A 115,343-nucleotide genomic window follows, 5' to 3' on the forward strand; every position below is an offset into this window, starting at 1 on the left:
CAACAGCAGCAGGCGCTGCAGCAGCAGGCCGCCGTTGCGCAGAAGCGCGGCACCTACGACCGCGGCTTTGCCGCGTGCATGGAAGCGCGCGGCTACGTCGTCAAGTAGCGGCCTTGACTTCAGTTGTCATCTGCCGCGCGGCGCTGAAACGGTGCCGCAACCCCGCCAGCCCACAGTGCGCAGCACCCCATCCGGAGGCCCTGCAAACACCATGAACTCCATCCGATCGTTCGGCGCGCTGCTCGCGCTGTCGGCACTGGCCGCCGCGTGCGGCTCCAAGAAGGAACCCGCGCACGAAGACATCCGCCCGGTGCAGAGCCAGGTCGTCGGCGCGAGCGACGGCTCGGTCGGCGCCAGCTACTCCGGCGTGGTGCAGGCGCGCTACGAGAGCAAGCTCGGCTTCCAGACCTCGGGCCGCATCGTCGCGCGCCTGGTCGAGGTGGGCAGCCCGGTCAAGCGCGGCCAGCCGCTGGCGCGGCTCGACCCCGAGCAGCAGGCGCTGCAGGTGGTGGCCGCGGTGGCCGACGTCGAAGGCGCGCGCGCCCGCGTCGCGCAGGACCGCACCGACCTCGAGCGCACCGAGGCCCTGCAGAAGCGCCAGTTCGCCTCGCAGGCCGAGGTGGACCAGGCGCGCCTGGCGCTCGCGCAGTCGGAATCTCACCTGAAGGCGGCGCTGGCGCAGCAGGCGATCAAGGTCAACCAGCGTGGCTACACCGAGTTGGTGGCCGACCGCGACGGCGTGGTCAGCGCGATCGGCGCCGAGTCGGGCCAGGTGGTCTCGGCCGGGCAGGTGGTCGTGACGCTCGCCGCCGCCGGCGAGCGCGAGGTGCTGGTCAGCATCCCCGAGTCGCGCGTCGACGAACTGCGCGAGGCCCGGTCGCTGCGCGTCTCGGTCTGGGCGCAGCCGGGCAAGGCCTACCAGGGCGCGCTGCGCGAGCTCGCGCCCGACACCGACAGCGTGACACGCACCTACTCGGCGCGCATCAGCATCAAGGACGCCGACGCGGCGCTGCGGCTGGGCATGACGGCCAGCGTGTTCGCGCCCGACGTCGAAGGCCGGCATGCGATCCGCCTGCCGCTGACCGCCGTGCTGCACAAGGACCAGCAGGCGCAGGTGTGGATCGTCGACGGCGCGACCGCGCAGGTCGCCGCGCGGCCGGTGCAGCTCGGCGGCGTCCAGGGCGACAGCGTGATCGTCACCTCGGGCCTGCAAGGCGGCGAGACGGTGGTCACCGCCGGCGTGCACATGCTGTACGCCGGGCAGAAGGTCAAGGTCGTGCCGACGGCGCAGACGGTCGCCCGGGTGAAGTGAAGCGAGGCCGAGATGCTCAAGCTCAACCTCTCCGAATGGGCCCTGAAACATCGCCAGATGGTGGTGTTCCTGCTGATCCTGCTGTCGGTGGCCGGCGTGCTGGCCTATACGCAGCTGGGCCAGAAGGAGGATCCCGAGTTCACCGTCAAGGCGATGTTGGTGCAGGCGCACTGGCCGGGCAGTTCGGCCCAGCAGATGGCCGAGCAGGTGACCGACAAGCTCGAGAAGAAGCTGCAGGAAGTGGCCGAGATCGACTACATGACCAGCTACGCCAAGCCCGGCGTCACGCAGATCACGATCTCCCTGCGCGAGGACACCGCGCCCGAGGCCGTGCCGCAGGTCTGGTACCAGGTGCGCAAGAAGCTCGGCGACATCCAGCACACGCTGCCGCAGGGCGTCAAGGGCCCGTTCTTCAACGACGAGTTCGGCGACACCTTCGGCAACCTGTACGCGCTCACCGGCGACGGCTTCTCGTACGCCCAGCTGCGCGACTTCGCCGACGCCGCGCGCAACGAGTTCCTGCGCGTGGCCGACGTCAACAAGGTCGAGTTCACCGGCGCGCAGGACGAGAAGATCTACATCGAGGCGAGCAACGCCAAGCTGGCGTCGCTGGGGCTGGACCCGCAGATCATCACCAGCACGCTGGCTGCGACCAACCACGTCGGCGCCGCCGGCACCGTGCTGACCTCGACCGAGCAGGTGCGCCTGGCCGTCAGCGGCGAGTTCGATTCGGTCGAGTCCATCCGCAACATCGGCATCCGCGCCGGCGAGCGCAGCTTCCGGCTCGGCGACATCGCCGAGGTGAAGCGCGGCGTGGTCGAGCCGGCGACGATGAAGATGCGCTTCAACGGCGAGCCCGCCATCGGCCTGGCGGTCAGCATGCGCAAGGGCGGCGACGTGATCCGCCTGGGCGAGCAGCTCACCGCCACGGTGGCGCGCGTGCAGGCCAGCCTGCCGGTGGGCGTGCAGATCCACGCGGTGTCGGACCAGCCCAAGGTCGTCAAGGCCTCGGTCAACGAGTTCAAGAAGAGCCTGGCCGAGGCGGTGGTCATCGTGCTGGCCGTCAGCTTCCTGTCGCTCGGGCTGCGCACCGGCCTGGTGGTCGCGCTGTGCATCCCGCTGGTGCTGGCGCTGACCTTCCTGACGATGTACTTCCTCGGCATCGAGCTGCAGCGCATCTCGCTGGGGGCGCTGATCATCGCGCTCGGCCTGCTGGTGGACGACGCGATCATCGCCGTCGAGATGATGGCGCTCAAGCTCGAGCAGGGCTGGGACAAGTTCCGCGCCGCCACCTACGCGTACACGGCGACGGCCTTCCCGATGCTGACCGGCACGCTGATCACCGCAGCGGGTTTCCTGCCCGTGGGCTTCGCCAAGTCGGGCTCGGGCGAGTACGTGTTCTCGCTGTTCCAGGTGGTCGGCATCTCGCTGATCCTGAGCTGGATCGTGGCCGTGGTCTTCACGCCCTACATCGGCTTCAAGCTGCTGAAGGAGGACGCGCACGCCCACCATGACGAGGACGCCGTGTACGCGCGCGGCTTCTACGCGCGCTTCCGCGGCTTCATGCACCGGTGCCTGGCGCACCGCAGGACGGTGATCGGCATCACCGTGGCGGCCTTCGTGGCGTCGGTGGCGCTGTTCAAGGCGGCCGTGCCGCAGCAGTTCTTCCCCGCCTCCGACCGGCCGGAGCTGATGGTCGACCTGTGGATGCCGCAGGCAGCCACCTTCGAGGCCAGCCACCGCGAGGTGATGGCGCTCGAGGCGAAGCTGAAGGGCGACCCCGACGTCGTGGCCGTCACCAGCTACGTCGGCAGCGGCAGCCCGCGCTTCTACCTGCCGCTGGACGTGCAGACGCCCAACCTGAACCTGGGCGAGATGATGGCGATGACGAAGGGCGGCGAGGCGCGCGAGCGTGTGCTGGCGAAGATCACCACGCTGTTTGCGAACGAGTTCCCGCTCGTGCGCGGCCGCGTCAACCGCCTCGAGAACGGCCCGCCGGTGGGCTATCCGGTGCAGTTTCGCGTGTTCGGCAACGACAACGCCCAGGTGCAGGCCGCGGCCGACCAGGTGGCGGAGATCCTGCGCACCCACCCGAACGTGCGCCGCGTCAACCAGGACTGGGGCGAACGCCTGAAGCGGCTGAAGGTCGACGTCGACCAGGACAAGGCGCGCGCGCTGGGCATCACCTCGCGCGAGATCCAGGACGCGCTGCAGACCTCGCTGTCCGGTCGCACGGTGACGCAGTACCGCGAAGGCGACGACGGCATCGACGTGGTGGCACGCCTGGTCGAGCCCGAGCGCAGCGACCTCAACAACCTGAAGGACGCCAAGATCTACCTGCGCAACGGCCAGTTCGTGCCGGTCTCGCAGGTGGCCCGCCTGTCGCTCGACAGCGAGGACAGCGTGCTGTGGCGGCGCAACCGCGTGCCCACGCTGACGGTGCGCGCCGACGTCGAAGGCGCCGAGGCGCCCGACGTGACGCGTGCGCTGAAGCCCCGGATCGACGCGCTGGCCGCCGCCCTGCCGCTGGGCTACGGCATCGAGCTCGGTGGCGCGCAGGAGTCGAGCGCCAAGGCGCAGGCCTCGATCATGGCGGTGATGCCGCTGGCCATCGTCGCGATCCTGCTGCTGCTGATGGTGCAGCTGCAGGACATGAAGAAGATGGCGCTGGTGCTGGCCACCGCGCCGCTCGGGCTGATCGGCGTCGCGGCGATCCTGGCGGCCTTCCGCATCCCGTTCGGCTTCGTCGCGATGCTGGGCGTGATCGCGCTGGCCGGCATGATCATCCGCAACTCGGTGATCCTGGTGGTGCAGATCGACCACGACGTGGCGACCGGCAAGCCGCTGTGGGACGCGATCGTCGAGTCGGCGGTGCGGCGCCTGCGCCCGATCGTGCTGACCGCGCTGGCCGCCATCCTGGCGATGATCCCGCTCACCCACTCGGTGTTCTGGGGCCCGATGGCCTGGGCCATCATGGGCGGGCTGTTCGTCGCGACCCTGCTCACGCTGATCTTCCTGCCCGCGCTGTACGCCGCCGCGTACGGCGCCCGGCGCCCCGCCTGATCCGAGGAACCACGATGAACCAGCCCGTGCTCAGAGCACTGGCGGCGGCTGCCTTCGCCGCCGCCGCCGCCCCGGCCCTCGCGCTCGACCTGATGGGCGCCTACGAGAAGGCGCAGTCGCACGACCCGACGCTCGCCGCGGCGCGCTCCGAGGTGCTCGCCGGCCGCGAGAAGGCGATCCAGGGCCGCGCGCTGCTGCTGCCGCAGGTGCAGCTGACGGCGGGTGCGACCTACCTGAAGGACCACTCCTCGTCGAGCAGCCTGCCGCCGCAGCTGCAGGACGTGGTCAAGCCGAACGGCTCGGGCACGCTGCACGAGGTGGCCCTCGAGGCCAAGCAGCCCCTCTGGGCCCCCAAGTCGCGTGCCGACAAGCAGCAGCTCGAGCAGCAGACCGCGCTGGCCGAAGTGAAGCACCGCGACGCGCAGCAGCAGCTGATCCAGCGCGTCGCGCAGGCCTACTTCAACGTGCTGCTGGCCGAGGAGAACCTGCGTGTGGCACGGGCCGAGAAGGCCGCCGTGACGCTGCAGCGCGACCGCGCGCAGGCACGCTTCGACGTCGGCCGCGGCCGCATCACCGAGGTGCAGGAGTCCCAGGCGCGCCTGGACAGCGTGGTCACGCGCGAACTGCAGGCCGACAGCACGCTCGAGCTGCGGCGCGCGCAGTTCGAGGAGCTGACCGGCGACCAGGCGCTGGGCCTGGCCGCGCTGCGCCCCGGCTTCGTGCCGCAGCCGCCGCAGCCCGACAGCGCCGCCGCGTGGCAGCAGCAGGCGGTGGCGCAGAACACGCGCGTGCTCTTCAGGCAGGGCGAACTCGCGATCGCCGGCTTCGAGATCGAGAAGTACAAGCTGGCCGCGCGGCCGACGCTCGACCTGGTGGCGAGCACCTCCTACAAGGGTCAGTCCGGCGGCCTGTCGGAGCTGACCGCGCCCGACGGCAAGCGCAGCACGATGATCGGGCTGCAGTTCAGCGTGCCGCTGTATGCCGGCGGCGCCATCACGTCCAAGGAGCGCGAGTCGGTGGCCCGGCGCAGCCAGGCCGAGCAGGAGGTGGCCGCCGCGATGCGCGACGCGCGCCTGCAGGCGCAGGACGCGTACCTCGCGGTGCGGACCGGCGTGTCGCGCATCGGCTCGCTCGAGCAGTCGGTGCGCTCGGACACCACGGCGCTCGAAGCCACCATGCTCGGCCGCGACCTCGGCACGCGCACCGAGCTGGACGTGCTCGACGCGCAGCAGCGCCTGTACGCGTCGCAGCGCGACCTGGCGCAGGCGCGCAACGACTACCTGATCGGACGCATCCAGCTCGCCGCCGCGGCGGGCGCTCTGAACGAGGGCGACCTGGCGGCGCTCAACCAGTTCCTCGCCCACTGAACGCCATGAACCCCCGCACCCTGCTCCTGCGCGGCAACGCGCTGTTCCTCACCGTCGCCGCCGCCGGCGGCCTGCACGCGGACCTGCGCGCCGCCTTCTTCGGCACCGGCCCGTTCGCGCCGGTGGTCGGCATGGCGCCCGACACCGCGATCGGCTTCGTCGAGGCCCACGGCCTGGCGCTGATCTTCGCCGCGCTGCTGTGGTGCGCACAGCCGTCGCGACAGTGGCACGCCGTGGGCGCGGCCATCCACGCCCTGCTCGGCGGCTCGAACCTCGTGTTCTGGCCGCTCTTCGCGGCCAGCGGCACGCTCGCCGTCGGCGTGGTGACGACGGTCCTGCACGGCAGCCTCCTCACGCTGCACACCGTCGCCCTTCTGAGCTTCCGGCCCGCCGCGGAAGCGCTGAGGGCCTGACCCTTCCCCGCCTCGACACCGAGAACCTTCCGACATGGACATCGACGTCTTCCCGCCCCACCAGCTCCCGCTCGTGCTGCGCACGCTGCGCACCGCACTACGCCCCGAAGGCACGCTCGACGCGCGCGAGCGCCTCTTCCTCGACACCTATGCGCGCATCTGCGGCTTCGAGCGCGCTGCCGCCGACCCGCTGCCGGTGCCGCCCGGCGAGGTGAACATCGCCGACGCACACCAGCGCAAGCGGCTGCTGCAGCTGGCCGCCGTCGCGGTGCTGCACGCGCAGCCGATCCGCCCGGACGCGTATGCGTTCCTGCAGGCGCTGGCGCGCCAGCTCGGCACGCACGACAGCGTGATCGACGTCATCGGCGCGGTGCTGCGGGGCCGCCACGGCAAGGCGCGGTTCCTCTCGATGCGCCGCGGCCTGCGCGTGATGCTCAAGGAGGCCTACGCCGCCGAGGGCACGATGGGCGTGCTGCGCTTCGTCGCCGCGCTGGCGCTGCGCACCACGGTCAACAAGGACAAGTTCTGGAACTACAAGCGCCTGGGCCTGCTGCCCGAGGGCACGCTCGGCCGCACCTACTGGAGCCACATGACGCGCGTGGGCTTCGGCTTTCCGGGCGAGCCGGCGGGCATTCCCGACACGGTGGCCTACCACGACGTGCTGCACGTGCTGGCCGACAACGAGACCACGCCGCACGGCGAGATCCAGCAAGGCGCCTTCCAGGCCGGCAACCGGCGCGAGGACGGCTTCTTCTTCCTGCAGATGGTGCTGCTGCAGTTCCACCAGGGCGTGCAGGTGACGCCGGCCACCGGCGGCTTCACCGGCAACTTCGACCCTGACCTGGTGCTGTGGGCGATCCACCGCGGCGCGCAGTGCAACGTGGACATGACGCACCAGTGGGACTTCTGGCCGCTGATGGGCTTGCCGATGGACGAGGCGCGCCGGCAGGTGGCCTTGCTGCCCAAGCTCAGCGCGGCGGAGGCCGCATGATCGACCATGCACTCTTCCGCGCCTGGCCGCTCGCGGGCGAGGTGCGCCTGTCCACCGGCATGGCGCCGACGCCGCACCACGTCGACGACGGGCATGGCCTCTTCATCGCCGGCAGCGCCGACCTCGAGGCGTGTGGGTGTTCGACTTCGAGGACGCGAGCCCGGGTGCGCACCACGAACTGCAGGTCTCGCTGTTCGTCTCGCGTGGGCCGCTGGCGCCGCTCCCGGCGCACCGCCTGACCGTGATCGAGCAGATGGTCGTGCGCGACGACGTCCACATGCTCTGCCACGGCCTGTGGAACAGCACGCCGCGCGTGGTGGCCTACAACCGCGAACTGCTCGCGCTCGACGCGCGCCTGTCGGAAAGCCGCATCGAATTCGACCGCCGCCCCGGCACGATCGACTTCGCGGTGCACGACGCGGCGACTCGCACCCCGGTGGTCGAGGGCCACCTCGAGCGTGTGCAGCGTCCCTCGCTGCGCGCCAACCTGGCGCTCGTCGCCCGCCTCGGGCTGTGGCGCCTGGCCGCGATCGCGCGCCAACCGTGGCTGCGCGTGCCGGTGCTCAACCCGGTCGGCGAGCGCCTGCCGCGCAATGCCGCGGCGGACTCCTTCACGAAGGCCGACCGGAGCGTGCTGCGCCTGTTCGACCCGGAGCGCGACCGCCTGGCGTTCGGCGACCGGCGCTACCGCGCGCTCGACTTCCGGCCGCAGCTCGTGCAGTTCATGGAGGGGTTCAAGTTCGTCTACCTGGCCCCCGCGTGAGCGGCCGGCGTGCGTTGCGGCGGCAGCCCCGCTTCAGCCACCGCTTCCTTGGCTGAAGCCGGAGGGCCCGTTCAGTCCGTCCGCCCCATCGGCAGCGAGTCGCACAGCCGCGTCAGCGCCGCGGCCTCGTCGGGCGGCAGCTCGCCGGCGCGCAGCAGCACGGCGCGCTGCACGCCGCGCAGGCGGAAGTAGAGCTCGTCCTCCATCGCCTCGACCTCGCCGGCATCGGCGCCGGTGGCGGCCTCGTCGCTCCACAGGCCGGATTCGTTCCAGCCCGCGCGCAGGCGGCCGATCAGGAACAGCGCGAGCTCCAGCGCGGCCCGCATAGCCGGCGACGCCTGTTCGTCCACCAGCGCGCCGGCGTTCTCCTCGGCGGCGTGCAGCACCGCGCCGAGCGCGACGCGGCGCTCGCGCACCTCGTCGGCGGCCAGCACCGGCTGCAGCGCCGGCTGGCTGCGTGCGGCCTGGGTCAGGCGCCCGACCCAGGTCAGGTCGAACTCGCCGGGCACCGCACGCAGCGCGATGCTGGCGTGCAGCAGCTCGTGCGAGGGACGGCGCAGCGCGGCCAGTACGGCCTCGGTGACGGCCAGCAGCCGGCCGAGCGGCGACATCGCGTCGGCCTGGCGCGCGTGCGGGTAGCCGGTGCCGTCGAGCCGCTCATGGTGCTCGACCACCGCGCGGGCGATCGATCCCGGGTAGTTGGTCAGCTGCGCGATCAGCAGCAGGCCCACGTGCGGATGCACCACCAGCTGCCGGTAGGCCAGCGCGTCGAGCTCGCGGTCGGCCTCGGCCTCGCCATGCTCGGGCGCGATGTACATCTCGCCCAGGTCGTGCAGCAGGCCGGCCAGCATCGCCAGGCGCACCTCGGGCGTCTGGCCGCCGTGCTGCACCATCAGTGCACCGGCCAGGCCCATCGCGGCCACGGCGTGCCGGAAGGCCTCCGGCCGGGCGCTCTGCGAGGCGCTGAGCAGCAGCTGCGCCACCGGGTGCAGGTGCAGGTGCGACACCTCGCGCATCAGCTTGCTCGCCTGCGGGCGCAGCAGCGGCGCGAGGCGCTGGTCGGTCTCGATCACCTGCTCGAGCGCGCCGCCGAGCGTGACCGGCGTCACGCCGTCCTCGGCCACCAGGCAGGCCTCGAGCGGCTCGCGCAGCTTGCGGTCCATCAGCTTGCGCTGCAGCTCCACCGAGACCGGCTGGTGGCGCGCCCACAGCTTGGTGCCGGCCAGGTCGAAGATGTCGGTGGCGGCGATGATGCGGCGCGTCTCGCTGGCCTCGAGGATGGTGGCCAGGGCATGCGGGTTGGCCGTGCGGAAGGTCTGCAGGGCCTGCGGCGTGCTGCTGTTCATGGTCGACTCCTGGACGTGTCGACCGGGTTGTCGGCCGCGCCGCGCCGAACCTGAGCACGCAAGCGTGACCGGCGGTATCAGCCGTCGAGGTAGTCCGGGTGCAGGCGGCGGATCTCCTCGACGCGGCCGAGCGTGCCGGAGAGGTGCTCGCGCACCGCGGCCTGGGCGGCCTCGGGGTCGCCGGCGGCGATCGCCTCCACGATGCGGCGGTGGTCCTTCAGGATCTGGCGCAGCTTGCCCGCGGTGGGCAGGTGCAGCCGGCGCAGCCGGTCGACATGGCCGCTGCGCCGCCGCACCAGTTCGGCCAGTTCGGGCACGCCGGCGGCCGCGTACATCAGCGCATGGAACTCCCGGTCGGCCGCCATGAAGGCCGGGTAGCTCTCCTCGCCGGTCAGCGCGCCCTGCAGCTCGAGCTGCGCCTTCAGGCGCGCGATCAGCGCCGAGTCGGGCCGGGCAGCCAACACGCGGGCGATCTCGCATTCGATCGAGCGGCGCAGGAAATGCGCCTGCTGCGCCGCCGCCACGTCGATGCGGCTGACCACCGTGGCGTGCTGCGGGAAGATGTCCACCAGCCCCTCCTCGCCCAGGCGCAGCAGCGCGTCACGGATCGGCGTCTGGCTCAGGCCGTAGGCCTGCGCCAGCTCGGCGCGCGAAAGCACGCTGCCGGGCGCCAGCTCGAGCGAGAGGATGCGCTCGCGCAGGTGGTCGAGCACCTGTGGCGCGGCCTGGCGGGAGCGGTCACGGCGCAGCAGCGGAGCACGGGCGGGCATGGCGGGATCTTAATTGACACACTAATACATTAGTGCTTTACTGCCGGCCTCGCCGAGATTCCGGAGCCGCTCGTGATGCACCGCCTAGCCGCCGGCCTGCTGGCCGCCACCCTTGCCGCCGGCGTGGCGGCACAGACACCCGAGTGGCCGCAGGCCCGGCCGATCAGCTACGTCGTGCCCTTCACCGCCGGGGGCTCGACCGACGTGGTCGGCCGCACGCTGGCCGAGAAGCTGCAGGCCGCGCTGAAGCAGAGCGTGGTGGTGGACAACAAGCCCGGCCAGGGCGGCGGCATCGGCGCGGCCTTCGTGGCCAAGGCCGCGCCCGACGGCTACACGCTGTTCGGCGGCACGATCAGCACGCATGCGATCAACGCCAGCCTGTACCGGAACCTGCCCTACGACCCGGTGAAGGATTTCGAACCGGTCGCGCTGGTCGCCACCCTGCCCAACGTGCTGCTGGTCGACCCGAACCTGGGCGTCAACAGCGTGGCCGAGCTGATCGCGCTGCTGAAGAAGGACGAGAAGAAGCGCAGCTTCGCCTCGTCGGGCGCCGGCACCTCCACGCACCTGGCCGGCGAGCTGTTCGCCGACCTGATCGGCGTGCCGCTGCAGCACATCCCATACAAGGGCACGCCGCCGGCGATGGTGGACGTGTCCTCCGGCCAGGTCACGTTCATGTTCGACCAGATGACCGCCGCGGTGCCGCTGCTGCAGGCTGGCAAGCTCAAGCTGCTTGCCGTGACCACGCCGAAGCGCATCGCGCTCGCGCCGAACACGCCGACGATGGTCGAGGCCGGCGTACCGGGCTTCGAGATGGCCTCCTGGCAGGCGGTCTACGCCCCCAAGGGCACGCCCAGGCCGATCGTCGAGCGCCTGCACGCCGAGATCGCCCGGGCGCTGCAGCAGCCGGACGTGCAGGCCAAGCTGCACGGCCAACTCGGCATGGACCTGGTGGGGGGCTCGCCGCAGGAGCTGGCCGCGCTGATGGCACGCGAGATCCCGCGCTGGGCGGCACTCGTCAAGAAATCCGGCGCGAGCGCGGACTGAGGCGCGCATGGGCCGCGACCTGAAGATCAGCGCCGTGCGCGTCACGCCGATCGCCTTCCGCGACGGCCCGCTGCTGAACGCCGCCGGCATCCACGAGCCCTGGGCCCTGCGCGCGATCGTCGAGCTCGAAAGCAGCGACGGCCGCGTCGGCCTGAGCGAGACCTACGGCGACGCGCCGATGCTCGCGGTGCTGGCGCAGGCGAAGGACGTGGTGCTGGGCCTGTCGCCGTTCGACCTCAACGCGATGGAGCAGCGCGTGCGGGCCGCGGTGCGCCCGGTGGCCGGCGCGGTCGAGTTCGAGCTCGCCCCCGGCTCGCACGCCGCGAAGAACGTGCCCAAGCTGATCAGCGCGCTCGAGGTGGCGATGCTCGACCTGCAGGGCCAGGTCGTCGGTGCGCCGGTGGTCGACCTGCTGGGCGGCAAGGTGCGCGACGCGGTGCCCTACAGCGCCTACCTGTTCTTCAAGTACGCCGAGCACATCGACCGGCCCTACGCGCCCGACGCCTGGGGCGAAGGGCTCTCGCCCGAGCAGATCGTCGCGCAGGCGAAGCGCATGATCGACCTGTACGGCTTTCGCAGCATCAAGCTCAAGGGCGGCGTGTTCGCTCCGGCGCACGAGATCGCCTGCATGCAGGCACTGCATGCGGCGCTGCCCGGGCTGCCGCTGCGGCTGGACCCGAACGCCAACTGGTCGCTGCCCACCGCGATCGCCGCCGCGCCCGAGCTCGACACGCTGCTCGAGTACTACGAGGACCCGACACCCGGGCTGGCCGGCATGGCCGAGCTGGCGAAGCACACGGCGCTGCCGCTGGCCACCAACATGGTGATCACCACGCTGGACGAGTTCCGCCGCGGCGCGGCCAGCGGGGCGGTGAAGGTGCTGCTGTCGGACCACCACTACTGGGGCGGGCTGCGCGTCACGCAGACGCTGGCCCGCATGTGCGCGCTGTGGGACCTGGGCCTGTCGATGCACTCGAACTCGCACCTGGGCATCAGCCTGATCGCGATGACGCACATCGCCGCGAGCATCCCCAACCTCACCTATGCCTGCGACACCCACTACCCCTGGCAGGAGGAGGAGGTGATCGAGGGCGGCCGCGTGCGCTTCGAGGACGGCGCGGTGCGCGTGCCCGAGACACCCGGCCTGGGCGTGACGCTGGACCGCCGCCGCCTGGCCGAACTGCACGCGCAGTACCTCGACTGCGGCGTGCGCCAGCGCGACGACCTGGCGCAGATGAAGAAGTACGACCCGACGTTCACGGGCAGCACGCCCCGTTTCTAGGAGGAGACCCATGCATCAGGCCATTCGCCGCCGCGCCCTGCTGACGGCCGCAGCCGGGAGCACCGTCGCCGCGCTCGGCGCGCCGGCGCTCGCGCAGTCCTTCGCCTTCCAGCCGAACCAGCGCTACCCCGATCCGGCGGTGCAGATCCTCGACCCGGGTTTCGCGCGCTACCGCATCTACAGCAGCACGCTCGAGCAGGTGGCCACGGGCATGCGCTGGGCCGAGGGGCCGGTGTGGTTCCCGGAGGACGGCGGCCACGTGGTGGTCAGCGACATCCCGAACAACCGGCTGATGAAGTACAGCGAGCGCGACGGCAGCTTCTCGGTGCTGCGCAGCCCGGCCAACTACGCCAACGGCAACACGCGCGACCGCCAGGGCCGGCTGGTCAGCTGCGAGCATTCGGTGACACGCCGCATCGTGCGCACCGAGCGCGACGGCAAGCTCACCGTGCTGGCCGACAGCTTCGAGGGCAGGAAGCTGAACGCACCGAACGACATCGTCTGCAAGTCCGACGACAGCCTGTGGTTCACCGACCCGCTGTTCGGCATCAACGGCGAGTGGGAGGGCTCGAAGGCCAGACCCGAGCAGGCCACCACCAACGTCTACCGGCTCGGCGCCGACGGCAGGCTGAGCGCGGTGATCACCGACCTGGTCAACCCGAACGGCCTGGCCTTCAGCCCGGACGAGAAGAAGCTCTACGTGGTGGAGTGGAAGGGCACGCCGAACCGCAGCATCTGGGCCTACGACGTGGGCGCCGACGGCAGCCTGGCCAACAAGACCAAGCTGATCGACGCGGCCGACCACGGCGCGCTGGACGGCTTCAAGGTCGACCGCGACGGCAACCTGTGGTGCGGCTGGGGCAGCAACGGCGCGCTGCAGGCCGAGCCGGTCGACGTCGGCGGGCGCAAGGTGTACCCGCTCAAGGGCCGCCCGGAGGACCTGGACGGCGTGATGGTGTTCAACCCGCAGGGCAAGCCGATCGGCTTCATCCGCCTGCCCGAGCGCTGCGCCAACCTGTGCTTCGGCGGGCCCAAGCGCAACCGGTTGTACATGGCAAGCTGCCACTCGCTGTACGCGCTGTACGTGGAGTCGCACGCGGCGGTCTGACAGGCGCTGAGCATGCCGGCGCCGGTTGCAGTCGCTTGCAAAGCCGGCTGCAACCCGGCCGCAGGCGGGCGCATCTCACGCTGTCGCGCCGATCGACGTGGCCAAGCGGCCCCGCGCGGCGCGCGCCGGTGTCCACTGCGCCCATGCCCATGCCGCCCCGCCGCCTGCCGGCCGCCGCCGCCTTGCTGGCGGCGCTGCTGCTGGCCGGCTGCGGCGCGCTGAAGCCGCCGTCCGGCCGCCCAGGCACAGTGGCGGCGCCGGCCACGCCGCACGACCTGCCGGCGGCCGTGGGCCGGGTCGAGCCACCCGGCCCGGGCGTCGCGGCCCTGCCCGGCGCGGAGCCGCGCGTGCCCGAGGCCGCCGCGCCGGCGCCCGCCGAGACCGGCATCGCCTCCTGGTACGGGCGCGCCTTCCACGGCCGGCGCACCGCCAACGGCGAGCGTTTCGACATGCGCGCGATGACGGCCGCGCACCCTCGCCTGCCGTTCCACTCGCTGGTGCGGGTGCGCAACCCGGCCAACGGCCGCGAGGTGGTGGTGCGCATCAACGACCGCGGCCCGTTCAAGCGCGGCCGCATCGTCGACCTGAGCTGGGCCGCGGCGCAGCGGCTCGGCATCCGGGGGCTGGCGACGGTGGAGCTGTGGCCGCTGGCGGTCGGCGGGGCCGAGGCGGCGGCGGACCAGGCGCGCTGACCCGGCGCGGCACGCCGCGCCGGTGCCATCATCGCGGCGTGGACGCCGTGCCCCATCGTTTCGAGCATCCGCTGGACGCGGCCGAGTTCCGCCGCCCGGCGCACCGGCCCGGGGTCGAGCTGTACCGCGCGCACATCGTGCGCCATGCGTTTGCGCCGCACACCCATGCCGCGTTCGGGCTGGGCGCGATCGAGGCCGGCGTCGAGCGCTTCCGCTACCGCGGCGCCGAGCACCTGGCGCCGCCGGACACGCTGGTGCTGATGAACCCGGACGAGCTGCACACCGGCCAGGCCGAGACCCGCGGCGGCTGGCGCTACCGCATGGTCTACCTCGATGCGGACGTGCTGGAGCAGCTCACCGGCGAGCGCGGCTGGTGGTTCGCCGAGGCGGTGGGGCGCGACGCACCGCGCGCCCGGCGCGTCAGCCGGCTGCTGCGCGCGCTGTGGCACACGCAGGAGCCGCTGGCCTTCGACGGCCTGCTGCTGCGCCTGCTCGACGAGCTGCGCCCGACTGCCCGCGTGGCCCAGCCGGCGCGCGACGAGGCGCTGGTGCGCTTCGCGCCGGTGGTCGAGCACCTGCACGCCCACCTGGCCGAGACGGTGCGCCTGGAGGACCTGGCCGCCGTCGCCGGGTTGAGCCCGTTCCACTTCCTGCGCCAGTTCCAGCGCGCCCACCACGCCACGCCGCAGCAGATGCTGATGGCGCTGCGCCTGTTCGAGGCCAAGCGCCGGCTGGCCGCCGGCGAGGCCCCGGCGCAGGTGGCCGCCGCCGTGGGCCTGGCCGACCAGGCGCACCTGACCCGCGCCTTCGCGGCCCGCTACGGCGTGACGCCGGCGCGCTACCAGCAGCAACTCGGTACAAGACCGCGCCCGGGCGCCTGAGCCATAGTCGCGGCACCATGTTCGCCGCACCGCTCTTCTCCGGAACCCTGTTCGCCCTGGCCGCCGGCCTGATGTGGGGCCTCGTGTTCGTCGGCCCGCTGCTGCTGCCGGAGTACCCGGCCACGCTGCAGTCGTTCGGGCGTTACCTCGCCTTCGGGCTGATCGCGCTGCCGCTGGCCTGGTTCGACCGCGCCACGCTGCGCCAGCTCACCCGCGCCGACTGGCGCGAGGCGCTGCGCCTGGCCCTCGTGGGCAATGTCGTCTACTACCTGTTCCTGGCCAGCGCGATCCAGCGCGCCGGCGGGCCGCTGCCGACCATGATCATCGGCACGCTGCCGGTGGTCATCGCCATCACCGCCAACCTGCGCCGGGCCCGCGCCGGCACACGCGCCGAGGCCCCGCTGCCCTGGGGCCGGCTGCTGCCCTCGCTGGGCTTGATCGGTGCCGGCATCGCGCTCGTCAACCAGGTCGAGATCGAGCACCTGCGCGCCGAACCGGCCGCGGACCTGGGCCGCTACCTGCTCGGCGCGCTGCTGGCCGTCGGCGCGGTGGCCTGCTGGACCTGGTACCCGATCCGCAACGCCGAATGGCTGCGCGCCCACCCCGACCGCAGCCCGCGCGGCTGGGCCACCGCGCAGGGGCTGGCCACGCTGCCGCTGGCGGCGATCGGCTACGCGCTCACCTGGGCCTGGTTCGGCGCCGCCGGGAGCGAGTTCCCGATGCCCTTCGGCCCGCGGCCCGGTGCCTTCCTGGCGCTGATGTTCGCGATCGGGCTGTTCGCCTCCTGGCTCGGCACGCTGTGCTGGAACGAAGCGAGCCAGCGCCTGCCGCCCAGCCTGGCCGGGCAGCTGATCGTGTTCGAGACGCTGTCGGCGCTGGCCTATGCCTTCGTGCTGCGCGGCCAGGCGCCGCAGCCGCTGACGCTGGCCGGCATCGCATTGCTGGTGGCCGGCGTGCTGTGGGCGCTGCGCGCCAAGGCCGAGCCGGTGGCGGCCGCGGCGCATCCGAACTGAGCCCCCGGCCGCGTGCGCGCATACAAGCGCTCACGATTCGACTCGAACGCGGGCCGCGCACGGAGGATCATCCCTGGGGACGAGGAGGCTCCCCATGGACAAGCGCATCCTGATCGGCGGCGTGCTGCTGCTGGCCCTGGCCGGCGGCGGCGGCTGGTACGCCTGGCGCCACCAGGCCCCGCCGCCGCGCGTGGCCGCGCCGGCGCCGGCCGAGCCCCCGGCCGAGGTGCCGGCCGCGCCCGCCAGCGCGGCGCCGGCGGTGCGCTACCCGGTGGCCACCCTGCCCGAGTTGCCCGCTCCGGACGCGCCCGCCCCCAGCGACGTCCCGGCCGCGGCGACGGACTTCGCCGGCCTGCTGCGCGCGCTGCTCGGCGCCCGCGCGGCCGGTGCGCTGCTGCAGGGCGAGGGCTTGATCGAGCGCATCGTCGTGACGGTGGACAACCTCGGCCGCGAGCACGCCACGCCGCGGCTGTGGCCGGTGCAGCCCACCGGCGGGCGCTTCAGCACCCAGCGCGAGGCCGCCGGCGAACGCATCGCGCCGTCCAACGCGGCGCGCTACCAGGCCTTCGTGCGCCTGGCCGAGGGCATCGACACGCCGGCCGCGGTGGCGCTGTACGTGCGCTTCTACCCGCAGTTCCAGCAGGCGTACGCGGCCCTGGGCTACCCGCGGGTGTACTTCAACGACCGCCTGGTCGACGTGATCGACCTGCTGCTCGCCACCCCGGTGCCGGACGGCCCGATCGCGGTGCGGCTGCCCGAGCGCACCCCGGGCGACCAGTCCCCGCCGTGGACCCGCTACGAGTTCGTCGACCCCGCCTACCAGGGGCTCGCCGCCGGGCAGAAGATGCTGCTGCGCATGGGCAGCGACAACGCGCTGCGCCTGAAGGCCAAGCTGGCGGAAATGCGACGCGCGCTCGTGACGCCTGCCACGCCGCGCTGAGCCTCGTTCCTGTCCCCGGTTGATGTGTCACGGGCCGCCCGTTAGCCTGCGCGCCGGGCGCTGCGACAGCGCCGCCACAACAATCCTCCGGGGGGAATTACTCAGATGGCCACCTTCAACGGCACGGCCGGGAACAACACGTTCACCGGCACGGCGGCAGACGACATCTTCAACTACGGCAGCGTCACCTACAGCGGCGCCACCATCACGGCCGCGCGCGGCTTCGACACCATCAGCAGCGGCGGCGGGTTCGACACGCTGCGCTTCGCCAACGTCGGCCTCGACCATGTGTACGGCGAGCGCGTCGGCAACGACTTCCAGTTCTACCTCCAGCCGACCACGGACTGGACCGACGAGTCGGCCGTGACCACGCTGGGCGGCGTCCGGGTCAGCAACTTCTTCGCTGCCGACGGCAGCGGCGTGATCGACCGCGTCGACCTCAGCGATGCGTACGCCCTCTTCAGCTACGCCGGCGGCGTGATGAAGATCGGCATCTACGACCTGTCCGGCGTGTTGATGGAAGGCAATGCCGAGGGCTGGGATGCGAACGATGCGATCACCGGCCACGCCGTCGGCGACTGGATGCAGGGCCGCGGCGGCAACGACACGCTCTCGGGCCTGGCCGGCGACGACGAGATGGCGGGCGGCGACGGCAACGACCTGCTCAACGGCGGCGAAGGCAACGACACCCTGGACGGCGGCGCCGGCAGCGACACCGCCACCTACGCGAATGCCAACGGCGGCGTGAACATCGACCTGCTGGTCGGCACCGGCGTCGGCGCGGGCGCCAGCAACGTCGGCAACGACGTGCTGATCTCCATCGAGCGCGTGGTGGGAGGCAGCTACAACGACACGCTGCTCGGCAGCAACGGCGCCAACGTGCTGAACGGCGGCGCGGGCATCGACACGCTGGTCGGCCGCGGCGGCAACGACAACCTGCTCGGTGGCGCGGGCGCCGACTACTTCGACGCCAGCGCCACCGCCGGCACGGGCGCGGGCGCCGGCAACGACACGATGGACGGCGGCACGGTCACCGATCCCGTCAACCTCCTCGACGGCAATACGGTCGGCTACAACGACTCGGGCGCGGCCGTCAGCGTCAACCTGGCCACCGGCACGGCCAGCGACGGCGGCGGCGGCACCGACACGCTGATCAACATCAGCTTCGTGCGCGGCTCGGCATTCAACGACACGCTGGTCGGCAAGAGCGGCATCGGCAGCGGCTTCGAGCAGTTCTGGGGCAACGCCGGCAACGACACCATCGACGGCGGCGCGATCGTCGACACGCTGAACGGCACCGACACCAACCGCGCCTCGTACGACCAGCTGAATCTCGCCGTCAACGTCGACCTTGCCGCGGGCACCGCCACCGGCCAGGGCAACGACACGCTGATCAACATCAACCAGGTGCGCGGAAGCAACCTGGCCGACACGCTGCGCGGCTCGAACAGCAGCACGATCGTGGAGCAACTCGAGGGGCGCGGCGGCAACGACGTGCTGGACGGCCGCGGCGGGCTCGACCAGGTGCGTTACCACTATGCCGCCAACGGCGTGAACGTGAACCTGGCCACCGGGGTGGGCAACGCCGGCGCCGGCGACGTGGACACGCTCGCCAACTTCGAGGGCATCCGCGGCTCAAACCATGGCGACACGCTGACCGGCGGCCACGCTTCCAACGCCGCGCTCGAGTTCTTCCGCGGCATGGGCGGCAACGACACCATTGACGGCGGCGCGGGTTACGACCGGGTGGACTATGTCGACTCCGTCAAGGGCGTGTCCGTCACGCTCGGCGGCGCGGCCGCCGGCACCGCGCAGGACGGCCAGGCGGTGCTGAACGGCCTGATCGTCGCCGCCGGCACGGCCGGTGCGACCTACGGCGTCGACACCTTGCTCAACATCGAGGCCGTGCGTGGCTCGGACTACAACGACACGCTCGCCGGCAGCAACATCGCCACGCTCGAGGTGTTCGAGGGACGCAAAGGCAACGACCTGATCGACGGCAACGGCGGACTGGACCGCGCCGGCTACTACCAGGCCACCTCGGGCGTCACGGTCACGCTCGGCCTGAACGGCGCCGACGGCAGCGCCAGCGACGGCTACGGCACGACCGACACGCTGCGCGACATCGAGCACGTGCAGGGCTCGCGCGACTTCGCCGACAAGCTCACCGGCAACCAGCTCGCCAACCTGCTGGACGGCCAGGGCGGCAACGACACGCTCTCCGGCGGCAGCGGCAACGACACGCTGCTCGGCGGCGGCGGTGCCGACCTGCTGATCGGCGGCAACGGCAACGACGTGCTGACCGGGAATGCCGGGCTGGACCTGTTCCGCTTCACCGGCGTGCCCAATGCGAGCAGCAACAGCGACCGCATCACCGACTTCGTCGCCGCCGACGACACGATCCAGCTCGACGATGCGGGCTTCGTGGGCGTCGGTGCGCTCGGCGCGCTGGCCGCCGGTGCGTACCGCGCCGGCACCGCCGCGGCGGATGCGAGCGACCGCGTGATCTACGACAGCGCCACCGGCCGCCTGTACTTCGACGCCGACGGCAACGGCGCCGGTGCGCAGGTGCTGTTTGCCACCCTCACCGCCGGCACGGCGCTGAGCGCGGCGGACTTCGTGATCGTCTGAGCGCGTGCGCTCCTTCCCCCGCGCCGGCCTGTCGCGGCGCGGGGAAGTGCGCCCCTTACACTGGCCGGTTCAAGGGGAGAAACGATGGCCACGTTCAACGGCACCGCCGGAAACAACAACTTCGCCGGCACGGCTGCCGACGACATCTTCAACTACGGCAACGTCACCTTCAGCGCCGGCACCGTCACGGCCGGCCGCGGGCTCGACACCATCAGCGGCGGGGGCGGCTTCGACCGCTTGAGCTTCGCCAACCTCCCCATCGACTACATCGACGGGGAGCGGGTCGGCAACGACCTCTTCCTCTACATCCAGCCGAACGTCAACGGCGACACGACCATCACCACGATCGGCGGCGTGAAGGTCAGCAACTTCTTCGCCGCCGACGGCAACGGCGTGATCGACCGCATCGACTTCACCGACACCTACGCACTGTCCACCTATGCTGGCGGCATCTGGCGCGTGAACGTGCACGACCATGCCGACGTGCTGCAGTGGACCACCGTCGACGGTTCCGCGGCCGGCGACTCGATCGTCGGTACGGCCGTCGACGACGAGATCAGCGGGCTGGGCGGCAATGACTCGCTGATCGGCGGCCTCGGCAACGACGAACTGCGTGGCGACGAGGGCAACGACACGCTCAACGGCGGTGCCAGCGACGACACCCTGGACGGCGGCGCCGGCATCGACACGATCACCTACAGCGGCGCCAACGGCAGCCTGCGGGTCGACCTGGCCGGCGGCGTGACCCTCCAGTTCGGCGCCACCAACATCGGCACCGACACGTTCACGGGCATCGAGCGCGTGGTGGGCGGCAGCTACAACGACACGCTGCAGGGCAACGTCGAGCACAACGTGCTCAACGGCGGCGCCGGCAACGACGCGCTGTACGGCTACGCCGGCAACGACAGCCTGCTCGGTGGTGCCGGTGAAGACTTCGCCGACGGCAGCGCCGGCGCCTTGAACACGCCCGGCGAGGGCAACGACACCATCGACGGCGGCACCGTCACCGACAAGGTCAACTACTTCGACGGCAACATGGTGGGCTACGTGCTCTCCGGTGCCGGCGTGGTGGTCGACCTGCAGACCGGCACGGCCAGCGATGGCGGCGGCGGCACCGACACGCTGCGCAACATCAACTTCGTGCGCGCCTCGGCCTTCGACGACTCGATCGCCGGCAGCACCCGCGGCGGCTTCGAGCAGTTCTGGGGCAACGGCGGCAACGACACCATCGACGGCGGCGTCGTCTCCGACACGCTGAACGGCACCGACAACAACCGGGTGGCGTTCGACCAGATCGCCGTCTCGGTGATCGTCGACCTGCAGGCCGGCACCGCCACCGGCCAGGGCAACGACACGCTGATCAACATCAACCAGGTGCGGGGCAGCAACGCGGCCGACACGATCCGCGGGTCCAACAGCACCACGCTCGTCGAGCAGATCGAAGGCCGCCTCGGCAACGACGTGCTCGACGGCCGCGGCGGCACGGACTTCGTGCGCTACCAGTACGCCACCAACGCGGTGAACGTCAACCTGTCCACCGGCGTGGGCAACGCCGGCAGCCTCGACGTGGACACCCTCGCCAACTTCGAGGGCATCCGCGGCTCGAACTTCGGCGACACGCTGACCGGCGGGAACGCGGCCAACGCCGCGCTCGAGTTCTTCCGCGGCATGGGCGGCAACGACACCATCGACGGCGGCGCGGGTTACGACCGGGTCGAGTACGTCGACTCCGTCAAGGCGGTCTCCGTCACGCTCGGCGGCGCGGCCGCCGGCACGGCGCAGGACGGCCAGGCGGTGCTGAACGGCGTGGTCGTCCGGGCCGGCACCGCCGGTGCGACCTACGGCACCGACACGCTGCTGAACATCGAGGGCGTGCGCGGCTCGGACTACAACGACACACTCACCGGCAGCAACATCGCGACGCTGGAGGTGTTCGAGGGCCGCAAGGGCAACGACCTGATCGACGGCAACGGCGGACTGGACCGCGCCGGCTACTTCCAGGCCACCTCGGGCGTGGTGGCCACGCTGGGCCTGAACGGCGCCGACGGCGCCGCGGCCGACGGCTACGGCAGCACCGACACGCTGCGCGACATCGAGAACCTGCAGGGCTCGCGCGACTTCGCCGACAGGCTGACCGGCAACCAGCTCGCCAACCTGCTCGACGGCCAAGGGGGCAACGACACGCTGTCCGGCGGCAGCGGCAACGACACGCTGCTCGGCGGCGGCGGTGCCGACCTGCTGATCGGCGGCAACGGCAACGACGTGCTGACCGGCCACGCCGGGGGGGACCTGTTCCGCTTCACCGGCGTGCCCAACGCGGGCAGCAACAGCGATCGCATCACCGACTTCGTCGCCGCCGACGACACGATCCAGCTCGACGACGCGGGCTTCGTGGGCGTCGGTGCGCTCGGCGCGCTGGCCGCCGGTGCGTACCGCGCCGGCACCGCCGCGGCGGATGCGAGCGACCGCGTGATCTACGACAGCGCCACCGGCAAGCTGTACTTCGACGCCGACGGCAACGGCGCCGGTGCGCAGGTGCTGTTTGCCACCCTCACCGCCGGCACGGCGCTGAGCGTGGCGGACTTCGTGATCGTGTGACATGGAGCCCCCACGCTCGCATTCGCTCGCTTCCCCCCGAGGGGGTGCTCAGCGGCTTCGAGCGGCCGGGCGCCACTGACCGCGGGTTCCTCCTCCCCTGCGCCGGCTTGCCGCGTTGCGGGGACCGGTCTACCTTGAGCAGAGGGGACCGGACGAGGAGGAAGCCATGGCCATCTTCAACGGCACGTTGGCGAACAACACGTTCGCCGGTACGGCGGCGGACGACGTCTTCAACTACGGCAACGTCACCTACAGCGCCGGAGTGGTAACGGCCGGCCGCGGGCTGGACACCATCAGCAGCGGCGGCGGCTTCGACCGCCTGACCTTCGCCAACCTCGGCGTCGGCTTCGTCGACGTGCGGCGTGTCGGCGACGACCTGTTCATCTACATCCAGCCGACGGACGACTGGGACACGGCCATCACCACGCTGGGCGGCGTGCAGGTGAGCAACTTCTTCGCCGCCGACGGCAACGGGGTGATCGACCGCATCGAGTTCGCCGACGGCTATGCGCTGTCGACCTACAGCGCCGGCATCTGGCGGGCGGCGCTGTATGACGCGGGGGGTGTGCTGCAGAAGATGGCGGTGGACGGCACGGTGGGGAACGACTCGCTGGTCGGCGTCGCGGTGTCCGACGATCTGAACGGCCTGGGCGGCAACGACACGCTCGTCGGCGCGGGCGGCGACGACGAACTGATGGGAGGCAGTGGCAACGACAGCCTCTCGGGCGGTGCCGGCAACGACCAACTCGACGGCGGCAGCGGCAACGACCGGCTGGTCGCCGGCTCGGGGAACGACTACCTCGACGGGGGCATCGGCATCGACACGGCGGACTACTCGTTCGCCAACGGCGCGATGGTCGCCGCCCTGGACGATTCGGCGAGCAACTGGGGCTCTCGCCCGGACGCCAGCACCAACGTCGGCACCGACGCGCTGCGCAACATCGAGAACCTGGTCGGCGGTGCGTATGTCGACATGCTGTCCGGCAACGCCGCCGCCAACCTCATCGATGGCGGCGCGGGTGATGACTTCCTGTCGGGCAACGCCGGCAACGACACCTTGCGCGGCGGCGCCGGCGCCGACCGCTTCCTCGCCGAGGCCGGCGGGATCGACGAACGCGGGCTCGGTGACGACACCTACGACGGCGGCGCCATCACCGACACGCGCAACCACCTCGACGACAACCGGATCGACTACGGGGGCGACGTCACCTCCGTGAACGTGAATCTCCAATCCGGGACGGCCGTGCATGCGATCGCCGGGACGGACACGCTGGTGAACATCAACGTCGTGCACGGCTCGCAGGTCAACGACACCCTGACGGGCAGCAACCGCCTGGTGCGCGAAACCTTCATCGGCGCGAACGGCAACGACCTGATCAATGGCGGCGCCATCACCGACACGCTGAACGAACTCAATGCCAACTGCGCCGGCTTCACCTCGGGGGTGATCATCACGTCGGTGACCGTCGACCTGCTGGCCGGCACGGCCACCGGCCACGGCAACGACACGCTGATCGGGATCAACGACGTGATCGGCGACTTCTTCGGCGACACCTTGCGCGGCTCGAACCGCACCGACGTCTCCGAGCGCTTCACCGGCATGACCGGCAACGACCTGATCGACGGGCGCGGCGGGCTGGACATCGCCCGCTACGACTACGCCGGCAACGCCGTGAGCGCGAACCTGGCGACCGGCCTTGTCGTCGTCACGGCGACGGACCAGGACACGCTGGCCAACGTCGAGGGGCTGCATGGCTCGCACTTCAACGACAGCCTGCGCGGCGGCAACGCCGCCAGCACGGCGCTGGAGGTCTTCGTCGGCAACGGCGGCAACGACACCATCGACGGCGTCGGCGGCTACGACCGGGTCGACTACGTCAACGCCCTGCAGGGTGTGGTGGTGACGCTCGGCGGCACGGCCGACGGCAGCGCCACCGACGGCCTGCCGATCCTCGCGGGCCAGATCCGCCCGGCCGGCACGCCGGGGGCGACGATCGGCACCGACACGCTGCGCCGCATCGAGGGCGTGCGCGGCTCGGACTACAACGACACGCTGACCGGCAGCAACATCGCCACGCTCGAGGTGTTCGAGGGCCGCAAGGGCAACGACCTGATCGACGGCAACGGCGGGCTGGACCGCGCCGGCTACTTCCAGGCCACCTCGGGCGTGGTGGCCACGCTGGGCCTGAACGGCGCCGACGGCAGCGCCAGCGACGGCTACGGCACGACCGACACGCTGCGCGACATCGAGAACCTGCAGGGCTCGCGCGACTTCGCCGACAGGCTCACCGGCAACCAGCTCGCCAACCTGCTCGACGGCCAAGGGGGCAACGACACGCTGTCCGGCGGCAGCGGCAACGACACGCTGCTCGGCGGCGGCGGTGCCGACCTGCTGATCGGCGGCAACGGCAACGACGTGCTGACCGGCAACGCCGGGCTGGACCTGTTCCGCTTCACCGGCGTGCCCAACGCGGGCAGCAACAGCGACCGCATCACCGACTTCGTCGCCGACGACGACACGATCCAGCTCGACGACGCGGGCTTCGTGGGCGTCGGTGCGCTCGGCGCGCTGGCCGCCGGTGCGTACCGCGCCGGCACCGCCGCGGCGGATGCGAGCGACCGCGTGATCTACGACAGCGCCACCGGACGCCTGTACTTCGACGCCGACGGCAACGGCGCCGGCGCCCGGGTGCTGTTTGCCACCCTCACCGCCGGCACGGCGCTGAGCGTGGCGGACTTCGTGATCGTCTGAGAACGCGCCCGGCTCACAACCCCACGAGTTGGGCCAGGCCGTTGGTGTCCACCGCGCCGGCGTGCTGGCCGGCCTGGCCGGTGCGGGCGTTCTTGTAGACGATCAGCGGCACGCTGTTGGCGCCGAGCTGGTTGAAGATCTCGGTGTTGGCCTTGACCTTGGCCATCACCTCGTCGGGAATGTTCTGGCTGGCGCTGATGCCGCCGCCACGCGCCAGCACGCTGATCTCGTTCTCGTTCATCGCGGCCACCGGGTCCTTGGCCATCAGGATGGTCGCGCCCTGCGGGCCCGATTGCGGGCGCAGCAGGCCGAGCGGCATCCAGACGATCTTCAGCCGGTTCAGCAGCGGCTGGGACGACTTCCACAGCTCGGCGCAATGCGGGCAGGTGGTGTCGAAGAACACGTAGACGGTGTTGGCCGCCATCATCGAGCCGACCGTGAAGCCGTGGCCGGTGGCGGCCAGCGCATAGGCGTCGGCCGCGGTGGCGGGCTTGGCCGCAGGCGCCGCGGCGGCAGGCGACGCGGCGTCGTTCTTCGAGCAGGCGGCCAGCAGCGCGGCCAGGCAGAGAAGGTGTCGGCGGTTCATCATGCGGCGATTGTCGCTCCGGAATCAAACCTGGGTGCGCCACCAGGCCGCAGCCTGGCCGCGCGAGGCGAGCGCGAGCTTGTCGAGGATGTTGGCCACATGGCGCTTGACGGTGTGCGGGCTGATGTCGAGCGCCCGGGCGATCAGCTTGTTGCTGTCGCCGGCGGCGATGCGCTCGAGCACCTCGCGCTCGCGTTCGCTGAGCAGTTCGGTCTCCGCCGCCGGTGCCGCGGCGCGGGCCGGCGCGGCCGGGGCGTCGCCGCCGCGCAGCCGCCGCGCCAGTGCGGCCGCCTCGGCCAGCGCGGCGCGGCCGCCGGACTCCACCGCTGTGCCCCAGTCGGCCGCAGCCAGCTCGCCGAGCACGCCCGGGCCGGCCATCAGCGCATGGCCCAGCTCGCCCTCGCGCGTCATGCGCTCGAGCGCGGGTTGCAGCGCCGCGGCGGCCTCGGCCCGCCGGCCGGCGCGCCACAGCGCGTGCGCGGCGCGCAGGTGCAGTTCGACCGCCTGGCCCATCTGGTCGAGCCGCGGCGCGTTGGGCAGCGCGGCGGCAAAGCGCTGCGCAGCCTCCTCCCAGCGGCCCTCGGCCGCCGCCAGGCGAGCTGGCGCCAGCGACGGGCTGCCGCCGCCCTCGGGCGCCCGTTCGGGCGCGTGCGCGGCCATCAGCGCGGTCCAGTGGCGCAGGCCGTCAGGGTCGGGGCCGAGCAGATCGGTCAGGCGCAGTCCGAAGATCGCCACCTGGTAGGTCCAGACGCGGCGCCGCTCGGCGCTGCCCTGCTCGCCGCGCAGCAGCTCGTCGAGCCCGGCGCGCACCGCCCCGGCATGGCCCTGCATGCCCTCGACCAGCAGGCGCAGCACACGCACGTTGGCCTGCACGTCGGCGGCCGCGGCGAGCCAGCGCGCATCGGCCTCGGCGCGCTGCACCGCCTCCAGCGCGGCGTCGACCTGCCCGCCCCACAGCAGCACGTAGGCCCGCTGGCTGTGCAGCAGCGCGCGCAGCGGCAGCTCGCGCTCGCCGAGCCGGTGCAGCAGGCCGGCGCAGTAGCGCTCGATCAGCGGCCGCATGCCGCGCAGCGTGCTCCAGGACATGGGCGGGGCGTTCTCCCACCAGGTCTGCAGCGACTCGACCGGCTCGAGCCGCTCCACCACCTCGGCAAACAGCCCCGGCAACGCGGCCAGGTCGCCGGCCAGGAAGCGGCGCGAGCACTCGCCGATCACGAACAGCAGGCGCGCCTCGGTGGGCAGCTCGCGGCCGCGCAGCTCGGCGGCGATGGCCGCCTCCTCCTCGTGCCGGCCGAGCTCGGGCAGCACGGTCGCGAGGCAGGCCTGGGCGATGCGCAGCTCGGTCTCGTCGCCGTGGATGCGGGCGGCGCGCACTGCGTCGCGCAGGTCGTCCGCGGCGGCGTCCCACTCCCAGCGCTGCACGCGCGCCAGCGCGCGCATGCGGAGCACGCGCGGCGAGGCGGCGCGCCAGTCGTCCGGGAACTGCCCGGCCAGGCGCAGCAGCTCCGCGCCGTGGCCGCTGATCAGCAGTTCGGGCGCGAGCGCGGCCAGCGCCGCTTCGGCGCCGCGCCAGTCGCGTGCACGCAGCAGGTAGCCGATGCGGCGCACCGGGTCGGGCTCGCTGGCCGCGGCGCGCTGCAGCAGGCGCGGCAGCTCCTCGGGCAGGCGCTGGCGCAGCCGGTCGTCGAGCGCGTCGCGGAACAGATCGTGCAGCACCAGCGTGCGCTCGACGCCGCGCTCGTGGTCCTCCACCGCGCTGACGAACAGGCCGCGGCGCTCGATCTCGTCGAGCCAGGCGGCGGCGCGCGCGTCACCGCTGACCGCCGCGGCACGCGCCGGCGTGAGCGCCGGCAGCACCGAGCAGCGCAGCAGGAAGTCGTGCAGGCCGATCGGCATGTCGTCCAGCACCTCGGCGGCGAGGTAGTCGAACAGCGGCCGGTCGACCAGCGGCGCCCGGCCGTGTTCCGACAGCGTGGCCGCCAGCGCCGGGCGCTGGCGCAGCGCCGCCAGGCACAGGCGCAGCCCGGCCGGCCAGCCGCGCGTGCGCTCGATCAGCGCGGCCGCGCCGGGCCCGGCAGCGACGGCCGGCTCGCTGGCCACCAGCGCAGCGGACTCGGACTCGGAAAAGCGCAGCGCCGCCTCGCCGAACTCGGCCAGCTCGTCGGCGACGCGCCAGCGTGCCAGCGCGAGCGGCGGCTCGACGCGGCTGGCCAGCACCAGCGTCCAGTGCGGCGGCAGGCGCTCGAGCAGCGCGTCGAGAAAGGCGCAGACCGACGGCGACTGCACGCGGTGCAGGTCGTCGAGCACCAGCACGCCATGCGGCGCGTCACTGCCGGCCAGCGCGTTGACGAGTTCTGCGAGCGCGCGGCGCGTGCCGTCGCGCTCGTCGCCCACCTGCGCGGCCAGTGCGTCGGGCGCGGTGCGCCAGGGCAGGTCGGCCGGCTCGAGCGCGGCGGCGAGCGACTCGAACAGGCGCGGCAGGTCGTCGTCCTCGTCCAGCGCCACCCAGGCGCTGGCGGTGCCCGGCGGCAGCTGCTCGAGCGCGCCGACCAGCGCGGCCGTCTTGCCGAAGCCGGCCGGCGCCACCAGCAGCACCAGGCGCCGCTGCAGCAGCGCCGTGCCCAGCGCCGCCTGCAGCGCCGGCCGCGCGATGCGGGTGCTGCGCAGGCGCGGCGGCTGGGTCTTCGTGGTGGGAAGCCGGACGGCGCTCATGGGCCGCATTCTGGGTTCAGCGCAGGTCCGGCGCGTCGGGCAGCTCGTTCGGGTTGGCCTCGCCCGGGCGCAGCGGGAAGTGCTGCGCCAGCAGCGCGTCGACCGCATCGATCGCGTCGTTCAGGCCGGCCTCGAACTCATGGCGCCGGAACGCCGCGCGCATGGTGTCCATCACCGACTGCCACTGGGCGCGGCCGACATGCCGGTTCAGCCCGCGGTCGGCCACGATCTCGATGCGGTGCTCGGCCAGCAGCAGGTAGATCAGCACGCCGTTGTTGTACTCGGTGTCCCAGACGCGCAGCTTGCCGAACATCGTGACCGCGCGCTCGCGAGCGCTCGCGCCGCGCCACAGGTAGGACAGCGGCAGCCCGGCCTCGACGCAGACACGGATCTCGCCGCTGTGGCGCTTCTCGCTCGCGGCCACGCGCTGCTGCACACGCGCCAGTGCCTCGGGCGGCAGGGCGCGCGCGACGTCGCGCTCGTCGAGCCAGCGGTGCTTGAGGATGCGCATCAACCTGTTCATCGCCCTCGCCTACCAGTCGCCCGAGGCGCCGCCGCCGCCGAAGTCGCCGCCGCCGCCCGAGCTGAATCCGCCGCCGTCGCTGCTGCCGCCACTCCAGCCGCCACCCCCGCCCCCGCCGCCGCCCCAGATCACCGGCCCGCCGCCGTGGCGCCGCCCGCCGATGCCCGAGCCCATCAGGCCCACCAGCACCAGCGCCACCAGCGCCGCCCCGGCCGCGGCCAGCAGGCTGGCGGTGAGCCACCAGCCCATGCCGCCGGCCACCACGCCGGTGCCCAGCGCGCCGAGCTTGCGGCCCAGCGCACTGGTCAGCACCGTGCCGATGATGGGCACGGCGATGAACAGGAACATCGGCAGGTCCTGCAGGTCGAGCCCGCGCTCGCCGCGGTTCGCCCCGTCGTGCGCGGCCGGCTCGGGCAGGCCCTCTCCGGCGATCAGCCCATCGATCCGGTCGACCGCGGCGTTCAGCCCGCCGGCAAAGTCGCCGGCGCGGAAGGCCGGCGTGATCACCTCGCTGATGATGCGACGGGCCGCCAGGTCCGGTACCGCGCCCTCGAGCGCCTTGGCGACCTCGATGCGCACCTTGCGGTCGTTCTTCGCGACGACGATCAGCAGCCCGTCGCCCACCGCGAGCCGGCCGATCTTCCAGCTGTCGGCCACGCGCTGCGCATAACTCGCGATGTCCTCGGGCTGGGTGCTCGGCACCAGCAGCACGACGAGCTGCGAGCCGCGCTTCGTCTCGATCGCGGCCAGCTTGTCGGACAGCGCCTGCTGCTGCGCGGCCGAGAGCGTGCCGGTCTGGTCGATCACCCGGCCGGCCAGCGCCGGCACGGGCAGCACGTCCTGTGCATGCCCCGGCCCGGCGGCGACGAACAGCAGCGCCGCGGCGAACCACGCCGCGAGGAGGCGCATCACTTCGATGCCGGCTTGTCGAAGCTGACCGTCGGCGGCGCGGAGATCTGCGCCTCGTTCTGCACCGTGAAGTTCGGCTTGACCTGGTAGCTGAACAGCATCGCCGTCAGGTTGGTCGGGAAGCTGCGCGCGAGCACGTTGTAGTCCTGCACCGCCTTGACGTAGCGGCCGCGCGCGACGGTGATGCGGTTCTCGGTGCCCTCGAGCTGGGTGCGCAGGTCCTGGAAGCCCTGGTTGGCCTTCAGGTTCGGGTAGTTCTCCGAGACCACCAGCAGGCGCGACAGCGCGCCCGAGAGCTCGCCCTGCGCGGCCTGGAACTTCTGGAACGCCTCGGGGTTGTTGACCAGCTCCGGCGTGGCCTGGATCGAGGTGGCCTTGGCACGCGCCTCCACCACCTTGGTGAGCGTCTCCTGCTCGAAGTTGGCCTCGCCCTTGACGGTGGCCACGATGTTCGGAATCAGGTCGGCGCGCCGCTGGTACTGGTTGAGCACCTCGGACCAGGCGGACTTGGTCTGCTCGTCCAGGCGCTGGAAATCGTTGTAGCCGCAGCCCGACAGGGCGGCAGCGGCGAGCACGGCGACGGCGGCGGAACGGGCGAGGGAACGCGGCATGGCAGGGGTCTCCATCGGAATCGCGGGCGATCGTACCCCGCGGGGCGGGATATGGCCCTGCCGCGGCTCAATTCAAGGCCGCTCGCGCACCGCACGGGCACGCCGGCCGAACCACTCGGGCGCGTAGCGCAGCAGCTGCTTGACGATGTCGTCGTAGGTGGTCCACTCGGTCTGGTCCATGATCGACACGTTGGTGAACACCTCGGGCAGCTTGCGCAGCAGGAAGGGCAGGCGCAGGTCCTTCCGGCCCTGGTCGCGCACGAAGAAGCGGCAGGGCATGCCGCGCGCCAGCGCGTAGCCGGCCTCGAACAGCGCGCTGGTGGCCACGCTCCTCGGATACAGCAGCACGAAGTTGGCGCTGTTCTCGAGCGCGTCGATGTCCTGCTGGGCGCCGTCGCTGGCGGTGCTGACGCGCGCCAGCGACTCGACCCGGTCCATGGCGCAGTACACCGACAGCCCGGCCTGCTCGCGCAGCGCGGTGACCACCTTCATCGCCTCGGTGCGGAAGGGCTGGTACACCTCGTCGGTCTCGAAGGCCGCCATCGGCACCGACACGAACACGTCGTGCCGCGGGCGATCGAGCCGCAGCGCCTGCTGCACCTGCTTCTCCAGGCGCGGCCAGACCTGCGTCGTGAACACGGCGTCGAGCGCCGCCTTGGTCATGGGCACGTCCAGCGTCTTGTTGATGGCACGGAACAGGTTGAGCATGCCGGCCTGATCGAACACCGCACCGTTGAAGCGTGCCATCGGGTCGGCCAGCTGCTTGATGTCGCCTTCGAGCACCAGCGGCACCAGGTTGAGCCGGCCGAAGTGCGCCGACACCGCACCCGACTCGAACATGACCCACGGCGCCGACAGGTTCGAGCGCGTCAGGCAGGCGATCGCGAAGCGGGTGTCCTTGAGCGTGGCCATCAGCTCGCCGAACCATTCCTGGCCGGGCCCGATGTCCTCGGCCGACACCCACGGCTCGACGCCGTTGAACACCTCGCGGATCGCCTCGTGCAACGCCAGCGCCGCCGCCTTGCTGGCCTCGCCGGACCAGCTGATGAACACCTTCATGCTGCCTGCCGCCCTTCACAATGAGCCCATGAACCTGCTGCAGCATGCCTTGCGCGCCGGGCACGGCAATCCCCAATCGCCCGGACGCCCGCGCCGCGCGGTGGTGGCCGGCGGCGGCGGCACGCTCGGCTCGGCGGTGGTGGAGCGGCTGCTCGCGCTGGGCCGCTTCCGGCCGCTGCACGTGCTGGTCACGCAGGACTTTCATGCCGCGCCGGCCGGGCTGGTGCCGCTGCCCGCCGTGCCGGGCCAGCCGCTGCCGCGCGGCGCCGGCGAGCTGGCGGTGATCGTGTTCGACCGCGAGCGCCACGCCAACGGACGCGATGCTGCCTTCCTGCGCCCCGAGCCGGCGCAGCTGCCCGCGCTCGCCGCCGCGCTGCACGCGGCCGGCGCGCGCGACCTGCTGGTGATGCAGCCGCATGCCGCGGCCAGCCTGCCGCAGGCGCTGCGCGCCGGGCTGGCGAGCCTGGACGAACAGGCGGTTGCCGGCCTCGGCTTCGAGCATGTGGTGCTGTTGCGCGCCGCCCAGCCGCCCGGCGCGTCGACCGGCCGCGGCCTGCAGCGCGTGGCCGACCTGGTGCTCGCGCAGCTGCGCCTGATGACGCCGCAGGCGCAGCAGCCGGTGCGCGCGCGCAAGCTCGCCCAGCTGGCCGCCGCGCTGGCCGCGGCGCTGCCCGAGGCCCCGCCCGGCACGCGCGTGATGGCGCCGGAGATCGTCTGGCAGGCCGCGCAGCTCGACGACCCGGCGCCGCTGGTGCGCAGCTTCCTGCACGGCCAGGCGCTGCCCGAGGCGCAGCTCAGGGTGCCGCGGATGTGAGCTTCGCCGGGGTCGTGGCGAGCAGGCTGCGCCCGACCGGCGGCTGCCACTGCGCCAGCGCGTCGAGCTCGGCCTCGCGGCGCTCGCGCGGGAGCCGGCGGATGCCCTTGAGCACCGCCGCCGCACGCGCGCGGCCAGCGGCCTCGTCGCTCGACCAGCGGCGCAGCTGCTCGTCGGGGTTGACCAGCAGGCTGGCCAGCCAGGCCGCCTCGCGCGGCTTGAGCTGGTTCGCCGGCTTGCCGAGGTGGTGGCGCGCCGCGGCCTCGGCGCCGCAGATGCCGTCGCCCCAGGGCAGCACCGCCAGGTAGAGCTGCAGGATGCGGCCCTTGCCGAGCGTGCGCTCCATCTCCAGCGCGTAGAGGAACTCGCGCAGCTTGCGCGCCGCGCTGCGCTCGTCGCCGGTGTAGAGCAGCTTGGCGAGCTGCTGCGTGATGGTGCTGGCGCCCTGCAGCGCCTCGGGCCGCGACTGGTTGGCCTTGCCCGCCGCGACCCACTGCTCCAGCTCGTAGCCGGGGTGCTCGAAGAAACGCGCGTCCTCGGCGGCGATCACCGCGTTCTGGATCCAGCCCTCGATGCGGCCGCCGGCCGGCTGCGGGCGGCAGCGTGCGCCGGCGTCGGCGTCGCGCAGCCGCTCGGTGCCCAGGCCGTCGACGCGCAGGCCCTCGAAGGCCGGCTTCAGCGCCGTCAGCTGCAGGCCCTGTGCGCCGAGCCGGGCGTCGAGCGCGAGCCCGACGCGGCCCTCGATGCGCGCGGTGCTCGCCTCCGGTACCGCGTCGCCGAACAGCGCGACCAGGTCGACCAGCGGCGTGGGCGCCAGCTCGGCGTGCAGGCGCAGGCCCGCGGCGCCCATCTCGCCGCGCCAGGGGATGTCGATCGAACGCGCCGGCGCGCCCAGGCGCAGCAGGCCGTCGTAGCGGTCGGCGCCGCGCGCGTGCAGCACCAGCGTAGCCTGCGGCAACTCCACCGCCGCCTGGCCGAGCGCGGCAAGGCGGAACCGGCAGGGCGCGCAATGCGCCTCCAGGCCGCCGTCGGGGCGGGCGTGCAGCGTCCAGCCGCGCAGGCGCCGGCCGTCCAGGCGCGGCTGCGCCAGCGGGTGGGTGGCCCAGCGCAGCAGCGTCGGCACGCTGGCCGGCTGGGCCCAGCGGCCGCTGCCGAGCCGCACCTGCCATTCGTCGGGCTGCGGCGCGAGCGCGGCGCGCGCCACCAGCAGCAGGCCGATGCCACTCAGGATCACGGCCAGCGCCAACGCGGCCAGCCCACGGATCACGGTCTTCACAGAGCCTCCACCACGGTGACGGCCTGCCACGGCCCGGACGACTGCCCGAGCGCGGCGGCCCAGAACCAGGACGACGGGTCGATGAACGACGTGCCGTCATCCGCCTCGATGCGTTCGCACACGCGCAGGCGCTGCCCGTCGGGCGCGGTGCTCTCGAAGCAGCGCCACAGGCGCGCCCGCGCATCGCGTTCGAGCGCCACGGCGCCGAGCCGGTGGCCGAGGCCGCGGAAGCAGTCGGCCGCCGGGTGCAGCATGCGCGTGGGCGTGTTCACGCGGCGCAGCACGATCACGCGCTGCCCGTCGGTGAAGCGGCCGATCGCGCCGGGAAATCGCGCCGCGAAGCGCTGCTCCACCGCGCTCTGCGCAAGCGGGCGCAGCGCCCGGCCATCCCATTGCTGCGGCCACTCGACATGCCGGGCGCGCGGCGCCGGCGCGGCCGGAACGAACCACGGAAGCAGTGCCGCCAGCACGAAGGCGAGCGCGGCCAGCGCGGGCCAGTGCCTATGCCACATGGCGGCCTCCGCGCATCAGCAGCGCGACGGCGGCGACCACGCCGGCGAGCAGCGCCAGGCCGATCGCCTCGTGCAGCGCCGGATCCAGCCCCTGCGGGCGCGCCTCGAGCGCGACCAGCAGGCTGTTGCGCAGCACGTTGCCGAGCAGCACCAGCGCGCCGACGGCCGGCAGGCGGCGCAGGAAGCTGGCATCGCGCCGGCCGGTCAGTGCCGCCGCGGCGCAGGCGGCGAAGTAGGCCATCCAGGCCATCTGCACGCCCGAGCAGGGCGCGTCGACGATCACCTGGCGGCCGTCCACCAGCAGGGTGGCGCCGAGCCGCTCGGCGGTGAGGCCACCGAGCTGCAGCAGCCCCACGCTCGCCTGCGCCGTCAGCACGCGCAGCGGAAAGCCGGCGTAGTACTGCAGCGAAGCGATCAGCGGCAGCGCCAGCACCACCAGGCCGGCCAGCGGCGCGCGCGGCGCGTGGACCGGCAGCCAGGCGGCCAGGCTGCAGCCGAGCGCCAGCGCCGCGAGCAGCGCGCCCACCAGCGGCGGCGCCACGAACAGCGCCACGCCCGCCAGCAGCGTGAGCGCCACCGCGCCGGCCAGCCAGCCGGTGTGCGGCGCCACCCGCAGCCTTGGCGCCCAGAGCGCGAGCAGACCGGCCAGCAGCGCCAGCGCGGCCAGGCCGAGCGGCTCGTCGGAGCCGTCCAGCACCCGGCGCGCGAGCCAGGCACCGTGCGGCCACAGCGCCAGCGCCTGCAGGCCGAGCCAGGCCAGCGGCGAGAGGTAGGCCGGCCGGCAGGCCAGCGCCGGCGGCCAGGCGGAAGCGGGCAGAGCCAGTCTCATCGCCGCCTCCTCACCACGTGCCACGGCGGAACAGCGCCGTGCCGACGAGACCGATCACCACCAGCAGCGACAACCAGGCCGCCGGCTCCGGCGTGCTCGGCACAGCGGCGCCGACCGCGCTTTCGCTCACACCCTGCGGCAGCGGCAGCGGCTGGTCCACCGGCACGGCCGGCTGGTCGCTGCGCACCACCTGGTCGATGGCGATGAAGCTGGTGTACTGGGTCAGCAGGCTGTAGCGCAGGCCGAGCGTGGTGATCGCCTCGCGCTGCCCGCTGCCGCCCTCGAGCGCCTCCTGGTCGGAGAGCTGCTGGATGCGGGTGCGCGCCCACAGCTGGCGCAGCGCGCTCGCGGTCGGGTCGGGCGCGCTCACCGGCACCACCTCGCTGTGGTGGCCGTTGGCGGCCTCGCCCTCGAGCACCAGCTGGCCGCGCGGCTCGCCGCGCCACTTGCCGTGGATCAGCACCGGCCGGCCGCCCAGCACGTCGGGCAGCGCGGCGAGCGACGCCGGCTCGACGTCGTACACCTCCAGGCCCTCGAAGCGCGCGCGCAGCTGGGTCAGCACCGGGGCCTCGATCATGCGGCGCAGGCGCTCGGCCTGGGCCGCCGCCAGCTCGGGCTTGGTGACGATGAAGGGCTCGCCCTGGCCGGCCCGCGCGATGCCCTCGATCAGGTGGCGGTTCACCGACGAGCCGATGCCGAAGGCGAACACGTTGCTGTTGCCGAGGTTCTTGCGCACCTGCTCGAACACCTGGTTCTCGACCGTCACGTAGCCGTCGGTCACGACGATCACGCTGCGCGCCACGTCGGCGTTCTTGGGCAGTGCGGCGATGCGGCGCAGGGCCGGCACGATCTCGGTGCTGCCGCCGCCGCGCGACTGGTCGATCACCGCGATGGCCCGTTCGATGTTGGCGCGCGTGGCCGGCACCGGGCGCTCGTTCAGCATCTGGCTGCTGCCGGAGAACAGCATCACGTTGAAGCTGTCGCTCGGGCGCAGGCCGCCGATCAGGTTGCGCAGAAGCGTCTTGGCGGTGGCCAGCGGCTGGCCGTGCATCGAGCCGGAGATGTCGACCACGAACACGTATTCGCGCGGGTTGATCTGCGCCGGCGCGATGGCCTTCGGCGGCTCCACCAGCGCGAGGAAGAAGTTCTCGCCCGAACCCCCGTCGGCGCCGTCGTCGCCCGGCGCCTGGTACAGCATCAGCCCGGTGGCGGTGCGCTCGCCGGCCAGGCGGTACTCGAGGATGAAGTCGCGGTCGTTGCGCGGCGTGGCCTCGCCGATGGCCACCTGCGCGGCCGGCGTGCCTTCGCCCTGCACCTCGATGCCGTGGCTGGGCGACCGCAGCTCGCTGACCGGCAGCGGCGCGGCGAACCGCACCGTCAGGTCGAAGGCGCTCGGGCTCGCCTCGCCCTCGCGCAGCTGCGGCGTGGCGGGGAAGTGCGTGGCGCCGCCCTGCACGGCCGGCACGTGGTAGCGCGGGCCGACCACGGTCGGGAACACGAAGCTGTAGCGCCCGCCGTCCGGCGGCACCAGCTCGGTGTAGCGCAGCTCCACCGCCACGTCGTCGCCCGGCAGGATGTTGGCGACGTTCATCTCGAACACGTTGGGCCGGTGCTGCTCGAGCAGCGCGCTGGTCTTGCCCTCGCGCTTCGCGCTCTCGTGGCGGATGCGGGCGCGCTGCTTCTCGTCGATCTGCGCGACGATCGTGCGGCCGGCCAGGCGCACCTGCATCGCGTGCACCGCGGCACGGGTCGAGCCCGGGAACACGTAGCGCGCGTCGATCGCGCGCTGGCCCTCGTTGCGGTACTGCTGAGTCACCGTGACGTCGGCGATCACGCCGGCGATGCGCACCTCGACGCGGGTCGACTTCAGCGGCAGCCGGTCCACCCCGGGCTCGCTGCTGCCGAGCTGGAAGTACGGCCCCTCGGCCGGCCGCGCCTGCGCGTCGTCCGCGAAGGCGGGTGACCAGGCCACCGTCAGGCAGAAGGCCCAGACGGCGAGCGCCGCCAGCAGCAGCACCCGACCGGTGCGGGTGAGGGGGGGCAGGGGATGGCGGAACAGCGGGAACAGCGGACCACGGACGCGGCGCATGACAGTCTCTCCTGATGGCGTGCCGCATTCGGAGGCGGCACGGGCGTCAGGATCGAAGGTGCGTGCGAACGGGGTGCGAAGCGTGCGGGGCTTGTGTGAAGTCGGCGTGAAGTGCCCCCGGCGGGCGGCGCCACCCGCCGGGTGCGGGGCGGCACCGGATCAAGGCGCCTCGTCGACCCGGTAGTTGATGATGTAGGACTGCAGGTTGGTCGCCGGGTCGCGTCCGGGCAGGCTGCAGCGGATCACATAGCTGCCCCAGGCGGGCGCGTTCATCGCCGGGAAGTTCAGGTCGTGCTCGCCGAACGGCGCCACCCGGGTGACGGTGCCGACCTTGTTGCCCGCCTGGTTGTGCACGCTGAACTCGCAGCTCGCGCTGGCCGTGGCATGGCGGTTGCGCATCCGCACCACGGCCGCCAGCACGCGCGGGCTGCCGCTCGCCTCGACGTCGCGCACCACCGGGCAGAACACGCTGATCGTGCTGGTGCCCGCATTGGCCAGCGCGGCATCGGACGTGGCGCTGCGCCGCACCGAATCGTTGCTGTTGCCGGGCAGGCAGTTCACGCCGGCATAACCCTTCCACTCGCCGGCGGCGAGCGCCCCGGCGTGCGGCAGGATGCCGGCCACGGCGACGGCGAGCAGGGCCCGCAACGGCCGGCGGGCGTTGCGGATGGAACGATGGTTCGTGGATCGCATGATGGTTTCCTCCGGAGGCGGGTTGGGTGTGCCGCCGGCACGCCGCCTCCTGTGCGCGCCGCCGGGTTCCGGGCCACGCCGCGACGCGACCGCGTGGCCTGCGCGGCCGCGCGCCCGGGACGCCGTGGCGCGGCGGGGGATCAGGGATCGGCGAGAGCCGGCAGGGCCGCGAGCCGCTGCGCCTCGTGCCACTGCTCGAGGCGGGCCTCGGCTTCCTGGCGCACGGCCGGGCTGGCGGCGTGGCGTGCCGATTCGAGCGCGGCGCGCAGCGCCGCCGGCTCGGCGGCCTGCAGCGCCAGCCAGGCCTCGAAGGCCAGCACACGCACCCGCTCGGAGGGGCCCTGCTCGAGCAGGAAGCGCAGCGTCGGCTCGGGCACGTCGATGCCGTCCTGGCGCGCCTGCTGCAGGCCCTCGAAGCGCTGCAGTTCGCTGCCGGCGTCGATGGCCTGCAGCACGCGCGCCGGATCGGCCGGCCGCACGAGCGGCTCGGGGCAGGACGGCGGCAGCACCTCGGACGGCGCGCTCGCGGCGGCCTGGGGCGCGCGTGCAGGCACACCCGCCCAGCCGCTCTGCTGGGCGATCTGCTCGAGCACCCATTCCAGCGGCTGCTGGTCGACGTGCAGCGTGGCGCGGCCGTCGTGCGCCACCGCGATCAGCGGCGCGGGCGCGGGCGCGGGTACCGGCGCGGGCGCGGCTGCATGGGGCGGCGCCGGCGCCTGCGGCGGCAGGTCCGGGTGCGCCCACCATCCGGCGCAGGCGGCGGCGGCGAGCGCCGCGGCGGCGCCGGGCCGGGACCAGGGGCGCATGGTCGTGGGCGGGGCGGGTGTGCGCATGGGCGTCTCCGGGTTCAGGCGGTGCGCAGCACCACCATCAGCGCCTTCGGCGTCAGGGTCGTGCCGTCGACCTCGATCTGGACGAAGTAGCCGCAGTTCTTGAAGTTCAGCGGCGCGGGCAGGCGCACCGAGCGCGTCGTCACGGTCGGGCTGTGGACGCTGCGCACCGTGGCGACGGTGCTGACCACGCCGGTGCTGCGGCGCATGCACTTGAGCGTCGCGACGACGCCGCCGCCGTTCGGGGTCGGGTCCTTGAACAGCAGCTGGAGCGTGTTCCAGCTCGGCACGGCGGCGAAGTCGTCCGGGCTCCAGACGCCGCAGTGGTGCATCCTCAGCGCGGACGACGGATCGCGCCCTCCCACCGGGCAGGTGTCGACGACGGCGGTCAGGTCGGTGGTGGCCGCGGCGGGCAGGTGCACGGCGGCCAGGGCGATGCCGGCGGCGGCCAGGGCGTTGCGCAGGATCGGGCGACGGGCGATGACGGGCATGGGCTACTCCGGGAGTGGTCGGGTGCGGGCTGCGTGCGCCGCGATTCGATGGTCGTCCACCCCGTCCTACCGCGGCCCTACCGATCGCGGCGGAACGCTCCCTAACACGCCCCCCTAGACAGCCTGGTCGCCGGGCAGGCCCAGCTCCGCGGCCAGCGCACGCGTCTCGCGTGCCGGCCCCGGCCCGCCGGCCGCGCGCAGCATCGTGCAGCAGGTGCGCCAGCTGCGCAGCGCCTCGGCATAGTCGCCGCGCGCGGCGTGCAGCCGGATCAGGCGCCGGCTCAGGCTCTCGGCGAGCGGCTCGATGTCCAGGGCGCGCTGGTACAGCAGCGCGGCCGCGTCGGCGTCGATCGGCTCCAGGCGCGCGGCGAGCTGGGCCACGGCGACGACGAAGCGCTGCCGGTAGCGCTCGCGCGCCGCCTGCGCCCAGTCGGCGTCCTCGGCGCTCAGGAACGGGCCGCGCATCAGGTCGAGCAGGCGGCCGGCCCAGTCCTGCAGCTGCGCTCCGGTCGCCGACGGCGCGGCACCGATGCGCTGCAGCAGCGCGTGCAGCGCGCCCACGTCGCTCCAGCAGCGCTGCTCGTCCAGTCACAGGCGGCCGTTCTCGAGGTGCAGCAGCCCGGGCTCGCCGAGCAGACGACGCAGCCGCAGCAGCGCGGCGTCGAAGGCCTTGCGCTGCGCGGCCGGTTCGGCCTCGGGCCACAGCCACTGCGTCGCGGCGGCCACCGGCAGCGGCGCCGCGCCCTGCGCCAGCAGTGCGCGCAGCAGGTCGAGCGGGCGCTGCGCGGTCTTGCCGGCGCCGTGCGTCACGCAGCGCTCGTGCAGCCACAGCTCGAACTCGCCGAAGGAGCGCAGCACGAGCGGCCAGGGCCATTGCGCGAGCGCCGGGTCCGGCCCGGGCAGGCGGTGCAGGCGCGCCAGGCGGCGCGCATAGGCCAGCTCGATGCCCTGCTCGATCGCCGTGCGCAGCAGCTCGCCCATCACCTCGGGCAGCCACCACACCGCGGTGACCTTGAAGTCGCGCCGGGCGCCTTCGCGCAGGGCGCTGCGCAGCGCCTGCGTCGCCTCGGCGTCACGGCCCAACCGGCGCAGGCAGGCGCTGCGCATCAGGCCGGCGGTGAACAGCATCAGCGCCGCATCGATACGCGACGCCAGGCCGAGCGCGGCCTCCACGTTCTCCAGCGCGGCCATCGGGTCGCCGCTGCACAGCAGCGCCTGGCCGAGGCTCAGCCGGTGGGTCGCCAGGCGCGTCGGGCCGCCGATCTCGCCGGAGTTCTGCAGCGCGGTGCGCGCCAGCTCGACGGCGCGCGGCGCGTCCCCGCGCAGCAGGGTCAGTCCGGCCAGGTAGTGCCAGTAGTGCGTCTGGTCGGCCTGCACGCCGCTGTCGAGCACCTCGCGCATGGCCTGAACGTGGCGCTGCGCGGCGCCCAGCTCGTGCGCGGCGAGGGCCAGCGAGGCCCCGTAGGCATGCAGCGCGTAGCGGCGCTGGCGCAGGCCCAGGCGCTGCACCAGCTGCAGGCTGGCCTCGATGGCCGCACGCCCGAGCTCGAAGCGCGCGCAGTAGCGGCCGTAGTTGGCCACGGTGTCGAACCACACCAGCGCCTCGGCCGGCAGCAGGCCCTGCACCGACAGGCCGGGCACGGCGTCGACGATCAGGCCGGTGCGTTCGAACTCGCCGCGCCAGAGGTGGTACTGGGCCAGGAAGGTGGCCAGGCGCAGCCGGCCGGCACCGGGTTCGAGCCGGCGCAGCAGCTCGTCGCCGCGTTCGGCCCAGCCGGCCAGCAGCGGGTGCGAGGGCGCGCGCAGCCGGATGGCGATGCCGCACGCCATCACCCGCGCCTCGAGCTCGGCCGAGGGCCACTGCCCCGCCGGCGGCAGGCGTTCGACGAGCAGCTCGATCCAGTGGTCGAGCGGCTCCAGCGGCCCCTCGTCGACGTAGTAGTCCTCGATCAGCGCCGCCAGGCAGAGCAGCTCGCCGACCCGGTCGCCACGCGCGCCGAACACCGGCAGCGCCGCGGCCAGGCAGGCGCGGGCGTCACGCACGTCCAGCTGCGGGTCGAGCCGGGTCGCCCAGTAGGCCGTCCAGGGCTGCGCGGCGGCGAGCGCCGGCGTCGCCGGCGGGCAGTGCCAGGCCGGCCACCGCCCGGGCTGCGCCAGCAGCTCGAGCGCGCCGGCGGCCAGGCTCGACTCGGGCGGCAACCCCTGCGGGTCGCCGGCCGGTGCGGTGGAATCGCGGCTCACCGGCGCAGTGTCGAAACGGGCGCGGGCAGTGTCAACGCGCCGCCCTTGTCCGGATCCGCCCGGTGGGCTCGTACTCGTGAGGAAGGCGCCCTGTCGGCGCCGTCCCGAGGGAGTTCCGCCATGCCCGCCTTCCGCTGCTGCGCCGTCGTCATCGTCTGCCTGGCCTGCTCCGCCAGCCTGTCCGCCTGCGGCGGCGGCAGCAGCGGCGACGAGCCGCCGATCGCCGTCACCGCCGCCAGCGGCGCCAGCGCCGAGCCCGAACTGTTCGACGCCCAGGGCCGCGCCCTGCCCGCCCCGCCGGAACGGGTGCCGGCGGACACACGCGCCCGCACGCGCAACGGCCTGTACGCCACGCGGGCGCAGCTCGCCTGGCAGGAACTGGTCGCGATGCCGTCGACCATCCTGATCGATGTCGACGCCAACGGCTCGGTGGAGAACGCCGTGCGGCTGGCCGAGCAGGTGCGCGGCTGGCGCGGCACGCAGGGACTGGCGTTCTACGTGCGGGGGCGCGACGCGGTCGCGGTGGCCGAGGTGGTGAACCGGCTGACGGACGCCGGCTTCGGCACCGTGTTCGCCGTGGTCTGACACCGTGGACCCGCTGGCCCGGGCCCTGCTCACCGCCGCCTGCGTGGCCGCGCTGCTCGCGCTCGCCCGCCGCTTCGGACAGCGCCTGGCCGGCTGGCTGACCGGTCTGCCGATCGTCACGCTGCCGGCCCTGGGCTGGCTGGCGCTGGACCGGGGCGCCGGTTTCGCGGCCACGGCGGCCGCCGGCTGCGTGGCAGCCGGGGCGGGCTGTGCGCTGTTCGGCATCGGCTATGCCTGGGCCAGCCGGCAGCGGGCGCCCGCGGCCGCATTGGCCACCGGGGCCCTGGCGGCCGCCCTGCCGCTGCCCTGGTGGAGCCAGGTCGCCATGCCGCTGCCGGTCGCGCTGCCGTTCGCGCTGCTGTCCTCGCTGCTGGCCTGCGCCTGCGGCATCGCGGCCCTGCGCGTGCCCGGCGCCGCGGCCACGCGCCCGCGCACCGTGCCCGGCAGCCTGGTGCTGAGCGCCGGCACCGCCGGGCTGGTCAGCGGCGCGGTGTCGTGGGCGGCGGGCGAGCTGGGCGCGTTCTGGTCCGGCGTGTGCGCCTCCGCCCCGCTGGTGGCCGCGGTGCTCGCCGTGCGCCTGCACCGCGAGGGCGGCAGCCCCGCGGCCACGCTGTTCCTGCGCGGCTACCTGGACGGCATCGCCGGGCGCAGCTGCCTGGTCGCCCTGTTCGCGCTGCTGGCCGCACGCGCCGCGGTGCATCCATGAGCGGAGGGAGGAGCGGCCCTCGCGTCGCCCGGGGCTTGCGTCTACCATGGCTGCACGGCCATGGGAGACATCACGCAGCTCATCGCGCAGGCCCGCAGCGGCGACCGCTCGGCCTTCGACAGCCTGTTCCAGCTGCTCTACCCGGAGCTGCGGCGCATCGCCCACGGGCGCCTGGCGCGCAACGTGCGCGACACGCTGATGAGCACGACCGCGCTGGTGCACGAGTGTTACCTCAAGCTGCTGCAGTCCGAGCGCCTGAAGCCGGAGGACCGCGCCCACTTCCTCGCCTACGCGGCCTCGGCGATGCGCTCGATCGTGGTCGACACCGCGCGTGCCAGCCTGGCCGAGCGGCGCGGCGGCGCGGCCGAGCACCTGCCGCTGGACACCGGCGTGGCCGAGTCGGTCGGCGCGGCCGAGGAGCAGATCCTCGACGTCGATGTGGCGCTCGGGGAGCTCGCGCAGCTCGACCCGCGGCTCGCACGTGTCGTCGAGATGCGCTACTTCGGCGGCATGAAGGACACCGAGATCGCCGAGGCCCTCGGCCTGACCGACCGGACCGTGCGGCGCGACTGGGAGAAGGCGCGCCTGCTGCTCGCGCACGCACTGCGCGACTGAGCGGTGCACCTTGAACCGGCTGGACCTGCTCGCCCCCCGCTGGGCCGAGCTCAGCGCGCTGCTCGACGAGGCGCTCGCCCTGCCGGCCGCGCAGCGCGAGGCCTGGCTGCAGGCGCTGCCGGAAACCGGCGCCGGGCTGCGTGACACGCTGCGCGAGCTGCTCGCGGCGCAGGCCGGCATCGAGACCGGCGACTTCCTGCACACGCTGCCGCGGCTCGACGCCCCTGCCGCGCCGCCGGACATCGACGAGCCGGCGCCGGGCCGGCAGGTCGGCCCGTACCGGCTGGTGCAGGCACTGGGCCAGGGCGGCATGGGTTCGGTGTGGCTGGCCGAGCGTGCCGACGGGCAGCTCAAGCGGCGTGTCGCGCTCAAGCTGCCGCGCCTGGCCTGGGGCGCCGGCCTGGCGCAGCGGCTGGCACGCGAACGCGACATCCTCGCGTCGCTCGAGCACCCGCACATCGCGCGGCTGTACGACGCCGGTGTCGACGAGCACGGCCGGCCCTTCTTCGCGATGGAATGGGTCGACGGCCGGCCGCTGGACGCCTGGTGCGCCGCGCGCGGCGCGGACCTGCCGACCCGTGTGGCCCTGCTGCTGCAGGTGTGCGACGCGGTCGCGCATGCCCACGCCCGGCTGGTGGTGCACCGCGACCTGAAGCCCGGCAACATCCTCGTCACCGAGCAGGGCGAGGTGCGCCTGCTGGACTTCGGCATCGCCAAGCTGCTCGAAGACGATGCCGGCGGCACGGGTGCGCTGACCGCGCTGGTGGGTGCCGCGCTGACGCCCGACTACGCCAGCCCGGAGCAGATCGCCGGTGCGCCGCTGACCACCGCCAGCGACGTCTACAGCCTCGGCGTGGTGGCCTACGAGCTGCTCGCCGGCGCGCGGCCCTACCGGCTGCGGCGCGGCAGTGCGGCCGAGCTGGAGGAGGCGATCGCCGCGGCCGACCCGCCACGCGCCAGCAGCGTGGCGCCGAGCCCGGCGCTGCGGCGCGCGCTGCGCGGCGACCTCGACGCCATCCTGGAGAAGGCGCTGGCCAAGTCACCGGCGCAGCGTTATGCGTCGGTCACGGCCTTCGCCGACGACCTGCGCCGCCACGCGCGCGGCGAACCGGTGCAGGCACGGCCCGCCGGCCGACTGCTGCGTGCGCGCAAGTTCGTCGTGCGCCACCGGCTCGGCGTGGGCGCGGCGGTGGCGGTGCTGCTGGCGCTGCTCGCCGGCACCGGCGTCTCGTTGTGGCAGGCCGGCATGGCGCAGCGCGAGGCCCGCCGCGCGCAGGCGGTGCAGGCCTTCGTGACCGACATCTTCCGCGCCAACACCGACGCCCAGCCCGACCCCGAGACGGCGCGCCGCACCACCGCGCGCGAGCTGCTGGACATCGGCGCGCAGCGCCTGCAGGGGCACCTGCGCAGCGACCCCGAAGGCCGCGCCGAGGTGCTGGGCCTGCTCGGCGGGCTCTACTACGACCTCGGCCTGGACGAGCAGTCCGCTGCGCTGTACGGCCAGCGCGCGGCGGCGCTGCAGGAGGCGCTGGGCCCGCGCGATGCCCGGGTGGCGCGGGCGCTGGTGGAACACGCGCGCCAGCTCGACCAGCTCGGCCGCGACGACGAGCAGCAGCGGGCGCTCGACGAGGCGCAGGCCATCCTCGACGGGCTGCGCGACCACGACTCCGCCACCCGCGCCGCGCTGCTGGACACGCAGGGCCTGGCGGCCCTGCACGACGGCCCGCGCGCGACGGCGCTGGCCAGTGCGGCGGTGGACCTGTACCGGCGCCACCACCCCGACGACCCGAACTTCCCGTTCGCGCTGAACCGGCTCGGCAACGTGCTGTGGAACAGCGACCGCCTGGCAGAGGCCGAGGCGGCCTTCGTCGAATCGCTCGACCGGCTCGACCGGCAGCCCAATCCCGGCGTGAGTGCCCGGCTCAGCGCGCTGCTGACACTCGCCCACATCCAGTGGCTGCAGAGCCGCCTCGACGCCAGCGAGGCCACCTACCGGCGCGCCCTTGCGCTGACGCTGGAGCGCAACGGCAGCGCCCATGTGGACACGCTGCACACCCAGTCGCGTTTCGCCTGGCTGCTGCACCGCACCGGCCGGCGCGACGAGGCCTGGCAGCTGATGGACGCGGCCACCGCGACACTCGCCGCCGGCCGCTACACGCCGCACCCGACCCGCTCGGTGCGCACGCACCACCTGCAGATGCTGCTGGCCGAGGGCCGGTTCGAGGAGGCCGCCACGCTGGCGGACTGGGTGGTGGCCGAGTACCGCACGGTGGCCGGCGGGCGCAACGCGCTGCTGGTGGCCTGCCTGCGCCTGCAGGCGGAGCAACGCCTCGGGCTGGGGCGGCTGGCCGAGGCCGAGGCGGCGCTCGCAGAGGCGCAGGCACTGATGCGTGAGCTCGACCCGGGGCAGCTCGGACCGGTGGCCAACCCGGTGCACATGGTCGCCGCGCGCCTGGCCCTGCGGCGGCAGCAGCCCGAGGCGGCGCTGCAGGCCCTCGCGCGCATCGAACCACGCGCCGGCCTGCCGGCGCAGGCGCTGCAGCCCGAGCTGCTGCGCGCGCAGGCGGTGCGCGCCGAGGCGCTGCTGGCGCAGGGCCAGCCGGCCGCCGCGCGTGCGGCCGCGCAGCAGGTGCTGGAGCGCTTCGCCGCATTCGCGCAGCGCGAGCGCCTGGGCGCGCTCGAGGCCGAGGCGCTGCTGCCGCTCGGCCAGGCGCTGCGGCGCGAGGGGCGGTCCGTCGAGGCCTGCGCCCTGTTCGACGCGGCGCGGCGCCTGCGCCTGGCCGCGTTCGGCGAACGCAGCCCGCTGCTGGGCGAGGTCGACACCGCCCGGGCCGGCTGCGCCGAGGCAACCGCGCCCTCGCGCTGAACGACACGCCCCCTGTCCGGATCCGCGGCGCGTCCCCGTACTCCGATCGAGGCCGCATGGATGCGGCCGCCCGGAGGACAGCCGCGATGTTCGCGACCCCCACGCCACGCGCGCCGTCGGCCGCCCCGGCCGCCGTGCTGGTGAGCCTGGTCTTCGCCCTCGCCTACGCGGCGAGCAACCACCTGACCGCGCTGCGCGCCGACGTCGGCACGGGGGTGTTCGACTGGGAGCACACCATCCCCTTCGTTCCCTGGACCATCGTGCCCTACCTGTCGATCGTGCCGCTGTTCGTCGCCTCGTTCTTTGTCGGCCGCAGCCACGGCGCGCTGCGCCGGCACACCCGCCGCCTTCTCCTGCTGCTCGCGCTGGCGCTGGCCGGCTGGGCGTTGTGCCCGCTGCGCTTCGCCTTCGAACGCCCACCGGTCGAGGGCTGGGCCGGCGCGCTGTTCGAGCTGCTCGCGCTGCTGGACCGCCCCTACAACCGCGCGCCCTCGCTGCACATCGGCGTGCTGGTGCTGCTGTGGCTGCACCTGGGTCCGCGCCTGGCCGGCTGGTGGCGCGCCGCGTTGGGGGGATGGCTGCTGCTGATCGGGGTGTCGGTGCTGACCACCTGGCAGCACCACGTGATCGACATCCCCGCCGGCGCCGCGGCGGCGCTGCTGTGCGTGCTGCTGACGCGGCGCCCTACTTCACCTTGTCCGGCGCCGGCAGGAACACCCCTTCCTTCTCGCCGTGCATCGTGGCGTCGTCGTACTTGTCCTGCGCGGCCTTGATGTCCTTGGGGAACTGCGCGAACAGCTCGCCGAGCCGCTTCAGCGTCAGGTCCTTCTCGGCGGCGATCTTCTCGCCGAAGATCGCGCACTGCTCGAGCAGGATCAGGCGATGGTTGTCCTCGTGCTTCTCGAGCGCCTTCATCATCTTGTCCCAGGCCTCCTTGCCGGCCTTGCTCGCCGAGGAGGCGCCGCCCCAGCTGGGCAGCGTGATCGTGTAGCCGATGTCCAGCACCACCTCGGTCAGCGGCTCGCCCTTGGCGGGCTTGAACGAGAGCTTCGGCCGCTCGGTCGAGAACTTGCCCCATTCCTGCCTGGCGGCGTTCTTCTTCTGGAAGAACTTGAACATGTCCTCGTAGGACTTGCCCGGCACCGTCTCGCTGGCCTTGCCCTTCTTCGTCCAGTTGATCTTGAAGCTCGCCTGCACCGGCATGGCATCTCCTCGTCCGAGGTGGTGGAGGCGCCACTGTGCGGCGCCCCGGTTTCAGCGCGGCATCGCACCGGCCCCGGCGTGTTTCGTTGGTTGCGCCTGCACGGCTTGTCAGCGGCCGATCGCCCGGTCCAGGTGGGTGTAGCCGCCGTCGACGAACAGCCACTGCCCGGTGGTGTGGCTGGCGCGCGCCGAGAGCAGGAACACCACCGTGTCGGCGATCTCCTGCGGCGTGGTCATGCGTTGTCCGAGCGGGATGCGGCGCGTGATCTCGTCGATCTTGCCCTGCGGGTCGGGGAAGGTGGAGACGTATTCGCGGTACATCGGCGTCATCACCTCGGCCGGCAGCACGGCGTTGACGCGGATGCCGTCGGGGAGCAGCTCGACCGCCCATTCGCGCGTCAGCCCCAGCAGCCCGCCCTTGGCGGCCACGTAGCCGCTGGTGCCGCCCTGCCCCGTCACCGAGGTCTTGGAGCCGATGTTGACGATCGCCCCCCGGCTCGCGCGCAGCGACGGCAGGCACAGGTGCGCCATCACGTAGCACTGCACCAGGTTGCGCTCGAGCGAGGCGACGAAGGCCTCGCGGCCCGCCGTCAGCCCCGCCTTGTCGTTGATGCCTGCGTTGTTGACCAGTCCATCGATGCGGCCGAGGCGCGCCACCGTCTCGTCCACCGCGGCGCGGCAGGCCGCCTCGTCGGTGAGCTCGAGGCGGATGAAGTGCGCCTTCGGCTGCAGCGCATGCAGCTCGCGCTCGAACTCGGGCCCGAGCGGGTCGCGCCCGAGGACCACCGGCAGCGCGCCCTCGCCCGCCAGCGCGAGCGAGATCGCCGCCCCGATGCCGGAGCCGCCGCCGGTGACGATCACGACCTTGTCGGCGAGCTGCAGGTCCATCAGTCGTACAGGACCGCGGCGATCTTCGGGTCGGCCATGTTGCTTTTGTCGTACCAGTAGAAGCCGGTGTCGATCACCTTGGGCAGCTTCTCGCCCTTGAGCGCCTTGACCGCGGCCTCCACCGTCTTGAAGCCGATGCCCACCGGGTTCTGCGTGATCGCCCCGGCCATCTCGCCGCTGGCGATGGCGGCCTTCTGCTGCTTGCCCGAGTCGTAGCCGATCACGACGATCTTGCGCTTGAGCTCCTTGGCGCCGTTGAGCACGCCGATCGCCGAGCCTTCGTTGGCGCCGAAGATGCCCTTGACGTTCGGGTTGCCCTGCAGGATGGACTTGGTGATCTCGGTGGACTTCAGGTGGTCGCCGCCGCCGTACTGCACGCTCACCACCTTGATGTTCGGGTAGGCCGCCTTGATGCGCCCGGTGAAGCCCTCGACGCGGTCGATGCCGGTGCGGCTGGTCTGGTCGTGCGCCACCACGGCCACCTCGCCGGCCTTGCCGATCAGCTCGGCCATCTTGTCGGCGGCCAGCGCCGCGGCGGCCTTGTTGTCGGTGGTGGCGGTGGTCACCGGCACGTCGCTGTCCACGCCCGAGTCGAAGGCCACCACCGGGATCTTCGCGGCCTGCGCCTTCTTCAGCAGCGGGATCGCGGCCTTGCTGTCCAGCGCCGCGAAGCCGAGCGCCTTGGGGTTCTTGGCCAGCGCGGCCGAGAGCATGTCGATCTGCTTGTCGACCATCGCCTCGGTCTCCGGGCCCTCGAAGGTGACCTTGACCTTGTACTGCGTGGCCGCCTGCTCGGCGCCCTGCTTCACCGCCTGCCAGAACTGGTGCTGGAAGCCCTTGGACACCAGCGGGATGTAGGTCTCCTGGGCGATGGCACTGCCCGTCGTCGCGAAGGCGAAGGCCGCGGCCAGCGCGAGGGTACGTCTCTTCAGCATCTGTCTGTCTCCTTGTGTGTTCCGCGGGGTGGTGGATCAGGCCCTGCCGCGGCGCAGGATGTCGGTGTAGACGGCGGCGATGATGATGATCCCGGTGATCACCGTCTGCCACTCCTGCGCCACCGACATGATGCGCAGGCCGTTGGTGAGAACGCTCATGATGAACGCGCCGATGATGGTGCCGAGCACGGTGCCCGTGCCGCCGGCCAGCGAGGTGCCGCCGATCACCACCGCCGCGATCGCATCGAGCTCGTAGCCCTGGCCGAGCGCCGGCTGCGCCGAGTTCAGGCGCGAGGCGATCAGCAGGCCGGCGATGCCGCAGATCGCACCGTTGACGGCGTACACGACGATCTTCCAGAAGTCGACGTTCACGCCCGACAGGCGCACCGCCTCCTCGTTGCTGCCGAGCGCGAAGGTGTAGCGGCCGAGCATGGTCTTGTTCAGCACCAGGCTCGCCAGCACGGCGACGATGAACAGGATCAGCACCGCGTTGGGGATCGGCAGCGCGGGGAAGAACCAGCCGATCAGCGACTCCTGGCTGATGACCGGGAAGTCCGGCGTGTCGTTGAAGTAGATCGGCTTGGTGCCCGAGATCACCAGCGACAGCCCCTTGAGCAGCATCATCATGCCCAGCGTGGCGATGAAGGGCGGGATCTTCAGCTTGGCGATCAGCACGCCCGAGACGAACCCGCACAGCGCGCCCGACAGGATGGCCGCCACGATGCCCAGCGGCAGCGGCAGGCCCCAGTAGGTGAGCACCACGCCGGCCATCACGGCGCAGAAGGTCATCAGCGTGCCCACCGAGAGATCGATGCCGCCGCTGATGATCACGAAGGTGCAGGCGATCGCCAGCACGCCGTTGACCGCGGTGGCCTGCAGGATGGCCACCAGATTGTCGGCCTGCATGAAGTTCGGCGAGGCGACGCTGAAGAAGATCATCAGCACGAGCAGGCTCGCGAAGGCCAGCAGCTTCTGCCGCGTGGCCGGATTGAACAACCTTTCCTTCAAGCTCATGCGGCGGCCTTTTCGGTCATCGATTCGCGCAGCGTGGCCAGGTGCATGATCCGCTCCTGGTCCGCATCGCGCGCGTCGAGCTCGCCGGTGATGCGCCCCTCGCACATCACCAGGATGCGGTGGCTCATGCGCAGCACCTCGGGCAGCTCGGAGGAGATCATCACGATCGCCTTGCCCGCTTCGGCCAGCGCGGCCAGCAGCTTGTAGATCTCGGCCTTGGCGCCGACGTCGATGCCGCGCGTGGGCTCGTCGAAGAACAGGATGTCGCAGTCGCGCAGCAGCCACTTGGCGATCACGATCTTCTGCTGGTTGCCGCCCGAGAGCAGGCGCACGGTCTGCTCGACCGAGGGGGTCTTGATCGCGAGCTGCTGCACGTAGCGCTGCGCCGACTCGCGCATCGCGCCGCCGTCGAGCCAGCTGGCCGCACGCGCGAAGCGGCGCAGGCTGGGCAGCGCGACGTTGGTGGTGACGTCCAGCCCGGTGGCCAGGCCGAAGCGCTTGCGGTCTTCCGACAGGTAGCCGATGCCGTGGCGCACCGCATCGCGCGGGCTGCGGATCGTCACCGGCCTGCCGTGCACGCGGATCTCGCCGGCCTCGAGCGGGTCGGCGCCGAAGATCGCACGCGCCACCTCGGTGCGGCCGGCGCCCATCAGCCCGGCGAAGCCGAGGATCTCGCCGCGGTGCAGGCGAAAGCCCACGTCGCGCACCACACGCCCGCGTCGAAGGCCGGTCACCTCGAGCACCACCTCGCGCCGCTCGGTGGCCGGCGCGTGGCTGGTGGACTCCTCGATCTCGCGCCCGACCATCATCGAGATGATCTGCGCCACCGGCGTGCCGGCCATCGGCACGGTGGCGATGGTGCGGCCGTCGCGCATCACCGTCACCCGGTCGGCGATGCGCTGCAGCTCGTCCATCTTGTGCGAGATGTAGACGATGCCCACGCCCTGCGCGCGCAGCTGGCCGACGATGCGGAACAGCTCGGTCACCTCGGCGTCGTTCAGCGCGGCGGTCGGCTCGTCCATGATCAGCACGCGCGAATCGAAGGAGAGTGCCTTGGCGATCTCCACCATCTGCTGCCTGGCCACCGTCAGCTCGCCCACCGGCGTGCGCGGATCGAGCGTCAGGTGCAGGCGCTCGAAGATGCGCGCCGCGTTTGCGTTCAGCGTCGCCTCGTCGAGGAACAGGCCGAAGCGCCCGCGCGGCTCGCGGCCGATGAAGATGTTCTGCGCCGCGCTCAGGTGGTTCATCAGGTTGAGTTCCTGATGCACGATGCCGATGCCCAGCGCCTGCGCGGCGCGCGGGCTGGCGACCTCGATCAGTGCGCCGTCGAGCAGGATCTCGCCGTCGTCCTTGGTGTAGACGCCGGCCAGCACCTTCATCAGCGTGGACTTGCCGGCGCCGTTCTCGCCCATCAGCGCATGCACCTCGCCGGCGCGCAGGTCGAACGAGACGTCCTGCAGCGCGCGCACGCCGGCGAAGGCCTTGCTGACGCGGCGCACCTCGATCAGCGCGTGCCCGTTCATCGCGTGATGCCGTAGAAGCGCGCCGCGCTGTCGCGCCACACGGCCTGCTGCTCCGCCGGCGAGAGCTCGCCGATCAGCGCCTCGCTCACCGCCACCCAGCGATCGTACGGTGCCGCGAGCGTCAGCACCGGCCAGTCGCTGCCCCACATCAGGCGCTGCGGGCCGAAGCACTCGAGCAGCGTGTCCCACACCGGCCGCACCGTGGCGATGCCCTCGGCGACCGTCGCCAGGGGCGCGGCCTCGGTGAGCAGGCCGGAGAACTTGCAGCTCACCTGCGGGTGCGCGGCAAGTGCGGCCATGTCGCGCTGCCAGGCCTCGGCCCAGCCCACGGGCCAGCCCTGCGCGAGCAGCGGCTTGGCCGCGTGGTCGATCACCACCGGCAGCGCCGGGTGGCGCTCGACGAAGCGGCGCAGCGACGCCAGGTGCCAGGGCTTGACCAGCGCATCGAAGCACAGCCCGAGGCGCGGCAATGCGGCGAGCACGGCCGGGTGCGGCCCGTGTTCGATCCAGTCGCGTGCCGGCAGGTCCTGCAGCATCGGGCGCACGCCGCGGAACACGCGCCGGGCGGCCCAGCGCTCCAGCGTCCCGATGCTGCGCTTCCGACTCAGTTCGACCCAGCCGACGACGCCGGCCACGCTCGGCTCCCCGGCCGCGAGGTCGAGCAGGAACTCGGTTTCCTCGGCGCTGTCCGCCGCCTGCACCAGCACGGTGGCGTCGATGCCGTGCCGCGCGCGCAGCGGCGCCAGGTCCGCTGGCGCGAAGTCGCGGTGGATCGGCGCGAGCGCCGCATCGTCGGCACGCAGCCAGCGGTAGTCGCCCCGCGCCACGCGCCAGTAGTGCTGGTGCGCATCGAGGCGATGCGCCGGGCCGCGGGGCGCGGGTTTGTTCATATACGAACATGCTATCCATGAGTGAACAATCGCCGCAATCTGTCCGAGGCCCGATCCGACGGGGACTTACCCTGAGCCGCGCACCGATCCGCACCGCCACCGACTCGTCGGCCGACGAGCGCTACCGCGCGCCCGCGCTCGACAAGGGGCTGGACATCCTCGAGCTGCTCGCCGAGCAGGCGCAGGGCCTGACACGTGCCGAGATCGTCAAGGCCATGGGCCGCAGCCCGAGCGAGATCTACCGCATGCTCGAGCGGCTGGTCGCGCGCCAGTACGTGGTGCGCTCGGCCGAGGGCGACCGCTACTCGCTGAGCCTGAAGCTGTTCGTGCTGTCGCAGCGCCACCCGCCGCAGGCGCGCCTGGTGTCGCAGGCCACGCCGGTGATGGACGCGTTCACCAAGGCGGCCGAGCAGTCCTGCCACCTCGGCGTGTACGACCGCGGCAACGTGACCATCGTCGTGCAGGTGGCCAGCCCGGTGTACTGGGGCCTGTCGATCCGCGCCGGTGCACGTGTCAGCCTGCTGGACAGCGGCTCGGGGCTCACGCTGCTGGCCTTCCAGACACCGCAGCGGCGCGCCGAGATGCTGGCCGAGCACGAGCCGCTGGACGGCCAGGCGCGCCGGCCCGCGGCGCGCGCGCTGCAGGCCACGCTCGAGCAGTTGCGCGCCCGGGGCCACTGGCAGGCCGACAGCCGGCAGACCCATGGCGTGACCGACATCTCGCTGCCGCTGCTCGGCCCGGACGGCAGTGCGCTGGGCGCGCTGACCTGCCCCTACGTGCGACGCATCGACCGCCACGCCGCGCCCGACCTGGAAGCGACCCGCGCGCTGCTGGCGCGCGCGGCGGCCGCGCTGACGCTGCGCTGAGGCGCTGTCACACTGGGGGCCTGCCGCCCGTCTTGCGGGTCATGGACACGCACACCGACGCCTTCGAACGACTGCGCCCGCGCCTGCAGGGCCTGGCCTACCGCATGCTCGGCACCCGCGCCGAGGCCGAGGAGGTGGTGCAGGACACCTGGCTGCGCTGGCGCGAGGCCGCCGCCGGCCCGATCGACAGGCCCGAGGCCTGGCTGGTGTCGGTGGCCACGCGCCTGGCCATCGACCGGCTGCGCCACGCGCGGGTCGAGCGCGCCCACTACGTCGGCACCTGGCTGCCCGAGCCGCTGCTGGAGGAGTCGCCGCCCTCGCCGGAGCAGCTGGTCGAGCGCGCCGACAGCCTGTCGGTCGCCTTCCTCGCGGTGCTCGAGCGGCTCGCGCCCGAGGCACGTGCGGCCTGGCTGCTGCGCGAGGTGTTCGAGGCCGAGTACGCCGAGGTGGCCGAGGCGCTCGGCAAGAGCGAGGCGGCCTGCCGGCAGATCGTGCACCGCGCGCGCGAGCAACTGCGCGACGCCCGGCCGCGCCACGTGGTGCCGGCGCCGGCGCAGGAGCGCCTGCTGCGCAGCTTCGCGCAGGCCGCGACGCGGGGCGACTTCGGCGCGCTGAAGGCCCTGCTCGCCGAGGACGCGCAGCTGCTTGGCGACGGCGGCGGCAAGGTGCCGAGCTTCGGCCGGCCGCTCGAGGGCGGCACGCGCATCGCGCAGCTCTACCTGGCGGCCTGCCTGCGCCACCCGGGCGCGGTGCGCATCGAGCTGGCCTGGGTCAACGGCCAGCGGGGGCTGCTGCGCTTCATCGACGGCACGCTCGAATCGGTGCAGGCGCTGGAGACCGACGGGCACCGCATCCTGCGCATCCACGCGCAGCGCAACCCGGACAAGCTGGCGCGCATCGCCGCCACGCGGACTGTCACACCGCCGCGGGATGCCACGTCTTGAGGGCAGGGGCGCCGCACGGGGCGGCGGCCCGGCACTCTCAAGGACGCTTCATGAACATCGTGATCCTCGGCGGCACCGGCCTGATCGGCACCCGCCTGGCCGCCCTGCTGCGCCGCGCCGGCCACCAGGTGGCCGCCGTTTCGCCCTCCACCGGCGTGGACAGCGTCACCGGCCGCGGGCTGGACGCCGCGCTGGCCGGCGCGCAGGTGGTGGTCGACGTGACCAACTCGCCGTCGTTCGCACCGGAGGACGTGCTGGCCTTCTTCCAGGCCTCGACGCGCCACCTGCTGGCGGCGGCGCGTGCGGCGGGCGTGCAGCACCTGGTCGCGCTGTCGGTGGTGGGTGCCGAGCGCCTGCCCGACAGCGGCTACCTGCGCGCCAAGCTGGCCCAGGAAGCGCTGATCGCACACGGCGGCGTGCCGTTCACCGTGCTGCGTGCCACGCAGTTCATCGAGTTCCTCGGCGCCATCGCCGACTCGCTGACCGACGCGGGGGTGGTGCACGCGCCGGCCGCGCCGCTGCAGCCGGTGGCGGCGGACGACGTGGCCGCCACGCTCGCCGAGGTGGCGCTCGCCGCGCCGCTGAACGGCCGCCTCGAGCTCGGCGGGCCGCAGCGTGCACCGCTGGACGCGCTGCTGCGCCGCTGGCTGCCGGCCCGGGGCGATCGCCGCAGCGTGCTCACCGACCCGACGGCCACCTACTTCGGCGCGCGGCTCGAGGGCGACGCACTGTGCACGGCAGCGGATGCGCGGCTCGGCCGGACCGGGCTCGACGACTGGCTGGCGCGCGCGCCGCTGGCGGCCTGATCAGCGCGCGGTGTAGCCGCGCCCGTCCATGCAGGCCAGCACGGCGCGGTGGAACACGCTGGCGTCGGCCATCGCGTCGCGCTGCGTGGTGGCCCAGCGGTTGCACGCCTGGCGGTCGGCCTCGGCCTGCGCCGCGTTCTGGCCTTTGCGCGGGTAGAAGATCGGTTCCGGCGCGGCCGGGGCGGGTGCCGGCGGCACCGGCTGATAGGCCGGGGCAGGCGGCAGCGTCGACACCACGTAGCCCGGGTACGTTGTATAGGCCGGATAGACCGGGGCGTAGCCATAGGCATACGGCGCCGGATAGGCATAGGTGCCGTAGTACAGCGGCACGCCGATGCCGATCGACACGCCGCCCCACCAGCGGTGGCGGCGACCATGCGCGTCGGCCGGATCGGGCAACACGGCCAGCACGGTCGTGGCCAGGGCGAGCAGGCAGACGGTGCGTTTCATGGGCGGCCTCCGGCGCGACGGGTGATGGCTGCATTCTGGATCAATCGATCACCTCCGGCCAGCGGGTGTGGAAGACCTCCCCCGCCGGCCGGTCGACGCGTTCGTAGCCGTGCGCGCCGAAGAAGTCGCGCTGTGCCTGCAGCAGGTTGGCCGGCAGGCGCGCGCTGCGCAGGCTGTCGTAGTAGGCGAGCGACGCACCGAAGGCCGGCACCGGAATGCCGTGCGTCACGGCCAGCGCCACCACCGCGCGCCAATGCGCCTGGATGCGGTTCAGCAGTTCGCGGAAGAAGGGCGCGGCGGTCAGGTGCGGCAGCGCCGGATCGGCCGCCCAGGCCTCGGTGATGCGGTTCAGGAAACGCGCCCGGATGATGCAGCCGCCGCGCCAGATCGAGGCGATGCCGCCCAGGTCCAGCGCCCAGCCCTTCTTCTCGCTCATCGTGCGCATCAGGTCCAGGCCCTGCGCATAGCTGATCACCTTGGAGGCGTACAGCGCGTCGTGCACCTGCGCCACCAGCGCGGCGCGGTCGACGCGCAGCGGCCCCTGCGGGCCCTGCAGCACGCGGCTGGCAGCCACACGCTGCGCCTTCTGCGACGACAGCACGCGCGCCTCGACCGCCGCGTTGATGGTGCTGACCACCACCGCGTTCTCGGCCGCGTTGACCAGGGTCCACTGGCCGGTGCCCTTCTGGCCGGCCTTGTCGAGGATCAGCTCGACCAGCGGCACGCCGGTCGCCTCGTCCTTCTGCGCCAGCGCCTTGGCGGTGATCTGGATCAGGTAGCTCTGCAGCTCGCCGCGGTTCCACTCGTCGAATACCGCGGCCATCTCGTCGGCGCTGAAGCCGGCAGCCTGCAGCAGCGCGTAGGCCTCGCAGATCAGCTGCATGTCGCCGTACTCGATGCCGTTATGCACCATCTTCACGTAGTGCCCGGCGCCGCCCGGCCCGATGTGCATCACGCAGGGCTGGCCGTCGACCCGGGCGGCGATGCTCTCGAACACCGGCCGCAACAGTTCCCAGCTCGAGGCCGGGCCGCCGGGCATGATGGACGGCCCCTTGCGCGCGCCCTCCTCGCCGCCGGAGATGCCGGCGCCGACGAAGCGCAGCCCGCGCGCGGCGAGCGCGGCATCGCGCCGCTCCGTGTCGCTGTACAGGCTGTTGCCGCCGTCGATGACGATGTCACCCGGCTCGAGCAGCGGCACCAGCTGCTCGAGCACCGCGTCGACCGGCGCGCCGGCCTTGACCATCAGCTGGATCCTGCGCGGCCGCGCCAGGCTGGCGACGAACTCGGGCAGGCTGTGCGTGCCGACCAGGCGCTTGCCGGGATGGGCGGCGACGAAGGCGTCGGTCACCTCCGCGGTGCGGTTGTAGACGCTGACCCGGAAGCCGCGGCTCTCGATGTTCAGCACCAGGTTCTGGCCCATCACCGCCAGGCCGATCAGGCCGTAGTCGCTGCCTTCGCTCATCGCCGCCTCCGTGGGGTGGAGCGCCGCATTCTGACGGGAAGGAAATCGCCCTGTCGTGCGTACACGCTCGGTCACCACCACGACAAGGACCCTCGATGAAAGCCTTCGCCCCCCTCGCCTCGCTCACCCTGGCCGCGCTGCTGTCGGCCTGCGCCTCGATGGGCGGCAGCGCCCCGGCCGGCGTGACCGACGGCGTGCTGACCGGCAAGAACGGCATGACGCTCTACACCTTCGACCGCGACACGGCCGGCTCGGGCAAGAGCGTCTGCAACGGCCCCTGCGCCACCAACTGGCCGCCGCTGTTCGCCGACGACGGTGCCAGCGCCAGCGGCGACTGGAGCATCGTCACCCGCGACGACGGCAAGAAGCAGTACGCCTACAAGGGCAAGCCGCTGTACTACTGGGTGAAGGACGCCAAGCCGGGCGACCGCACCGGCGACGGCTTCAACAACGTCTGGCGCCTGGCCAAGCCCTGAGCGTCAGTCCCCCGATTCGGCGAGGGTCACGGTCAGCCGGCGCGTCTGCCCGGCACGCCACACGCTCAGCGTGACCCGCTCGCCCGGGCGGTGGCGCTCGAGCGCCGTGAGCATGTCGTCGAGATCGGCGACCGGCTCGTCGTCGACCGCGGTGATCACGTCGCCGGGTTCGATCTCGCCGCCGCGCCCGCGCCGGAACGGCTGCAGCCCGGCGCGCGCCGCCGGCCCGCCGGGCTGCACCGCCACCAGCGGCACGCCCTTGGGCAGGTTCAGCGCACGGCTCAGCGAGGCCGCGCCCGAGGTGACGCCGAGGGCCGGCCGCACCAGCCGGCCGTCGCGGATCAGCCGCGGCACGATGCGGTTCACCTCGTCGATCGGGATCGCGAAGCCGATGCCGGCGCTCGCGCCGGACGGGCTGTAGATCGCGGTGTTCACGCCGATCACGCGGCCGGCCGAATCGAGCAGCGGTCCGCCCGAGTTGCCCGGGTTGATGGCCGCATCGGTCTGGATCACCCCGCGGATGGTGCGGCGCGTGACCGAGTCGATCTCGCGGTTCAGCGCGCTGACGATGCCGGTGGTCAGCGTCTGGTCCAGCCCGAAGGGGTTGCCGATCGCGTAGACCTTCTGGCCCACCTGCAGCTCGCGGCTCGAGCCCAGCGGCAGGGCTTTCAGCCGGCCGGCCGGCGCGGCGATGCGCAGCACGGCGAGGTCACGGTCCGGGAAGGCGCCCACCAGCTCGGCGCGGAAGGCGGTCTGGTCCGACAGCGTGACCTGCGCTGCGTTGGCCTCCTGGATGACGTGGAAGTTGGTCACCACGTGGCCACGCTCGTCCCACACGAAGCCGGTGCCGGTGCCGCGCGGCACCTGCTGGACGTTGGCCGAGAACAGCTCGCGCTCGAAGCCGATCGCGGTGATGTTGACCACCGACGGCGAGGCGGCCTTGAACACCGCGATGTTGGTCAGCTCGTCGGCGGCCAGCGAGCCGCGCGGCGCCACCGGGCGCGGCGCGGCGTCGGCCTGCGCCCGGGCCGCCAGAGCCGGCGCGGCAAGCGAGGCGAGGATCAGCGAGCGGCGGTACAGGGGCATGGCGGTCGGGCGGGTGCGGCCTGGTGTGGCCGATGGCCGCGATTGTCGGCCAGCCCCGCCGCCCGCGGACCGTCAGTCCTCGCCGTGCACCTTCTTCGCGTTCAGCACCTCGCCCTCGAACACCCCTTCGACCTCGACGCGGCGGCCATCCAGGGTCGGCACCGTCACGTCGTCGAACAGCGTGTTGTCGCCCCAGGCCACGCTGATGGTGCTGCCGCCGCTGGTGGTCAGCACGAAGCGGCGCGCCGCGGTGTCGACGCTGCCGGCCGTGCCCTGGCGCCCGACCGTGCTGCCGCTGGGCTCGTTCTCGCACTTGACCTCGCGCGCCAGCACGCCGGTCGGCCCGAGCCGGCCCTCGACCTCGACGAACAGCCCCTCGGCGAGCACCCCGCCGGCGCAATCCTCGAGCTGCGCGGTGCCGGCGTCGACGGGCACGCCGCGCACGGTGAAGCGCCGCGTGGCGGCATCGAAGCCGACGATGCTGCCCTTCAGCTCGGACTCGGGCTCGTTGCGCCCGTCGCGCAGCGCGATCGCATCGGCCTGCAGGCTGCCGTCGGCGCGCAGCACGCCGCTGACGCGCAGGTACTGGCCCTCGGCCAGGGCGAGCATGGGCGGCGACAGCGTCGCGCCGGCGTAATGCACCGTCAGCGCGCCGAGCCTGAAGCGCTCGGTCACCGTGTCGAGCGCGGCGACGTTGCCGCCCAGGGTGAGCCGCGTGCCGACGCCGCCGGCCTCGCGGATGCGCACCGCATCGGCCTGCAGCACCGGGGCGGCGGCGCTGCCGGAGCGGCCGGTGGGCCGCGCGAACACCGTCACCAGCTGGCCGGCCTGCAGCGTGCGGCCGGCTGGTTCGATCACCGCATTGGCGGTGTGCACCGCGAGTGCGCCGAGCTGGAAGCCGGCCGCGTCCAGCGCCGACACCAGGCCGCTGGCCTTCAGGTGGGCCGGCAGCGCGGCCAGGCGTTCGATGCGTGTGGCGCGCACCCGGCTGCCGCTGCCCTCGGGCACGATCACGCCGTGCACCTCCACCGCATCGCCGGCGGCCAGGTCGGCCGCGCCGGTGTAGCCGCCGCCGAACTGCGTCACCGGGCCGGTGGCCGCGTCGGCATTCACCTGCACCTCCTGGCCGAGCACGACGAAGCGGTCGGGCGCCACCAGGGTGTCGAGCGCGCCGGCCAGCGTGGCGTGCACGTGCAGCCCGGTGGGCAGGCCCTGGTCGTCGACCTCGACCTCGACCTGGTCGCCCAGGCGCACGTCGCTCAGGCGCTCGACACCGGGTTCGTCCTCGCGGTGCGCGGCGATGCCGCGGTCGTCGTAGCGCCGGCCGTCGACGATCACGCTGCCGAAGCCGCTGACCGTGCCCTGCGCGACCTGCGCGGCGGACCCGGTGCCGCCCGAGCCCACCCCGCCGCCGCAGGCGGCCGTCAACACTGCCGCGACCAGCGCCGCCAGCGCCGCTGCGGAACCCCAACTCATCCTCATTCTTTCCTCCTGCGCGGCGCGCGCTTCGTCGGAGCGCTCGCCGTGGCCGTGCCGGGTGCCTCTTGCACCGGCTCGGCGTAGAAATACACGCCGAACCTTATGCGTTGCTGGTCTGGCGGCTCGACCGCGGCATCGGCCTGCACGGCGGCTTGCGCTTCGTCAACCATGGCACGAAACGCCTGGGCCCAGGCCTCGCGCGCCAGCGTGTGCAGGCGCTCGACCGAGTCCGCCCCCAGACCATCGGCGAACACGCTCTGCTCCAGGTAACGGGGTGCGTCGACGGTGAGGTTGTGCACCGCGGCGGCCAGGTGGTCGCGGGCGTTGGCGGCGAACAGCGCGGTCAGCTCGTCCAGGCGCCGGCTGGGAATGAAGGCGCTGCCGGTCGGGCGGACCTGCTCGTCGGCCAGCTCCACCAGGCCGAGGCGCAGCAGTTCCTCGAGCACGGTGCGCGGATGCACGTCCTGCGACACCTCGCGCGCCAGTGCCTCGAAGCTCGGCGCCGGACCGCTGCGCGCCAGCGCACGCGGCCGCCCGTCGCGACCGCGCAGGCGCTTGTCGGCCATCCAGCGCGTGAACACCTGCGAGGCCAGCGGCACGCCCTTGCCCGCCACCACCGCCTCGGCGGTGCGCGGGCGCTGCTCGAGCGCCTTCACGTCCTTGCGGTGCACGCCCGACAGCACGCTGAGCGCCGAGACGGTGGGCGCGCGGCCGTCGCGCTGCAGCTCGGCGCGCGCCGCGTCGACGAACACCTGCTTCAGCGCGTCGGCCACGGCCCCGTAGGCCGCGCCGTTGCGCAGCAGCCAACGCGCGAGCGGCGCCATCAGCGCGGGCAGCTCGCGCAGCGCCAGCGCCGCGTGCTCGACGGTCGGCCGCGCGGACAGGGGCACCTCCGCGGAGGACGGGGGCGGTTCGGGCTTGCGTGTCATGGGCGCAAGGGTCGCACGTTCGGTGCGGGGTTTGTCACGGGTCCATCACCCAGTGATTCACTCTTGGTTGCATGTGCATGGGATATTTTCCCATACTATGGCCGCAGGCTTCCCCTGTTGTCAAACCGGACTTCGAGCATGAGCAGCAACACCGTCGAGGGCGTGCAGGCGCCGACCGCCGAGGCCCCGGCCGACACGCCGCGCCGCCGGCGCGAGCACGGCGACCTGTGGATCTATGCGCTGCTGGCGGCGCTGACGCTGGGCGCCTGGCAGGTCAGCCGGCTCGGGCTGTTCGCCGCGCACGACCGCATCGGCTACTGGTTGGGCGTGGCCGGCGGGGTGGCGATGCTGCTGCTGTTCAGCTACCCGCTGCGCAAGTACGTGCGCTCGCTGCACCGCCTGGGCAAGGTCAAGTGGTGGTTCGTGGCGCACATGGTGCTGGGCGTGGGCGGGCCGGTCCTGATCCTGCTGCACTCGACCTTCCGCATCGGCTCGGTCAACGCCGGCGTCGCGCTGTGGAGCATGCTGATCGTCGCGGCCAGTGGCGTGGTCGGCCGCTTCATCTACCTGCGCGTTCACCGCGGGCTGTCGGGCGAGAAGGCGAGCTTCGACGCGCTGCGCAGCCGCGCCGGCTTCGACCGTTCCGAGGCGCGCTCCAAGCTGCACTTCGCGCCCGCCGTCGAGCAGCGCCTGCAGGACTTCGCCGACTCGACGCTGGCCGATGCGCCGGGCCGGCTGAGCGCGTTCAAGCAGGTCACCGTGCTGCCGGCGCGCATGTGGCTCACCTACTGGCGCTGCGCCTTCGAGCTGCACCGTGTGCTGCGCGGCATCGCGCGCCAGCGCGACTGGACCGGCGCCGAGACCCGGCGCCGCCAGCGCCTGGCGCGCAAGCTGGTGCGGCGCTACCTCGGCAGCGTGGTCAAGGTGGCGCAGTTCAGCGCCTGGGTGCGGCTGTTCGCGCTCTGGCACGTGGCCCACGTGCCGTTCGTGTACCTGATGGTGATCAGTGCCGTGGTGCACGTGATCGCCGTGCACGTCTACTGACATCGTGGCGCGATGGCTGCGCGAGCTGCTCGCCGTCGCCGCCGTGCTGGTGCCGGCGCTGGTGCACGCGCAGTCGCTCGAGTCGGTGCTGTCGCCCGGCCGGCTGACGGCCTCGCACGCGAAGTGGGAGGACGAGTGCCGCAGCTGCCACGTGCCGTTCGACCGCGCGGCGCAGGACCGTCTGTGCACCGACTGCCACAAGGACATCGGGCGCGACATGCGTGAGCGCACCGGCTTCCACGGGCGCGCGAAGCCGCAGCCCTGTCGTACCTGCCACACCGACCACAAGGGGCGCGAGGCACGCATCGTCGCCTTCGAGCCGAAGCAGTTCGAGCATGCGCAGGCCGACTTCGCGCTGCGCGGCAAGCACCGCCAGACCGACTGCGCCAAGTGCCACGAGACGGGCAAGAAGTACAGCGCGGCACCCTCCGACTGCAACGCCTGCCACCGCAAGGACGACGTGCACAAGGGCTCGCTCGGCGCCAAGTGCGCCAGCTGCCACGGCGAGTCGAGCTGGAAGGAAACGACCTTCGACCACGGGAGCACCCGCTTCGCGCTGACCGGCAAGCATGCCGATGCGCGCTGCGACGCCTGCCACAAGACCGGCGCCTACAAGGAGACGCCGCGCGCCTGCTACGGCTGCCACAAGGGCGACGACCAGGCGGCCAAGGGCCACCAGGGCCGCTTCGGCGAGAAGTGCGACAGCTGCCACGGCGACCGCGGCTGGAAGCCGAGCAGCTTCAACCACGACACCGACACCAAGTACGCGCTGCGCGGCCAGCATCGCCAGGCGCGCTGCAACGACTGCCACACCGGCCCGGTGGCGCGCGTCAAGCTCGGCACCGACTGCTGGGCCTGCCACCAGAAGGACGACAAGCACAAGGAGACGCTGGGGCGCGACTGCGGCAGCTGCCACACCGAGCGCGACTGGAAGGAAAAGGCGAAATTCGACCACGACAAGACCGAGTTCCCGCTGCTCGGCGCGCATGCCAGCACGCGCTGCGATGCCTGCCACACCTCCAAGGTGTTCAACGAGGCGCCCAAGGCCTGCATCGGCTGCCACCGCAAGGACGACAGGCACGAGGGCACGCTCGGCACCGACTGCGCCGCCTGTCACGGCGAGCGCGACTGGAAGAGCACGGCCGGCCGCTTCGACCACGCCCGCACGCGCTTCCCGCTGCGCAACGCGCACGCGGCGGCCAAGGTGGCCTGCAAGGACTGCCACCGCGACGCGAAGAGCTACCGGCCGGCGCCGCTGGACTGCCTGTCCTGCCACCGCAAGGACGACAAGCACGAGGGCCAGCTCGGCGCGAAGTGCGAGAGCTGCCACAGCGATGCGAGCTGGAAGAGCGCACGCTTCGACCACGCGGCGACACGCTTCGTGCTGCTGGGTCGGCACGCCGCGGTGGAGTGCAAGGCCTGCCACAAGAGCGCGCGCTACACCGACGCGCCGCGCGAGTGCATCGGCTGCCACCGCAAGGACGACAAGCACAGGCAGGTGTTCGGCGAGAAGTGCGAGAGCTGCCACAACGCGCGCGCCTGGACGCTGTGGGACTTCGACCACACGAAGCGCACGCGCTGGCCCCTGGACGGCGGGCACCGCCGCGTGGCCTGTGCCGACTGCCACGTGCGGCCGGCGCCGGGCGGCAAGCTGGCCGCGCCGCTGGCCGACACCTGCGTGGCCTGCCACCGCAAGGACGACGTGCACGACGGCGGCTTCGGCACGCGCTGCGAGCAGTGCCACGGCGTGGAGAAGTGGAAGAAGGTCTCGAACCGGGTGATGAGGAGCGGAGCCACGCCATGAGCGCGCCGGGTCGTTCCCCAGCGCGAATCCCGGAGCACACCGTGCGGAGGGGATTCCAATGAAGGCCGTCGACATCCTGAAGCGGCTCGCGGCCGTGCTGCTGCTGGCGCTGGCCGCGCCGGCGGCGTTCGCCCAGGCCGCGCTGCGCGACTTCGACCACGTCAAGACCGGCTTCGCGCTGACCGGCCAGCATGCCAAGGCGCGCTGCGAGAGCTGCCACATCGGCGGCGTGTTCAAGGGCACGCCGCGCGACTGCGCGAGCTGCCACACGGCCGGCACGACCTGGTCGCGCGCCAACGTGGTGAAGCCGCAGAACCACCTGGCCACGACGATCCAGCAGGACTGCGACGCCTGCCACACCACCCAGGGCTACGGCGGCGCCCGCTTCAACCACCAGGGCATCACCGGCCAGGGCTGCGCGAGCTGCCACAACGGCAGCGTGCTCGGCGCGACGGCCCGGCCCAACACCGCGGTGCACGCCGGCCAGACGGTGTGCGAGAAGTGCCACAAGTCGACCAGCAGCTGGGGCGGCGCCAAGCCCGACCACTCGAGCTTCGGCTCGGCCACCAACTGCGCCAGCTGCCACAACGGCAGCAGCGCCAGCGGCAAGAGCGCGACGCACATCCCCGCCGGCACGGCCAACTGCTCCACCTGCCACTCGACCAACGGCTGGAAACCCTCGAGCTTCAATCACACGCAGGGCACGGTGACCGGCCAGTGCGCGAGCTGCCACAACGGCGCCTTCCCGCCAGCCGACGGACGCGGCCCGACCCACATTCCCTACCAGACGCTCGCCGGTGTCTCGATTTCCAACTGCGACAGCTGCCACAAGGCGGGCTACAAGTCCTGGACGCCGGCCAAGTTCCACGCCTCGGCGTCGGTGACCGGCCAGTGCGCGAGCTGCCACACCGGCGGCTTCGCGCCGGCCGTGGGCAAGCCCAACACCTCGATCCACGCCGGCGCGACCACCTGCGAGGCCTGCCACAAGTCGACCAGCGACTGGTCGGCCGCGAAGATCGACCACGCCACCTTCACCAGCGCGACCAACTGCGCGAGCTGCCACAACGGCGGCGCGGCCACCGGCAAGAACGCGACGCACATCCCCTCGGGCGCGAGCAACTGCATCAACTGCCACACCACCAAGACCTGGAAGCCGAGCAGCTTCAACCACAGCCAGGGCACGATGGCGGGGCAGTGCGCGAGCTGCCACAGCGGCGCCTTCCCGCCGGCCGACGGACGCAACCCGACCCACATCCCCTACCAGACGCTCGCCGGCGTCGCGATCACCAACTGCGACAGCTGCCACAAGGCCGGCACCACGGCCTGGACACCGGCCAGGTTCCACACCTCCGTGTCCGTCAGCAACCAGTGCGCGAGCTGCCACACCGGCAACTACGCGCCCGCGGTGGGCAAGCCCAACACGACGATCCACGCCGGCGTGACGAACTGCGAGAGCTGCCACAAGTCGACCAGCGACTGGGGCGGCGCCAAGGTCGACCACGCCACCTTCACCAGCGCGACCAACTGCGCGAGCTGCCACAACGGCAGTGCCGCCACCGGCAAGGGTGCGACGCACATCCCCTCGGGCGCGAGCAACTGCATCAACTGCCACACCACCAAGACCTGGAAGCCGAGCAGCTTCAATCACAGCCAGGGCACGGTGGCCGGGCAGTGCGCGAGCTGCCACAGCGGCGCCTTCCCGCCGGCCGACGGGCGCAACCCGACCCACATCCCGTACCAGACGCTGGCCGGCGTCGTGATCACCAACTGCGACAGCTGCCACAAGGCCGGCTACGCGGCCTGGACACCGGCGCGCTTCCACGGCTCGGTGTCGGTGAGCAACCAGTGCGCCGGCTGCCACACCGGCAGCTACCCGCCCGCGGTGGGCAAGCCCAACACGACGATCCACGCCGGCGTGACGAACTGCGAGAGCTGCCACAAGTCGACCAGCGACTGGGGCGGCGCCAAGGTCGACCACGCGACCTTCACCAGCGCCACCAACTGCAGCAGCTGCCACAACGGCAGCGCCGCGACGGGCAAGAACGCCAGCCACGTGCCGGTGGGGGCGGTCAACTGCATCAACTGCCACACCACTCGGGCCTGGAAGCCGAGCAGCTTCAACCACACCCAGGTGGTGGTGGCGAGCCAGTGCGCCAGCTGCCACAGCGGCGCCTACCCGCCGGCCGACGGGCGCAACCCGACGCACATCCCCTACCAGACGCTGACCGGCGTCGCGATCGTCAACTGCGACAGCTGCCACAAGTCGGGCTACACGGCCTGGACGCCGGCCCGCTTCCACGCCTCGGTGTCGGTCAGCACGCAGTGCGCCGCCTGCCACACCGGCAGCTACCCGCCCGCGGTGGGCAAGCCGGCCACCGCGGTGCACACCGGCGTGACGGTCTGCGAGAGCTGCCACAAGTCGGCCAGCAGCTGGAGCAACGTGGTGTTCGCCCACTCGGCGGCCAACGCGGTGGGCACCGGCACCTGCGACAACTGCCACAACGGCACCGCGGCCAGGGGCAAGCAGGCCGGTCACATCCCGGTGACGACCGGCCCGACCAAGTGCGACAACTGCCACCGCTCGCAGTCGAGCTGGAGCACCTCGGTGACGATGAACCACACCGTGGTGAGCGCGTCGACCTGCAAGTCCTGCCACAACGGCAGCTACGTGTCGCAGGGCAACCAGGGGGCGCTGGCCAAGCCGGCCAACCACATTCCCGAGACGCAGCTGCTCAACGGCGGCGCGATGGACTGCAAGGCCTGCCACACCGGCACCAGCTCGTGGACCTCGATCACGATGAACCACAACAACAGCCTGGGCGGCGGCGCCGGCTGGTGCAAGGGCTGCCATCTCAGCGGCACCGCCTACGCCGGCGGCCTGGAGCGCAAGTCACTCACGCACGAGCGCAAGACGCCGCCGGCGATCGACTGCTCCGAGTCCGGCTGCCACCGGCCGCTCGGCAACAAGGGCGTGACCTACAGGGAATGGGACTGACCGTGAAGAAGACTCCGGGGGGATGGGCGGCGGCGGCGCTGCTGGCGCTGGCGGCCGGCGCCGCACAGGCGCAGCTGATCGACGACGTGGACCTGCGCCGCGAGGGCGCCGATGCGGTGCTGCAGATCCGCTTCGTGACGCCGGTGCAGTACCGGCGCGTCAACGTGCCGCGCGCCGGCGACACGGCGCAGATCCACTACGACCTCGTCACGCTGGCCGAAGGCCTGCAGGACGTGCCCTCGGAGCGCCGCGTCGCCGCCGGCGGCGCGCTGCCCGACCTGACGGTCTACGACGAGGCGGCGCCCAAGCGCCTGCGCGACCGGCGTCTGCTGCTGCGCCTGTCGCGCGCGGTGCCGTTCAAGGTGCGCGCCGGACGCGGCGACCGGCAGATCGAGGTGGTGTTCAGCGGCCTCGGCGAGGCGGTGCCCGCCACCACGACGGCCACGCCGGCCGCGCCGGCGAGCGGCTTCCAGATCGTGCTGCAGCGCTCGGACGCGCCGAACCTGCAGCTCGCCGCGCCGATACCGTCCGCGCTGCAGCGCTACCAGGTGTTCACTGGCCGGCGCCAGGTCGACGGCCGCACGGTGCACGAGATCGCGCTGGGTTACTTCGAGACGCGCACCGAGGCGGAGGCGGCGCGTGCGCAGCTGCTGAACCGCTTCCCCGACGCGAGCATCGTCGCGCTGGCGCCGGCCGCCGCGCCCGCCGCGGTTGCTCCGGTGCCTGCCGCGCCGCCAGCGGCCCTCGCGACACCGGTGCCGCCCGCCCCGCCGGTCACCCCGGGGGCTGCCGCGCCGGCGGCCGCCGCCGTCGAGCAGCAGGCCGCCACGCTGCTGGCCGCCGCCAAGGCCGCCGAGGCGAAGCAGGACCATGCCGGCGCGCTCGACAAGCTCAACGAGCTGCTCAACCTGCCGGCCAACGCATCGACGCGCGAAGGCCAGGCGCTCGCCGGCCTGGTGCGCGAGCGCAGCGGCGACCCGCTGCGCGCGCGCGCCGAGTACGAGACCTTCCTGCAGCTGTTCCCCACCGGCCCCGACGCCGACCAGGTGCGCGCCGCGCTGGCGCGCCTGCCGGCCGCGCCGGCGGCGGCCGCGCCGTCCGGCCCGATCGTCGAGCAGCAGGTGCGCCCCAAGGTCGAGGCGACCTCGACAATGTCGGGCTCGATGGCGGCGTTCTACTACGGCGGCCAGTCCAAGGTGCGCACGCAGGAGTTCCAGGATTCGCCGATCAGCGGCCTGCCCGAGCTGGTGAGCGACGACACCCTGTCGGGCAACGACCAGAAGCAGTGGCAGGGCAGCGTCGACCTGAACTGGCGCTTCCGCGACGCGGACACCGACATGCGCTTCGTGTTCCGCGATGCCTACACGCTCGACCAGCTGCGCAGCGACAAGAGCAAGAACCGGCTGTCGGCGCTGTACTTCGAGCATCGCTCGCTGGCGCTGGGCACGAGCGTGAAGCTGGGCCGCCAGTCGCCTGCCGGCCTGGGCGTGCTGGGCCGCTTCGACGGCGCGCAGGCCAGCTACACATTCGTGCCGAAATGGCGCCTCACCGCGGTGGCCGGCGTGCCGGCCGACAAGCTGCTGGACGCAAAGCGCCACTTCTACGGCGGGGCCATCGAGGCCGATGCGCTGCTGCCCAACCTCTCCGGCAACGTCTACGTGAACCGGCAGATGATCGACGGCGAGCTCGACCGCAACGCCGTGGGCACCGAGCTGCGCTACTTCAACGGCGGCGCCTCGGCCACCGGCATCCTCGACTGGGACCGCTCGATCCGCGGGCTGAACATCGCCTCGCTGCAGGGCACCTGGCAGCTCGAAAACAACGCGGTGGTCAACTTCCTGTACGACAAGCGCAAGACGCCGCTGCTGATGCTCGGCAACGCGCTGTTCTTCCAGAACCCGAACCTGCCGCTGGCCACGCGCATCTCCGACCTGCTGGCCCAGGGCGAGACGCTCGGCTCGCTGCGGCGCACGGTCAAGAACACCACGTCCGACACCACCCAGGGCCTGCTCGGCGCGACGGTGCCGATCAACGCCACCTGGCAGGTCGGTGCAGACCTGCGCCTGACCGACGTCGGCGAGATCCAGCCGGTGCCCGACATCCTGCCTGCCGGCCAGGGCCGCAGCCGCAACAACGCGGTGGGTGCGCAGCTGATCGGCAGCAACCTGTACTCGACGCACGACACCCACGTCGTCGCGCTGTCGGTGCTGCGCGGCACCAACTTCAGCGGGCCGACGGTGACACCGGCGACGCAGTCCGACTTCAACGCGCTGCTCGTGAGCTACAACAACTCCTCGCAGGTCAGCGCGAAGTTGCTGCTCGAGCCCTCGCTGCGCTGGTACCGGCAGACCGACAACGCCGGCGGCCACCTGACCCGCTGGACGCCGGGCCTGCGCGTCACCTACCGCATGCTGCAGCAGTTCGCGATCGAATCCGAGATCAACGGCGAGCTGACCCGCTCGACCAGCCCCACCCGCAACGAGAACTCGCACCGCTACTACTACTACCTCGGCGGACGCTACGACTTCTGATCGGCATGGAATGGCTCCTGTACGGCGCGGTCCTGTTCTCCGCGCTCGGCTTCTACCTCTGGCGGCACCGCCGTGCGCAGGCCGCGCACGCGCAGGACCTGCGCGAGGCGGTCGAGGCCGGGCTCGTCGAGCCGCCCTCACTGCACCCGGTGATCGACACGGCGCGCTGCATCGGCTCGGGCTCCTGCGTGCAGGCCTGCCCGGAGGAGGCGCTGGGCGTCGTCAACGGCAAGGCGGTGCTGAAGAACGCCTCGGCCTGCATCGGCCACGGCGCCTGCTTCGCGGCCTGCCCCGTGGACGGCATCAGCCTCGTGTTCGGCACCGAGAAACGCGGCGTCGACATCCCGCACCTGTCGGCGCAGTTCGAGACCAACGTGCCGGGTGTGTTCATCGCCGGCGAGCTCGGCGGCATGGGCCTGGTGCGCAAGGCCGCCGAGCAGGGCCGCCAGGCGATGGACGCGATCCACCAGCGGCTCGGCCACGCGGCCACGCCCGCCGGCGTGCTGGACGTGCTGATCGTCGGCTGCGGCCCGGCCGGGCTGTCCGCCGGGCTGGCCGCGCTGGCGCACAAGCGCCGCTACCGCATCATCGAGCAGGAGGATTCGCTCGGCGGCGCGGTCTACCACTACCCGCGCAACAAGATCACGATGACGGCGCCGGTGCAGCTCGCGCTCGTCGGCAAGGTGAAGTTCGGCGAGGTCAGCAAGGAGGAGCTGCTGGCGTTCTGGGCCGACGTGGTGAAGAAGACCGGCCTGAAGATCAGCTACAAGGAACGCCTGCTCGGGCTGGAGAAGCGCGCCGACCACTACGTGGTGCAGACCGACCGCGGCGAGATCGCCACCCGCACCGTGCTGCTGGCGATGGGCCGGCGCGGCACGCCGCGCAAGCTCGGCGTGCCGGGCGAGGAATCCCCCAAGGTCGTGTACCGGCTGATCGACGCCGAGCAGTACCGCGGGCAGAAGGTGCTCGTGGTCGGCGGCGGCGACAGCGCGCTGGAGGCCGCCATCGCGCTGGCCGAGCAGCCCGGCACCACGGTCGCGCTGTCGTACCGCAGCGCCGCCTTCGCGCGGGTGAAGGCGAAGAACCGCGAGCGGCTCGACGCGCTGCGCGCCGAGGGCCGGCTGCAGGTGCTGCTGCAGTCGCAGGTGCGGCAGATCGAGCCGGCGGCCGTCGTGATCGAGGCCGACGGCACGCCACGCACCTTGCCGAACGACGCGGTGATCGTCTGCGCCGGCGGCGAGCTGCCCACGCCGCTGCTGCAGAAGATCGGCATCCGCTTCGAGACCAAGTTCGGCACCCGCTGACGAGTGCCCCCAGTCGCTTGGCTCCTGCCCCCCGAGGGGCGCCGCCCGGCTTGGGGCGGCCCGGCGCCGAGCCGCCGGCTCTACGATGCACGCTCCCGAAAAACGGAGCGTGACATGCAGAAGATCGGCTTCATCGGCGCCAGCGGCCTCATGGGCCATGGCATGGCGAAGAACCTGCTCGCCAAGGGCCACCCGCTGGCGCTGACGGTGCACCGCAACCGCGAGCGCGTGGCCGACCTGCTGGCCGCCGGCGCGACGCTGGCCGACAGCCCGACCGAACTGGCGCGCGGCGCGCAGATCGTGTTCCTGTGCGTCACCGGCACGCCGCAGGTCGAGGCGGCGGTCACCGGGCCGGCCGGGCTGCTCGAGGGCGCCGCGCCCGGGCTGCTGATCGTCGACTGCTCGACCAGCGAGCCGGAGTCGACCAACCGCCTGCGCGAGCGCTGCGCGGCGCAGGGCGTGAGCTTCGTCGACGCGCCGCTGGCGCGCACGCCGGTCGAGGCCGAGGCCGGGCGCCTGAACGTGATGATCGGCGCCGACGCCGCGACGCTGGCCGCGCTGACGCCGGTGCTGAAGTGCTTCGCCGAGAACGTGATCCACGTCGGCGGGCCGGGCGCCGGCCACGTGATCAAGCTGCTCAACAACTTCATCGCCCAGGCCATCTGCACCGCCACGGCCGAAGCCTTCGCGGTGGCGCAGCGCGCCGGCTGCGAACCGCGCAAGCTGGTCGAGCTGGTGTCGGCCGGCATGGTGAACTCCGGCATCTTCCAGGCGATGGCGAAGTCGCTGGACGGCGACCTCGCCGGCCTGAAGTTCGAGCTCGACTATGCGCGCAAGGACATCCGCTACTACACCCACCTGGCCGAGTCGCTGAACGTGCCGACCGTGGTGGGCGAGGCGGTGCACCAGTCGCTCGCGCTGGCCAGCGCGCTCGGCCACGGGCACAAGTACGTGCCCTCGCTGGTGGAGGCGCAGGAGCAGCTCACCGGGGCACGGCTGGTGCCGCGCTGAGGCGGCGGCAGCCGCCCGGCCACGGGCGGCGCCGCACGCTCACAGCCCGAGCAGCTCGGGCGTGGGCAGCAGGTCGAAGTCGGTGGCCTCGCGCAGGTAGCGGCGCGCACGGGCGCGACCGATCACGCGCACGACACACAGCACCTGGGCCGGCAGGTCCTCGTCCGGGCCGGGCCAGGGCTCGTGGGTGCGCCGTGCATGCACGGCCAAGCGTGCCACCACCTCGGCCACCGCGCGGCGCGCCTCCTCCTCGCCCAGGCTCGCCGTCAGCATGTGCGACAGCGCGTGGGCCAGCGCCGCGTCGCTGCAGACCGCGTCGAGCTGCTGCGCGACGAGCGCCAGGTGCTGGCCGTCCACGCCCCGCTCGCGCAGCGTCGAGAGTGCGCCGTTCAGTCCGGCGAAGCCGCGTTCGGGATCCGGCGCGTGGCGCAGCAGTTCGGCCGTCACGCGCACGAAGCGCGCGCGCGCCTCGGCGCCCAGCGTGCGCGGCAAGGCCGCGCAGGGGCCCGAATGGCTGTCGGCGATCAGGCCCTGCGCGTCGAGCAGCAGCAGGTCGAGGTAGAGGTGACGCTCGTCGACGACCGGCAGGTCGGCCAGCTTGGCGACGATCTGTCCGGCGCGGTAGCCGGGTTCGTCGTGCGTGCCGAGCCAGCCGTCGGGCGAGGGCTCGACGCCCGGCTCGGCGACCAGCGGGCGCACGCCCGCCGCGCCGCGTGACGACTGGGGGTGAAGCCCCATGGCCAGCTCCGGCAATCTGCGTGTCCGGCCGGCGGGTGGACCGCCGGCCGAGTCCTCACGCTCAGGCAGCGCGCTTGGCGCGGCCGTTGCCGCTCTTGACCGGCACGACGACGCTGTTGCTCAGCGTGGCGAAGTTCGCCTCGGCAGCGCCGACGGCCTGCTTGGCGGCCTTCTGCACGTTCTCGAGCGTGTCGTTCGCGGCGGCGACGGCGGCCTTCATCAGCGTGACGGCGTTCTCGCTGCCGGCCGGGGCGTTCTTCACCGCGGTGTCGACCAGCGCGGCCAGCTTGGCCTGCGCGTCGGCGACGCCGGCTTCGGTGACCTTGGACAGCTCGGCCTGCACGGCGGCAGCGATGTCGTACACCTTGCGGGCGTAGGCGGCGCTCTTCTCGGCGGCCGGCTGCAGCACGTCGCCTTGCAGCGCGAACAGCTCCTGCACGTCCTTGACGGACAGCGCGGCCTGGGCCTTGGCCGAGGCTTCGCCGAGCGCGGCGCGGGCGGTCTCGATGTTCAGCGCGGCCAGCTTCTCGACGGCGTCGAGGCCGGTGGCCGACAGGTTCAGGAAGGTCTCGACGTTCGCCTTGTGGGCGGCGAGCAGTTGTTCGTTGGTCAGCATGAGGTGCTCCAGGTTGGGTGGTTTGGTGAACCGGAATTGCTGCACTGCAGCATGACTCCAGTTTAGTGGCTCCCCACCGGATTGCAAGCCCAAAATGCTGCAATGCAACAAAATAGAGGAAAGCCCCGGTTCGCCGCCGCTCAGGCGGCGCTGACGAGCCGGTTGCGGCCGCCGGCCTTGGCCGCCAGCAGCATCGCGCTGGCGCGCTCGACCAGCGCGACGGGGTCGCCGGCGCCCTCGCCGAGCGCGGCGACGCCGATGCTCGCGGTCAGCGGCACCGGACGCTGGTCGATGCTCGAGAAGGCGGTCGCCTCGACCTGCCGGCGCAGCCGCTCGGCCACCATCGCGGCGGTCGCGAGTTCGGTGTCGGGCATCACGAGGCAGAACTCCTCGCCGCCATAACGCGCCACCCAGTCGGTCAGCCGCACGCTGGCCCGCGCGACGTCGGCGAAGCGGCGCAGCACCAGGTCGCCGGTCGGGTAGCCGAATCCGGCGTTGACGTCGTGGAAGTGGTCCAGGTCGATCAGCGCCACCGACAGCGCCCGGCCGTGGCGGCGTGCGGCCTCGATCTCGCGCAGCAGCCGGGCGTCGAAGTAGCGCCGGTTCGGCAACTGCGTCAGCGCGTCCTGGTTCGCCTCGCGGCGCGCCGCCTCCACCAGGTTGCGGCCCATGTTGGTGACGAGCGTCGTGACGCGCTCCGTCATCACGCGCGTGACATTCTCGAAGTGGCGCAGGTACGGGTCGCGCTCCTCGCCGCCCGGGCCCTGCTGCAGCGACTCGTACAGCACGAGGCGCTGACGGCCGCGGCTCTTGGCCTCGTAGAGTGCGACGTCGGCCTGCTGCAGCAGTTCGTCGACCGACGCCTGTCCGTCGACGAAGGCGAGGCCCGCGCTGGCGGTGACGCCCATGCGCTGCGGCTGGCCGTCGATCGGCGCCGGCGCCGTGAGGCCCCAGCCGGGCGCCGCATCCGCCTCGGCCGGGGCGAGCACCACGCCGCGCGCCAGCCGTTCGAGCATGCGCTGCACGTCGGCCTCGACCGTGGCGCGGTCGTAGCGCGCGATCAGGGCGACGAACTGGTCGCCGCCCAGGCGGGCGAGGCGGTCGCCCGGCGCCGTCTCGGCCAGCAGGGCGGCGGCGACACCGCGCAGCACCTGGTCGCCCACCGCGTGGCCGTGGCGGTCGTTGAGCGACTTGAAGCGGTCCAGGTTGATCACGACGACGGCCCGCGCCTCGCCGGGCAGGTGCGGCGTGATCGCCTGCGCCGCCTGGGCGAGCCAGCGGCGCCGGTTCCCCAGCCCGGTGAGCGCGTCGGTCACCTCGACCAGCGGCGCGGCCGGCAGCTCGCCGCCGCCGTGCATGCGCGCGAGGCGCAGCAGGCGCAGCACGAGCAGCTCGGCAGGCTGGGTGCCGCGCACCACGTCGTCGCCCGGCTTGATGAACTCGAGCACGTCGACCTCCTGCTCGGCCGAGCCGACCACCACCAGCGTCGGCCGCGGGTCCAGCACGTACTCGCGGCGCAGCCGGCGAGCGTCGGCGAACAGCTCGGCCTGCAGCACGCGCAGGTCGGACCCGAGCGCGCCGCTCGCGCCGGGCAGGCAGGTGACGACGCGGTAGCCCTGGGCGCGCAGCGGCGCGAGCAGGGCCTCGTCGTCGTAGCCCTCGTGGGGCAGCACCCAGGCGATGGTCTTGGCGTCGTCCACGCGCGTCCCGCGGCGGCGAAAAGCTCAGAGCATAGCCGGCGGCTCGATGCGCGGCAGCGAGAGCGTGGCCAGCGCGCCACCCCCTTCGGCATTGCGCAACGCGATCCGGCCGTGGTGCAGCTCGGCGATCTCCTTCACGAAGGGCAGGCCCAGCCCGGTGCTGCGCTTGCCGCCCTGGGGCCGCGCCAGCGAATAGAACTTCTCGAACACCTTGGCGCTGGCGTAGTCCGGGATGCCGGGGCCGTGGTCGCGCACGGTGATGTCGACGCTGCGCCCATGCGGCGCGAGCGCGAGCTGGACGCGGCCGCCCTCGGGCGAGAAGTCGAGCGCGTTGGCCAGCAGGTTGCCGAGCGCGCGGCGCAGCAGGAAGGCCTCGCCCTCGACCCAGGCCGGCTCGAGCACCGCCAGCTCCACCTGCACGCCGCGCGCGGCGCCCGCGGCGCGGGCGCTGGCCACGCAGTCCTCCAGCAGCGGCACCAGCGCCACCGGCTCCACGCGGGGCAGGCGGCGCTGCGTCTCGAGCGCCGCCAGCTCCATCATGCGATCCACCAGCTCCTGGATGCGCTGCGTCTCGCGGCCGATGTTGGCGGCGAAGCGAGCGCGGTCTGGCGCCGCCATCGCCGGCTCCTGCAGCAGCTCGGCCGCGCCGCGGATCGCCGACAGCGGGCTCTTCAGCTCGTGCGTCAGCGTCTGCACGTAATCGGCTACGTAGTTGCGGCCGGCCAGCGCGTCGCGCATCTCGTCGTAGGCCGCGCCGAGCGTGCCGAGTGCGCGCCGGCCCAGGCGCGGCAGGCTGAACGAGCGCTGCGCGCGCACGTAGCGCACGTAGTCGGCCGCCAGCCCGAAGGGCCGCACCGCCCACACCAGCAGGATCGCGATCAGCACCAGGAACGCGGCCACCGAGGTGGCGCCCACCAGCAGCGTCTTGCGGCGCGCCGCGGCGACGAATTGGTTCAGGCTCTGTACCGGCTTGCCGACGCTGACCACGGCGGCGATGCGCCCGTCCGCGTGCACCGGCGCCGAGACGTACATCACCGAGCTCTGCTCGTCGCCCGGGATGCGCGGCGTGGTGCGCGCGCGGTACTGGCCGCGCAGCGCGGCGCTGACGTCGCGCCAGCCCGACCAGTCCTCGCCCTCGCGCTGGCCGATCGAGTCGAACAGCACACGTCCGGAGGCGTCGATCACCAGCGCCTGCAGCTCGACGCCGGTCTTCTCGAAGTCGAAGATGCGGGCCGAGAAGCCGCGCGCGTAGAGGTTGCGGAACACCGGGCGCAGCTGCTCGGCGTCGACGACGCCGTCGTGCGTGTGCTGCTCGACCAGCGCGGCCAGCAGGTGCGCCGTCTCGACCAGCGACTCCTCGGCCGACTCGCGGTAACGCGGGTCGATGTCGGCGAGCAGCCGGTACATCAGCAGCCCGACGCCCACCGCGTAGGCGAGCAGGATCGCGACGAACAGCCCCGAGCGCCTGGTCACGGCGACGCCGGCAGGTCCTCGGCCAGCGCGTAGCCGCTGCCGCGGTGGGTGCGGATCGGCTCGAGCTGCGGCGCCACCGCCTTCAGCTTGGCGCGCAGCATCTTGACATGCGCGTCGACGGTGCGGTCCAGGCTCTCGCTGCGCTCGTCCCAGACCTTGTCGAGCAGCACCTCGCGGCTGTAGACATGGCCGGGGCGCTCGACCAGGGTCTTGAGCAGGCCGTACTCGTAGCGCGAGAGCTCGAGCACGCGCCCGTAGAAGCGGATCTGGCGCCGGCCCTCGTCGACGACGAAGGGCTGCGCGGGCGACGGCGCCGTCGCCGGCGCCCGCGCGCTGCGGCGCAGGATGACGCGGATGCGCGCCACCAGCTCGCGCGGCGAGAAGGGCTTGGCGACATAGTCGTCGGCGCCGAGCTCGAGGCCGACCACGCGGTCGATCTCGTCGGCGCGCGCGGTCAGGAACAGCACCGGCACGTCGCCGATCTCGCGCAGGCGGCGGAACACCTCGAAGCCGTTCAGGTCGGGCAGGCCGACGTCGAGGATCACCAGGTCGGCCGGCGCCTCGCGCTGGCGCTGCAGCGCCGCCGCGCCCGTGGCCACCCAGTGCGGCTCGAAGCCGTCGGTGGCCAGCGCGTACTGCAGCGTGTCGGCGATGCCGGGCTCGTCCTCGACGATCAGGACTTGGGGCTTCACTCGGTGGGGAGGAAACCTTCGATCGACAGGTAGCGCTCGCCGGTGTCGTAGTTGAAGCCGAGCACGCGGGCGCCGGCCGGCAGCTCGGGCAGCTTCTGCGCGATCGCCGCCAGCGTCGCGCCGGAGGAGATGCCCACCAGCGTGCCCTCCTCGCGTGCCGAGCGGCGCGCCATCTCGCGCGCGGCCTCGGCCTCGACCTGGATCACGCCGTCGAGCAGCTGCGTGTGCAGGTTGGCCGGGATGAAGCCCGCGCCGATGCCCTGGATCGGGTGCGGGCTGGGCTTGCCGCCACTGATCACCGGCGAGGCCGCGGGCTCGACGGCGAACACCTTGAGCTGCGGCCAGCGGGCCTTCAGCACCTTCGCGCAGCCGGTGATGTGGCCGCCGGTGCCCACGCCGGTGATCAGTGCGTCCAGGCCTTCGGGGAAGTCGGCGGCGATCTCGGCGGCGGTGCTGCGCACGTGCACCTCGATGTTGGCGGGGTTCTCGAACTGCTGCGGCATCCACGAGTTCGGCGTGCGCTCGAGCAGCTCCTTGGCACGCGCGATCGAGCCGTTCATGCCCTTCTCGCGCGGGGTCAGCTCGAAGGTCGCGCCGTAGGCCAGCATCAGGCGGCGCCGCTCGACGCTCATGCTGTCGGGCATCACCAGGATCAGCTTGTAGCCCTTGACCGCCGCCACCATCGCCAGCCCGACGCCGGTGTTGCCCGAGGTCGGCTCGATGATCGTCGCGCCGGGCTTGAGCGCGCCCGAGGCCTCGGCAGCCTCGACCATCGACAGCGCGATGCGGTCCTTGATCGAGCCACCCGGGTTGGCCCGTTCGCTCTTGATCCACACCTGGTGCGTGGCGCCGAACAGGCGGTTGATGCGGATGTGCGGCGTGTTGCCGATGGTCTGCAGGATGGTGTCGGCGCGCATGGCGGGGCTCTCCGGACGAGGGGGGCGATGCATTATGGGCGTGATAATCCCGGCATGGATTCGCCGCTTCGCAACGACACCTTCCTGCGCGCGTGCCTGCGCGAGCCGACCGAGTACACCCCGGTGTGGCTGATGCGCCAGGCCGGGCGCTACCTGCCGGAGTACCGCGAGACCCGCGGCCGGGCCGGCAGCTTCATGGGCCTGGCGACGAACACCCAGTACGCCACCGACGTGACGCTGCAGCCCCTGGAGCGCTACCCGCTGGATGCGGCGATCCTGTTCAGCGACATCCTGACCGTGCCCGACGCGATGGGCCTGGGCCTGAGCTTCGCGCTCGGCGAGGGCCCGCGCTTCGCCCACCCGGTGCGCGACGAGGCCGGCGTCGCCCGGCTCGCCGTGCCGGACATGGACAAGCTGCGCTACGTATTCGACGCGGTGGCCTCGATCCGCAAGGCGCTGGCGGGCCGGGTGCCGCTGATCGGCTTCTCCGGCAGCCCGTGGACGCTGGCCTGCTACATGGTCGAAGGCGCCGGATCGGACGACTACCGCCTCGTCAAGTCGATGCTCTATGGCCGGCCGGACCTGATGCACCGCATCCTCGCGATCAACGCCGACGCGGTGGCGCTGTACCTGAACACGCAGATCGACTGCGGCGCGCAGGCGGTGATGGTGTTCGACAGCTGGGGCGGCGTGCTGGCCGACGGCGCGTTCCAGGAGTTCAGCCTGGCCTACACGCGCCGCGTGCTCGCGCAGTTGCGGCGCGAACATGCCGGGCGGCGCATCCCGCACATCGTGTTCACCAAGGGCGGCGGCCTGTGGCTGGAGGAGATCGCCGCCTGCGTCGACGGCGTCGGCCCCGACGTGGTGGGACTGGACTGGACCGTCAACCTCGGCGCGGCGCGGCGGCGCGTCGACGATCGGGTCGCCTTCCAGGGCAACCTCGACCCGGCGGTGCTGTTCGCGCCGGAAGCGCAGATCCGCGCCGAGGCCAGCCGGGTGCTGGACAGCTTCGGCGCGCCGCAGCGCCCGGACGGCCGCTGGGGTGGCCATGTGTTCAACCTCGGACATGGCATCAGCCAGCACACGCCGCCGGAGGCGGTGTCGGCCCTGGTCGACCAGGTGCACCGCCATTCGCGCCGCCTGCGCGGCACGGCGTGACGAAGAACACGTTCGGGCCGGCCGTTCCCCGGTGAGTGAGCACTAAGGACTTGACTTATCCCCAAAACGGGTCCCGTGCGTTTTTCCGGTTTCTCTTGCTGCAATGCAGCATGAGGAAATCGCATGACCTTCCTAAGTCCTTGATTTGATTGACTTCCTGCGCATGCTGAGAAAGTGGGCAGGGAACCCGGGGGCCAAGCGCATCAACGATTTAGCCGCGCTTTGGGCAGCTTGCCCACAAAGTTATCCACAGCAGCCGTGGAAACCGTCGAAAGCCGCGTGAAATCAGGGACTTGGCGCGAATCTCGAAGCCAGACATGAAGTTTGACCGCTAAGTGACAACCGCTCCCGATCCCGACGCCCAGACCCGTGTGGCGGTGGCCGTGGAGACACCGCAGCACAGCGGCGTGAACGCGACGCTCGACTACCTGAGTGAGCAGCCGCTTGCACCAGGCACCATGGTGCGCGTACCGCTCGGCAAGCGCACGGTGCTGGGCATCGTCTGGCCGGCGGCCGCCGGCGAGGCTCCGGAGGCCAGCCTGCGGCCAGTTACCGAGGTCCTCGACGGGCTGCCGGCCTTGCCCGAGGCGTGGTGCCGACTGGTCACGTTTGCATCCGGTTACTACCAGCGCAGCATCGGTGAGCTGGCGCTGGCGGTGTTGCCGCCGGAACTGCACAAGCTCGACCGGGCCGGCTTCGCGCAGCGCCTGGCACGCCTGCGCAAGGCGCTGGACAGCGCCCGGCCCGCGGCCGCTGCCGACACGCCGCCGCCGCCGAGCGAGGCCCAGGCGACGCTGCTCGGCCAGCTGGCCGCGCTCGAGCCCGGCCGCACCGTGCTGCTGCACGGTGTCACCGGCAGCGGCAAGACCGAGGTCTACCTGCGTGCCGCCGAGGCGACGCTCGCCGCCGGGCGCCAGGTGCTGGTGCTGGTGCCGGAGATCAACCTCACGCCGCAGCTCGAGGCGCGCTTCGCGGCGCGCTTCGCCGGCCGGCGCCTGGTCACGTTGCACAGCGCCCTGACGCCGGTGCAGCGCCTGCGCCATTGGCTGACCGCGCAGCTGGGTGAGGCCGACCTGGTGCTGGGCACGCGCATGGCGGTGTTCGCCCCGCTGCCGCGCCTCGGCCTGGTGGTGGTCGACGAGGAGCACGACCCCTCGTACAAGCAGCAGGAAGGCGCGCGCTACTCGGCCCGCGACCTGGCCGTCTACCGCGGCCGGCTCGAGCAGGCCACGGTGCTGCTCGGCTCGGCCACGCCCTCGCTGGAGAGCTGGCAGCGCGCCCAGGACGGCCGTTACCTGAAGCTCGCGCTGCCGCAGCGCATCGGCGGCGGCAGCCTGCCGCGGGTGCGCTTGGTCGACATGAGCCAGCAACCGCGCCAGACCACGATCGCCGCGCCGCTGGTGGAGGCGATCCGCGAACGCATCGCCCGCGGCGAGCAGAGCCTGGTGTTCCTGAACCGGCGCGGTTACGCACCGGTCCTGCACTGCACCGACTGCGGCTGGAAGAGCGGCTGCCCGCACTGCAGCGCCTGGCGGGTGTTCCACAAGCTCGACCGCAGCCTGCGCTGCCATCACTGCGGCCTCGCCGAGCGCGTGCCGCGCGCCTGCCCCGAGTGCGGCAACCTCGACATCGCCCCGATCGGCCGCGGCACGGAGCGCCTCGAGGAACAACTCGCCGGGCTGCTGGCCGGGCCCGACGGCCGGGCGGTGCGCATCGCCCGCATCGACGCCGACAGCACGCGCGGCAAGGGCGCGCTCGAGGCGCGGCTCGATTCGGTACATGCCGGGGACGTGGACGTGCTGGTGGGCACCCAGATGGTCACCAAGGGGCACGACTTCCGCCGCATCACGCTGGTGGCCGCGGTCGCGCCCGACGCGGCGCTGTTCAGCAGCGACTTCCGGGCCGCCGAGCGGCTGTTCGCGCTGCTGATGCAGGCCGCGGGGCGTGCCGGCCGTGACGCGGACCAGGCCGCCGCCAGCGAGATGTGGGTGCAGACCTGGCATCCGCGCCACCCGCTGTACGAGGCGCTGCGCCGGCACGATTTCGAGGCCTTCGCGGCGAGCCAGCTGCGCGAGCGCGAATCGGCCGGGCTGCCGCCGTTCAGCCACCTCGCGATGCTGCGGGCCGACGCGAAAACCGCCGCGGCCGCGCGCGAGTTCCTGGAGGCCGCGGCGGCGACGGCGGAGCCGCTGGACAGCGCGGCCGCGGTGACGCTCTACCCGCCGGTGCCGCTCACGGTGGCGCGTGTGGCCGACGTCGAGCGCCTGCAGATGCTGGTCGAATGCGCTGCCCGTCCGGCGCTGCAGCGTTTCCTCGCCGAGTGGCTGCCGCAGCTCATCGCGCTGCGCCGCCGCAGCGGCCATGCCATCCTGCGCTGGGCGGTCGACGTCGACCCGCTGTCGATCTGAGCGCTCAGCGCCGCGGCGCCGTGCTGCGCGGACGCGACACGTCGGCCAGCAGCAGCGTCGCGCGCACCAGCTCTTCGACCGCTTCGGCCAGCGTGCGGGGCGGCTCGATCGACTCGATCTCCTCGAGCAGCTCGTCCGCGTCCTCCAGGTCCTCGGGGTCGAGGTGGCGATAGATCAGCGCGAGCGGCTCCGTCAGGCGTGCCGCATCCAGCCGCTGCAGCGCCGGGAAGAGCGACAACGCGGTGGCGAATCCCGCCACCCAGCCGTAGACGGCATCGGACGGCGTGGCCTGCGGATCGTCGAGCTCGAACACCCAGGGATCGAACCACTGGCGCTGCGCGATCGCCCGGTCCAGTTCGGCGTGCCGGCGCAGCACCAGCGTGCGCAGCCGGACCACGTCGACGCCACGCGGCACCGGACGGGCATCGGCGTCCGGCACATGCGGCCACCAGCGCTCGACCGGCACCGGCTCGGGCTGCAGCAGCACGCCGCACAGGTAGCCGTCGATCATGTCGGGCTCGAGCGGCTCGAGCGGCGCGGGCAGCCGGTCGATGGCCGCCTGCAGTGCCTGCAGGTCGGCCTCGCCCAGCGGTGCTGCAGCCGCGGGGACGGGCCTCGTCGTCGTCGGTGGCATGGGCACCATTGTGGCGCGGAGCGCATCGATGCCCGAGTGTCCCTCGTATTGGGGATGGCCTCCCCATAGCCCGACCCATAGAGTGCCTGCATTGCTGTCACACGGGATCTCATCCAGATCACGCGCTCAAAGGTCCGCAACGCCCGCCGATGCCTACCCGGCACCACGACAGGGCGAGAGACCGACACCTGTCCCAACGACGTCCTTTCTTGAGGACTTGACACAGCCCACCTGCTCACCCAGGTGGGCTCTTTTTTGGCGGGTCCGTCGGCGGCGCTATCGTCGGCGGTCGTCGTCACGCGCCGAACCCGCTCATGCCCCTGTCCCGCCTGACCTCGCACCGCCTGCCGTTCTGGCTGATCGGCGGCAACTCGGTGGTGATGCTGCTCGTGGTGGCGATGTCGTGGATCGCCTTGACGACCAGCCTGCGCTCGTTCCAGCAGCGCGCGCAGGACTCGACCGACAACATCGCCCGCGGCATGAGCCAGGCCATCGATGCGCAGCTCGACCGTGTCGACATGGCCCTGCGAACGATGGCCCTCGAGCATGATCGCCTGGGGGCTGCCTCGCGCCCGATGGCGGCCCGCCTGCGCCGCCAGGCGGCCCTGGTCGACGGCCTGGCGGACCTGTACGTGACCGATGCGGACGGCCGCGTGGAGCCGGGGGCCGGCCCGGCACGCGACACCGACGTCGCCGCTCAGGACTTCTTTGCACGTGCCCGCGACGGCGGCGACACGGCCGTGCTCGGCGGGTTGCGCCAGGCCGAGGCCGGGCACTGGGAGATCGTGCTGGCACGCCGGCTCAAGCGCCCCGACGGCGACTTCGACGGCATCCTGTTCGCCCGCCTGCCGGTGTCGAACTTCCAGCAGCTGTTCGCCAGCGTCAACCTCGGGCGCGACGGCGCGATCAGCCTGCGCCTGCTGCCTTCGCTGGCGCTGATCGCGCGCCACACGCCGCTGGGCAGCTCGCCCGCCAACTACGGCACCACGCGGGTGTCGGAAGAGCTCTCGCTCGCGCTGCAGCGGCAGCCCCTGGCCGGCAGCTACATCGCCCGCACGGCGATGGACCAGATCGAGCGGGCCAACGCCTACCGGCGGCTGGAGGGTTATCCGCTGCTGGTGCTGGTCGGGCTCGGCACGGCCGACTTCCTCGCCCCGTGGCGCACCGAAGTGCTGGTGGTCGGCGTGCTGTGCGCCCTCACGATGGCGCTGCTGCTGGGCTCGACCACGCTGGTGCTGCGGGCACGGCGGCGCGAGACGGCCAGCCGGGCCGCCCTGCAGGCCAGCGAGGCCTTCCTCGACCGCACCGGGCGCATCGCGGCGGTCGGCGGCTGGGAGCTCGACCTGGCCACCGGCCTCGTCACCTGGTCGGCGCAGACCTGCCGGCTGCTCGACGTGGCCCCCGGGCACCGGCCGCACATCGACGACGCGCTTCAGTTCGTCGCGCCGGAGGCGCGCGAGGCGGTGCGCACGCAGCTCGCGGCCGACGTTCCCGGCACCTCGTGGATGCTCGACATTCCGCTGGTCACCGCGACCGGGCGGCCGATCTGGGGCCGTGTCGTGGCCGAGGTCGAGGGGCGCGACGGGCGCGCCGTGCGGGTGGTCGGCGCGGTGCAGGACATCACCGAGCAGCGCCGCAACAAGGCCGAGCTGGCGCGCGAGCAGTCGCTGCGCGCGCAGATCGAGGCCCATGCGCACGAGCTCGATGCACTGGTGAGCGAGCGCGGCGAGATGCTCGACGTGCTGGCGCACGAGGTGCGCCAGCCGCTGAACAACGCCTCGGCGGCGCTGCAGAGCGCGGCCACGGTGCTGGCCGAGGTCGACGAGCCGGCCGCGTCGCTGCGCCTGTCACGCGCGCAGTCGGTGATGAACCAGGTGCTCGGCCGGCTCGACAACACGCTGGCCGTGGCCAGCCTGCTGGCGCGGCCGGACCCGATCGCACGCGAGGACTGCGACATCGACACCGTGGTCGCCGTCGCGGTGGCCGACATGCCGCCCGGGCAGCGCGCGCGGGTGCAGGTCGAGCGCGCCACGTCCACCCGCACGGCCTCCATGGACATGAGCCTGATGCGCCTGGCGCTGCGCAACCTGCTGTCCAACGCGCTGAAGCACGGACCGGCCGGCACACCGGTGCGGGTGCGGCTGTCCGATTCCGACCATCCGCTGGCGCTGGTGATCGAGGTCACCGACGCCGGACCGGGCGTTCCGCGGTCGCTCGTGCCACGCCTGTTCGAGCGCGGCGCACGCGGCTCGCGCAGCGGCCATGGTCTGGGTCTCTACATCGTGCGTCGCGTGATGGAGCTGCACGACGGCCGCGTCGAGCTCTCCAGCAACGAACCCGGCCAGGTCACCATGCGCCTGGTGGTGGTGCAGGAACCGGCGGAGTGAGCCCGCGCGGCGCCGTGATCAGACGGCCAGCAGCTCCGACTTGAACACGTAGCCGACGCGCGAGCGCGACTGCAGCGGCACGATGGCCGGCGTGGCGCGCTCGATGCGGCGGCGCAGGCGGTAGATGGTCGCGTTCAGGCCGTCGGCCGCATCGCGTTCGGTGTCGCGGCCGAGCTTCATGCGCAGGTGCTCGCGGCTGACCACGTCGCCGGCCGCTTCCACGAAGCACTCGAGCACGGCGATGTCGGTCTCGCTCAGGTCCACGCGCGCGCCGTCGGGCGCGATCAGCTGGCCGGCGCGGCGGTCGAGCTTCCACGGGGCATTGGCCAGCCCGGTCTTGGCGGCCCGGCGCTGCACGGCCTCGATCGCGATGGCCACCTGCTCGAACTGCACCGGCTTGGCGAGGTACATGTCGGCCCCGGCCTGCACCACCTCCTTGAACACGTCGGGCGAGAGCCGGCCGGACACCACCAGCAGGCCCGCGTCGCTGCGCCGGCGCAGCACCTTGATCATGTCCAGGCCGTCGATGCCGGGCAGCATCAGGTCGACCACGTAGAAGTCGTAGGCGTAGGGATCGGAGTCCGCCAGTAGGTCGTTGCTGTCGTCGAACACGTCGACCTGCATGCCTCGCGCACGCAGATACTGGGCGAGGAACTCGGTGTACTCCTTGTCGTCGTCGATGAGTGCGAGTCGGGTGGGGAACATGGTGCTCGGAGAGTCCGCGGTACACGGCAGAGCAGGGATTCAAGCATAGATGCCGCGCGGAGAAGTGCCGAACTGCACCCGCTTCTCCGGATTGATCCAGCTCATGGCGATATCTGCGTCAGACGCGGATTTGTGCGCCCCCCCCCCCCCCGCGTGACGGTCATGTACCGACGATGCCCCCGTCACGGCGTCGGATGACCACCGTCGCCGAACGGGGTCGATCACCCGGCTGGCCACCCGGCCAGCGCGAGTAGCGGTCCGGCTGGGCCGGGTCGCTGCGGTCGCTCGGCGTCTCGCCCGGGTGCTGCACGTTGATGAACAGCGTGCGCAGGTCGGGCGTCATCGTCGCGCCGGTGATCTCGCAGTTCACGGGGCCGGTGAGGAAGCGCCGGATCTCCCCGCTGGCGCGGTCGCAGGCCAGCATCTGGTTGCTGCCGATGCGCTCGAACTCGCCCTTGTACATCTGGGTCGCGTGCGCATCGGTCTGGATCCACAGCACGCCGCGTGCATCGAGCACCAGGCCGTCCGGGCAGGCGAAGATGTCGCCCTTGATGTTGCCCTGCGCCTCGGGCCGTGCATTGGCCGGGTCGCCGGCGAGCACCAGGTGGCTCCAGCGGAAGCCGGTGGCGTCGAAGTCGCCGTCCTCCTTCCAGCGGATGATCTGGCCCATCACGTTGTTGGCGCGCGGGTTGGCGGCATCCGGCCCCGGCATGCCGGGTGCGCCGCGGGCGCTGTTGTTGGTCAGCGTGCAGTAGACCTCGCGCGCCGCCTGGTCGATGGCCAGCCACTCGGGCCGGTCCATCTTGGTGGCACCGAGCCGGTCGCTGGCCTGGCGCGACTTGATCACCACCTCGCCCTGGTCGGCGAAGCCGTTGGCCGGCGTCAGCGGCCCCTGGCCCTGCACCAGCGGCAACCAGCGGCCGGTGCCGTCGGCGTCGAATCGGGCCACGTACAAGGTGCCGTGGTCGAGCAGCTCGCGGTTGGCGCGTCCGCCGCCGGGCGCGATGCGGTCGCGGCTGACGAACTTGTAGATGTACTCGAAGCGTGCGTCCTCGCCGGAGTAGACCACCGCACGGCCGTCCTTCGTGACGCCGACCCACGCACCCTCGTGCGCGGCGCGACCGAGCGCGGTGCGCTTGACCGGCAGGCTGGTCGGGTCGTACGGATCGATCTCGACCACCCAGCCGAAGCGGTGGAACTCGTTCGGGTTCCTCTTCGCGTCGAAGCGCTCGTCGTGCGCGGCCCAGCGGTAGCCGCTGGCCTTCGGCAGGCCCCAGCGCTTCTGGTCGGCGTCGACGTTCTCGCCGCCGTCGAAGTAGAAGGCCCAGTTCTCCTCGCCGGACAGGTAGGTGCCCCACGGCGTCATGCCGCTGGCGCAGTTGTTCAGCGTGCCGAGCACGGTGCGGCCGTCGGGGTCGGCCGCGGTCCGCATCAGCGCATGGCCGGCCGCAGGGCCCTGCAGCGCGAACGGCGCGAAGGCGGTGAAGCGGCGTGCCCAGCGCGAGGGCCGCACCATCTCCCAGCGCCCGTCCTTCAGCGCGACCTCGATCACCGAGACGCCATGCGCCGCCTGCGCCTTGCGCACCTTGTCGGCCGACCAGGTCTTCATGCCGTCGGGATGCAGCAGGCCGTCGTCGGTGTACTCGTGGTTCATCACCAGCAGGCCGTGCGTGCTGCTGCCCTCGAGCGGGTAGAAGTGGATGCCGTCGTGGTGCATGCCCATCTGCACCGCCTGCTCGGCCGCGCTGTTGCTCGCGTCGGGGCGCCAGGCCGGCATCTGCCCCGGGATGCCGACCGGCTCGCCCCAGGGCGCCAGCACCTCGGCGACGTAGCCCTGGGGCACCACCAGCGCGTCGGCATCGGCGGGCGGGATGCCCTTGAAGCCGAGCAGCGGCCCGCCGCCGCCCGGCGCGCTGGCGCACGAGGCCAGCCAGGGGGCCAGCACGCTGCCGGCCAGCGCCGCCAGCCCGCCGTGCACCCAGACCCGGCGCGCCGGGTCCGACACCTCGTGGATGCTCGGGTTGGCGCTGCGGTTGCTGTCTTCCATCGTGCCGAAGTCCTTGGCCATGCGCTGCTCCTTCGCGTCAGAGTTTCTCGGTCTCGCCGGTTCGGGGCTGCCACTTCATCAGCCGGCGCTCGATGCGCCCGACCAGCGCGTCGAGCACCAGCGCGAACGCCGTCAGCACCAGGATGCCGGCCATCACGGTGTTGATGTCGAACGCGCCCTCGGCCTGCAGGATCAGGTAGCCGACGCCGCGCGAGGAGCCCAGGTACTCGCCCACCACCGCGCCGACGAAGGCCAGCCCGACGCTGGTGTGCAGCGAGCTGAACACCCAGCTCGTTGCGCTCGGCAGGTACACATGGCGCAGCAGCGCCCGCGCATCCGCGCCGAGCATGCGCGCGTTGGCCAGCACCACCGGGCTGACCTCCTTCACGCCCTGGTAGACGTTGAAGAACACGATGAAGAACACCAGCGTGACGCCGAGCGCCACCTTGCTCGCGATGCCGAGGCCGAACCAGACCGCGAAGATCGGCGCCAGGATCACGCGCGGCATGCTGTTCAGTGCCTTGATGTACGGGTCGAGGATGCGCGCGGCCATCGGGCTGAGCGCGAGCCACAGGCCGCAGGCCAGGCCCAGCAGCGTGCCGATGGCGAAGGCCAGCACCGTCTCGACCAGCGTCACCCACAGGTGCTGGTAGATGTCGGCATTGACCACGAACCAGGCCCAGATGCGGCCGAAGATCAGCACCGGCTCGCCGAAGAAGAAGGCCGCCTGGCGCTCGTTGTCGAACACGATCGGCGGCACCAGCCCGGGCTTCGTGAGCACGTGCCAGAGCCCGAACACCGCTGCCAGCAGCCCGAGCTGCCAGACGCGCAGGTTGCGCTCGCTCGGCCGGATCGCGTTCCAGAGCTTCATGCGGCGAGCTGCTGCCGGTAGCCCTCGAGCACCTGTTCGCGCAGCACCGCCCAGATGGCCTCGTGCAGCTCGATGAAGCGCGGCGTGACGCGCACCTCGGCCACGTCGCGCGGGCGCGCGAGGTCGATGCGGAACTCGCCGATCGGCCGCGAGGCCGGGCCGGCGGAGAGCACGATCACGCGGTCGCTCAGCGCGATCGCCTCGTCCAGGTCGTGGGTGATGAAGAGCACGGCTTTCTTCTTCGCCGCCCACAGCGCCAGCAGCTCGTTTTCCATCAGCTGGCGGGTCTGGACGTCGAGCGCGGAGAAGGGCTCGTCCATCAGGATGATGTCCGGGTCGAGCACCAGGGTCTGTGCCAGGCTGACGCGCTTGCGCATGCCGCCGGAGAGCTGGTGCGGATAGCGGTCGCCGAAGCCGCCCAGGCCGACGCGGCGCAGCCAGTCCTCGGCCGCGCCGCGCGCGTCGGCCACGCCGCGGAATTCCAGCCCGGCCATCACGTTGCCGAGCGCGGTGCGCCAGGGCATCAGGCTCTCGGCCTGGAACATGTAGCCGGCGCGCCGGTTCAGCCCGACGAGCGGCGCGCCGAACACCTCCACCGTGCCGGCGCTGGGCGCCAGCAGCCCGGCGCCGACGTTCAGCAACGTGCTCTTGCCGCAGCCGGTGGGGCCGACCACCGAGACGAACTCGCCCTCGCCCACGCGCAGCGACACCTCGCGCACGGCCGTGTAGCGCTGGCCCGGCTCGCTGCGGCTGACGAAGGTGCAGGTCACGCCCGCCAGCGCCAGCGCCGGGGCGGCGTCGTTCATGCCCGGCCTCCACCATGGGAGGGACGAGGGCGCGCCGCTCCACCGCATTGCCGAGGCGCGCCGGCGTGGCCCCGCCTACCGTGAAGCCATGAGCCGCCGGGCAGTCCCGCCCGGGGCCATAGATCGACGGAGGTTTCCATGTCTCGCTTCATCGCTCGTCTCGCCGCCGGCGCGCTCGCCGCCGCCTTCGTGCTCGCCACCACCGCCTGCGCCGTCATGCCCTCGGGCCATGCGCCGATCGCGCAGGACACGCACGACTTCGTCGGCGGCCAGGACTGAACCCGGACCGGCGGGTGTCCCTGCGGGCACCCGCCCGCCCGGCACGGCCCGGTCATGCCTTCGGGTACTTGGCGTTGGCCTTGCGCACGAACTCGTTGGTCCAGGCCGCGGCCAGGTCGAACTTGTAGCCCTTGATCGTGTCGTCGATGCTCTGCAGCGCACGCACCGCGGTGGCCGCGCCGGCCTCCGGGAAGCTGCCGTCCGGCGAGAGCGCGCCCTTGGCGGCGAGGAAGGCGTCGATGTAGACGGCGCGGTCGCCGAGCAGGTAGCTCTCCGGCACCGCCTTGATGATCTCGCCCGGGCCGGCCGCCTGGATCCACTTGTCGGCGCGCACGATCGCATTGGCCAGCGCCTGCGCGGTGGCCGGATGCTTCTCGACGAAGGACAGCGGCGCGTACAGGCAGCCCGCGGGCATGGGCCCGCCGAACACCTTGTCGGCCTCGGCGACGATGCGCGTGTCCGAGAGGACCTTCAGGTCGCCCGAGCGCTGCAGCAGCGTGATCACCGGATCGAGGTTGCTGATCGCGTCGATCTGCCCGGCGCGCATCGCCGCCACCGCGCCGTTGCCCGCCCCCACGCCGACGATCGACACCTCGTTCGGCTTGATGCCCGCCTTGGCGAGCACGAAGTTCGCCATCACGTTGGTCGACGAGCCCGGCGCGGTGACGCCGATCTTCTTCCCCTTCAGGTCGGCCAGACTCTTGTAGGCCGGCAATGTCTTCGGGTTCACGCCCAGCACGATCTGCGGCGCGCGGCCCTGCAGCACGAAGGCGCGCATCGGCTGGCCCTTGGCCTGCATGTTCAGCGTGTGCTCGAAGGCTCCCGACACCACGTCGGCGCTGCCGCCCACCACCGCGCGCAGCGCCTGCGAACCGCCGGCGAAGTCGGCCACCGTCACGTCCAGCCCCTCGGCCTTGAAGAAGCCCAGGCTCTCGGCGATGGTCAGCGGCAGGTAGTACAGCAGGTTCTTGCCACCCACCGCGATGGTCAGCTTGGGCTTCTCCAGGGCCTGGGCCCGCACCAGGGCGGGCGCGGCAAGGCCGGCGGTGGCGGCGGAGGCGGCGATCAGCAGGGTGCGGCGTTGCATCGTCGGGGCAGGGTCGATGGCGGGGAGGCCGATTGAACCATGCTCGACGCTTAGAATGAATTCGATGAACCCCCTGCGCCTTCGCGGCCGCTCGCCGGGCCGCCTCGCGCGGGGCCTGTGGCTTGCGGCCGCCGTGGCGCTGGGCGTGCCGGCGGCCGGCGCGGCGGCCGATGCCGAGCTCGTCGCACCGCCGTCGCTCTCGGCGCGCAAGGTCTACGAACAGGCCCGGTCGCAGCTGGTGCAGATCCGCACCGTGCTCAAGGGCCGTGCCAGCCAGACCTCGGTCGGCTCGGGCTTCTTCGTCAGCGCCGACGGCCACATCGTCACCAACTTCCACGTCGTCAGCCAGGCGGCGCTCAAGCCCGAGCGGCACGACCTGGTCTACGTGACGGCCGACGGGCGCGAGGCGCCGGTCACGATCCTGCAGATCGACGTGCTGCACGACCTGGCCCTGCTGAAGGCGGCCGACGCCGATGGCCGCCGCTTCGACGCGCTGAGCTTCCGCCCCGAGGCGCAGACGCTTGCGCAGGGCGAGCGCATCTACTCGCTGGGCAATCCGCTGGACGTGGGTTTCGCGGTGATGGAGGGCAACTACAACGGCCTGGTCAAGCGCAGCTTCTACCCGCAGATCTTCTTCGGCGGCGCGCTCTCGGGCGGCATGAGCGGCGGGCCGGCGCTCGACCAGGAAGGCCGCGTGATCGGCGTGAACGTGGCCCGGCGCGTGGACGGCGAGCAGGTCAGCTTCCTGGTGCCGGCGGCCTTCGCCGCCGCGCTGCTGGCGCGCGGGCGCGAGTCGGCGCCGCTGCCGGTGCCGGCCTACCCGAGCGTGACCGCGCAGCTGATGGCGCACCAGACCGAGCTGACCGAACGCTTCATCCGCCAGGGCTGGAAAAGCGCGACCCACCCGCGCTACCGCGTGCCGGTGCCGGCCGACGAGTTCATGCGCTGCTGGGGCAGCAGCGAGGTCTCGCGCACCGGCGGGCTGGACCTGGAGCGCTCCGACTGCGTGATGGACACGCAGATCTTCGCCGGCGAGTTCAACACCGGCTGGATCGTGGTGCGCCACGAGAGCTACGACGGCAGCAAGCTCGGTGCCCTGCGTTTTGCGGCGCGCCATTCGGCCAGCTTCCGCAACGAGGGCTTCAGCCGCCTGCGCGGCGAGCTGCAGACGCAGCCGCAGTGCCACGAGGACTACGTCGACCGCAAGGGCCTGGTGCTGCGCGCCGTCACCTGCCTGCGCGCCTACAAGAAGCTGCCCCAGCTGTACGACGTGTCGGTGCTGGTGGCCACGCTCGACCAGCCCGAGGCCGGCGTGCAGGGCCGCTTCGACGCCCAGGGCGTGAGCTTCGCCAACGCGCAGCGCCTGGCGCGGCACTACCTCGAGGCCTACGAATGGGCGCCGAAGTGAGCGGCGCCGTGAAGGCCGTCGTCGAGTGGCTCGACCGCGACGGCAGCGCGCGCGCGCTGCACCCGGTGCACGACTGGCCGCTGACGATCGGCCGCGCGCTCGACAACGACCTGCTGCTGAGCGACCCGCACGTGGCGCCGCACCACGCCCGCCTCGCGCCGGGCGAGGCCGGCCTCGAGCTCGAGGTGCTCGACACCGACAACGGCGTGCGCTGCGGCCGCCGGCTGCTGCGCCGCGGCGAACGCGCGCCGCTGTCCGACACCGGCGAGCCGGTCGAGCTCGGCCTCGGCCGCACGCGGCTGCGCCTGCGCCTGCCCGGCCACGCGCTCGCGCCCGAGCGGCCGCTCGAGCGCGAGAGCACGCGCGCCCGGCGCTACGGCACCACGCTGGTGGTCGGCCTGCTGCTGCTGGCCGCGCTGAGCTTCAACACCTGGCTCGACAGCGACCCCGACACCTTCGGCCGCAGCTGGGGCGCGATGCTGCTGACGACCGTGGTCGGCGCCGCGGTGTGGTGCGGGCTGTGGTCGCTGCTGTCCAAGACCTTCACGCGCTCGCTGCACTTCGGCTGGCACCTCAAGGTGTTCCTGAGCGCGAGCCTGGCCTGGATCGTGGCCAGCGTGGTGCCGGAGCTGCTGGCCTACGCGCTGTCCTGGCCGTGGATCTCCGATTTCGGCTGGATCGTGGCCTACGCGATCGGCGCGACGGCGCTGTACTTCCACCTGCTGGCCGTCGAGCCGGCGCGGCCACGGCTGCTGCGCGGCGTGGCGCTGCTGGCGCTGGTGGTCGGCGTGAGCCTGTCGCTGTGGTTCAACCAGCAACGCAGCGACCGGCTCGGTGCCGAGCTCTACATGAGCCACCTGTTCCCCCCGGCCCTGCGGCTGGCGCGGCCGGTGCCGACCGAGCAGTTCGTCGACGGCCTGGCCACGCTGCAGCCGCTCTTGGACCGAAAGGCGAAGGAGAAGACGAATGGCGAGCCCGGCGACGACGAAGAAGAGTGAGCAGGCGCGCGACGCCACGGTGATCGTGACCGGCGGCAGCCGCGGCATCGGTGCCGCGGCGGCGCTGCAGTCGGCGCGCCACGGCTGGGCGGTGGCGGTCAACTACACCCGTGATCAGCGCGCCGCCGACGCCGTGGTGGCCGCGATCCGCCAGGCTGGCGGCCGGGCGCTGGCGGTGCAGGCCGACGTGGCCGAGCCTGACCAGGTGGTGGCGCTGTTCGAGCGCATCGACCGCGAGCTGCCGCCGCTGTGGGGCCTGGTCAACAACGCCGGCGTGGTGGACCAGGCCGCACGTGTGGACCAGATGGACGCGGTGCGCCTGCAGCGCATGTTCGCCGTCAACGTGTACGGCAGCTTCCACTGCGCGCGCGAGGCGGTGCGGCGCCTGTCGACGCGCTACGGCGGGCGCGGCGGTGCGATCGTCAACCTCACGTCCGCGGCGGCACGCCTGGGCGCGCCGGGCCAGTACGTCGACTACGCCGCCGCCAAGGGCGCGATCGACACCTTCACCGTCGGCCTGGCCAAGGAGGTGGCGGCCGAGGGCATCCGCGTCAACGCGGTGCGGCCGGGCATCATCGAGACCGACATCCACGCCTCCGGCGGCGTGCCCGACCGCGCGAAGCAGATGGCGCCGCTGGTGCCGATGCAGCGCAGCGGCAGCGCCGACGAGGTGGCGCGCGCGATCGTCTGGCTGCTGTCGGAGGAGAGCAGCTACACGACGGGTTCCGTGGTCGATGTGACGGGTGGGCGATGAATGCTCAGTAGCCGGAACAGTACTGGAAGTGCATCGGGTCCTTGTTGTTGCCGGACCAGCGCCCGCCCCAGGTGAACCCGTAACCCTCGAGCAGTTCGACCAGCTTCGGGTCCATGTCGCCCGCGGTGCCCATCGCGTTGGTCTTGTCGTTCAGGTCGAAGGCGATGCCCCAGGTGTGCGTCGAGGGCTTGGCCTGGCCGCGCTTCATGCGCCAGTTGTAGCCGCCGCCGGTGCTCTTGATCGAGCCCCACAGGCCCTTGGCCATGATGTCGGCGAACACCGCCTCGTACAGCGGCACCAGCAGCTTGTGGCAGCGCAGGCTGCGCGCCGAGACGGCCATGTTGAAGGTCAGCGGGATCGGCTGCGGCAGCTTCGCCGGGGCGAGGAACTGCGCCTCCCACTTTGCATTGGCCTCGTTGTTCGGCCCCGGCGGGAACTGCGTCAGGTCGCCGAAGGTGGCCTGGATCGCGGCCAGGCCATGCGGCGCGGCCGGCCACGGCATCACCCCGGCGCGCGCGCCCGCCGGGCCCTTCTTCTTCGGCGGCGCCAGCTCGGATCGGGCCGGGATGTGGATGGCCTGGCCGACGACGATGCTCTTCGCATCGGCCAGGCCGTTGTAGCCCGCCAGTGCGGCGGCGAGCTTGCGGTCGCCGAGCAGGGCCTCGGCGATCTTCGGCAGGGTGTCGCCCTTGCGGACGATGTGGGGCTTGGGCATGTCGAGTTCCTCCTCGTCGTCAGGCGGGCGGCTGCCGTTCGGGCGGCACGCCGAGCCGGGATTGAAGCTGGCTGAGCTGGTTAGAAAGATCATGCAGGCGAAGCCAGAGCTGGGCATCACCCGCGCTGCTGGCCTGCAGCAAGGTGCTGGGCGCCTGCGCGGCGGCATGCATGCGCTGCAGCGTCAGGTTGTCCAGGGCCGCCATGACCTGCGTCTTGAGCTGCTCGGGCGAGGCAAACCGGCCGCGCAGGCGTCCGGCACTGGCGCGATCCTTGAACTTCTGCAAGCGCCGCTGCGCCAGCTTGCTGGTCTCGACCATCGAGATCGTCAGCGGATGCAGTTCGTCCATCAGGAACACCAGGATGGGAATCTTGCGCTCCAGTGCACGTTCGAACTCCATCTCGGTGATCGAGCGTTCCTTGCCCTTGGGCTGGCCCTTGGGCACGGTGCCGTAGGAGCGCCCCAGCACGCAGACGTAGACGTCGGCCCGGTCGACCATCTCGAGTGACTTGGTCACGGCATCGACATCCTCGGCCCTCAGGCTCTCCATCATGTCCGGGAAATACCCGGTGGCCAGGCACGCGTCGCGCACCATCGCCCTGTGCTCGGGCAGGTCCCGCCCCGTGCTGCTGACGATGACGGTCTGCCGGTCGGCCATGGGCGAGGATGTTCCGATCCCGCGGCGCGGCCTCAGCGCCGACGTGCCGGCGTCGTGCCGCTGCGCTTGCGCGCCGCCTTGCGCCCGGGCTCGTCGCGCGCGGCGGTCGGCAGCGCTGGCCGGTCCATGCGCCTCGCATGCCCCGGCTGCACACGCTGCGCCAGCTGCTGCAGCCGGTCGGCCGTGCGGCGCAGCGCCCCGTCCGCCGGGCCGCCATCGAGCGACAGCGCATCGCAGAAGCGCGACAGCAGGTCCATCTGCGCGGTGACCGAATCCACCTGGGCCGGACGCGCATGGATCCCGGCCAGCGCCTGCACGTAGCCCGTTGCGACCTGCTCGAGCGCAGCGTCGCCCTCGCCCCCCTCGGCACCCAGGGTGCCGTCGAGCAGGTGCTCGACCAACCCGGCCTCGGCCTGCATCACGGCGTTCCAGAAGTCGGGCGACACCGCGAAGCGCTCCGCCGCGCGGCGCCCGCACTCGCGAGCCTCCGCGATGGCGGCCGGCCGGTCGCCTTCGCGACCGTCCCAGGGCGTCAGGGCCTCGAGCGCGAGCCGGTTCAGCACCAGGTAGGGGTCGGCCGCCGCGTCCGCGGCCGTGCCGCGGTAGGCGTCGCGGCTGCGCTCGAGCGCCTGGCGCAGCGCGGCCGAGATCTGCGCGGCCTCGTCGCGCGACGGGCTCGCCCCCAGCAGCAGGCGCGCGTGCACGCCGGCCAGGCGCTTGTAGGCGCTGCCGTACAGGGCGCTGCGCTCCGGGCTGCGGCTCGTCGCGGTGCCGGCCGCGCCGCCGAAGTCCGGCGCGGTGAGGCGGTCGAGCGTCTCGAGGCGGTACAGCGCGAGATGGATCAGGTCGGCGCGGTTGCTCTGGTCGCCCAGGCGCGCCTCCACGTTGGCGAGTTGCTCGATGTCGCGGATCGGCACGCGGCCGCGCCTGTCGTCGGACTGGAGGGCCGCCAGGAAGGCGGCGCGCGACTTGGCGAAGTCGCCCAGGTCGCGCCAGGTCGCGCCGAGCGCGGACTGCAGGTCGCCGCGCGTCAGCCAGCCGGGCGGGCAACGCTCGCGCAGCAGCGCCTCGAGCTGCGTGCGCTGGCTGCGCAGCACACGCGCGTCGCCGCCGGCGCGCCGCGCCACGTCGGCGCGCACGCCGGCCAGCGCGTCCAGCAGTTCCTCGGGCGACACGAAGCGCTGCCCGGCGCCACCGCCCGTGACGCTGCCCGCACGCGGCTCGGCGACCCAGCCCGGATCGCCGTAGGCCTGGAACGCGCCCCAGGTGATCTCGTCCGGGTTCGCCTCCCAGGCGCGCTGGCGCGCCGTGAACACCGCCTCGCCGAACGGACGGCCCTGCTGCAGCAGCTGCGCGTAGAAGTGCTGGCCGAACACCTGCGCGCTGCGGTCGTCGACCGCCCAGCCGGCCACGATGACGCAGCGCACGCCGATCTCGATCAGCTCGCGTGCCACGCTGGCGGCGAGCTTGTTGCCGTCGCGCAGCAGCGCGCTGTCGATCTTGCCGAGGTGGCAGCAGTTGAGGAACACCAGCTCGGGCACCGCCTCCATCGCGTCGATCTCGGCGGCGGAGATCAGCAGCCCGTCGGACAGCAGCACGCCGCTGCGCCGGCGTCCATCCGCATGCAGCAGGTCGAACACACCGTGGGCCGAGATGTGCAGCAGCCGCCAGGGCTGGCGGTACAGCAGCGCCAGCACGTCCTTGGCCGTCTGCTCGGCACCGATCACCGACCGCACCTCGTACCCCGCGCCGCCCAGCAGCGCGGCGATCGCCTGCGCCTCGGCCTCGGCCCCCTGCAGCGGCGGCGGCGCCTTGCCAGGCCGCTCGGGGGTGCCCGGGAAGGCCTGCTCGAAACCTTCCACCGACGGGTTGCCGACCACCAGCGCGGTGCGCGCCAGGCTCTGCCGCACCTGGCGGCGGTAGTCGGCCGACGCCAGCTGGCGCACGACCGCGGTGCGCAGCGCGAGCGGCCGCCGGTCGGACGGCGCCCCGGTGGCGTCGTCGGCCAGCATCAGCTCCCAGGGCAGGTTGGCGGTGTAGCTGTCGACCACCAGCACGACCCGGTCGAGCTGGCGCGCGGCGTCCTTGAAGTCGTGCGGCACCAGCAGCTGGAACAGCATGCGGCCGAAGTCCTCCTGCCACACCGGGTTCATGATCTGGCCGCGCACCAGCTTCTCGACCAGCCCGGGCTGACGCTGCAGCACCACCGACTCGGCCCGCGCGCGCTGCCCGACGAACAGGAAGCGCAGCCGGTCCGGCACCAGCGCGCGTCGCGCCAGCGCGAACCCTCGCTCGCCGGTCGGATCCGGTGCCACCGTCTCCTCGGGCCGGTCGGCGTCGATCACCATCAGGCGCGGCCAGTAGCTGCCGCCGCCGGCGTCGAACAGGCGCTGGCGCGCGCCCTCGCCCTCGACCAGCTCGCCGCGGCACACCAGCTGCGTGCCGCGCTGCCGCGTCTCCTCGGCCAGGCGCGGCTCGAGCTGGCGCAGCGCATAGACGGCCGTGATCGCGGTGTCGGTGTAGAGCTCGACGATGTCCAGCCGGGCGATGCGGATCGCCAGGCGCGTCGACTCGTGGAAGCGCACGTTGGCCTGGTGCACGCCGCGCACCAGCGCCTCGACCGAGGCGCCCACCGTCAGGTTGGCCGACGAGTTGTAGCCGACCAGCAGCGCGGCCAGCGGCAGCTCGCGCTCCTCGCGGCCGAGCACATCGGCCGCATGCAGCAGGTAGCGCAGCGCCCCGGTGCGCACCGCCTCGGTCAGGCTGTCCAGGGTCAGCGCCCGGTCGTAGCTGCCCAGGCCGGTGACGACGGCGCCCACCAGGCTGCCGCGCTCGGCCTCGAGCCGGTTGGGCACGCGCAGCACCGCCGTGGCCGAACCCAGCGGTCCGGGGTACAGGCCGAGCCGGTAGCGTTCGCCGAGTTCGTTGCCGAGCAGCTCGCGGTCGATCAGGGCCTGCGGGCCGGCGATCGGGTCCTGGTCGTAGTGGCCCACCAGGATCGGCTGGGTCACGAAGCGCAGGTCCTGCGCATGCACCGTCACCTCGAGCCGACGCGGGGGCCTGGACGGCCTGCCGGCGCGCCGCTGCGGCGCTGCACCGATGGCGCGCCGCTGCACCGACTCGGCATCCTCGACCTGCGGCGGGCCGGCGTCGTAGGCCACCGGCACGGGCTGCTCGAGCTCGCGGGTGACGCCCGGCTGCTGCGGCAGCGCATCGGTGCGGCCGTTGTGCAGCAGCTCGACCAGGGCCGGGAAGTACTCGGGGGTGTCGGCCAGGTCGCCGTGCGCGGCCGGCATGTAGTACCAGCTGCCCACGCCGGCGATGCGGCCGGACTCCCAGCTCACCGTGCCGTCGCCGCGGGCGGTGCCGATCATCTTCAGACGGCCGTCGACCTCGCGCAGGCCGCAGGGCGTGCTGGCCGCCTGGCCGAAGACGTAGACGCTGCCGCCTTCGTAGCCTGAGGGCAGCGCCGGGCGCTGCGCGCCGTCCTGGGCCCACAGCCAGCCGCCGGCGTCCAGCGCCTGCTGCGCCGGGCGGCCGCAGCGGCCATCGCCGAACCACAGGTCGCGCACCTTCGTGCCGAGCCGCGCCCAGGTGTCGGCGCGCTGGAAGTCCCACTCGCCGCCGCCGTCGCTCTGGCCCTGGAACTGGTCCTGGAAGCCCGGCTTGGGCAGCAGCGCGAGGGCGCCGCGGAAGCCGGCGACAATGTCCAGCAGCTGCTGCAGGTCGTGCTTCAGGTCCAGGCGCGCCAGCGCGCGCACGGCGCCGCCCTTGCCGAGCAGGGTCTCGACCATCGAGTAGGCGCCCTGGTTCGGCGTGCCCAGCATGACGAAGCGCGCGCCGGGGCGGGCCATCAGCGCGTCCATCAGCGCTCGGTGCCGGTGGATGCAGGCCCGCACCACCAGGCCGCCCATGCTGTGGGCGAGCAGACGGATCGGCTGCGCGCTGCGCGCCATCAGCGCCTGCAGCCGCTCGGCGAGGCGATCGGCCAGCACGTCGAGCGGCTGGCGCCAGTCGTAGCCGAAGCGCTCGACCTGGTGGCTGGCGGCGAGGTGGGCGCACAGGCGGCCATAGGCCAGCGCGAACAGCTCCTGCGGCGCGACGTCGTCGCTGCCCCAGGCGATCTGCGCCAGGCCGCCGGCGATCAGGTCGGACGGGTCGAACCATATGCGGTCGCCGCCGCGCGCCAGGTGCGTGCCCATCACGCCGGGCAGCAGCACCACCACCGGCCGCTCGGCGGTGTCGACCGCGCGGCTGGCGGCCTGCAGCGCCGCCTCGAGATCGGCAGGGTCCGGCAGGGCCGCGAAGGCCGCCACGGACGCCGGGTCGTCGGCCGTCAGCCAGTCGCCCAGCGCGTCGCGCGTGTCGGCGTTCTCGAAGTAGCGGAAGTGGGAGACGTCCTCGCCGCGGTCGAACTTGACGCGCGCGCCGGCACGCGGCGCGATGCCGGCCAGCATGGCCGGCGTGTCGACCACCAGGTCGTTGTCGACCGCCGAGAACAGCAGCTGGTCGGTCAGCAGCACGCCCAGGCGCTGCAGCAGGTTGCCGCCCTCGATGTCGCCGGCGATCACGCCCAGGCGCAGCCCGTCGCGCAGCGGCGCGTCGCGCAGCAGGCGCGCCAGCGGCGCGTCCGGCAGCATCGCCTCGATGCCGGGCACCAGGCGCGGGTTGGTCCGGTTCCTGGCGATCTCGATCACGACGCGCTTGAAGGCGGCGTAGTACGGGCTGCCGAAGAAGCCGGGCACGCGCCCGATCAGCGTCAGCAGGCCGGACAGGAACAGGTCGAAGTTGCCGCTGGCCAGCAGCGTGCCGGCGGCCGGGCAGGCCACGCGCACGTAGCGCTGCAGCTGCGGCTGCTTGGCCTGCAGCTGGGCGTTCAGGCGCTGCAGCAGCTCGCGCTGCGCGGCATGCGCGTCGCGCAGCTCGGCGATCACGCGCGCCGCCTCGGCCGGGTCGGCGTCGCCGGTGCCGGGCAGGTCGTGGCGGTAGGCGGGGATCAGCGCCGACAGGTCGCCGGTGCACAGCAGGTCGCCGACCAGGCCGCCGCGCGAATGCGACACCAGGTCGACTCGCGCGCGTGCCGGCAGCACGTCGAGCAGCGCGAGCGCGTTCTCGATCGGGCTCTCCGACAGCGTGCGGTGCTCGTAGCCGTAGACCCCGCCGGGGTAGCGCTGCTCCAGGGCGGCCCAGAACTCGCGCCCGGCGCCGCGCAGGTCGCCGAAGCTGCCCAGCGTGTGCGAGCCGGTGCCGTGCAGGAACACCAGCATCGGATAGCGCTGCGGCTCGGCCAGCACCCGGGCATCGAGCTGGGTCACCGGCTGGGCACCGAGCTCGCCACCGCTCCAGGCATACAGGCCGGGCCCGCGCGGCAGGCGCTTCTCGACGGCCCACATCAGGGCCTTGGTGCCGGCCCAGCTCACCCCCAGCAGCGCCAGGTCCAGCCCGGTCTCGCGCAACGCGTCGGCGACGATGTCGTCGGGCCGCGCGCCGACGCCGATGCTGAACACCTTGGCGATCAGCCCGCCGAGCGCCTCGCCGAACGAACCGCGCGCCTGCGCGCCGCTCGCGCGCAGCTGCTCGAGCAGCAGCGTGCCGTCGGGCGCGATCAGCTCCGGGTGCGCGCGCTGCAGCGACGCCGCCAGGCGCGCGGCGCTCGTGACCAGGGTGCTGCCGTCGGCCAGCTCGAGCACCAGCACCTCGTCGTCGCCGGCGCGGTGCCGCAGCGTCGCCGCGGCCGCCGAGTCGCGCGTGCGCGCCCCGACATCCCAGGTGCCGCGCGGCACCAGGAAGCCCTCGGGCAGGAAGACGCTGCGCGCCGGATCGACGTCGCGCGAGACGCCGGCGAACAGGTCGGGCAGGCGCGCCTGCGGGGCCGGCTGGCCGAGCAGCTCGATCGCGACGGGCATCGCGGTTCTCCTCGCGTCGTGGATCGGATGGCGCTCAGCTGAAGATCTTGCGGTGGCGCGCGTCCTGGCTGCCGACGATCTGCGGGATCTGCGGGTAGCTCGCCGAGGGCAGGAAGGCCGGCGTGATGGCCTCGTGCCACTGGCCGTAGGTGGCGTTCTCCGGCAGCGCCTTGAGCGCCTTCAGCGCGTAGTAGGTGAAGGCCCCGGTCGGCTTGCCGGCGATGCGCGCGTCGTAGCTGAAGTTGTTCGGCCCTTCCTTGCAGCCGGCCAGCAGCAGGTCGCCGAAGCGGCGCGACATCGCCTTGCCCAGCGGCGAGGTGCCGCTGGGCGCCTGCACGCTGGCCAGCGGCTTGCCGCTCGCGCCGCGCGGCAGCTGGTCGGCCGGCAGCCAGTTGCCCATCGGCAGGAAACGCGGCCGCGGCACGTCGTCGGCGTCCGGGTCGGGTGCCGCGGCCCGGGTCACGGTGCCGGAGTGGCAGCTGTCGGAGATCAGCACCAGCCGCACGCCGCCCTTGCGCGCGGCGAAGATGCGGTGGATCTCGTCGTCCAGCAGCGCGCCGCCGCCGGTCTGGATGTCGTAGGGGCACAGGCCCTCGTCGAGGCCGTCGACCTCGTCGCCGCTGATGTCGGGCACGTAGGTGCCGTGGCCGGAGAAGGTGATCACCACCACGTCGCCGCTGGCCGCTCCGCCGACCACCGCCTGCAGCGCCTGCTCCATCGCCGCCTTGGTGGCCTGCGCGTCGAGCAGCTTGGTCACCTCGAAGCCGCGCGCCTTCAGCTCGGCCTCCCAGGCGTTGGCGTCGTTGACGCAGCCGGCCAGGTCCATGTGCGTGCCGGGGTAGTTGTTGATGCCGATGCACAACGCTCGCTTGGCCATGGGCGACTCCTTTGCAGTGGGCGGCCAGTCTAGGCCGCGCCCGCGCGGCACGGAAGGTCCACGACCCCCAAACTGCCGGGCGATTGATCAGGCGCGGAACAGCGTGCGCGTGTCCAGCCAGGTGACCTGGCCGGTGCGCTGCTCGACCGCCTCCTTCATGTGGCGCGTGCCGCCCGGGCCGTCGCCGCCGCCGCCGTCCCACAGCAGGATGCAGCGCAGCCGGTCGAAGCCCTGCGCCAGCGCGGTGTAGAGCAGCCAGAGGTTGCCGCGCTCCCACACGTCCACGCCCGTCGGCGGCGCACCCAGTTCCTGCGGGGCGTGGCGCGGCGCGTCGGCCAGGCCCGCCTTGAGCGCGAGGTAGCGCATGCGCCACTGCTCGCCGCCGCTGCTGCGCAGCACCGACTCGGCGATGAACTGCGGCTCGGGCAGCGGCTGCAGCAGCTGCACGCGCACGCCGCGTGCCGCGCAGGCCTCGGCGAACAGCAGGTCGCCGCCGGCCGCGCCCTGGGTCAGTGCCAGGTCGCCGGCGCCGGCGCCGAGCGCGTCGAGCGCCTGCTCGATCGCCGCCTGCGCGCGCGGCACCTGCTCGGCCGGGAAGCGCGGCACCTTGCGATCGGGGGCGTCGACCATGTGGCCCGAGAACAGCAGCACCTGGCGCGGCACGAAGGGCGGCGCGAGCCGCGCCAGCTCGCGCTCGACGATGGCCAGCGCGGCGGCCGTCTCGGTCGGGCGGAAACCGAGGTCGCGCAGCATCACGAGCGTCTGGCGCGTGGAGTCGAGCGCGAACCAGTCCTGGTCGGCCGCGGCCACGGCGCTGCCGTACTCGCGCTGCACCGCCTCGAGCGGGTTCACCAGCAGGCACAGTTCGGCAAAGCTGGCACGCGCCCAGTAGTCCTGCCGGTCGCGCTTCTGCGCCGACAGCGCGGCCCACAGCACGCCGCCGGTCAGGTTGTCGAGCACGACCTGCGGCACCTCGCCGCCGAGCTGGCGCAGCAGCAGGTGCAGCGTGAGCGAGTTGATGCCCGAGTAGTGGTGCGAGGGGTCGGCGACGAAGGCCTGGTGGTAGGGCTCGATCGCGTCCTCCAGCAGCGCCCGGCCGGCCGCGGCCGCGGCGCGCCAGGCCGATGCGTCCTCACCCGCCGCGCGCCAGCGCCGGACCCAGTCCTCCTTGGCGATGCGTCCGGCCAGCGACCAGCATTCGGCGTCGCGCGGGTGGTCCTGCGTCAGCCGGCGCGCGGCCTGGCGCGCCTCCTCCACCTGCCCGGCGCGGCCCAGCGCCACCACGCGTTTCTGGCGGCACGCCAGGTGCGCCGGGTCGAGCGCGAGCGCGGCGTCGTACTGCTCGAGCGCGAAGCGCGGCTGGCCGAGCTTGAGCAGGGCGTCGCCGGCGGTCTTGCGCGCCTCGACACGCAGCGCCTGGGTCGGCGTCTCGTCGGCCAGCACCAGCAGGTCACCCGGCCGGCCCTGGCGCCGCGCGATCTCGACGCGGTCCTGCCAGCGCTCCTGGCGCTCGCTGAACTCGTTGCGCTGCGCCAGCAGCAGCTCGCGCCAGGCCGGCTCGCGCAGGTGGTCCAGCAGCTCGTAGACCGGGCTGACCACCCGCGCCGAGGAGGCATCGCGCGTCGCCTCCAGCATCGCCACCAGGTCCTTCAGGTCCTCGGCCAGGAAGGCCGGGTCGGGTGCGCCGTCCTTCAGGTGGTAGACCAGCTTGCGATCGCTGTAGACATCGAACGGATTCGCCGGCCGCGGCCCCTGCACCAGCACCGCGCCGCGCGCACGCAGCGCATGGCGCACGCCCAGCTCGTACCAGACGTTCGGGTTGTCGATCGTCAGGTCGACCACCACCAGGTCGGCCACCAGCAGCTGCTGGAACATGTCGACCCGGATGTCGCCGGCACGCCGCTCCTCGTCGGCACGGAAGTCGCGGTAGCCGGCCGCCTCGAGCGCCGGGCCGAGCAGCTGCGCGCGGATCGCGTCGAAGTCGATCGCGCGGCCGTCCGGCCCGGGCTTGGTGCCGAAGGGCATGGCGATGAAGGCGAGGGGTTTCATGCGAGGTCCTTCAGGGCCTGGTCGAACCAGGCGGTCCAGTCCTGGTTGGGGGGCAGGCGGCCGGCGAGGCGAAGCGCCGCAAGGATCCGGGCGCCTCGTTCGAGGTGATCGCGGCGTTGCCCGGGCGGCAGAAGATCGAGCCCGCCCAGCTTGCCACACGACACGGCCACATCGAGTTGCCACTGCACGCTGCCGAGATCGCGCCCGGCCAGCGCCTCGGCAATGTCCAGGCTCTTTCGATAGGCCTGCAGCGCGCCGGGCAGGTCCCCCTGCGCCACCAGCACGTCGCCGATCTTGTCGTGGCTCACCGACAGGTCACGCTGCCACTGGGTGTTGCCGAAATCGCGCCCGGCCAGTTCCTCGGCAATGGCCAGATCCTTTCGATAGGCCTGAAGCGCGCCGGGCAGGTCTCCCAGCTCCACCAGCACATCTCCGATCTTGTTGTGGCTCACCGACAGGTCACGCTGCCACTGGGTGTTGCCGGCATCGCGCCCGGCCAGCGTCTCGGCAATGTCCAGGCTCTTTCGATAGGCCTGCAGCGCACCGGGCAGGTCCCCCTGCGCCACCAGCATGTCGCCGATCCTCTCGTGGCTCACCGACAGGTCACGCTGCCACTCCGGGTTGCCGGCATTGCGCCCGGCCAGCGCCTCGCGAATGTCCAGGCTCTTTCGATAGGCCTGCAGCGCGCCGGGCAGGTCCCCTTGCGCCACCAGCACGTCGCCGATCTTGTTGTGGCTTACCGACAGGTTACGCTGCCACTCCGCGTTGCCGGCATCGCGCCCGGCCAGCGCCTCGCGGATGTCCAGGCTCTTTCGATAGGCCTGCAGCGCGACTGGCAGTTCCCCCTGCGCTACCAGCATGTCGCCGATCCTGTCGTGGCTCACCGACAGGTCACGCTGCCACTGGATGTTGCCGGCATCGCGCCCGGCCAGCGTCTCGCGAATGTCCAGGCTCTTTCGATAGGCCTGCAGCGCGCCGAGCAGATCCCCCTGCGCCACCAGCACGTTGCCGATCCTCTCGTGGCTCACCGACAGGTTGCGCTGCCACTGGGTGTCTGCCGGGTCCTGCGCCGTTTGCGCGGAGGCCGTCTCGAACGCCAACCAGTACGCCGCCAGCGCCTCGTCGAGCGTACCGCGCAGTCGCTGCAGGTCGCCGATCCGGATCGAGGTCCAGAAGTCACCCGGGTCGTGTTCGTCGGCGCGCCGGTAGGCCGCGAGCGACGCGCGCACGTCCACGGCAAAGGCGAGCGCCCCCTGTTCACGGGCCAGTTCCGCGGCGCGGCGACGGTCGGCCAGCTCCTCGTACCGGCTCCCCGTGGCCGCCCCGGCGGCCGACGCCTCGCGCTCCTGCTCGCGCAACAAGGCCAGGGCAGGCGCCGCGTCGCCCTGCTGCAGCGCCTGCGCCGCGTCGCGCGCGGCCGGCGAGGCGCCAGGGGCCTGCGCGGTCGCCACCGTGCGTGCGATGGCCTCTGCGGTGAGTTGCTCGTTCAGCGCCGCGATCTGGCGCCGCAGTTCGGCGTTTTCCTCCTCGAGTCCGAGCTTGTCGGTGGTGAGCCGGGCGATGATGCGCTGCACCTGCGGGTCGTCCAGCGGCGGCGGGGCCAGGCGCGCCACGGCCTCCTGCACGCCTGCACTCAAGCCCTTGATGAGGCTGCCTTCGTCGTCGAACAGCGCGACGCGCCGATCGGCCTCGACTTCCTGCTGGAAGCGCAGCACCAGCGCCTGGCGCGCGGCATCCAGCAGGTCCGTGACCGCCAGGTCGCGCACGCCCCTGGCTTTCAGCGCGACACAGGGCTTGCGCCCGTCGCGCGCGCGCCGGTATTCCATGTGCGTGATCGACAGCCGCTCCGGGTTGCCGTCCGGCGGCTGGAAGCCGTAGCGGTGCCCGAGCAGCACGACATAGACGTCGCAGCCGTCCACGTCGGCCAGGCAGCTGTCGCGCACGGTGTCGCTGTCGGGCAGGTAGCTGTGCACCGGCTGATGACGCGCCTGCACGAGCCACTCGATCACCGCGCGGCGTTCGGGTTCGAGGTCGGCGACGGTGGACGAGACGTAGACCTTGGCCATGCGCGGGGCGAGTCCGGGGCTGCGCCGCATACTGGGGGCCCCGCCACATCGGCGTCAAGACGCCGATCCGCCCGCGAGGCCGTGCGCCAGCGGCGCTGCAACTCTTGGGGGTTGCACGCAACAGGCGCCCTGCCGAGACTGCGGCCTCCGCTCGAGTCCCCTCGAGCGCCCCATCCACGAGGAGTTCCGGATGCTGCGCACCTCCCCTGCCCTGCTGCTGTCGGCCGCGGCCCTGCTCGCCGGCGGCTGCGCCACGCGGCCGATCAACGACGGCGAGCTCGCCGTGCCGGCCGACTACAAGAGCTGGCCCAAGTTCCTCTCCGCGGTGCAGCGCCCGGATGCGAAGCAGGTGCGCGAGATCTACATGAACCCCGCCGCCACGCAGGCCAAGGCCGGCGGTCCCTTCCCCGACGGCACGCTGTTCGTGATGGAGAACTACGCCGCGCTCGAATCGACCGACGGCAAGCTCGCCACCGGCGCGGACGGCAAGCTGGTCAAGGCCGACCTGCTGCGGGTGTTCGTGATGGGCAAGAACCCCGGCTGGGGCCAGGGCGCGCCGGAGGCGCTGCGCAACGGCAGCTGGGTCTATGCGAGCTACCTCCCGAGCGGCGAGAAGGGCCCGGACGACCTCGCCACCTGCCGTGCCTGCCACCTGCCGCAGGCGGGCAAGGACTTCGTGCACCGCTACGACGAGTACTTCGCGCAGAAGAAGTAGGCGCCGCTAGCGCCGCTCCACCACCAGCGGCACCAGCTGCAGCGCCTCGCGCACCCGCTCGGCGCCGGCGCGCGCCTCGTCGCGGCTGGCATAGGGGCCGGCCTGCAGGCGGAACAGCGCCGCGTCGCTGAACACGCCGAGCAGCGGCGCGAGCCAGTCGACCTCGGCGATCACACGCCGGTGGAAGCTCTCCGCGCCTTCGCGCTGACGGAACGCACCGAGCTGGATCCACCAGCCGCGCTCGGCGCCGGCCAGCGGCCGGGTTGCCGGCGCCTCGGGCAGGGCCTCGGCCGGTGCCGGGTCGTCCGGCGGCAACCCGGCCGGCAGCACCTCGGCGGCCGGCGGCGGCGCGGCCGGCGGCGGGCTCGGTGCCGGCAGCGGAGTCGCCAGCGCCAAGGTGGAGTCGTCGCGCCGCCAGGCGCCGCTGCGGATCTCCTCGAAGGTGAGCCGTTCCAGCTCGACCGGCGCCACGCCGCGCAGCAGTTCGAGCTTGAGCGCCGCGGTGTAGCTCAGGTCGACGATGCGGCCGGCGTGGAACGGCCCGCGGTCGTTGACACGAACGATCACCTCGCGCCCGTTGGCCGGGTTGCGGATGCGCGCGTAGCTCGGCAGCGGCAGCGTCGGGTGCGCCGCGCTCATCGCGTACATGTCGTAGACCTCGCCGTTGGCGGTGCGCCGGCCGTGGAACTTGCGCCCGTACCAGGACGCCAGGCCGCGCTCGCGGAACGGCCGGTCGGCGGTCATCGGCACGTAGTTGCGGCCGAGCACCTCGTAGGGCTTGTTCGGGCCGCCGTTGCGGATCGGCTCGATGCGCGGCGTGGCATCGGGCACGCTGGCCAGGCCGGGCGGCGGGTTGGCGCCGGGGCCGTCGCGTCCCCTGGGCGCCGAACCGCAGCCGGCCAGCAGGGCGGCCAGCACCATCGGCAGCAGCAGTGCGAGCGGGGCACGAACGCGGACCACGGCGCGAGTGTAGGGGCGCCCCGGCGCCGCCCCACGCCGTGAATCCTTCACGCCGGGGGGTCGGTGCGCCGCCGACGCTTGCCGCGCGTCATGGACGCGACCAGGGTTCTCCCTAGACTGGCCGGTGTCGCGGCACGTATCGTGCTGCGCCAGCGCGATGGACAAACACTACCTCACTCCCCTCTTCTCGCCCGAATCGATCGTCGTGTTCGCCGGCCGCCCGGACGATGCGACGCAGCCCGGCTCGCACGCCGCGGCGCTGCACCAGGCGCTGCGCGCGCAGCGCTTCAGCGGCACCATCACCTTCCTCGACACCAGCACCAGCGGCACGCTGGCCGACCTGGCGCAGTCGCGCGCCGACCTGGCGATCATCGCGCTGCCGCCCTCCGAGATCCCCGCCGCGCTCGAGATCGCCGGCCGCGTCACCTGCCGTGCCGCGCTGGTGATGAGCAGCGGCGTCGACGCCGAGCAGGCGCGCGAGCTGTCGCGCATCGCGCGGCGCGCCGGCATGCACCTGCTCGGGCCGAACTCGCTGGGCATCCAGCGCCCGCTGCTCGGCCTGAACGCGAGCGCCGCGGGGCCGCTGGCCAAGCCGGGCTCGCTGGCGCTGGTGTCGCAGTCCGGCGCGCTGATCACCTCGATGCTCGACTGGGCGCGCGGCAACGCGGTCGGCTTCTCGGCCGTGGTCTCGCTCGGCCAGCATGCCGCGGTGGACATCGCGCAGGTGCTGGACTTCCTGGCCAACGACCCGCGCACGCAGAGCATCCTGCTCTACCTCGAGGGCATCGCCAGCGCACGCGGCTTCATGAGCGCGCTGCGCTCGGCCGCCACCGCCAAGCCGGTGGTGGTGCTGAAGGCCGGGCGGCGCCCCGCCGGCAACGCCGCGGCGCAGACGCACAGCGGCGCGATCGTCGGCAGCGACGACGTGTTCGACGCCGCGTTGCGCCGCGCCGGCGCGGTGCGGGTGCGCAGCTTCGTCGAGCTGTTCTCGGCCGCCAAGTGCCTGGCCTCGCGCTACCGCCCGGTGGGCACCCGCCTGGCGGTCGTCACCAACGGCGGCGGCCCGGGCGTGCTGGCGGCCGACTGGATCAACGAGATCGGCCTGCAGCTGGGAAGGCTCGCGCCCGAGCGCGCCGCGGCGCTCGCGCCGCAGCTGCCGCCCGGGGCCTCGCTCACCGACCTGATCGACCTCTCCGAGTTCGCCGGACCGGCGCATTTCCGCGCCGCGGTGGAGGCGGCCAACCAGGACAAGGGCCTGGACGGCGTGCTCGCGATCCTCTCGCCCAAGCTCGGCATCGATGCCGTCGAGGTGGCCCAGGCGGTGGCCGCGATGCGCCCGCAGATGGGCAAGCCGCTGCTGGCCTGCTGGATGGGCGACGCCACGGTCGAGGCGGCGCGCGACGCGCTCGGCGAGGCCGACGTGCCCTGCTTCCGCTCGCCCGAGGCGGCGGTGGGCGCGTTCTCCAACATCGCGAGCTTCTACCGCAACCAGCAGCTGCTGCAGCAGACGCCGCCGCCGCTCACCGCGCTGGCCAAGCCCGACATCGAGGGCGCGCGCCTGGTCATCGAGAGCGTGCTGGCGGAACGCCGCAAGATCCTCACCGAGATGGAGAGCAAGACGCTGCTGTCGGCCTTCCACATCCCGGTGACCGAGACCATCCTCGCACGCAGCCCGAACGAGGCGATGATGATCGCCACGCAGCTCGGCTTCCCGGTGGCGCTGAAGATCGATTCGCCCGACATCGCGCACAAGTCCGACGTGCAGGGCGTGGCGCTGAACATCATGAACGGCACCGGCGCGCGCGACACGTATCAAGACCTGGTTGAGCGCGTCGCCCGGGCGCAGCCCGGCGCGCGCATCAACGGCGTGACGATCCAGAAGATGGCGCCGGCGCGGCGCGGCCGCGAGATCCACGTCGGCGTGGTCACCGACGACCCCTTCGGCCCGGTGATCGTGTTCGGTGCCGGCGGCACGATGATCGAGCTGATCGGCGACCGCGCGATGGAGCTGCCGCCGCTGAACCAGTTCCTCGCACGCCGGCTGATCGAGCGCTCGCGCGTCGCGCAGACGCTGGGCGAGTGGCGCGGCGCGCAGGCCATCGACATGGAGGCGCTGGAGCAGATCCTGCTGCGCGTCTCGGAGATGGTGTGCGAGCTGTCGCAGCTGCGCGAGATGGACATCAACCCGATCATCGTCGACGAGCACGGTGCGCTGGCGGTGGACGCACGCATCGTGATCGACCATCCGGCCGCAGGCGTCGGCGGCCGGGTGAACGGCTACAACCACCTCGCGATCCTGCCCTACCCGGCGCGCTACGAGCAGGTCTGGCCGATGCGCGGCGGCGGCGAGTACCGCGTGCGGCCGATCCACCCCGACGACGCGCAGATGCTGCAGGCGCTGGTGCACGGCCTGTCGCCGCAGAGCCGCTACTTCCGCTTCGTCTCGTCGATGGCCGAGCTGCCGCCGGCGATGCTGGCGCGCTTCACGCTGATCGACTACGACCGCGAGATGGCGCTCGTGGCGGTGGTCGACGAGAAGGTGCCCGGCCCGGACGGCGAACCGGTCGAGAAGGAACGCATCATCGGCGTGTCGCGCTACGTGACCAACCCCGACCGCTCGAGCTGCGAGTTCTCGCTGGTGGTGGCCGACGACTACAACGGCAAGGGCCTGGGCGCGCGGCTGATGGAGTCCATCATGCAGGTGGCGCGCGACAAGGGCCTGGCCGAGATCGAGGGCCTGGTGTTGGCCAACAACGCGAGCATGCTGAAGCTGATGCGCGCGCTCGGTTTCACCGTGAAGCCCTTCGTCGAGGACCGCGACTTCGTGCTCTGCAGCCACGCGCTGTAGCGCGCCGCCGGCGGCCGTGCCGGTTCAGCCCAGGCGCGCGAACAGCACGCCGTACGGATCGAACTCGATCGAGGGCTCGCCGCCTTGTGCGCCGGCGAGCCTCGCGCCGTCGGCGCCGCTCGCGGCCAGCACATCGACCGTGCAGTCGTGGCCGGGCAGCGGCAGCGTCGCGGCCTGGTCGGAGAGGTTGAAGGCGCACAGCACGCGTTCGCCCTCCCAGGCGCGGACGAAGGCCAGCACCTGCGGATGCGCGGGCAGCAACTCGATCGCCCCGCGCACCAGCGCCGGCTGCGTGCGGCGCCAGTGCAGCAGGCGGCGGACATGCTGCAGTTGCGAGCCCGCGTCGGCCTCCTGCCGGTCGACCGCCAGCGGCCGATGGGCCTCGACGATGGGCAGCCACGGTGGTGTGGCGCCGCTGCCGAAGCCGAGGTCGGGCGCGCCCGATTCCCAGGGCATCGGCGTGCGGCAGCCGTCGCGCCCCTTGAACTCGGGCCACATCGCGATGCCGTAGGGGTCGCGCAGCTGGTCGCGCTCCAGCTCGGCTTCGGGCAGGCCGAGCTCTTCGCCCTGGTAGAGGCACACGCTGCCGCGCAGGCTGAGCTGCAGCGCGGCCCCCAGGCGCAAGAGCGCCGCCGGCGCGGCGGCCCCGCCCCAGCGCGTGGCCCAGCGCATGCAGTCATGGTTGGACAGGGCCCAGCAGGGCCAGCCCCCGCCCGGCATGCCCTCGAAGCGCTCGATCACGCCGCGCACGTAGGCCGCACCGTGCTCGGCCGACAGCAGATCGAAGCAGTAGCCCATGTGCAGCCTGTCGGTGCCGGCGGTGTATTCGGCCACCATCGCCATGCCGAGCTCGTCGCCGATCTCGCCCAGCAAGGCCGCGTCGCCGCGCGCGTCGACCAGCGCGCGCACCCGCGCCAGGAACTGCAACGCCTCGGGCTGGCTCTTGTCGTGCAGGTGGAGCTGCCAGCTGTACGGGTTGGCGGCCGGCGCGGTCGGGTCGTCGCCGGCGGGCATGCCGCGGCCCGGGTTGTTGCGCAGCTGCCGGTCGTGGAAGCAGAAGTTGATCGCGTCGAGGCGGAAGCCGTCGACGCCGCGGTCCAGCCAGCGGCCCAGCATCTCGAGCAGCGCGTCCTGCACCGCCGGGCAGTGGAAGTTCAGGTCCGGCTGCGCGGCGAGGAAGTTGTGCAGGTAGTACTGGCGCCGCCGCGTGTCCCATTGCCAGGCGCTGCCCCCGAACACGCTGAGCCAGTTGTTCGGCGGCGTGCCGTCGGGCAGGGCGTCGGCCCACACGTACCAATCGGCCTTCGGGTTGTCGCGGCTCGCGCGGCTCTCGACGAACCAGGGGTGCTCGTCGGAGGTGTGCGAGAGCACCTGGTCGATGATCACCTTCAGGCCGAGCGAGTGCGCGCGCGCCGCCAGCGCGACGAAGTCGTCGAGCCGGCCGAACATCGGGTCGACGTCGTCGTGGTCCGCGACGTCGTAGCCGAAGTCCTTCATCGGACTCCTGAAGAAGGGCGAGAGCCAGAGCGCATCGACCCCGAGCGCGGCGATGTGGGGCAGGCGCTCGGTGATGCCCGGCAGGTCGCCGATGCCGTCGCCGTTGCTGTCGGCAAAGCTGCGCGGATAGACCTGGTAGATCACGCTGCCGCGCCACCAGTCGCGCGTCGAGGGTGAAGTCGGCATGGAGGTCTCCTTCACCACTGGCTGCGCTTGATCTGCCGGAGCTTGCCGTCGAGCCGGCGCACCGCGTCGGCGCCGCTGCTCTTCTTCGAGAGCACGTCGTGCGCCGCGTCCCAGAAGGCGCGGCTGACCTCGGGGTACTTCAGGCTCGTGGCACCGGCCGGCCGGGCGACCGCGTGGGTGAAGACCGGCAGCAGTTCGGCCATGAACGGATTGGCCTTGACGATCTCCGGATCCTTGTAGAGGTCGACGATGGTCGGGTTGTACGAGCCGCCGATGGCGCGATGCTTCTGCACCTCGGCGCTGGTCATGTGCATCACGAGGGCCGCCGCCGCCGCGACGTTCTTCGAGTACTTCGAGACGCCGAGCTGCGCGCCGCCGAGGGTCGCGGCCGGCCTGCCGCCGGGGCCGGCGGGCAGCGGCGCGATGCCGACCTTGCCGCGGACCGGGCTGTCGGCCGCCTGCGCGAGGGCCCATGCATAGGGCCAGTTGCGCATGAACAGCGCGCCGCCGGTCTGGAACACGCCGCGCGTGTCCTCCTCGGCGTAGTTCAGCACGCCGCTCGGCGCGATCGTGCCGATCCACGCGGCGGCGCTGGCCAGTGCACGGGCGGCCGCCGGGTTGTCGATCGTGACGGCCCCGGACGGATCGACCACCGTGCCGCCGCCCGCGCTCGCCACCCACTCGAGCGCGTTGCAGCTCAGTCCTTCGTAGGCCTTGGCCTGGAACACGAAACCCTGGAAGTCCTTCGCGCCGGCCGCCCGCTCGCCCTCCATCACCCGCTTCGCCGTGGCGGCCAGCTCGTCCCAGGTCGCGGGCGGCTTGAGCTGGTACTTCGCCAGCAGGTCGCGGCGGTAGTAGAGCAGGCCGGCATCGGTGTACCAGGGCATGCCGACCAGCTTGCCGTCGACGGTGTTGTTCGCGACGATGGCCGGGAAGTGGGCCTTCTCGGCCCCCTGGCTGTAGGGCTTCAGGTCGACGAGATGGTCCTTGATGACCCCGGGCCAGACGACGTCGATCAGGATCACGTCGATGTCCGACGACTTGGCGGCGAACTGCTGGCGCAGCAGCGCGAGGTTGTCGGTGGCGCTGGCCGGGGCCGTGTACATCTTCACCGTGTGGCCGTTGCGGCGGCCCCATTCCTGGGCGAACCGGCCGCAGTGGTCGGCGTCGGCGGCATTCGAGCCGCAGGCGATGGTGAGCTGGGCGGCCGGGGCGGCGCCGGCCAGGCCGAAGGCGAGCACGGTGGCGGCTGCGTGGCGCGCGAAAGCGGTGCGCATGGGAGATCTCCGTTGGTCGGTGGGATGGGGGGGCGGGCTCAGAACCAGCCCTCGACCTGCATGCCGTAGCTCACGCCGCTGCGCTTGTCGCCGAAAGCGTCCACCGGCGTGTTGCAGTCGCGCCCGGTGCAGGTGACGGTGCCGGCCCGGGCGGCGGCGTTGTTCCACTTCGCGTAGGTCACGAAGAAGCGGATCGCCGGTCGCGCCCAGAGGCTGCGGCCCATGGAGAACTGGGTGCCGACGGTCGCCTTGGCGAGCTTGCGCGTGCCGAGGGTGTCGCCATCGGATCGCGCCTGCTGGTAGCCGAGTTCGGACATCAGGCTCCAGACGTTGTTCAGGTGGTACTGCGGCCGCGCTCCGATCCAGTACTCCTTGTTGGTGACGCCCTCGACCTTCGCCTGGCGTGTGCCGGCGGTGAACGATGCGGTGACCGGCATGCCCTTGGGTTCGATCACCCAGTGGTCGAACAGCAGCCACTCGGTGCGCTTCTCGTTGCTGCCGGCGATGCCCCAGCCGCGCAGCGTCATCGCGTTCTTCGCGACCTTCAGCACGACCTGATTGAAGCCGCCCAGGCCGAACAGGTCGTCCTGGGTGTGCTGGAGGTGCAGGCCCAGGCCGTTGCGGCCTGCCTGGTTGTCGATGCTGCGCGTCTCGCGCACGACCACGTTGACCGGCGGCGTGGCCGGGTCGTTGTCGATGTCGATCGGCTGCACGGTGTCGACCGTGTAGGTGCTCCGGCCGTCGCGGTTGTTCTTGAGCGACAGGTCCAGGCCCAGCGACACCTTGCCGCCCGGATTGGTCTCGATGCCTTCGAGCCGGAAGTCGTGCACGCTGACCGTGCGCGAGCCGCCGCCGATGAGGTCCGGGTTGAAGCCGCCCAGCGACGGGTTGATGCCGTAGCCCGTGAAGTCGCCGATGCGCATCAGCGCGTAGGAGAACTTGCCGATGCCGGCGTCGACGTTCTCGAGGCCGAAGCCGACACCCTGGTTCGGCTCCCAGAAGCCGTAGTCGAGCATGTGGATGTCGCGGTTGCCGTAGAAGCGCTTGCCGGCCCACAGCGACGCGCCCTTGAGTGCCGGCAGGCCCATGCCGGCGCCGATGTCCTGCGCCTCGACGAACACCTCGCGGAACGATGGCGCGGTCTGCTCCCAGTTGGCGATGCCCTGCGTGCCGTAGGAGAAGCGGAAGGTGGACTTGAACGTGGTGCCGTCGACTTGGCCGAGCGTCGAGCGGAACACCAGGTCGGCGTAGGTGTCGCATTCGTTGCCGAGCCGGAACCACAGCACCGAGCCCGGCAGCCGGTAGCAGACCTCCTTGCCGCCCTCGCTGCTGCTGCCGGCGCCGCTGCGGAAGTAGCCGCCGAAGTCGACCGGCACCGCAGCCGCGGTGCCGGCCAGCAGCACGCCCAGCGCGACGGCAGCCACTTGGGGAAGGGATCGGGTTCTCATCGGTTGTCTCCTCGACGGCGGGTGGGCACGCACCAGCCAAAGCGGTTTGGATTTCGGGCGAAACAAGGCCCCGCGAGGCGGTGTGCTGCGCCGCCCCGGTCTCGGGGAACCGCCGCCCAAGGTTGCGGCAGCGGGTCCACAGGTCTTCATTCTGGCTTGTGCGCAAACGTTTGCACCCAAGGAAAACCCGTAGCCCTGCTGACTGAATTCTTGGGGTCCGCCCTTCGCACCGACGAGTATGTGCAACTGTTTGCACTATCATCGCCCGATGGATCCCAAACCGCCGAAGCCGTCGCGCCTGCAGATGGCCGACATCGCCCGGCTGGCGAACGTGTCGATCTCGACCGTCTCGCGGGCGCTGAGCAACCACCCGCGCCTGTCCGAGGAGACCCGGCAGCGCATCCACGAGCTGGCGCGGTCGCTGCACTACTCGGTGGATGCCGGCGCGCAGATGATGCGCGGCAAGCAGCCGCCGACGGTCGCGGTGGCCTTCCCGTACCACCCCACCGAGCGCCAGCACTTCAAGGACCCGTTTTTCCTCGCGCTGATCGGCGCGATCGGCGATGCGCTGATCGACAGCGGCCACAACATGCTGATCGAGGCCGTGCAGGCGGACGACTTCGAGCGTGTCGCCAAGCCGTACGAGACGCGCCAGTGCATCGGCACCATCCTGCTCGGCCAGGAGCATTACCACGACCGCATCAATGCGCTCGCGGTGCGCGGCATCCCGTTCGTCGTCTGGGGCGCGCGCCTGAAGGACCAGCTCTACTGCAGCGTCGGCAGCGACAACACGCTCGGTGGCCGCCAGGCCACCGAGCACCTGCTGGCGCACGGGGCGCGGCGCATCCTGTTCCTGGGCGACCCGAGCCTGCCCGAGATCGCCCAGCGCCACGAAGGCTGGCTGGCC

The 115,343-nt window shown here is 72.6% G+C and carries 93 protein-coding genes (2 of these 93 only partly in view); 43 read left to right on the forward strand and 50 right to left on the reverse strand.

Translation table 11 applies throughout. From position 1 onward, the window contains the following. The 7 genes from D9C15_RS13720 to D9C15_RS13750 form a co-directional block, all read left to right on the forward strand. A protein-coding gene (locus tag D9C15_RS13720) for a glycine zipper family protein (RefSeq protein WP_127998106.1) crosses the window boundary here: on the forward strand, positions 1-108 show its end. Its footprint begins 381 nt before the window's first position; the window shows 108 of its 489 coding nt (coding positions 382-489); its start codon lies beyond the left edge, outside the window; the stop codon is at positions 106-108. Between the two features lie 103 nt (positions 109-211). Then, a complete protein-coding gene (locus tag D9C15_RS13725) occupies positions 212-1,312 on the forward strand; it encodes an efflux RND transporter periplasmic adaptor subunit (protein ID WP_127998108.1) in 1,101 nt (366 codons plus the stop codon). Between the two features lie 12 nt (positions 1,313-1,324). Next, entirely contained in the window at positions 1,325-4,375 is a 3,051-nt protein-coding gene (locus D9C15_RS13730; protein ID WP_127998110.1) for an efflux RND transporter permease subunit, read from the forward strand. A gap of 14 nt (positions 4,376-4,389) precedes the next feature. Beyond that, entirely contained in the window at positions 4,390-5,742 is a 1,353-nt protein-coding gene (locus D9C15_RS13735; RefSeq protein ID WP_127998112.1) for a TolC family outer membrane protein, read from the forward strand. Positions 5,743-5,747: 5 nt separating this feature from the next. Then, positions 5,748-6,155, forward strand: a complete 408-nt coding sequence (locus D9C15_RS33400) for a hypothetical protein (RefSeq protein ID WP_164886723.1) — start codon at positions 5,748-5,750, stop codon at positions 6,153-6,155. Between the two features lie 34 nt (positions 6,156-6,189). Continuing rightward, positions 6,190-7,146 (forward strand): hypothetical protein, encoded by a 957-nt coding sequence (locus D9C15_RS13745; RefSeq protein ID WP_127998114.1) that lies wholly within the window; start codon positions 6,190-6,192, stop codon positions 7,144-7,146. A 136-nt stretch (positions 7,147-7,282) separates the two neighbouring features. Beyond that, a complete protein-coding gene (locus tag D9C15_RS13750; protein ID WP_127998116.1) occupies positions 7,283-7,909 on the forward strand; it encodes a hypothetical protein in 627 nt (208 codons plus the stop codon). A gap of 71 nt (positions 7,910-7,980) precedes the next feature. Here D9C15_RS13750 and D9C15_RS13755 read toward each other — a convergent pair whose 3' ends face one another. Together D9C15_RS13755 and D9C15_RS13760 are read right to left on the reverse strand one after the other, a co-directional pair. After that, positions 7,981-9,255 carry an HD-GYP domain-containing protein gene (locus D9C15_RS13755; RefSeq protein WP_127998118.1) on the reverse strand — a complete coding sequence of 425 codons (1,275 nt, stop codon included), beginning with the start codon at positions 9,253-9,255 and terminating at the stop codon, positions 7,981-7,983. A gap of 77 nt (positions 9,256-9,332) precedes the next feature. Beyond that, positions 9,333-10,025, reverse strand: coding sequence for a GntR family transcriptional regulator (locus D9C15_RS13760; RefSeq protein WP_127998120.1), 693 nt, complete (start codon positions 10,023-10,025; stop codon positions 9,333-9,335). Positions 10,026-10,100: 75 nt separating this feature from the next. Between D9C15_RS13760 and D9C15_RS13765 the strand changes: the two genes are divergently transcribed. From D9C15_RS13765 to D9C15_RS13810, 10 genes are all read left to right on the forward strand, one after another. Continuing rightward, the gene (locus tag D9C15_RS13765) at positions 10,101-11,072 is read left to right on the forward strand and encodes a Bug family tripartite tricarboxylate transporter substrate binding protein (protein ID WP_127998122.1); all 972 of its coding nucleotides are present in this window, start codon (positions 10,101-10,103) and stop codon (positions 11,070-11,072) included. Positions 11,073-11,079: 7 nt separating this feature from the next. Next, positions 11,080-12,354, forward strand: a complete 1,275-nt coding sequence (locus D9C15_RS13770) for a glucarate dehydratase family protein (RefSeq protein ID WP_127998124.1) — start codon at positions 11,080-11,082, stop codon at positions 12,352-12,354. A 10-nt stretch (positions 12,355-12,364) separates the two neighbouring features. After that, a complete protein-coding gene (locus tag D9C15_RS13775; protein WP_127998126.1) occupies positions 12,365-13,462 on the forward strand; it encodes an SMP-30/gluconolactonase/LRE family protein in 1,098 nt (365 codons plus the stop codon). Positions 13,463-13,605: 143 nt separating this feature from the next. Further along, positions 13,606-14,154: a septal ring lytic transglycosylase RlpA family protein gene (locus D9C15_RS13780; protein ID WP_127998128.1), complete on the forward strand. Its 549-nt coding sequence runs from the start codon at positions 13,606-13,608 to the stop codon at positions 14,152-14,154. 38 nt (positions 14,155-14,192) lie between these two features. Next, positions 14,193-15,035, forward strand: coding sequence for an AraC family transcriptional regulator (locus D9C15_RS13785; RefSeq protein WP_127998130.1), 843 nt, complete (start codon positions 14,193-14,195; stop codon positions 15,033-15,035). A gap of 17 nt (positions 15,036-15,052) precedes the next feature. Beyond that, entirely contained in the window at positions 15,053-16,048 is a 996-nt protein-coding gene (locus D9C15_RS13790; RefSeq protein WP_127998132.1) for a DMT family transporter, read from the forward strand. 94 nt (positions 16,049-16,142) lie between these two features. Next, positions 16,143-16,988: a DUF3014 domain-containing protein gene (locus tag D9C15_RS13795; RefSeq protein WP_127998135.1), complete on the forward strand. Its 846-nt coding sequence runs from the start codon at positions 16,143-16,145 to the stop codon at positions 16,986-16,988. Between the two features lie 105 nt (positions 16,989-17,093). Next, positions 17,094-19,619: a beta strand repeat-containing protein gene (locus tag D9C15_RS34035; RefSeq protein ID WP_127998136.1), complete on the forward strand. Its 2,526-nt coding sequence runs from the start codon at positions 17,094-17,096 to the stop codon at positions 19,617-19,619. Between the two features lie 84 nt (positions 19,620-19,703). Further along, on the forward strand, positions 19,704-22,217 hold the full coding sequence (locus D9C15_RS13805) for a beta strand repeat-containing protein (RefSeq protein ID WP_127998138.1): 2,514 nt from the start codon (positions 19,704-19,706) through the stop codon (positions 22,215-22,217). 166 nt (positions 22,218-22,383) lie between these two features. Next, complete coding sequence (locus tag D9C15_RS13810; RefSeq protein ID WP_127998140.1) at positions 22,384-24,969, forward strand: beta strand repeat-containing protein; 2,586 nt, start codon at positions 22,384-22,386, stop codon at positions 24,967-24,969. A 13-nt stretch (positions 24,970-24,982) separates the two neighbouring features. On the opposite strand, the gene D9C15_RS13815 is transcribed toward D9C15_RS13810, so the two are convergent. The 6 genes from D9C15_RS13815 to D9C15_RS13840 form a co-directional block, all read right to left on the reverse strand. Next, positions 24,983-25,558 carry a thioredoxin domain-containing protein gene (locus D9C15_RS13815; protein ID WP_240668408.1) on the reverse strand — a complete coding sequence of 192 codons (576 nt, stop codon included), beginning with the start codon at positions 25,556-25,558 and terminating at the stop codon, positions 24,983-24,985. Between the two features lie 21 nt (positions 25,559-25,579). Continuing rightward, the gene (locus D9C15_RS13820) at positions 25,580-28,267 is read right to left on the reverse strand and encodes a winged helix-turn-helix domain-containing protein (protein WP_127998142.1); all 2,688 of its coding nucleotides are present in this window, start codon (positions 28,265-28,267) and stop codon (positions 25,580-25,582) included. Positions 28,268-28,283: 16 nt separating this feature from the next. Further along, the gene (locus tag D9C15_RS13825; protein WP_127998143.1) at positions 28,284-28,790 is read right to left on the reverse strand and encodes a TPM domain-containing protein; all 507 of its coding nucleotides are present in this window, start codon (positions 28,788-28,790) and stop codon (positions 28,284-28,286) included. Positions 28,791-28,799: 9 nt separating this feature from the next. Next, entirely contained in the window at positions 28,800-29,699 is a 900-nt protein-coding gene (locus D9C15_RS13830) for a TPM domain-containing protein (RefSeq protein ID WP_127998145.1), read from the reverse strand. Next, positions 29,699-30,310 (reverse strand): LemA family protein, encoded by a 612-nt coding sequence (locus D9C15_RS13835; protein ID WP_127998147.1) that lies wholly within the window; start codon positions 30,308-30,310, stop codon positions 29,699-29,701. Before D9C15_RS13835 ends, D9C15_RS13830 begins: the two co-directional genes overlap by 1 nt. A 72-nt stretch (positions 30,311-30,382) precedes the next feature. Continuing rightward, positions 30,383-31,369: a toll/interleukin-1 receptor domain-containing protein gene (locus tag D9C15_RS13840; protein WP_127998149.1), complete on the reverse strand. Its 987-nt coding sequence runs from the start codon at positions 31,367-31,369 to the stop codon at positions 30,383-30,385. A 28-nt stretch (positions 31,370-31,397) separates the two neighbouring features. Here D9C15_RS13840 and D9C15_RS13845 point away from each other — a divergent pair, with 28 nt between their 5' ends. Beyond that, positions 31,398-32,183 (forward strand): hypothetical protein, encoded by a 786-nt coding sequence (locus D9C15_RS13845; RefSeq protein WP_127998151.1) that lies wholly within the window; start codon positions 31,398-31,400, stop codon positions 32,181-32,183. Here D9C15_RS13845 and D9C15_RS13850 read toward each other — a convergent pair. The 9 genes from D9C15_RS13850 to D9C15_RS13890 all read right to left on the reverse strand — a co-directional run bounded on the left by D9C15_RS13850 (position 32,164) and on the right by D9C15_RS13890 (position 41,144). Continuing rightward, entirely contained in the window at positions 32,164-33,459 is a 1,296-nt protein-coding gene (locus D9C15_RS13850) for a biosynthetic peptidoglycan transglycosylase (RefSeq protein WP_127998153.1), read from the reverse strand. The two genes, D9C15_RS13845 and D9C15_RS13850, sit on opposite strands and share 20 nt — an antisense overlap. Next, positions 33,456-33,971 (reverse strand): exosortase Q subunit 2, encoded by a 516-nt coding sequence (xrtQb, locus tag D9C15_RS13855; protein ID WP_127998157.1) that lies wholly within the window; start codon positions 33,969-33,971, stop codon positions 33,456-33,458. Before xrtQb ends, D9C15_RS13850 begins: the two co-directional genes overlap by 4 nt. Further along, positions 33,961-34,800 (reverse strand): exosortase Q, encoded by an 840-nt coding sequence (gene xrtQa / locus D9C15_RS13860; RefSeq protein ID WP_127998159.1) that lies wholly within the window; start codon positions 34,798-34,800, stop codon positions 33,961-33,963. The genes xrtQb and xrtQa overlap by 11 nt, the downstream gene beginning before the upstream one ends. A 10-nt stretch (positions 34,801-34,810) precedes the next feature. Further along, positions 34,811-36,889: a VIT and vWA domain-containing protein gene (locus D9C15_RS13865; RefSeq protein WP_127998161.1), complete on the reverse strand. Its 2,079-nt coding sequence runs from the start codon at positions 36,887-36,889 to the stop codon at positions 34,811-34,813. A 159-nt stretch (positions 36,890-37,048) separates the two neighbouring features. Then, positions 37,049-37,582 carry a hypothetical protein gene (locus D9C15_RS13870; protein WP_127998163.1) on the reverse strand — a complete coding sequence of 178 codons (534 nt, stop codon included), beginning with the start codon at positions 37,580-37,582 and terminating at the stop codon, positions 37,049-37,051. 140 nt (positions 37,583-37,722) lie between these two features. After that, complete coding sequence (locus tag D9C15_RS13875; RefSeq protein WP_127998165.1) at positions 37,723-38,415, reverse strand: hypothetical protein; 693 nt, start codon at positions 38,413-38,415, stop codon at positions 37,723-37,725. Between the two features lie 14 nt (positions 38,416-38,429). Next, positions 38,430-38,903 (reverse strand): hypothetical protein, encoded by a 474-nt coding sequence (locus tag D9C15_RS13880; RefSeq protein WP_127998167.1) that lies wholly within the window; start codon positions 38,901-38,903, stop codon positions 38,430-38,432. Between the two features lie 114 nt (positions 38,904-39,017). Next, the gene (locus D9C15_RS13885; RefSeq protein ID WP_127998169.1) at positions 39,018-39,464 is read right to left on the reverse strand and encodes a bacterial transcriptional activator domain-containing protein; all 447 of its coding nucleotides are present in this window, start codon (positions 39,462-39,464) and stop codon (positions 39,018-39,020) included. A gap of 27 nt (positions 39,465-39,491) precedes the next feature. Continuing rightward, positions 39,492-41,144, reverse strand: a complete 1,653-nt coding sequence (locus D9C15_RS13890) for a hypothetical protein (protein WP_127998171.1) — start codon at positions 41,142-41,144, stop codon at positions 39,492-39,494. A 120-nt stretch (positions 41,145-41,264) separates the two neighbouring features. Between D9C15_RS13890 and D9C15_RS13895 the strand changes: the two genes are divergently transcribed. The 5 genes from D9C15_RS13895 (at position 41,265) to D9C15_RS13915 (ending at position 46,689) form a co-directional block, all read left to right on the forward strand. Next, positions 41,265-41,729, forward strand: coding sequence for a hypothetical protein (locus D9C15_RS13895; protein ID WP_127998173.1), 465 nt, complete (start codon positions 41,265-41,267; stop codon positions 41,727-41,729). Between the two features lie 4 nt (positions 41,730-41,733). Continuing rightward, complete coding sequence (locus D9C15_RS13900; RefSeq protein WP_127998175.1) at positions 41,734-42,435, forward strand: hypothetical protein; 702 nt, start codon at positions 41,734-41,736, stop codon at positions 42,433-42,435. Between the two features lie 60 nt (positions 42,436-42,495). After that, a complete protein-coding gene (locus tag D9C15_RS13905) occupies positions 42,496-43,050 on the forward strand; it encodes an ECF-type sigma factor (RefSeq protein WP_127998177.1) in 555 nt (184 codons plus the stop codon). 10 nt (positions 43,051-43,060) lie between these two features. After that, positions 43,061-45,916, forward strand: a complete 2,856-nt coding sequence (locus D9C15_RS13910; RefSeq protein WP_127998178.1) for a serine/threonine-protein kinase — start codon at positions 43,061-43,063, stop codon at positions 45,914-45,916. A gap of 86 nt (positions 45,917-46,002) precedes the next feature. Further along, on the forward strand, positions 46,003-46,689 hold the full coding sequence (locus tag D9C15_RS13915) for a phosphatase PAP2 family protein (RefSeq protein ID WP_127998180.1): 687 nt from the start codon (positions 46,003-46,005) through the stop codon (positions 46,687-46,689). Here D9C15_RS13915 and D9C15_RS13920 read toward each other — a convergent pair. The 6 genes from D9C15_RS13920 to D9C15_RS13945 all read right to left on the reverse strand — a co-directional run bounded on the left by D9C15_RS13920 (position 46,601) and on the right by D9C15_RS13945 (position 52,369). After that, complete coding sequence (locus tag D9C15_RS13920) at positions 46,601-47,119, reverse strand: DUF922 domain-containing protein (protein WP_127998182.1); 519 nt, start codon at positions 47,117-47,119, stop codon at positions 46,601-46,603. The genes D9C15_RS13915 and D9C15_RS13920 overlap by 89 nt on opposite strands. Before the next feature lie 108 nt (positions 47,120-47,227). Next, entirely contained in the window at positions 47,228-48,007 is a 780-nt protein-coding gene (locus D9C15_RS13925) for an SDR family oxidoreductase (protein ID WP_127998184.1), read from the reverse strand. Further along, on the reverse strand, positions 48,007-48,942 hold the full coding sequence (locus tag D9C15_RS13930; RefSeq protein ID WP_127998186.1) for an ABC transporter substrate-binding protein: 936 nt from the start codon (positions 48,940-48,942) through the stop codon (positions 48,007-48,009). The genes D9C15_RS13925 and D9C15_RS13930 overlap by 1 nt, the downstream gene beginning before the upstream one ends. Positions 48,943-48,978: 36 nt before the next feature. Beyond that, the gene (locus tag D9C15_RS13935; protein WP_127998188.1) at positions 48,979-49,956 is read right to left on the reverse strand and encodes an ABC transporter permease; all 978 of its coding nucleotides are present in this window, start codon (positions 49,954-49,956) and stop codon (positions 48,979-48,981) included. Further along, the gene (locus D9C15_RS13940) at positions 49,953-51,479 is read right to left on the reverse strand and encodes a sugar ABC transporter ATP-binding protein (RefSeq protein ID WP_127998190.1); all 1,527 of its coding nucleotides are present in this window, start codon (positions 51,477-51,479) and stop codon (positions 49,953-49,955) included. The genes D9C15_RS13935 and D9C15_RS13940 overlap by 4 nt, the downstream gene beginning before the upstream one ends. After that, positions 51,476-52,369 carry an amidohydrolase family protein gene (locus tag D9C15_RS13945; protein ID WP_127998192.1) on the reverse strand — a complete coding sequence of 298 codons (894 nt, stop codon included), beginning with the start codon at positions 52,367-52,369 and terminating at the stop codon, positions 51,476-51,478. Before D9C15_RS13945 ends, D9C15_RS13940 begins: the two co-directional genes overlap by 4 nt. Before the next feature lie 86 nt (positions 52,370-52,455). On the opposite strand from D9C15_RS13945, the gene D9C15_RS13950 reads away from it, so the two are divergent. From D9C15_RS13950 to D9C15_RS13960, 3 genes are read left to right on the forward strand one after another with little or no spacing between them, the layout of a single operon-like run. Continuing rightward, a complete protein-coding gene (locus tag D9C15_RS13950) occupies positions 52,456-53,235 on the forward strand; it encodes an IclR family transcriptional regulator (RefSeq protein ID WP_127998820.1) in 780 nt (259 codons plus the stop codon). Positions 53,236-53,276: 41 nt separating this feature from the next. Further along, a complete protein-coding gene (locus tag D9C15_RS13955) occupies positions 53,277-54,179 on the forward strand; it encodes an RNA polymerase sigma-70 factor (protein ID WP_127998193.1) in 903 nt (300 codons plus the stop codon). 50 nt (positions 54,180-54,229) lie between these two features. Further along, positions 54,230-54,985 (forward strand): SDR family oxidoreductase, encoded by a 756-nt coding sequence (locus D9C15_RS13960; RefSeq protein WP_127998194.1) that lies wholly within the window; start codon positions 54,230-54,232, stop codon positions 54,983-54,985. Here D9C15_RS13960 and D9C15_RS13965 read toward each other — a convergent pair whose 3' ends face one another. Together D9C15_RS13965 and gnd are read right to left on the reverse strand one after the other, a co-directional pair. Continuing rightward, positions 54,986-55,435 carry a hypothetical protein gene (locus D9C15_RS13965; RefSeq protein ID WP_127998195.1) on the reverse strand — a complete coding sequence of 150 codons (450 nt, stop codon included), beginning with the start codon at positions 55,433-55,435 and terminating at the stop codon, positions 54,986-54,988. A gap of 40 nt (positions 55,436-55,475) precedes the next feature. After that, positions 55,476-56,897, reverse strand: coding sequence for a decarboxylating NADP(+)-dependent phosphogluconate dehydrogenase (gnd, locus tag D9C15_RS13970; protein ID WP_127998196.1), 1,422 nt, complete (start codon positions 56,895-56,897; stop codon positions 55,476-55,478). 95 nt (positions 56,898-56,992) lie between these two features. On the opposite strand from gnd, the gene D9C15_RS13975 reads away from it, so the two are divergent. Then, the gene (locus D9C15_RS13975) at positions 56,993-57,373 is read left to right on the forward strand and encodes a COG4315 family predicted lipoprotein (RefSeq protein WP_127998198.1); all 381 of its coding nucleotides are present in this window, start codon (positions 56,993-56,995) and stop codon (positions 57,371-57,373) included. A gap of 3 nt (positions 57,374-57,376) precedes the next feature. Here the strand turns inward: D9C15_RS13975 and D9C15_RS13980 are convergent, their stop codons facing one another. The 3 genes from D9C15_RS13980 to D9C15_RS13990 all read right to left on the reverse strand — a co-directional run bounded on the left by D9C15_RS13980 (position 57,377) and on the right by D9C15_RS13990 (position 60,867). After that, positions 57,377-58,459, reverse strand: coding sequence for a S1C family serine protease (locus D9C15_RS13980; protein ID WP_127998200.1), 1,083 nt, complete (start codon positions 58,457-58,459; stop codon positions 57,377-57,379). Between the two features lie 72 nt (positions 58,460-58,531). Continuing rightward, the gene (locus tag D9C15_RS13985) at positions 58,532-59,941 is read right to left on the reverse strand and encodes a DUF5666 domain-containing protein (protein ID WP_127998202.1); all 1,410 of its coding nucleotides are present in this window, start codon (positions 59,939-59,941) and stop codon (positions 58,532-58,534) included. Then, a complete protein-coding gene (locus D9C15_RS13990) occupies positions 59,938-60,867 on the reverse strand; it encodes a DUF6502 family protein (protein WP_127998204.1) in 930 nt (309 codons plus the stop codon). The genes D9C15_RS13985 and D9C15_RS13990 overlap by 4 nt, the downstream gene beginning before the upstream one ends. A gap of 138 nt (positions 60,868-61,005) precedes the next feature. Between D9C15_RS13990 and D9C15_RS13995 the strand changes: the two genes are divergently transcribed. From D9C15_RS13995 to D9C15_RS14020, 6 genes are all read left to right on the forward strand, one after another. Continuing rightward, positions 61,006-61,911: a pyridine nucleotide-disulfide oxidoreductase gene (locus D9C15_RS13995; RefSeq protein WP_127998206.1), complete on the forward strand. Its 906-nt coding sequence runs from the start codon at positions 61,006-61,008 to the stop codon at positions 61,909-61,911. Positions 61,912-61,915: 4 nt separating this feature from the next. Further along, positions 61,916-63,715 (forward strand): cytochrome C, encoded by a 1,800-nt coding sequence (locus D9C15_RS14000; protein ID WP_205854799.1) that lies wholly within the window; start codon positions 61,916-61,918, stop codon positions 63,713-63,715. A gap of 58 nt (positions 63,716-63,773) precedes the next feature. Beyond that, positions 63,774-66,710, forward strand: a complete 2,937-nt coding sequence (locus D9C15_RS14005; RefSeq protein ID WP_127998208.1) for a cytochrome c3 family protein — start codon at positions 63,774-63,776, stop codon at positions 66,708-66,710. 2 nt (positions 66,711-66,712) lie between these two features. Then, on the forward strand, positions 66,713-69,241 hold the full coding sequence (locus D9C15_RS14010; RefSeq protein WP_127998209.1) for a tetratricopeptide repeat protein: 2,529 nt from the start codon (positions 66,713-66,715) through the stop codon (positions 69,239-69,241). 5 nt (positions 69,242-69,246) lie between these two features. After that, positions 69,247-70,545 (forward strand): NAD(P)-binding domain-containing protein, encoded by a 1,299-nt coding sequence (locus D9C15_RS14015; RefSeq protein WP_127998211.1) that lies wholly within the window; start codon positions 69,247-69,249, stop codon positions 70,543-70,545. A gap of 114 nt (positions 70,546-70,659) precedes the next feature. Then, positions 70,660-71,556 (forward strand): NAD(P)-dependent oxidoreductase, encoded by an 897-nt coding sequence (locus D9C15_RS14020; protein WP_127998213.1) that lies wholly within the window; start codon positions 70,660-70,662, stop codon positions 71,554-71,556. A gap of 39 nt (positions 71,557-71,595) precedes the next feature. Here D9C15_RS14020 and D9C15_RS14025 read toward each other — a convergent pair whose 3' ends face one another. The 6 genes from D9C15_RS14025 to cysK form a co-directional block, all read right to left on the reverse strand. Then, positions 71,596-72,294: a hypothetical protein gene (locus tag D9C15_RS14025; protein ID WP_127998215.1), complete on the reverse strand. Its 699-nt coding sequence runs from the start codon at positions 72,292-72,294 to the stop codon at positions 71,596-71,598. Positions 72,295-72,355: 61 nt separating this feature from the next. Continuing rightward, positions 72,356-72,910, reverse strand: coding sequence for a phasin family protein (locus D9C15_RS14030; RefSeq protein WP_127998217.1), 555 nt, complete (start codon positions 72,908-72,910; stop codon positions 72,356-72,358). A 140-nt stretch (positions 72,911-73,050) separates the two neighbouring features. Beyond that, positions 73,051-74,610: a GGDEF domain-containing protein gene (locus tag D9C15_RS14035; protein ID WP_127998219.1), complete on the reverse strand. Its 1,560-nt coding sequence runs from the start codon at positions 74,608-74,610 to the stop codon at positions 73,051-73,053. A 24-nt stretch (positions 74,611-74,634) separates the two neighbouring features. Then, a complete protein-coding gene (gene creC / locus D9C15_RS14040; RefSeq protein ID WP_127998221.1) occupies positions 74,635-76,083 on the reverse strand; it encodes a two-component system sensor histidine kinase CreC in 1,449 nt (482 codons plus the stop codon). Then, on the reverse strand, positions 76,080-76,775 hold the full coding sequence (creB, locus tag D9C15_RS14045) for a two-component system response regulator CreB (RefSeq protein WP_127998223.1): 696 nt from the start codon (positions 76,773-76,775) through the stop codon (positions 76,080-76,082). The genes creC and creB overlap by 4 nt, the downstream gene beginning before the upstream one ends. Next, complete coding sequence (cysK, locus tag D9C15_RS14050; RefSeq protein ID WP_127998225.1) at positions 76,772-77,692, reverse strand: cysteine synthase A; 921 nt, start codon at positions 77,690-77,692, stop codon at positions 76,772-76,774. Before cysK ends, creB begins: the two co-directional genes overlap by 4 nt. Before the next feature lie 54 nt (positions 77,693-77,746). Between cysK and hemE the strand changes: the two genes are divergently transcribed. Then, entirely contained in the window at positions 77,747-78,850 is a 1,104-nt protein-coding gene (gene hemE / locus D9C15_RS14055) for a uroporphyrinogen decarboxylase (RefSeq protein WP_127998226.1), read from the forward strand. A gap of 335 nt (positions 78,851-79,185) precedes the next feature. Further along, the gene (locus D9C15_RS14060) at positions 79,186-81,258 is read left to right on the forward strand and encodes a primosomal protein N' (protein ID WP_164886724.1); all 2,073 of its coding nucleotides are present in this window, start codon (positions 79,186-79,188) and stop codon (positions 81,256-81,258) included. Positions 81,259-81,262: 4 nt separating this feature from the next. Here D9C15_RS14060 and D9C15_RS14065 read toward each other — a convergent pair whose 3' ends face one another. Beyond that, a complete protein-coding gene (locus D9C15_RS14065; RefSeq protein ID WP_127998228.1) occupies positions 81,263-81,892 on the reverse strand; it encodes a YecA/YgfB family protein in 630 nt (209 codons plus the stop codon). Between the two features lie 314 nt (positions 81,893-82,206). Between D9C15_RS14065 and D9C15_RS14070 the strand changes: the two genes are divergently transcribed. Next, complete coding sequence (locus D9C15_RS14070; protein ID WP_127998230.1) at positions 82,207-84,279, forward strand: ATP-binding protein; 2,073 nt, start codon at positions 82,207-82,209, stop codon at positions 84,277-84,279. A gap of 18 nt (positions 84,280-84,297) precedes the next feature. On the opposite strand, the gene D9C15_RS14075 is transcribed toward D9C15_RS14070, so the two are convergent. From D9C15_RS14075 to D9C15_RS14090, 4 genes are all read right to left on the reverse strand, one after another. Then, a complete protein-coding gene (locus D9C15_RS14075) occupies positions 84,298-84,984 on the reverse strand; it encodes a response regulator transcription factor (protein ID WP_127998232.1) in 687 nt (228 codons plus the stop codon). A gap of 160 nt (positions 84,985-85,144) precedes the next feature. Beyond that, complete coding sequence (locus D9C15_RS14080) at positions 85,145-87,052, reverse strand: PhoX family protein (RefSeq protein ID WP_127998234.1); 1,908 nt, start codon at positions 87,050-87,052, stop codon at positions 85,145-85,147. A gap of 16 nt (positions 87,053-87,068) precedes the next feature. Next, positions 87,069-87,902, reverse strand: a complete 834-nt coding sequence (locus tag D9C15_RS14085) for an ABC transporter permease (RefSeq protein ID WP_127998236.1) — start codon at positions 87,900-87,902, stop codon at positions 87,069-87,071. Then, on the reverse strand, positions 87,899-88,708 hold the full coding sequence (locus tag D9C15_RS14090; protein WP_127998238.1) for an ABC transporter ATP-binding protein: 810 nt from the start codon (positions 88,706-88,708) through the stop codon (positions 87,899-87,901). The genes D9C15_RS14085 and D9C15_RS14090 overlap by 4 nt, the downstream gene beginning before the upstream one ends. Positions 88,709-88,846: 138 nt before the next feature. On the opposite strand from D9C15_RS14090, the gene D9C15_RS33405 reads away from it, so the two are divergent. Further along, the gene (locus D9C15_RS33405) at positions 88,847-88,987 is read left to right on the forward strand and encodes a hypothetical protein (RefSeq protein WP_164886725.1); all 141 of its coding nucleotides are present in this window, start codon (positions 88,847-88,849) and stop codon (positions 88,985-88,987) included. A 52-nt stretch (positions 88,988-89,039) separates the two neighbouring features. Here D9C15_RS33405 and D9C15_RS14095 read toward each other — a convergent pair whose 3' ends face one another. After that, complete coding sequence (locus tag D9C15_RS14095; RefSeq protein ID WP_127998240.1) at positions 89,040-90,074, reverse strand: ABC transporter substrate-binding protein; 1,035 nt, start codon at positions 90,072-90,074, stop codon at positions 89,040-89,042. Between the two features lie 64 nt (positions 90,075-90,138). Between D9C15_RS14095 and D9C15_RS14100 the strand changes: the two genes are divergently transcribed. From D9C15_RS14100 to D9C15_RS14110, 3 genes are read left to right on the forward strand one after another with little or no spacing between them, the layout of a single operon-like run. Further along, positions 90,139-91,482, forward strand: a complete 1,344-nt coding sequence (locus D9C15_RS14100; protein ID WP_127998242.1) for a S1 family peptidase — start codon at positions 90,139-90,141, stop codon at positions 91,480-91,482. Beyond that, positions 91,467-92,480 carry an FHA domain-containing protein gene (locus D9C15_RS14105; RefSeq protein ID WP_127998244.1) on the forward strand — a complete coding sequence of 338 codons (1,014 nt, stop codon included), beginning with the start codon at positions 91,467-91,469 and terminating at the stop codon, positions 92,478-92,480. The genes D9C15_RS14100 and D9C15_RS14105 overlap by 16 nt, the downstream gene beginning before the upstream one ends. Beyond that, positions 92,449-93,234 carry an SDR family oxidoreductase gene (locus D9C15_RS14110; protein ID WP_127998246.1) on the forward strand — a complete coding sequence of 262 codons (786 nt, stop codon included), beginning with the start codon at positions 92,449-92,451 and terminating at the stop codon, positions 93,232-93,234. The genes D9C15_RS14105 and D9C15_RS14110 overlap by 32 nt, the downstream gene beginning before the upstream one ends. A gap of 4 nt (positions 93,235-93,238) precedes the next feature. Here D9C15_RS14110 and D9C15_RS14115 read toward each other — a convergent pair whose 3' ends face one another. From D9C15_RS14115 to D9C15_RS14140, 6 genes are all read right to left on the reverse strand, one after another. Further along, on the reverse strand, positions 93,239-93,949 hold the full coding sequence (locus D9C15_RS14115) for a M15 family metallopeptidase (protein WP_164886726.1): 711 nt from the start codon (positions 93,947-93,949) through the stop codon (positions 93,239-93,241). Between the two features lie 19 nt (positions 93,950-93,968). Then, entirely contained in the window at positions 93,969-94,607 is a 639-nt protein-coding gene (locus D9C15_RS14120) for a DUF4062 domain-containing protein (RefSeq protein WP_127998250.1), read from the reverse strand. 32 nt (positions 94,608-94,639) lie between these two features. Next, positions 94,640-100,513, reverse strand: a complete 5,874-nt coding sequence (locus D9C15_RS14125; RefSeq protein ID WP_127998252.1) for a DUF7379 domain-containing protein — start codon at positions 100,511-100,513, stop codon at positions 94,640-94,642. 34 nt (positions 100,514-100,547) lie between these two features. After that, positions 100,548-101,390, reverse strand: coding sequence for a caspase family protein (locus D9C15_RS14130; protein WP_127998254.1), 843 nt, complete (start codon positions 101,388-101,390; stop codon positions 100,548-100,550). Between the two features lie 87 nt (positions 101,391-101,477). Next, the gene (locus D9C15_RS14135; RefSeq protein WP_127998256.1) at positions 101,478-103,439 is read right to left on the reverse strand and encodes a TRAFs-binding domain-containing protein; all 1,962 of its coding nucleotides are present in this window, start codon (positions 103,437-103,439) and stop codon (positions 101,478-101,480) included. After that, complete coding sequence (locus D9C15_RS14140; RefSeq protein WP_164886727.1) at positions 103,436-105,505, reverse strand: tetratricopeptide repeat protein; 2,070 nt, start codon at positions 105,503-105,505, stop codon at positions 103,436-103,438. The genes D9C15_RS14135 and D9C15_RS14140 overlap by 4 nt, the downstream gene beginning before the upstream one ends. A gap of 190 nt (positions 105,506-105,695) precedes the next feature. On the opposite strand from D9C15_RS14140, the gene D9C15_RS14145 reads away from it, so the two are divergent. Continuing rightward, positions 105,696-106,220: a cytochrome P460 family protein gene (locus D9C15_RS14145; RefSeq protein WP_127998260.1), complete on the forward strand. Its 525-nt coding sequence runs from the start codon at positions 105,696-105,698 to the stop codon at positions 106,218-106,220. A gap of 6 nt (positions 106,221-106,226) precedes the next feature. Here the strand turns inward: D9C15_RS14145 and D9C15_RS14150 are convergent, their stop codons facing one another. Then, on the reverse strand, positions 106,227-107,180 hold the full coding sequence (locus tag D9C15_RS14150; RefSeq protein ID WP_445669284.1) for a septal ring lytic transglycosylase RlpA family protein: 954 nt from the start codon (positions 107,178-107,180) through the stop codon (positions 106,227-106,229). A 157-nt stretch (positions 107,181-107,337) separates the two neighbouring features. Between D9C15_RS14150 and D9C15_RS14155 the strand changes: the two genes are divergently transcribed. Next, a complete protein-coding gene (locus D9C15_RS14155) occupies positions 107,338-110,028 on the forward strand; it encodes a bifunctional acetate--CoA ligase family protein/GNAT family N-acetyltransferase (protein ID WP_127998261.1) in 2,691 nt (896 codons plus the stop codon). 24 nt (positions 110,029-110,052) lie between these two features. Here D9C15_RS14155 and D9C15_RS14160 read toward each other — a convergent pair whose 3' ends face one another. The 3 genes from D9C15_RS14160 to D9C15_RS14170 are packed head-to-tail and all read right to left on the reverse strand — an operon-like array spanning position 110,053 to position 114,436. After that, complete coding sequence (locus D9C15_RS14160; RefSeq protein ID WP_127998263.1) at positions 110,053-111,711, reverse strand: alpha-glucosidase family protein; 1,659 nt, start codon at positions 111,709-111,711, stop codon at positions 110,053-110,055. Between the two features lie 11 nt (positions 111,712-111,722). After that, the gene (locus D9C15_RS14165; protein WP_127998265.1) at positions 111,723-112,988 is read right to left on the reverse strand and encodes an ABC transporter substrate-binding protein; all 1,266 of its coding nucleotides are present in this window, start codon (positions 112,986-112,988) and stop codon (positions 111,723-111,725) included. Between the two features lie 38 nt (positions 112,989-113,026). Next, entirely contained in the window at positions 113,027-114,436 is a 1,410-nt protein-coding gene (locus D9C15_RS14170; protein WP_164886728.1) for a maltoporin, read from the reverse strand. A 268-nt stretch (positions 114,437-114,704) separates the two neighbouring features. Here D9C15_RS14170 and D9C15_RS14175 point away from each other — a divergent pair, with 268 nt between their 5' ends. Further along, on the forward strand, positions 114,705-115,343 hold the 5' portion of the coding sequence (locus D9C15_RS14175; RefSeq protein ID WP_240668409.1) for a LacI family DNA-binding transcriptional regulator. The gene runs 420 nt beyond the window's last position; only the first 639 of its 1,059 coding nucleotides appear in the window; it begins with the start codon at positions 114,705-114,707; its stop codon lies beyond the right edge, outside the window.

The organism is Piscinibacter defluvii (assembly GCF_004011805.1).
In the GTDB taxonomy this organism is placed as follows: domain Bacteria; phylum Pseudomonadota; class Gammaproteobacteria; order Burkholderiales; family Burkholderiaceae_C; genus Piscinibacter; species Piscinibacter defluvii.

Bases quoted from the DNA above. Each gene is read 5' to 3' on its own strand.
- D9C15_RS13725 (WP_127998108.1), top strand. From the start codon at position 212: ATGAACTCCATCCGATCGTTCGGCGCGCTGCTCGCGCTGTCGGCACTG.
- D9C15_RS13730 (WP_127998110.1), top strand. From the start codon at position 1,325: ATGCTCAAGCTCAACCTCTCCGAATGGGCCCTGAAACATCGCCAGATG.
- D9C15_RS13735 (WP_127998112.1), top strand. From the start codon at position 4,390: ATGAACCAGCCCGTGCTCAGAGCACTGGCGGCGGCTGCCTTCGCCGCC.
- D9C15_RS33400 (WP_164886723.1), top strand. From the start codon at position 5,748: ATGAACCCCCGCACCCTGCTCCTGCGCGGCAACGCGCTGTTCCTCACC.
- D9C15_RS13745 (WP_127998114.1), top strand. From the start codon at position 6,190: ATGGACATCGACGTCTTCCCGCCCCACCAGCTCCCGCTCGTGCTGCGC.
- D9C15_RS13755 (WP_127998118.1), bottom strand. From the start codon at position 9,255: ATGAACAGCAGCACGCCGCAGGCCCTGCAGACCTTCCGCACGGCCAAC.
- D9C15_RS13760 (WP_127998120.1), bottom strand. From the start codon at position 10,025: ATGCCCGCCCGTGCTCCGCTGCTGCGCCGTGACCGCTCCCGCCAGGCC.
- D9C15_RS13765 (WP_127998122.1), top strand. From the start codon at position 10,101: ATGCACCGCCTAGCCGCCGGCCTGCTGGCCGCCACCCTTGCCGCCGGC.
- D9C15_RS13770 (WP_127998124.1), top strand. From the start codon at position 11,080: ATGGGCCGCGACCTGAAGATCAGCGCCGTGCGCGTCACGCCGATCGCC.
- D9C15_RS13775 (WP_127998126.1), top strand. From the start codon at position 12,365: ATGCATCAGGCCATTCGCCGCCGCGCCCTGCTGACGGCCGCAGCCGGG.
- D9C15_RS13780 (WP_127998128.1), top strand. From the start codon at position 13,606: ATGCCCATGCCGCCCCGCCGCCTGCCGGCCGCCGCCGCCTTGCTGGCG.
- D9C15_RS13790 (WP_127998132.1), top strand. From the start codon at position 15,053: ATGTTCGCCGCACCGCTCTTCTCCGGAACCCTGTTCGCCCTGGCCGCC.
- D9C15_RS13795 (WP_127998135.1), top strand. From the start codon at position 16,143: ATGGACAAGCGCATCCTGATCGGCGGCGTGCTGCTGCTGGCCCTGGCC.
- D9C15_RS34035 (WP_127998136.1), top strand. From the start codon at position 17,094: ATGGCCACCTTCAACGGCACGGCCGGGAACAACACGTTCACCGGCACG.
- D9C15_RS13805 (WP_127998138.1), top strand. From the start codon at position 19,704: ATGGCCACGTTCAACGGCACCGCCGGAAACAACAACTTCGCCGGCACG.
- D9C15_RS13810 (WP_127998140.1), top strand. From the start codon at position 22,384: ATGGCCATCTTCAACGGCACGTTGGCGAACAACACGTTCGCCGGTACG.
- D9C15_RS13815 (WP_240668408.1), bottom strand. From the start codon at position 25,558: ATGATGAACCGCCGACACCTTCTCTGCCTGGCCGCGCTGCTGGCCGCC.
- D9C15_RS13820 (WP_127998142.1), bottom strand. From the start codon at position 28,267: ATGAGCGCCGTCCGGCTTCCCACCACGAAGACCCAGCCGCCGCGCCTG.
- D9C15_RS13825 (WP_127998143.1), bottom strand. From the start codon at position 28,790: ATGAACAGGTTGATGCGCATCCTCAAGCACCGCTGGCTCGACGAGCGC.
- D9C15_RS13830 (WP_127998145.1), bottom strand. From the start codon at position 29,699: ATGCGCCTCCTCGCGGCGTGGTTCGCCGCGGCGCTGCTGTTCGTCGCC.
- D9C15_RS13835 (WP_127998147.1), bottom strand. From the start codon at position 30,310: ATGCCGCGTTCCCTCGCCCGTTCCGCCGCCGTCGCCGTGCTCGCCGCT.
- D9C15_RS13840 (WP_127998149.1), bottom strand. From the start codon at position 31,369: ATGAAGGTGTTCATCAGCTGGTCCGGCGAGGCCAGCAAGGCGGCGGCG.
- D9C15_RS13845 (WP_127998151.1), top strand. From the start codon at position 31,398: ATGAACCTGCTGCAGCATGCCTTGCGCGCCGGGCACGGCAATCCCCAA.
- xrtQb (WP_127998157.1), bottom strand. From the start codon at position 33,971: ATGTGGCATAGGCACTGGCCCGCGCTGGCCGCGCTCGCCTTCGTGCTG.
- xrtQa (WP_127998159.1), bottom strand. From the start codon at position 34,800: ATGAGACTGGCTCTGCCCGCTTCCGCCTGGCCGCCGGCGCTGGCCTGC.
- D9C15_RS13865 (WP_127998161.1), bottom strand. From the start codon at position 36,889: ATGCGCCGCGTCCGTGGTCCGCTGTTCCCGCTGTTCCGCCATCCCCTG.
- D9C15_RS13870 (WP_127998163.1), bottom strand. From the start codon at position 37,582: ATGCGATCCACGAACCATCGTTCCATCCGCAACGCCCGCCGGCCGTTG.
- D9C15_RS13875 (WP_127998165.1), bottom strand. From the start codon at position 38,415: ATGCGCACACCCGCCCCGCCCACGACCATGCGCCCCTGGTCCCGGCCC.
- D9C15_RS13880 (WP_127998167.1), bottom strand. From the start codon at position 38,903: ATGCCCGTCATCGCCCGTCGCCCGATCCTGCGCAACGCCCTGGCCGCC.
- D9C15_RS13895 (WP_127998173.1), top strand. From the start codon at position 41,265: ATGCCCGCCTTCCGCTGCTGCGCCGTCGTCATCGTCTGCCTGGCCTGC.
- D9C15_RS13905 (WP_127998177.1), top strand. From the start codon at position 42,496: ATGGGAGACATCACGCAGCTCATCGCGCAGGCCCGCAGCGGCGACCGC.
- D9C15_RS13915 (WP_127998180.1), top strand. From the start codon at position 46,003: ATGTTCGCGACCCCCACGCCACGCGCGCCGTCGGCCGCCCCGGCCGCC.
- D9C15_RS13920 (WP_127998182.1), bottom strand. From the start codon at position 47,119: ATGCCGGTGCAGGCGAGCTTCAAGATCAACTGGACGAAGAAGGGCAAG.
- D9C15_RS13925 (WP_127998184.1), bottom strand. From the start codon at position 48,007: ATGGACCTGCAGCTCGCCGACAAGGTCGTGATCGTCACCGGCGGCGGC.
- D9C15_RS13930 (WP_127998186.1), bottom strand. From the start codon at position 48,942: ATGCTGAAGAGACGTACCCTCGCGCTGGCCGCGGCCTTCGCCTTCGCG.
- D9C15_RS13935 (WP_127998188.1), bottom strand. From the start codon at position 49,956: ATGAGCTTGAAGGAAAGGTTGTTCAATCCGGCCACGCGGCAGAAGCTG.
- D9C15_RS13940 (WP_127998190.1), bottom strand. From the start codon at position 51,479: ATGAACGGGCACGCGCTGATCGAGGTGCGCCGCGTCAGCAAGGCCTTC.
- D9C15_RS13945 (WP_127998192.1), bottom strand. From the start codon at position 52,369: ATGAACAAACCCGCGCCCCGCGGCCCGGCGCATCGCCTCGATGCGCAC.
- D9C15_RS13955 (WP_127998193.1), top strand. From the start codon at position 53,277: ATGGACACGCACACCGACGCCTTCGAACGACTGCGCCCGCGCCTGCAG.
- D9C15_RS13960 (WP_127998194.1), top strand. From the start codon at position 54,230: ATGAACATCGTGATCCTCGGCGGCACCGGCCTGATCGGCACCCGCCTG.
- D9C15_RS13965 (WP_127998195.1), bottom strand. From the start codon at position 55,435: ATGAAACGCACCGTCTGCCTGCTCGCCCTGGCCACGACCGTGCTGGCC.
- gnd (WP_127998196.1), bottom strand. From the start codon at position 56,897: ATGAGCGAAGGCAGCGACTACGGCCTGATCGGCCTGGCGGTGATGGGC.
- D9C15_RS13975 (WP_127998198.1), top strand. From the start codon at position 56,993: ATGAAAGCCTTCGCCCCCCTCGCCTCGCTCACCCTGGCCGCGCTGCTG.
- D9C15_RS13980 (WP_127998200.1), bottom strand. From the start codon at position 58,459: ATGCCCCTGTACCGCCGCTCGCTGATCCTCGCCTCGCTTGCCGCGCCG.
- D9C15_RS13985 (WP_127998202.1), bottom strand. From the start codon at position 59,941: ATGAGGATGAGTTGGGGTTCCGCAGCGGCGCTGGCGGCGCTGGTCGCG.
- D9C15_RS13990 (WP_127998204.1), bottom strand. From the start codon at position 60,867: ATGACACGCAAGCCCGAACCGCCCCCGTCCTCCGCGGAGGTGCCCCTG.
- D9C15_RS13995 (WP_127998206.1), top strand. From the start codon at position 61,006: ATGAGCAGCAACACCGTCGAGGGCGTGCAGGCGCCGACCGCCGAGGCC.
- D9C15_RS14005 (WP_127998208.1), top strand. From the start codon at position 63,774: ATGAAGGCCGTCGACATCCTGAAGCGGCTCGCGGCCGTGCTGCTGCTG.
- D9C15_RS14015 (WP_127998211.1), top strand. From the start codon at position 69,247: ATGGAATGGCTCCTGTACGGCGCGGTCCTGTTCTCCGCGCTCGGCTTC.
- D9C15_RS14020 (WP_127998213.1), top strand. From the start codon at position 70,660: ATGCAGAAGATCGGCTTCATCGGCGCCAGCGGCCTCATGGGCCATGGC.
- D9C15_RS14025 (WP_127998215.1), bottom strand. From the start codon at position 72,294: ATGGGGCTTCACCCCCAGTCGTCACGCGGCGCGGCGGGCGTGCGCCCG.
- D9C15_RS14030 (WP_127998217.1), bottom strand. From the start codon at position 72,910: ATGCTGACCAACGAACAACTGCTCGCCGCCCACAAGGCGAACGTCGAG.
- cysK (WP_127998225.1), bottom strand. From the start codon at position 77,692: ATGCGCGCCGACACCATCCTGCAGACCATCGGCAACACGCCGCACATC.
- hemE (WP_127998226.1), top strand. From the start codon at position 77,747: ATGGATTCGCCGCTTCGCAACGACACCTTCCTGCGCGCGTGCCTGCGC.
- D9C15_RS14065 (WP_127998228.1), bottom strand. From the start codon at position 81,892: ATGCCACCGACGACGACGAGGCCCGTCCCCGCGGCTGCAGCACCGCTG.
- D9C15_RS14070 (WP_127998230.1), top strand. From the start codon at position 82,207: ATGCCCCTGTCCCGCCTGACCTCGCACCGCCTGCCGTTCTGGCTGATC.
- D9C15_RS14075 (WP_127998232.1), bottom strand. From the start codon at position 84,984: ATGTTCCCCACCCGACTCGCACTCATCGACGACGACAAGGAGTACACC.
- D9C15_RS14080 (WP_127998234.1), bottom strand. From the start codon at position 87,052: ATGGCCAAGGACTTCGGCACGATGGAAGACAGCAACCGCAGCGCCAAC.
- D9C15_RS14085 (WP_127998236.1), bottom strand. From the start codon at position 87,902: ATGAAGCTCTGGAACGCGATCCGGCCGAGCGAGCGCAACCTGCGCGTC.
- D9C15_RS14090 (WP_127998238.1), bottom strand. From the start codon at position 88,708: ATGAACGACGCCGCCCCGGCGCTGGCGCTGGCGGGCGTGACCTGCACC.
- D9C15_RS33405 (WP_164886725.1), top strand. From the start codon at position 88,847: ATGTCTCGCTTCATCGCTCGTCTCGCCGCCGGCGCGCTCGCCGCCGCC.
- D9C15_RS14095 (WP_127998240.1), bottom strand. From the start codon at position 90,074: ATGCAACGCCGCACCCTGCTGATCGCCGCCTCCGCCGCCACCGCCGGC.
- D9C15_RS14100 (WP_127998242.1), top strand. From the start codon at position 90,139: ATGAACCCCCTGCGCCTTCGCGGCCGCTCGCCGGGCCGCCTCGCGCGG.
- D9C15_RS14105 (WP_127998244.1), top strand. From the start codon at position 91,467: ATGGGCGCCGAAGTGAGCGGCGCCGTGAAGGCCGTCGTCGAGTGGCTC.
- D9C15_RS14110 (WP_127998246.1), top strand. From the start codon at position 92,449: ATGGCGAGCCCGGCGACGACGAAGAAGAGTGAGCAGGCGCGCGACGCC.
- D9C15_RS14115 (WP_164886726.1), bottom strand. From the start codon at position 93,949: ATGCCCAAGCCCCACATCGTCCGCAAGGGCGACACCCTGCCGAAGATC.
- D9C15_RS14120 (WP_127998250.1), bottom strand. From the start codon at position 94,607: ATGGCCGACCGGCAGACCGTCATCGTCAGCAGCACGGGGCGGGACCTG.
- D9C15_RS14125 (WP_127998252.1), bottom strand. From the start codon at position 100,513: ATGCCCGTCGCGATCGAGCTGCTCGGCCAGCCGGCCCCGCAGGCGCGC.
- D9C15_RS14130 (WP_127998254.1), bottom strand. From the start codon at position 101,390: ATGGCCAAGCGAGCGTTGTGCATCGGCATCAACAACTACCCCGGCACG.
- D9C15_RS14135 (WP_127998256.1), bottom strand. From the start codon at position 103,439: ATGAAACCCCTCGCCTTCATCGCCATGCCCTTCGGCACCAAGCCCGGG.
- D9C15_RS14140 (WP_164886727.1), bottom strand. From the start codon at position 105,505: ATGGCCAAGGTCTACGTCTCGTCCACCGTCGCCGACCTCGAACCCGAA.
- D9C15_RS14145 (WP_127998260.1), top strand. From the start codon at position 105,696: ATGCTGCGCACCTCCCCTGCCCTGCTGCTGTCGGCCGCGGCCCTGCTC.
- D9C15_RS14155 (WP_127998261.1), top strand. From the start codon at position 107,338: ATGGACAAACACTACCTCACTCCCCTCTTCTCGCCCGAATCGATCGTC.
- D9C15_RS14160 (WP_127998263.1), bottom strand. From the start codon at position 111,711: ATGCCGACTTCACCCTCGACGCGCGACTGGTGGCGCGGCAGCGTGATC.
- D9C15_RS14165 (WP_127998265.1), bottom strand. From the start codon at position 112,988: ATGCGCACCGCTTTCGCGCGCCACGCAGCCGCCACCGTGCTCGCCTTC.
- D9C15_RS14170 (WP_164886728.1), bottom strand. From the start codon at position 114,436: ATGAGAACCCGATCCCTTCCCCAAGTGGCTGCCGTCGCGCTGGGCGTG.